Raw genomic sequence first — 112,302 nt, forward strand, 5'->3', positions numbered from 1 at the left:
CATGACACGAAATCCATAACCAATGGTGGGTCACTTCTCGATGGAAAACCCGGGTCAGCTCTCAGTGCAAATCAACACGATGCCGGACATCTGACGCTGTCGGGCACGGTTCTGGATCCGGTCACGGCAGAGCGGTTGGTGGAAAGCATCCAGACCGGGGTCTTCGGCCTTGCCTCCGTGAAAAGCGATATCCGCACCGCGGATGCCATTCTCGATGATCTGCGCGGCATCGCCGCAGATGCAGGGCTGGCCGATCTGGTGATCTTCCGGCTGGACGGGCTGGTGGTCGAGGCGACTGGCATCGTCCCGCGCGACAAGATGGACAATTGGGTGGGGCTGATCGGGGTCTATTCCCGGCGCTTTGCCAAGGAAATCCCGTTGCGCAGTTTCGTGACGCTGGATCAGCCGGCCGAGGTGGACACCGCCCCCGTGATCATCGGCACCGGCCCGGTTGCAGATGCCGAAACCGGCCGGGTGGTGGCGCCCGAAACGCTGGCCGAACCCAATGAGGTGGATGCCCAGTCGCTGTTTGCCGGGCAGCCAGAGGTAACGCCCGACGCGCCCGCGCCGGTGCAACAGCCCGACAGCCGCCTGTCCGGGCTTTCCGCGGCCCTTGACCGGCTGCAGGACAACCGGCCCGAGCTTCACGATCAGCTTGTCAGCAGGATCGAGCTTGGCGAAACGCCCGAGCCCGCCTTTCTGCAAGAGGTGCTTGAAGCCATCGGCGGAACGATCGAAGCGGCACCGCCCGGTGAAGCGGGCGGCCCGCGCGTCGTGGTCGAAGGTCTGGGATTTGTCGGAACCGTCGAGGGTATCGCGCGCGACCTTGGCCTGATCCTGCGGCAGCGGCAGCAGGCCGCGGCGGCAGCCGCGTCGGAAACCCGCGCACCGGCGGCCCTGCCCGCGCCGCAACCGGCCATCATGGCCGCGCCGCTTCGGATCGACGACCTGCAGGTGGAAACCACGGGCGGCACCGCGCCGGGCGCGGCCCCGGCCGCCTTGACGGTTGCCCCGGGTCAGGATGCTGCGCCGGGTCTTGCCCCCGACAGCGCCGCCGGAACGGCAGCCATGGTTGCGCCCGATGCCCCGATGGCGACAGCGGCTGTCGCCCCGTCCCCGGTGGCGGGATCGACAGCGGATCCCGCACCGCTGGCCGCGCAGGCGGCCCTGCCCGATGCGGCATCAGAACTGGGGGCCGAACCACCCGATGCGGCGGCTGCGCGGGTCATTGCCGTTTCAACGGCGCTTGACCGGCTGCAGGCACGCAGCCCTGCCCTGCATGATCGGATCGTGGCCCTGGTGGATGCGGGAGAGGTGCCGGATACCGCCCTGCTGGCCGAGGCGATCACCGTGCTGGGCGGGTCTGCGCCCGCAGACGGATCGCCAGACGCGCCCGTCACCCTGCCCGAGCTTGGGCCTGTCGGAACGATGGCCGAGCTTTCCTCGACGCTTGCTCCCGCCGTGCAGGCGCGCCGGCAGACGGCTGCCACCACAGTCGCGCCCGGCAGCGTGGACCAGGCGGAACCGCCCGCGCCTCTTGCAGCCCCGCCGGGATCAGCAACCCCGCCGGGATCAGAGGCCGTGCTTCTGGCGCTGGATCGGCTGCAGGAAACCCGGCCTGATCTGCACCAGCGCCTTGTCACCGACATCGCCGAAGGCCGCGCGGCCGATCCGGCCGTTCTGCGCGAAGTCGTCACCCTGATGGCGGGCGGCACGGCCGAGGCCAGCCAGGCGGAAGGTGGGGGCGCGACCGGACCTTCGCAGATCGTGGTCGCCGATCTTGGCCTTTCCGGCTCGATCGACCAGCTTAATCAGACGATCTCGGCCCTGGTCGCGGCGCAATCTGCCAATGCGCCCGCAGCAGCCCCCGATCCGGTCGGCACGGCTGTGCCGGGTTCGGTTGTCAGGATCGTCGATCCGGCCCCGCTTGCGGAACCGGCGGGGGCCGGGCCCGAAGGAACGACGACGATCCAGGCATCCTCGCCGGATGAACAGCCCATCACCCTGCCCCTTTTCGCCCTGCCGCAGGGCGAGATGGTCACGATGCAGCCGATGATCGACGCGGCAAATGCGCTGATCGCCGAAGATTCCTCGGGCGATGCCGGATCGGGAACCCTGTCGCCCAACCTGGTGATGCTGGTCGCCATGCAGAACGAACAGCTTCAATTCGGCAAGACGCTGATGCGCCTGCCACAGCCGCTGACGGCGCTGCCCTATTCCGTCGATCAGCCTGTCTCCTGCTGGCAAGGCGCGCGGCTGACGCCCGGCATGCTGCCGACCGCGCTGCTGCTGCTGGATGCGCTGAGTGTTTCAAGCGACAGCGATGTCACCGGCCTGACGCCCGATGTGCGGGAGGTGGTGATGGAAACCGCGCTTTCCCCTGATCGTGTGAAAGCCTGCCTGAGAGAGACGGGAACCGCCTTCGGGGCGATGGTCGGGGGCAGTTCTACCTTCCTTTCGGAAACCGCGCGCAATCCCGATTTCGTGGAGTTCCTGTTCCGCAACGTGCCTGCGGCGCAATTGCCCCTGGCCGGGGCGAACCTTGCGGGCGAGCGCTATGTCGAACTTGCCGACGGGCGGAAGCTGGGCGAAGGGGCGGCCCCCGATATCACAAGCCGCATCATGTCCATCGGGGATCTGGGGATCCTGCTGCGCACGGCCGAAGGAACGCGCATTCAGCTTTACGGCAGCACTCTTGGCTGGCGGGTCGCCGATACATGCGGCCCGGAAGATTGCGGGATGAATTGATGAGGCGGTCAGGGCAACTGAGCGGCGCAACCGTCGCGCTGGAGCTTCTCCCCCGAGAGATCGGGGAGGCGGGGCAAGGCCCCCTTGTGGCCCTGCTTTGCGAAGGGCCGGACATGGGCGCCATCTGCCCGGATGCCGGGTTTGCGGGTCCGCCTTCCGCCCTGTTCCTTGTGGCAGGCGAGAACAGCCTTGCGCTGTCGACCCTCCTTCCCTTTGCCGAGATGCCCCCGGAGGGGGCCTGTCTGCCCGCCACCGGCGAGGATGACCTTGCCTCTGGCAACCCGCGGGCGGCGCTGGGCAACATGATCGCCGCGCTGATCGCCAGCAAGGGCGCCGACCTGCGGGCGCTCTACCGGCTGAGCCTTGTGCTGGCGATGCTGATCCGGAACCGCGAGGCGCATGCGACCCTGTCGCTGCTGGATGTGCGATCCATGGGCCATCCGGCCTTCCTTGCCCTGCGCGGCTATCTCGCCCTGCAGACGGGCGAGGTGGATACGGGCCGCCGGTTCCTGGCCTCGGCCGCGCTTGCATCGCGCGGATCGCCTGCGAACCGGGGCATCCTGCATTTCACGCAGCATGTCCTGCTGGTGCATCAGTTCAATGGCTGAGTGATGCGAAGCGGGCGGGTCGGGCCACTCAATACCGGGCTGTCGGATATCCGGCATTGGCGGGAAAGCGACGAGGTTCATCTTCCCGTCGGCCAGACGGTGCGGATTCCCTTTCTTCCCGAACAGCGCCCGCTGGATGCGATCCTGCGCCGCGAAACGCTTGAGGAACGGCTGGTCAGTTTCATCGTTCCCGAACGGATATCCCCCGAACTGGGTGAGCCGGGCGCAATCGCGCGGGCGCGCGAGGACGTGCATGCGCAGTTTCAGCGCTTTGCAGAGATCTCCCCCGGCGCGGCAGGGCAGGCGTTGAAGGCTGCGGCGGATGTTCTGGCGCGGGAATCGGTGCTGGATGACGAAATCCGCACGGCCCTGGCCGCGCTGCTCAGGGCGTGACGCGTCAGAGCGGGCCGAGAAGCCCATCCAGCGCCGCGCGGGTGGCCTCCAGGCGATCTGGCAGACCGGAAACAAGCGCGGGCAGATCGGCCGCCGCGCCGGGGCCCCGGGCGGCATTCTCGATATCCTTCAGCGCGGCATGCAGATCCTTCGCCCCGACCGAGGCCGCCGAACCCGCGGCGCGATGCGCCGTCGTGGCCAGCGTGGCGTAATCCTGCGACTGGAACAGCGCGGCCAGGGACTGATGCGTATCGGCCACCTCGGCCAGCATCCGCCCCAGAAAGCTGCGCAGCATGTCATCGCCCAGGGTTTCGCGAACCTCCTCGATCACCGAAGTATTCAAGAGCATCGCGATTCTCCTTGCGCGTGTGCGCCTTTGCTGCCTGTTTTTTTTCATGGTGTAACCCTGTTCCTTCGTCTGTGTCCTGCCCGGGCGGATGGCATCGGCGAAACCGCGCCACCCCGCCGCCCGCGCAGCCGGACCCTTGGCCTTGGCGTCGGCAGGGGCTACATCGGACAGGCAGCGCTAGGCGCAGGCAGAACGAAGGATCGGCCCATGACCAACCTCACCCCGCGCGAGATCGTCTCGGAGCTTGACCGGTTCATCATCGGGCAACGCGATGCCAAGCGCGCGGTTGCCGTGGCGCTGCGCAACCGCTGGCGGCGCAAGCAGCTGGGCGATGACCTGCGGGACGAGGTCTATCCGAAGAACATCCTGATGATCGGCCCCACCGGCGTGGGCAAGACCGAGATCAGCCGCCGGCTGGCCAAACTGGCCCGCGCGCCCTTTCTGAAGGTCGAGGCGACGAAGTTCACCGAGGTGGGCTATGTCGGCCGCGATGTGGACAGCATCATCCGCGATCTGGTGGATGCGGCGATGGTGGAAACCCGCGCCCGGATGCGCGACGACGTGAAGGCCCGCGCCCGCAAGGCGGCCGAGGAACGCGTGATCGACGCGCTGGCCGGCAAGGAGGCGCGCGATCAGACGCGCGAGATGTTCCGCGGCAAGCTGAAGCGCGGAGAGCTTGACCAGACCATGATCGAGCTTGAGGTGCAGGATACCGCCATGCCGATGGGCATGTTCCCCGGCGGCAACGGGATGGAAATGCAGATGCAGGGCCTGCAGGACCTGTTCAAGGCCTTTGGCGGGCGCAGCACGCGCAAGAAGATGACGGTGGCCGACAGCTATGAGGTTCTGATCGGACAAGAGGCCGACAAGCTTCTGGATGACGAGGCGGTGAAGGCCGCCGCGCTGGAGGCCGTGCAGGAGAACGGCATCGTCTTTCTGGACGAGATCGACAAGATCTGCGCCCGCGCCGATGCCCGCGGCGCCGATGTCAGCCGCGAAGGCGTGCAGCGCGATCTGCTGCCTCTGATCGAAGGCACCACCGTTTCCACCAAATACGGCCCGGTGAAGACCGACCATATCCTGTTCATCGCCAGCGGGGCCTTCCACATCGCCAAACCGTCGGACCTGCTGCCCGAATTGCAGGGCCGTCTGCCCATCCGGGTAGAGTTGCAGCCGCTGACCGAAGGCGATTTCGTGCGCATCCTGACGGAAACCGACAACGCCCTGACGCGGCAGTATTCCGCGCTGATGGCCACCGAAGAGGTGGCGGTCAGCTTTACCGGGGATGGCATCGCCGCCCTTGCCCGCATCGCGGCCGAGGTGAATGGCAGCGTGGAAAACATCGGGGCGCGGCGGCTTTATACTATCATGGAACGGGTCTTCGAGGAGCTGTCCTTCACCGCGCCTGACCGGTCGGGCGAGGCGGTTGTCGTGGATGCGGCTTTCGTGGAAACCAATGTGGGCAAGCTGGCCCGATCGGCGGATATCTCCCGCTACGTTCTGTGACGGGAGGCGCGGGCTTGACCAGCCCGCACTTCGCCGCGATCAGGGATGCCAGATGTGAAGGACCGGACCCTTGCGCCCCATCGCCCTGCTGATCCTGTCGATCGCCCTTGCCGCCTGCACGCCGCGCGGGGCGATGGTCGTGGTGCCCCCCGAAACGGCCGAGGGGCCGATTTCCACCGTCTTTGTTGGCACGACACGCGGCCTGCAGGGAACGGGCGTCTTTGGAACCGAACGGTCGGAAGAGATGCGTTTCGCGCGCTATGACGTGGCCATCCCGCCCCAGCGCGAAGTGGGCGAGATCCGCTATGCCAAGCCGCGCCGCCCCAATGTCAGCACGGATTTCGTCACCACCGACCAGCGCATCTATGCCGCCGATGCCGATTTCCGCGGCGATCTGGGCAAGGCGCTTGCCGCCAATGGGCGCGAGGCGGTGATCTTCGTGCATGGCTTCAACAACACCTTCACCGAGGGCCTTTATCGCATCGCCCAGCTTCACCACGATCTGGAGATCCCGGGCGTGGCGCTGCATTATTCCTGGCCCTCGGCGGCGGAACCGCTGGGCTATGTCTATGATCGCGATTCCATCATGTTCGCCCGTGAAGGGCTTGAGGAACTGATCCGCGAGGCCAGGGCCGCCGGGGCGACGCGCATCACGCTGGTGGCGCATTCGATGGGAAGCTTCCTGTCGATGGAGGCGCTGCGCGACATCGCCCTGCGCGACGGGCGGATCATGCCCGAGTTGCGCGGCGTCATCCTGATTTCGCCCGATATCGACGTCGAGGTGTTCCGCATGCAGGCGCGCGACATCGGCACCCTGCCGCAACCCTTTGTCATCTTTGGATCCGACCGCGACCGCGTGTTGCGGCTTTCGGCGCTGATCACCGGGCAGCGCGGGCGGCTTGGATCGCTGGACAGTGTGGACCGGCTTTCGGATCTTGAGGTGACCTATCTGGATGTCGGGGCCTTTTCCAGCGGATCGGGGCATTTCGTGCCCGGCACCTCGCCTGCGCTGATCAGGTTGCTGGGCCGGATCAGCGATGTCGATCAGGCCTTCGGCAATGATGCCGCCGGGCGCGCGGGGCTTTTGCCCGGAGTGATCCTGACGGCGCGCAGCGCGACGCGCGTGATCCTGACCCCGGTCGCCGAGATCACGGGTGACAGCCTGAACTGATCCTGTCGCAAACAGGATGGGCCGCGCGGGCAAAGCGTGACATGACAGGGCATCATGCCCTTTCTTTCCTTCCTTCGCGCCAATGCCCCCTTTCTTTTCGCGGGCTTCCTTCTGTCCTTCCTGTCGGGCTTCGGGCAGACCTATTTCATTTCCGTCTTTGCCGCCGAAATCCGCGCGCTGAACGGGCTGGGCCATGGCGAATGGGGCGCGCTTTATGCCGCCTGCACCATGGCATCGGCCTTTGTCATGCTGTGGTCGGGCGCGCTGACCGACCGCTTCCGTGTGCGCCACCTTGGCAGCGCGGTGCTGGCACTGCTGGCGCTGGCCTGCCTTCTGATGGCGACCGGCCCCACCGGATGGCTTTTGCCGCTGGGCATCTTTGCGCTGCGCCTGTTCGGGCAAGGCATGGTGGTGCAGACGGCGGGCGTCGCCATGGCGCGGTGGTTCGTCGCATCACGCGGGCGGGCGCTGGCGGTGGCGGCGCTGGGCTTTTCGGTGGGCGAGGTGGTGATGCCACTGGGTTTTGTCTGGCTGAAATCCCTGCTGCACTGGCAAGGCCTGTGGCTGGTGGCCGCGCTGATCATCGCCGCCAGCCTGCCGGTGATCTGGCGGTTGCTGCGGCTGGAGCGCACGCCGCAATCCATCGCGGCCGAGAATGACGCCCCCGGCATGGGCAACCGCCACTGGACACGTGGCCAGATGCTGCGCCATCCGCTGTTCTGGTGCGTGCTGCCCGCGCTGATCGGGCCGCCCTGCTTCATCACCGCCTTCTTCTTCCAGCAGGTCCATCTGGCCGAGGTGAAGGGCTGGTCGCATCTGGGCCTTGTCGCCACCTTTCCGGCCTATACCGCCGCCTCTGTCACCGCGATGTTCGCGGGGGGATGGGCGCTGGATCGCTGGGGAACGGCGCGGCTGATGCCGGTCTATGTGCTGCCGCTGGGGCTGTTCTTCATGCTGTTTCCGATGATCGACAGCCTGTCGCTGGCGGCACCTGCCATGCTGATCATGGGGCTGACTTCGGGCGCGCAGACGACGATCCCCATGGCCTTCTGGGCAGAGTTCTACGGCACCCGCCATCTGGGCGCCATCCGGGCCACCGTGGCATCGGCCATGGTGCTGGCCACGGCCATCGGGCCTGCGCTTTCCGGCCTGCTGATCGACCGGGGCCACAGCCTGCCCGACCAGATGCCCGCCTATGCCGGCTGGTTCGTGCTGGCGGCGGCGCTGCTGTTCTGGCGCATCCGCAGCGACCGGGCCGCCCTGCCCGCCCGCAGGCAGGCCCGCGCCTAGCGGCGGCGCAGATAGACGTAATAGGCCCCCGCGCCGCCATGCTTCAGATGCGCCTCGGTCACCTGCAGCACGGCAGGGCCAAGCGGCGGCAGGCGCAGCCATTGCGGCACCTGATGGCGCAGCGCCCCCATGCGCTGCGGGATCGGGCCGATATCTTCGCCCCGCTTGCCCTTGCCTGTGATCACAAGCACCAGCCGCAGCCCCGCCGCCTGCGCGTTCAGGACAAAGCGGATCAATTCGGGGTGCGCCTCAGCCAGGGTCATGCCGTGCAGGTCGATCCGCGCCTCGGGGGCCAGCTTGCCGCGGATCATCCGCCCATGCTGGCGGGCATCCATCTGCAACGGCGCCTCGCGCAGCGATTCCGCCAGCGAGGGCTGCAGGTCATGCCCCTTGGCCGGGCGGGCCTTCTGGCCCAGGCGAAAGGGTTCCAGCCAGGATTTCGGGATATCTGCCTGCTGCGGCTTCGGATCAGGAACCGGGGGGTGGGGATGGGCCGCGCCGTCGATCCGGGAAAGATAGCCTTTCGTCTTTGGATGCAGGGGCCGCGCGCTGCGGGCGACGATCTGCCAAAGCTCCTCTTCCTCGGGGCGCAGGGTGCGGCGGCGGCTCATCACATGCCATCCGGCAGCATCGCATAGGCGCGGTCGATGGGCAGAAGCACCACCATCCGCCCGCCATCCTTGACCGTGCCCGCCGCATCGCCCGCCGCGGGGCCGGTGCCGTAGAAGATATCCGCCCGCTGCGGGCCCTTGATCGCGCCCCCGGTATCCTGCGCGACCATCAGGCTGCGGATCGGCTTTGCCCCGTCCTTTTCCACCCAGACCGGCGCGCCAAGCGGCGTGTAATCGGGATCAATCGCCACCGACCGGAAGGCGGTGATCGACCGGGCCATCGCCCCGATCGGCCCCTTTTCGGCGGGCACGTCGCTGACCGTGCGAAAGAACACGTAGGACGGGTTGATGTTCAAAAGCTCGGCCCCCGCCTGATTGCGGACATGGGCCGCGATTTCCTGTGCGGAAACCTGATCCATGCTGTGGGTGCCGCGGCGCACCATTTCCTGCCCGACGGAACGATAGGCATGCCCGTTCCGCCCGGCATAGCCCACCCGCATCACCCGCCCGTCGGGCATGCGGATGCGCCCCGATCCCTGCACCTGCAGGAAATAGACATCCACCGGATCATCCAGCCAGGCCAGTTCCAGCCCGCGCCCGCGCAGGGCGCCCGCCTCGATCTGGGCGCGGGTCAGATAGACCTGTCCATCCTGCAATTCCGGCGGGCGGCGATAGATCGGCCAGGCAAAGCGCGGCGTGCGGACGGGCGAACCGGCCAGTTCGGGTTCGTAATATCCGGTGAACAGCGCGGGCGGTTCCCCGATGACGACAGGGCGGAAGAACAGCTCGAAGAACTGCCGCGCCCCTTCGGCGCTGTCGCCCGCATCGGCGGCCAGACGGCAGAGCGGCACCCAATCGGCATCTTCCAGAAGATCGCAGGTTTCGCGGAAACTGGTCAGGGCCGCCCGATGGTCATCGGTGGCCCAGCCGTCCAGATCGGCAAAACGCAGGATTTCGGCACGCAGCGGCACGGTCGTCATGGCGACCGACAGCATAGCCGCTGCGACAGCGAAACGCATCAGTCTCCGGTGGCGACAAGGTGCCAGTTGGGATCGGAGGATCCCATCTTGCGGGCAAAGGTCCAGACATCGCGCTGACGCTTGATCTCGGTCGGGCTGCCTTCGACAACGGTGCCGGTGGCATCGCGGACGACCGAGGTCAGCTCTCCCACGAAACGCACGGCAACCTCGGCCTCGCGCGTGTCGCGGTTGAAGCTGGCGTCATGCAACGCCATTTCCCGCAGGCCGACGAAATTCGCCTCCACCGTAAGCCCCTGCGCCTCGCGCGCCTTGATCGCCTCGTCGAAGGTTTCGGCGACTTCGGGCGACAGGAAGGCGCGGACACGGTCCATCTCGCCCTTTTCATAGGCCATCAGGATCATCTCATAGGCCCCGCGCGCACCCGACAGGAAATCGGATACGCTGAATCCCGGTTCGGCCATCTTCATCCCGGCCAGCGCCTTGGCGGCATCGGACCCGTCGGCGACGTGATCGGTGATGTCGCGATCCGGACCGCCTTCGATCACCTCGAAATCGCGGCGCGGCTTGCCTGCGGGGCGGACGTCATCCAGCGGGATGGGCGGCTTTTCAAAGCCTTCCCGCGTTCCAAGGACGGAACGCAGCTTCAGGATCAGGAAAACGGCGATCCCGGCCAGAACAAGAAGCTGGATCAGGGAAGAACTCATCGGAACCTCGGCTATGCGATGCCGTGCGTCGGCAGGGCCATTGGGGTTGGTAACTTGGCAGTTGCGACCTTATGTAGGGATCATGGCCACGCCTGTCCATGGCACGGCTTTGTGATTTGGCACGAAGGATTGCCCAAATGCCTGTTTTCGCCCTGCTTCTGGCTTGGCCGCTGATCGAGATCGCGCTTTTCGTCACCATCGGCGGCGCGATCGGGCTGTGGCTGACGCTGCTGGTGGTCATCGGAACCGGCATCCTGGGCGTGGCGCTGTTGCAGCGTCAGGGCCTGCGCAGCACCGAACGCTTGCGCGCGCAGATGGGCCAGATGCGCGATCCGCTGGGCGTGGCAGGCGATGGCGCGCTGCGGGCGCTGGCGGGGATCCTGCTGATCCTGCCGGGTTTTCTGACGGATATCCTTGGCGCGCTGTTGCTGCTGCCCCCGCTGCGGGCGCTGCTTGTGGCACAACTGACCCGGCGCTTTGGCGTGGTGTCGATGCGATCGGACAACCCCGCCCGCCGCAGCGACGGCATCGTGATCGACGGCGAATTCGTCGAGGTCGAGGCAGAGCCGCTTCCCCGCACGGATGGCGGGCGTCCATCGGGCTGGACCCGGGATTGACCCGCGCCTTTGGCGGGACCGCCGCCGCGGACGGGCAGGCATTGAGGCATCCGGGCCTTCCTGCTAGGAACGACGGCAACCCGTGGTTCGATAGGGAGTGACAGGGATGACAGACGAAAACACCGCGGCGGCAGCAGATGGCGCGCAGCCCGCGCAACCGCAACTGCGCATGCAGGTTCTGGCCCAGTTCATCCGCGACATGTCGTTCGAGAACATGGTGGCCAAGAAGGGCATCTCTGCATCGGATGTGCAGCCCGACATTCAGGTTGCCGTCAGCCTTGATGCGCGCAAGCGGCCGGTGGATCACCAGTATGACGTGATATCGAAATATCGCTGCACGTCGAAGAACAAGACGAATGGCGAAACGCTGTTCCTGCTGGAAGTGGAATATGGCGCGATCTTCCATGTCGAAGGTGTGCCGGAAGAGCAGTTGCATCCCTTCCTGCTGATCGAGTGTCCGCGTCTGGTCTTCCCCTTCGTGCGGCGCATCATTTCCGATGTCACCCGCGATGGCGGCTTCCCGCCGCTGAACATCGACACGGTGGATTTCGTGGCGCTGTATCGCCAGGAACTGGCACGGCGCGCGCAAGCGGCCCAGGCGCAGACGACGCCCGTCAACTGATCGCGTCGAAAGACCGCCGGGAAAAGGGAAAGGCGCGCCTGATCAGGCGCGCTTTTTCCATATCGCCGCATCGCCAAGCTTTGCCACAAAGGCGGCATGGGCCTCGGCCTCGTCAGGGGTGATGCGGGGGGGCAGGGGCGTGGGACGGGGACGGGGGCGCCAGATATCAGCCGCTCCACCGGATGCCTGGCCGGGGCGTGCCTGGCCGCCCGGGCCGCCCGCCAGCCCGAAATCGGGTTGCCGCCCGCCCACCAGTTCCAGATAGACCTCGGCCAGGATTTCGCTGTCGAGCAGCGCGCCATGCTTTTCCCGCGCCGAGTTGTCCACGCCAAAACGGCGGCACAGCGCATCGAGAGAGGCAGGCGATCCCGGAAAGCGCTGGCGCGCGATGGCCAGCGTATCCAGCGCGCGTTCCCATGGCAGGCCGGGCAGCCCCGCCCATTCCAGTTCGGCGTTCAGGAACTTCATGTCGAAGGCAGCATTGTGGATGACCAGCTTCGCATCGCCGATGAAATCGAGGAAAGCCTGCCCGATCACCTTGAAGACCGGCTTGTCGCGCAGGAAATCATCGCCCAGGCCATGCACCTCGAACGCTTCTTTCGGCATGCTGCGTTCCGGGTTGATGTATTGGTGATAGGTGCGCCCGGTGGGCAGGTGGTTGAACAGCTCCACCGCGCCGATTTCCACGATGCGATGGCCTTCCGAAGGTTCGAAACCGGTGGTTTCGGTATCCAGAACGATCTCACGCATGGGCGGCCTTCCGTATATGGGCGATCAGCGCGCGCACGGCGGCGCGGGCGCTTTCGGGATCGAGGGTTTCGATGATATGCGTCGCCCGCGCACGCTTTTCGGCATCGGGCATCTGCCGGGCAAGGATCGCGTTGAACTGCGCTTCGGTCATGCCGGGGCGGGCCATGACACGGGCGCGCTGCACTTCGGGCGGGGCGGTGACAAGAAGCGTGGCGTCCATCTCGGACTCGGACCCTTTTTCGAACAGAAGCGGGATATCCAGAACCACGATATCGGCCCTGGCCGCCTGCAGGAAGGCCGCGCGGTCGGCTGCGACAAGCGGATGCACGACCGCCTCGATCCGGGCCAAAGCGCCGGGATCGGCGGCGATCCAGTCCTTCAGCGCGGCCCGGTCGATCCCGCCATCCCGCAGGGCAGCGGGGCAAAGCGCGGCCAGCGGGGCCACCGCCGCACCACCCGGCGCATAAAGCCGATGCACGGCTGCATCGGCATCCCAGACGGGAATGCCTTCGTCGCGGAACAGGGCGGCGGTTGTCGATTTGCCCATGCCGATGGATCCGGTCAGGCCAAGGCGGAACGCGCTCATGCGCTGAGGACCGCCGCGCGCGTGGCGTCATCCACATCCGGGCGCTGGCCGAACCAACGCTCAAATCCCGGCGCGGCCTGATGCAGCAGCATGCCAAGGCCATCGACCACGGTCGCCCCGCGCTCTTCCGCCTCGATCAGGAACTGGGTCTTGAGGGGGGTATAGACCAGATCCGTCACCAGCGCCTGCGGCGAGAGAGAGCCGAGCGGCAAGACCAGATCGGGCTTGCCCGTCATCCCGAGCGAGGTGGTGTTCACCACCGTTGCCGCGCCGTCGATCATGGCATCGGCCTGCACCCATTCCTGGACATGGATCTTCGCCCCGAAATCCGAGCGCAGCGCATCGGCCCGGGCGCGGGTGCGGTTGGCAAGGCGGATCTCGGGGACGCCCACCTCGATCAGGGCGGCGATCACGGCCCGCGCCGCGCCTCCCGCCCCGAACACCGCCGCAGGCCCGGCGGAGGGCAGCCAATGCGGCGCATGCTGGCGCAGGTTCGCGATGAAGCCCGCACCATCGGTATTGTCGGCCTGGATCTTGCCATCCTTGCGAAAGATCAGCGTATTCGCCGCCCCGATCAGCGCGGCGCGGTCGCTGATCACATCGGCGATGTTCAGCACGGCCTCCTTGTGGGGGATGGTGACATTGGCCCCGACAAAACCCATCCGCGGCATCATCCGCAGCGCCGATTCCAGATCGGCCTGGGCCAGATCCATGGGGATGTAGAAGCCCTTGATCCCATAGCGCCGCAGCCAGTAGCCATGCAGCGCAGGCGACCGGCTATGGGCGACGGGCGATCCGATGACGGCGACAAGCGGAATGCGGGGATGATCGGTCATGCCGCGATAAGACCCCTTTGCCCGAGATAGTTCAACAGTGGCAGAAGCGGCAGACCAAGGACCGAGAAGTAATCCCCCTCGACCTGCGCGAACAGCCGCGCGCCTTCGCCTTCAAGCTGATAGGCGCCCACGCAATGGCGGACCTCGTCCCAGTTTCGGGTGATGTAATCGTCAAGATAGGCGTCGGAAAACGCGCGCATCGTCAGCCTGACCTCCCCCATATGCCGCCAGACGGGCCTTGCGGATTCATATAGCACGACCGCGGAAAACAGCCTGTGTGTCCGGCCACGAAGCGCCGTCAACTGTGCCCGCGCTGCATCAGGGGTTTCCGGCTTGGCAAAGACCCGGCCTTCGAAATCCAGCACCTGATCGCAGCCGATCACCACCGCGGCGGGGTTGCGTTCCGCAAGCTTGCGGGCCTTCATCTCGGCCAGGGTATCGGCGACATCGCGGGGTTTCGCGCCCTCTGCCTCCAGCGCGGTGCGGATCGTCTCTTCATCCACGCGGGCGGGGATGGCCTGAACCGGGATACCGGCATTGGCCAGAAGCTGTTGGCGGATGGCAGAGGCGGAAGCTAGGATCAGTGGCGGCATGGCGCGTTCCCTGAGGGTGAAGCTGTGGACAATCCGGTTTTGTTCCTGCGGTGGCTTTGTGGCCTGTTGCGATGCCCGAGGCAAAGGGCGCGCGCTGCGGGGATAGATCGGCCAGATGGGGCGATTTGTCCACCTGTGGGCGGGCAGATACCCTTTGTGGGGACAGCGCGACTGTCCCGCAGCCCGCGATCGGCGACATGTGGATTAAAAACCCGGTGGTTCCATCATAAATAATTGAATAATAACAATTTCTACGAATGCCGTGGCGGTGTTTCACGGTTCTCCACAGGCTTTCCACGGGCTGCGCGCTGTGGATGGAATGCGGGATGATTGCGGCAATCCGGTTTTCCACAGGGCCTTCATCATCATTCTCTCTTTTCTTTCTTATTGATAAGAAGAAGAGGCAAAGAGGCAGGCAAAGGCGTTGTCATGGGTGATTTCCTGGCGGATTGGTATCTCTGGACAAAGGCTTTGCATGTCGTTTCGGTGATTTCCTGGATGGCGGGCCTGTTCTATCTGCCCCGGCTTTTCGTCTATCACGTCGAGGTGGTCGGATCCGGCACGCCGACAAGCGAGCTGTTCCAGACGATGGAGCGCCGCCTGCTAAGGGCGATCATGACGCCTGCGATGGTGGCGACATGGATCTTCGGCCTTGCGCTGGTCTTCACGCCCGGGATCGTCGACTGGTCGGTGATCTGGCCCTGGACAAAGGCGGCGGCCGTGCTGGGGATGACGTGGTTTCACCACTGGCTTGGCCTGCGGCGCAAGGATTTCATGGCGGATCGCAACAGCCTGAGCGGGCGGCACTACCGCATGATGAACGAGGTGCCGACGATCCTGATGCTGGTGATCGTGTTTTCGGTGATCCTGAAGTTCTGATCCGCCACGGCTGGCGCGGAAGGCGCGGAAGGCGCAAGATTGACTTTCCGCCCCACGGCGCGTATCTGCCGCGATGCAGGGCCGTCCGGCCCAAGGCATTTCCCGTTTCCAAACTGGCGAACCCGCGCATCGACGCGGCGCCTCAGGACATATCCGCATGACAACCGAACGGCTGAACCTTTCCGATCTCAAGGCCAAGACCCCGGCCGACCTGCTGGCCATGGCCGAGGAATGGGAGATCGAGAACGCCCCCTCCATGCGGAAGGGCGAGATGATGTTCCAGATCCTTAAGGAACATGCCGAGGAAGGATTCGAGATCGGCGGCGATGGCGTGCTGGAGGTGCTGCAGGATGGCTTTGGCTTTCTGCGCAGCCCCGAGGCGAACTATCTGCCCGGCCCGGACGATATCTATGTCAGCCCCGAGATGATCCGCCAGTTTTCGCTGCGTACCGGGGATTCCATCGAAGGCGTGATCCAGGCCCCACGCGAGAATGAGCGCTATTTCAGCCTTGTGAAGGCGACGAAGATCAACTTCGACGATCCCGAACGCGCGCGCCACAAGGTGCATTTCGACAACCTGACGCCGCTTTACCCCGATGAGCGCCTGAAGATGGAGATCGAGGATCCCACGATCCGCGACCGTTCGGCCCGGATCATTGATCTGGTCTGTCCCATCGGCAAGGGCCAGCGCGCGCTGATCGTGGCGCCGCCGCGCACCGGCAAGACGGTGCTTTTGCAGAATATCGCCCATTCCATCGCGACCAACCACCCGGAATGCTATCTGATCGTCCTGCTGATCGACGAACGCCCCGAGGAAGTGACCGACATGCAGCGTTCGGTGAAGGGCGAGGTTGTCTCTTCGACCTTTGACGAACCGGCGACGCGGCATGTGGCCGTGGCGGAAATGGTGATCGAAAAGGCCAAGCGCCTTGTGGAACACAAGCGGGATGTGGTGATCCTGCTGGATTCGATCACCCGCCTGGGCCGGGCCTTCAACACGGTTGTGCCGTCTTCGGGCAAGGTTCTGACCGGCGGCGTGGATGCCAATGCCTTGCAGCGGCCGAAGCGGTTCTTTGGTGCGGCGCGCAATATCGAAGAGGGCGGATCGCTGACCATCATCGCGACTGCGCTGATTGATACGGGCAGCCGGATGGACGAAGTGATCTTCGAAGAGTTCAAGGGCACCGGCAACAGCGAGATCGTTCTGGATCGCAAGGTGGCCGACAAGCGCGTCTTCCCGGCGATCGACATCCTGAAATCCGGCACCAGGAAAGAGGATCTGCTGGTCGACAAGATTGATCTGCAGAAGACCTATGTCCTGCGCCGCATCCTGAACCCGATGGGAACGACCGACGCCATCGAGTTCTTGCTGTCGAAGCTGAAGCAGACCAAGACGAATTCGGAGTTCTTCGATTCCATGAACACTTAAGTGTTCTGAATCAAAGGGTTAACGACAATGAACACGATCTATGCCTTGGCCAGCGCACGCGGCAAGGCCGGGGTGGCGGTATTGCGCCTGTCCGGACCGGGATCGCATGCGGCAGTGGCCGGGCTGTGTGGCCCCTTGCCGGAGCCCCGTCGCGCCAGCCTGCGGCGGCTGGTGAAGGATGGGGTGGAACTGGATCAGGCGCTGGTGATCCTGTTCCCCGAAGGTGAGAGCTTTACGGGTGAGGCCGCCGCCGAATTGCACTTGCATGGGTCGCTTGCCGTTGTGCAGGCCGTGATGCAGGCACTGGCGGGCGAACATGGGCTGCGGCTGGCTGAACCGGGCGAATTCACCCGGCGCGCGTTGGAAAACGGCAAACTGGACCTGGCCCAGGTGGAGGGTCTTGCCGACCTGATCGAGGCCGAGACCGAGGCACAGCGGCGGCAGGCGTTACGGGTTCTGTCTGGTGCCATCGGGCGCAGGGCGGAGGAATGGCGCGAGAAGCTGATCCGCGCGGCGGCGTTGATCGAGGCAACCATCGATTTTGCCGATGAAGATGTGCCTGTCGATGTCGCGCCGGAGGTTCTGGCGCTGGGCCATGCCGTGCTGGCTGATCTGCGGCGCGAGGCGCTGGGGGGACGGGCGGCAGAGCGTATCCGTGACGGCTTTGAAGTGGCGATCATCGGTGCGCCGAATGCGGGGAAGTCGACGCTTCTGAATGCGCTGGCGGGGCGCGAGGCGGCCATCACATCCGAGATTGCCGGAACGACGCGGGACGTGATCGAGGTGCGGATGGATATCCGCGGCCTTGCGGTGACCTTGCTGGATACGGCGGGCCTTCGGGAAACCGAGGATCAGGTGGAGCGGATCGGGATCGACCGGGCGCTTTCCCGCGCGCGGATGGCCGATCTGCGGGTTTTCCTGATCAGTGACGAGGCACTGCCGGGGATCGAGCCGGAGGACGGGGATATCCTGATCCGTGGCAAGGCGGATCTGGGCGGCGGCGGTGTATCCGGCAAGACCGGGCAGGGGATTGCGGAATTGATCGAGGAGATCGGCACCCGCCTGCTGGAGCGGAGCGCTAGCGCCGGCGTGATTACGCGGGAACGCCACAGGCTGGCGATAGAACGTGCGATCGAGGCTATGGAATCAGCGATGTCTGAGGTAGAGAAGGGCACCGCGCGGGCTGAACTGGCCGCGGCGGAGTTGCGCATCGCGCTGAGGGCGCTGGAGGCGCTGGTCGGACGGGTGGATGTGGAAAACTTGCTGGATGAGATATTCTCCAGCTTCTGTATCGGGAAGTGAGGGTTTCACGTGAAACATCTTGATGTCATCGTGATCGGCGGCGGCCATGCCGGCGCAGAGGCCGCCGCCGCCGCCGCCCGCCTTGGCGCACGGACGGCGCTTGTCACCCTTCGGGCGGATGCCATAGGGGTAATGTCCTGCAATCCGGCGATTGGCGGGCTTGGCAAGGGCCATCTGGTGCGGGAGATCGACGCGCTGGATGGGGTGATGGGGCGTGCGGCGGATGCAGCGGGGATCCAGTTCCGCCTTTTGAATCGCCGCAAGGGACCGGCGGTGCAGGGCCCCCGCGCCCAGGCCGACCGCAAGCTGTACCGCCTTGAAATGCAGCGCCTTCTGGCCGCCGAAGAGAACCTGACCGTGGTTGAGGGCGAGGTTGTCGACCTGCGCATGGAGGGGCAGGCGGTGACGGGTGTCGTCTTGCAGGATGGCAGCGAGATCAGCGCGCGATCCGTGATCCTGACGGCAGGCACCTTTCTGAACGGAATCATCCATATCGGCGATCAGCGCCAGCAGGGCGGGCGGATGGGGGATCACCCCTCGGTTCCGCTTGCGCAGAAACTGGCCGCGCTGGATTTGCCGCGTGGGCGGCTGAAAACCGGCACCCCGCCGCGCCTTTCGGGGCGCAGCATCGACTGGGCATCGCTGGAAATGCAACCCGGGGATGACGTGCCGGTGCTGTTCTCCTTCCTGAACCGGGCCCCCATCGCCCGCCAGATCAGCTGCGGGATCACCCATACCAACGAGGCGACCCACGACATCGTGCGTGCGAACCTTGGCCGTTCCGCAATGTATGGTGGCCACATCGAAGGCGTTGGCCCGCGCTATTGCCCCTCTATCGAAGACAAGGTCGTGCGATTCGCCGACAAGACATCGCATCAGGTGTTTCTCGAACCCGAGGGGCTGGACGACGATACCGTTTATCCGAACGGCATCTCGACATCGCTTCCCGCCGAAGTGCAGGAATCCTATGTCCGCTCCATCGCCGGTTTGCAGAACGTCGTCATCCTGCAACCAGGCTATGCGATCGAGTATGACTATTTCGATCCCCGCAGCCTTCGACCGACGTTGGAATTGAAATCCATCGAAGGCCTGTTCTTCGCGGGCCAGATCAACGGGACCACGGGCTACGAAGAGGCGGCGGCGCAGGGCCTTGTGGCCGGGCTGAACGCCGCAGCGCGGGCGCTCGGGCGGGATCCGATCCATTTCAGCCGCAGCGACAGCTATATTGGCGTGATGCTGGATGATCTGCTGACCCGCGGCGTTTCGGAACCCTATCGCATGTTCACCTCACGCGCCGAGTTCCGCCTTGCATTGCGGGCCGACAATGCCGATCAGCGCCTGACGCCAAAAGGCATCGCGCTCGGCTGTGTGCGGGAAGACCGACGCATCGCCTTTGCCGCGAAGCTTGACCTGATGGAGCAGGCCCATGCGGCACTTCAGGCGCGGCAGCTTTCTTCGCGCGATCTGGCCGGAACGGGCATCACGGTTCGGCAGGATGGGGCGCGGCGAAGCGGGTTTGATCTTCTATCCTTCGGCGAAGAGGCCAGAGAAACCGTGGAATCGCTTTTCCCGGACTTTGCGGCATTGCCGGCTGAAATCAGGGAACAAGTCGCCATTGATGCCCTTTATGCGCAGTATCTGCACCGGCAGGAACAAGATGCCCGCCTTCTGCAGCGGGAAGAGGAAACCCGCCTGCCGACGGATTTCGACTATCCCGCGATGCCCGGCCTCTCCAAGGAACTTGCATTGAAACTGGCCCGCCTCCGCCCCGACACCTTGGCGCAGGCAGCCAGGATCGAAGGGATGACCCCGGCCGCGCTGACCCTGCTTCTCGCGCATGTCCGCAAGGCACGGCGCAACGCGGCCAGCGCATGAAGGAAGCAAAGGCCCCTCTGGCGGGTGTTTCACGTGAAACGGTCGAAAGGCTGCATCGGCTCGAAGCGTTGCTGCACAAGTGGAACCCGGCCATAAACCTTGTCTCTCGGTCTACACTGGCCAATGCGTGGGATCGTCATATCCTTGATTCCGCGCAACTTTTCACACTTTCCCCGGCAGAGGCCATGTCCTGGGTCGATCTGGGCAGCGGCGGGGGCTTTCCCGGCCTTGTGGTGGCCTGCCTTGCCGCTGATCTGCGCCCAGGCATGACCGTCACCCTGATCGAATCGGATCGCCGCAAGGCGACATTCCTGCAGCAGGCAGCGCGTGATCTTGGCCTGAAGCCGAGCATCATCGTCCAGCGCATAGAAGAAGCCACCCCTCAGGGCGCGTCCGTTGTATCGGCCCGCGCACTGGCGGGGTTGCCGCTTCTGCTGTCACTGGCCCATCGCCATCTCGGGGCAGGGGGCCTTTGCCTCTTTCCGAAGGGCGCAAACTGGCGGGAAGAGGTTGAAGCCGCCCGCAAAGACTGGCACTTCGATCTTGCGACGCATCCCAGCGAAACCGATCCGATGGCCGTCATCCTTGCCGTGAAAGCACTGTCCCATGTCTGATCCTTCCCGCCCGAAACAGCCGCGAATCATCGCGATCGCCAATCAGAAAGGCGGCGTCGGCAAGACTACCACGGCAATCAACCTTGCCGCCGCCTTGGCAGAGCAGGGTGGGCGCGTCCTGCTTGTCGATCTCGATCCCCAGGGCAACGCGTCCACTGGCCTGGGGGTAGAGCCGGCGCAGCGCAAGATCACCACCTATGATCTGCTGATTGACGAGGCGCCCCTCGAATCCGCGATCCAGGAAACCGCCATTCCCGGCCTCCTGATCTGCCCCGCCAATGCCGATCTGGCCTCGGCCGATATCGAACTCGTCGCCAATGAAAAGCGCAGCTTCCTCCTGCACGATGCGCTTCGCCAACCGGCCATCGACGGCTATCACCTCGATTTCGTCCTGATCGACTGCCCGCCCTCGCTCAGCCTGCTCACCGTCAACGCGATGATCGCCTGCCATTCCGTCCTGGTGCCGCTGCAGTCCGAATTCTTCGCCCTCGAAGGGCTCTCGCAGCTCATGCTGACGGTCCGAGAGGTGCGTCAAACCGCCAATCCCGGCCTACGAATCGAAGGTGTTGTGTTGACCATGTACGATGGCCGCAACAGGTTGAGTCAGCAGGTCGAAATGGACGCGCGTGAGAATCTTGGCGATCTGGTCTTTCAGACCATCATTCCGCGCAATGTCCGGGTATCCGAAGCGCCCAGCTTCGCCTTGCCGGTGCTGTCCTATGACACCGCGTCCAAGGGAAGCGAGGCTTACCGTGCCCTGGCCGCCGAACTGATCGCCCGCCACCCGCTCGACCGAACCGAGGAGCCCGCCTGATGGAAAAGAAACCCGAACGCCGCAGCCTTGGCCGTGGCCTTTCTGCCCTGATGGCCGATGTCTCGGTCGAGGCTGATCCGAAAACCCCGGATCGCCCGCGTCGGCCCGATCTGCTGATCCCGGTCGAAAAGCTGGTCCCGAACCCCAACCAGCCGCGCCGCGATTTTCAGCCCGAGTCGCTTCAGGAACTGGCCTCGTCGATCCGCACCAAGGGCGTGATCCAGCCGCTCATCGTGCGTGACATGGGCGATGGGCGATATGAGATCGTGGCCGGCGAACGCCGCTGGCGCGCGGCGCAGCTGGCACAGCTGCACGAACTGCCCGCGATCATCCGCGATTTCACCGATTCCGAGGTGATCGAAGTCGCCATCATCGAAAACATCCAGCGCGCCGATCTGAACGCGATAGAAGAGGCGCTGGCCTTCCGCCAGTTGATGGATCGCTTCGGACATACCCAGGAAAAGCTGGCCGAAGCGCTGTCGAAAAGCCGCAGCCACATTGCCAATCTCCTGCGCCTTCTGAATCTGCCCGACGATGTGCAAACCTTTGTTCGCGAAGGGAAAATTTCGGCGGGCCATGCTCGCGCCCTGATCACGGCACCCAATGCCTCGGAACTGGCGCGTCAGGTGATCACCCGCAACCTTTCCGTCCGGGAAACCGAAAACCTCGCCCGCGATCCGGCACGCAAGGGCACGGGCAAAGCCAGTGGCCCGCGCGGCCGCAGCACCGACAAGGATGCCGATACGCGCGCGCTGGAGAACGATCTTTCCGCAAATCTGAAGATGCGCGTCACCATTGATCACGGGCAGGCAGGCGATGGCGGTACGCTGGCGATCCGCTATCGGTCGCTCGATGACCTGGATCTGCTCTGCCGCGTGCTGTCGGCTATTCCGCGGGACGTGACCATATGAAGATCGCCACCCCGATCAGAACAACGGCCTGAGCGATCAGGATCCAGGCCTTCAACCCCAGCCAAAGCGAAAGGGAAAAGGCTGCCGCCATAGAAAGGCTGGCAAGAATCTTTGCCCTGCTCCCGATCGCGCCACGCTCTTCCCAATCGCGGATGGGCGGCCCAAGGCGCGGATGGTGGATCAGCCAGCGATGCAGCCGGTCCGATGATCGCGCAAAGCAGAAGGCCGCCAGCAAAAGAAAGGGCACGGTCGGCAAAAGGGGCAGGAACACACCCAGAAACCCCATCGCAAGGGCGCCGGTCCCGCCCAAAAGCCACAGGCCCCGCCTCACATCAGCAACTCCCGCAGGACGGCATTCAGAACCACCCGCCCGGTCGGGCTGGCCTTCAGGCGGCCATCCGCCACGGTAACCAGCCCTTCCTCTGCCAGGTGGCGCAGTCGCGCCGCGTTCAGGGGCCGCCCTGCCAGCCGTTCATGCCGGGCGATGTCCATCCCCTCGGTCAGGCGCAGGCTCATCAGCAGGTATTCCGTCGCCTGTTCCTCACGGCTGATGGCCTCGCGCGGGTCTTCCCCATCCGACCCAGCCTCTACCCTTGCCAGCCAGGCCCCCGGTGCGCGCGGGGCAACCGTGGCCCAGCGCTGCCCGTCCAGCGTCAGCCGCCCATGCGCGCCGGGGCCGATGCCGATGTAATCGCCCATCCGCCAATAGATCAGGTTGTGCCGGCTTTCCGCCCCAGGCCGGGCGTGGTTTGAGATCTCATAGCCTGGCATCCCATGCGCGGCGCAGATCTCCTGCGTGGCGTCATACATGTCGGCCTGCACATCCTCATCCGGCAGCCCGCGCAGCCCACCCCTTGCAAAGCGGTCGCCAAAGGCTGTGCCGTCCTCGATCGTCAACTGATACATCGACAGATGGTCCACCGCCATCGACAGCGCCTCGCGCAGTTCGACCCTCCAGTCCGCCAGCGTCTGATCCTGCCGCGCATAGATCAGGTCAAAGCTGACACGATCAAAGCAGTTTCTTGCAATATCAAAGGCTTGCCGTGCCTCTGCCACGGAATGCAACCGCCCCAGCCGCCGTAGACCATCATCGTTCAGCGCCTGCACGCCCATGGAAACCCGGTTCACCCCAGCCTCGCGAAAGGCGCGGAAACGGCCCGCCTCCACCGATCCGGGATTGGCCTCCAGCGTGATCTCGGGGTCGTTCACCATGGGCCAGGTCGCGCGCACCGCCTCCAGCACCGCGCCCACCACCTCCGGCTCCATCAGCGACGGCGTGCCGCCGCCAAAGAACACCGTCTCCAGCACACGGCCCCGCGTTTCCGCGCCCAACCGGGCAATCTCGCGCAGATAGGCATCGCGCCAACGCCCTTGGTCGATGCTGGCGGCCACATGGCTGTTGAAATCGCAATAGGGGCACTTGGACTGGCAGAAAGGCCAGTGGATATAAAGACCAAACCCCCCGGCCCGCCAATCTTCCATGCCGCCTTACCCCTTGAAGGCCGTAACCTCGATCTCGACCTTCATCTCCGGCCGGATCAATCCCGCAATCACCATCGTTGCCGCGGGCCGGATCTCGCCCAGCGCCTCACCCAGCGCCGGGATCAGCGCATCCACCAGCGCCACATCCGTCACCGTGTATTGCACCCGAACGATATCCTCCATCGTGAAGCCGCCCTGTTCCAGCACGCCCTTGATCGTGCGGAAACAGTTCCGCGCCTGATCGGCCACGTCATCCGGCATCGTCATCGTGGCATAATCATAGCCCGTGACGCCGGAAACAAAGCACCAGCCCCCTTTCACGATGGCCCGGCTATAGCCCATCGTCGCCTCGAAGGGCGATCCTGTCGATATGCGCTTCATGTGAAACATCCTTTCACCAGCTTGCGGAAGGCATCGGCGCGATGGCTGATCTCGTTCTTCTTCCAGCGGTCCATCTCGCCAAATGTTATGTCAAACCCGTCCGGCTGAAAGATCGGGTCATAGCCATGCCCCTGATCCCCCCGCATGGGCCAGACAACCTGACCGGGCATCACGCCCTCGAACACCTCATCATGGCCATCCGGCCAGGCCAGCACCAGCGTGCAACGGAATTGCGCGGTGCGGGGGTAGGGGGCCTGCGCCGCCTCCAGCGCGTTCCAGGCCCGCGTCATCGCCATCACGAAATCGCGGCCCTTGGGCGTTTCCGCCCAATCGGCCGTGTAAACCCCCGGCGCGCCGCCCAGCCCGTCGATGCTGATCCCGCTGTCATCGGCCAGCGCAGGCAACCCGCTGGCCTTGGCCGCGAAATGCGCCTTGATGCGGGCATTCCCGATGAAGGTGGTCTCGGTCTCCTCCGGCTCTGCCAGCCCCAGCTCCCCGGCACTGGTCACCGCCACGGAAAACGGCTCTAACAAGGCTGAAATCTCTTCCAGCTTGCCCTTGTTATGCGTGGCCACAACCAGCCGATCCCCGGAAAACTTCCGCATCACAACCCCAAAGCCGCCTTCTGCGCCGCCACCAGCTGCGCACAGCCCGCCTCGGACAGGTCCAGCAACTCGCCCATCTCGGCCCGGCTGAAGGTGGCGCCCTCGGCGCTCATCTGCACTTCGATCAGCCGCCCGCGCCCCGTCAGGATGAAGTTGCCATCCGTCCCCGCCGTCGAATCCTCGGCATAGTCCAGATCCAGAACGGGTTGCCCGGCATAAACTCCGCAGGACACGGCGGCGACATGGTCGATCATCGGATCGCTGACGATGACGCCCGCCTTCAGCAGTTTGTCCACCGCCATCTTCAGCGCGACCCAGCCCCCCGTGATCGACGCGCAGCGCGTGCCGCCATCCGCCTGGATCACGTCGCAGTCAATCACGATCTGCCGCTCGCCCAACGCCGAACGATCGACGCCAGCGCGCAAAGCCCGCCCGATCAGGCGCTGAATCTCCTGCGTCCGCCCCGATTGTTTGCCCGCCGCCGCCTCGCGTCGCGTCCGGCTGCTGGTGGCGCGCGGCAGCATGCCGTATTCCGCCGTCACCCAACCCAGCCCGGTATTCTTCAAGAACGGCGGCGCCTTGTCCTCGATCGTGGCCGAACACAGCACATGCGTCTCGCCCATCTTGATCAGGCAAGACCCTTCCGCATGTTTCATCACACCGGTTTCGATTGAAACGGGCCGCATTTCGCCTAGTTTTCTGCCAGAGGGGCGCATCGGATCATCCTTTTTGGGTTGCGGCCAGATATCCACCCCACCCAGCCGGATGCAACCCCGATTGACGCCCCGTCGCCTGCGCCGATAATGGCAAACCGGCAAGGATCGACAGATGACAGACGGTTCAAAGATACTGTCCGAAATGAACGACCGCTCGCGCGAAGTCTTTCGCCGCGTCGTCGAAGGCTATCTCGCCTCCGGCGATCCTGTCGGATCGCGCACGCTGACGCGGTCGATGTCGGAAAAACTCTCTGCCGCCACGATCCGAAACGTGATGCAGGATCTGGAATTCCTCGGCCTGCTGGACAGCCCGCATATCTCTGCCGGGCGAATTCCCACGCAGATGGGCCTGCGCATGTTCGTCGACAGCCTGCTCGAGGTGGGCACCGTGGCCGAGGAAGACCGCGAACGCATCGACGCCACCATGGGCCAGAACGATCAGGACGTAACCTCGCTTCTCGATCACATCGGCGCGGCCCTGTCGGGCATCACGCGCGGCGCCAGTCTCGTTCTTGCGCCCAAGGTCGAGGCGCCGATCCGCCATATCGAATTCGTCTCCCTCTCGCAGGATCGCGCCCTTGTGGTGCTGGTCTTTGCCAATGGTCAGGTGGAAAACCGCATCTTCACGCCGCCACCGGGACAGACGCCTTCCTCCATGCGCGAGGCGGCGAATTTCCTGAACGCGCTGGCCGAAGGCAAGACGCTGACCGAACTTCGCCGCACCATGACGGCCGAGGTCGCCCGCCGCCGGCAGGAGATTGATTCGCTCGCCCGCGATCTGGTGGAATCGGGTCTCGCCGTCTGGGAAAATCCGGGCGAAACCTCGGAACGGCTGATCGTGCGGGGGCGGGCCAACCTTCTGGAACAGGAATCCGTCGATCTTGACCGGATCCGAACCCTGTTCGACGACCTGGAACGCAAGCGCGACATCGCCGATTTTCTGGAACTCGCGGAAACCGGGGAAGGCGTGCGCATTTTTATCGGGTCCGAGAACAAACTCTTCTCACTTTCCGGTTCAAGTCTCGTCGTTTCTCCCTATATGAACGCGGATCGAAAGATCATCGGCGCCGTGGGCGTCATCGGTCCGACGCGGCTGAATTACGGGCGCATCGTGCCGATCGTGGATTACACGGCGCAACTCGTCGGGCGGCTTGTGTCCGAACGGGGCAAGTGAAGAAGGCTGAAGGATCATGGCAGACGACAAGACGGTTTCCGAAGATTTCGCCATCGAGGAAGGTCTCGAAGATCTCGCCGCGCTGGACGAGGTCGAGGCGCTGAAGCAGGAACGCGACGAACTGCGCGACCGTTTCATGCGCGCTCTGGCCGATGCGGAAAACACCCGCAAGCGGGGCGAACGTGACCGGCGCGAAGCCGAACAATATGGCAGCACCCGCCTCGCCCGCGATCTGCTGCCGGTCTATGACAACCTCAACCGCGCGCTGAACGCTGCGACCGACGAACAGAAGGCCGCCGCCGCCGCCCTGTTCGAAGGCGTGCAACTGACGCTGCGGGAACTGACCAATGTGATGACGCGCCATGGCGTGAAACCAATCACCCCCAAGGTCGGGGACATGTTCGATCCGCAGAACCACGAAGCCATGTTCGAAGCCCCACTTCCCGGCACCAAAGCCGGCCAGATCATCCAGGTGATGACCGAAGGCTTCATGCTCCACGACCGGCTTCTGCGCCCCGCGCAGGTGGGCGTTTCCTCCAACACGGGCGCTTGATTGCTGCCGTCGGACCGGGGGTTTCACACCCCCGGACCCCCGTGGGATATTTTCAAACAGATGAAGAGGCTTACGGTTTCAAGAGATCCTTGAGCTCGTAAACAAGGCGCAGAGCCTCCATCGGCGTCATCTCATCCGGATGCGCCTCCTTCAACCGCGCCTCCACCGCCGATTCCTTCGCAACGACACGCGGGGCAGGGGGCGCGGCGGGGGCCACGCTGAACAGGGGCAGATCGTCGATCAACGCCTTGGGCCGCGCGCCGCCTTGGCGTTCGCCGGATTCCAGCGCCTCCAGCACCACTTTGGCGCGGTCCACCACCGCCGCAGGCAGCCCCGCCAGCCGCGCGACCTGCACCCCATAGGACCGATCCGCCGCCCCCTTGCGCACCTCGTGCAGGAAGATGACCTCGCCTTCCCACTCCTTGACGGAAACGGTCGCATTCTCCACCCCCGGCAGCTTCCCCGCCAAAGCCGTCATCTCGTGATAATGCGTGGCGAAAAGCGCCCGGCAGCGGTTCACCCCGTGCAGATGTTCCATCGTCGCCCAGGCGATGGACAGCCCGTCATAGGTCGCCGTCCCGCGTCCGATCTCATCCAGAATGACCAAAGCCCGATCATCCGCCTGATTCAGGATCGCCGCCGTCTCCACCATCTCCACCATGAAGGTGGACCGCCCCCGCGCCAGATCGTCCGCCGCGCCCACGCGGCTGAACAACTGGCTAACCACCCCGATATGCGCGCGGCTGGCCGGAACGAAGCTCCCCGCCTGCGCCAGCAGCGCGATCAGCGCATTCTGCCGCAGGAATGTGGACTTACCCGCCATGTTCGGCCCCGTCAGCAGCCAGATCGTAGGCGTCTCGCCCTCGGTCAGCGCACAGTCATTCGCCACGAACGGCCCCGCCCCCTGCCGCCGCAGCGCGCGTTCCACGACCGGGTGCCGCCCCCCCTCCACCACGAAGGCGCGGCTTTCATCCACCGCAGGCTCCGCCCAACCCTCCTCCGCCGCCAGATCGGCAAAACCCGCCGCCAGATCAACCTCGGCCAAGGCCCGCGCCGCCGCGCCCACTGGGCCGCTTGCCGCCAGAACCGCCGCCCGCAGCGCCTCGAAATGCCGCTTCTCGATCTCCAGCGCGTGGTTCCCTGCGTTCAGGATGCGCGTCTCCATCTCGGACAGTTCCACGGTGGTAAACCGCACCTGCCCTGCCGTCGTCTGCCGATGGATGAACGTCTCGGACAGAGGCGGCGACAGCATCCGCTCCGCATGGGTGGACGTCGTCTCGATGAAATAGCCCAGCACGTTGTTATGCTTGATCTTCAGGCTCTGGATGCCCGTCTGCGCGATGAAATCCGCCTGCATCGCGGCAATCACCCCGCGCCCCTCATCCCGCAGCCGCCGCGCCTGATCCAGCTCGTCGTCAAACCCCGGCGCGATGAACCCCCCATCCCGCGCCAATAGCGGCGGTTCCGCCACCAGCGCCTGATCCAGCAGATCCACCAGCGCCTCATGCCCCACCAGCGCCGCCCCCGCCTCCTCCAGCAGCACGGGCGCCCCCTCCAACCGCGCGGCGACCGATACCGCCTGCGTCAGCCCCGCCCGGATCGCGGCAAGGTCGCGCGGCCCGCCCCGGTCCAGCGCCAGCCGCGACAGCGCGCGGTCAATGTCCGGCACCCGCCGCAGCGCATCGCGCAATTCGGCGCGCAACAGGCTCTGTTCCAGCAGAAAACGCACCGATTCCAGCCGCGCATGGATCACCGAAAGGTCACGCGACGGCGAAGACACCCGCCGTTCCAGCAGCCGCGCCCCCGCCGCCGTGACCGTCCTGTCCACCGCCGCCAGCAGCGACCCCTCACGCCCGCCGCTCAACGCCTGCGTCAGTTCCAGATTGCGCCGCGTCGCGGCGTCGATCTGCATCGCGCCCCCCGCCGCCTCCTTCACCGGCGGCCGCAGAAGCGGCAGCTTCCCCCGCTGCGTCAGGTCCAGATAGTCGACCAGCGCCCCCATCGCCGACAGTTCCGCGCGGTCAAACCGCCCGAACCCCTCCAGCGTTCCCACATCGAACAGCGCGCACAGCCGCTTTTCGGCGGACACAGAGTCAAAAGACCCCCGCGCCAACCGCGTCAGCGACGCGCCGGATTCTGTCACTATTCCGGCCCAATCCGCCTCTCGCGCCTCGCTCACCAGCACCTCGCGGGGGGACAGCCGCGCCAGTTCCGGCCCCAACCGCGCAGGCGCGCAAGGCATCACCCGCAACTCGCCTGTGGAAATATCGGCCCAGGCCAAAGCCGCCTCTTCCCGCACCTCGGCAAAGGCGCACAGGAAATTATGCCGCCGCGCCTCCAGCAGGGCATCCTCGGTCAATGTGCCGGGCGTGACCAGCCGCACCACATCCCGCCGCACCACCGATTTCGACCCGCGCTTCTTCGCCTCGGCCGGGTCTTCCAGCTGTTCCGCAATCGCCACGCGAAACCCCTTGCGGATCAGCGTCAGCAGATAGCCTTCCGCCGAATGCACAGGCACCCCGCACATCGCGATAGGCTCGCCCAGATGAAACCCCCGCTTCGTCAGCGCGATATCCAGCGCCTCTGCCGCTGCGACGGCATCGTCAAAGAACATCTCGTAGAAATCGCCCATCCGATAGAACAGCAGCGCGCCGGGGTTCTGCGCCTTGATCTCCAGATACTGCGCCATCATCGGCGTCACGCTGTCGTCGGTCATCGGTCCCCCACTTCCCTGGGGAACCCTACAAAAGCGCACCGCTACACGAAAGGCCCCGCCCGCTATTTCACAAAGGCCGCCTGATCGCCCCAGACCGCCTTCACCCGCGCATCCCGCCCGCAGGCCTCACGATAGAAGGCATAGGCATTGCGCTTCTGCTTCGGCCCGGCCCGGGTGATCACGATATCCCGGCTCTTGTAATAGTCCTGATGATAATCCTCGGCCTTGTAGAACGGCCCCGCCTGCAGGATCGGCGTCACGACGCGCTGGCCCAGCGCTGCGGATGCCTCTGCCACCGCCGCCTCTGCAGCAGCCTTTTCCGCAGAGTTAGAGACGAAAATCGCCGTCCGATAGCTATCCCCCCGGTCACAGAACTGCCCGCCCGCATCCAGCGGATCGACAGATCGCAGGAACAGGCGCAACACCTCATCATAGCTGATCCGGTTGGTATCGAAGGTAATCTCCACCGCCTCGTAATGCCCGGTTCCGCCGGCCACCACCTGCTTGTAGGTCGGATCCTTCACCGTGCCGCCGGTATAGCCCGAGATCACCGAACGCACCCCCGGCACCTTTTCGAAATCGGCCTCCACGCACCAGAAGCATCCGCCTGCCACCACGGCCTTCCCCGTGGCGGCATGGCTGGCCGTGCCCAGGACGGCCGACAGGAAAAGCGTCACGACAACGGCGGCGATGGTGAACAGGCGGTGCATGGGCGGTCTCCCTTTTCGCGCCAGCCTGTGACAGGCGCGCAGGGCGGGCAATTCACCCTGACGTGACATCACGCCAAGGTGACGCCGCCCCTTTCCCTTCCGGCCCGCCGCCTCTAGCCTGCGGCCAAAGAACAGGGGCCACCGATGACAGACCACGTCTCTACCCACGCCGCGGAAGAAGACATCCGCAACGAAAGCATCCTCATCTATGTGAACGGCCGCATCGTTCCGAAAAAGGATGCGCTCGTCTCGGTTTACGATTCGGGCTTCATGCTGGGCGATGGCGTGTGGGAAGGCATCCGTCTTTACGATGGCAAATGGGCCTTCATCACCGAACATATGGACCGGCTCTATGAGGCGGCAAAGGCCATCGACCTGGATATCGGCATGACGCCCGAACAGATGATTTCCGCCGTGTCAGAGACGCAAATGGCCAACGGGATGACAACCGATGCCCATTGCCGCCTGATGGTGACGCGGGGGGTGAAGACCCGCCCCTTCCAGAACCCGCGCCTGTCGCAGCAGGGGCCGACGGTCGCGATCATCATGGAACATTCAAAGCCGAAGATCCCGCGCCCCATCACGCTGGCCACCGTCCCCCATCTGCGTGGCCTGCCCATGACGCAGGACCCGAAGCTGAACAGCCATTCCAAACTGAACTGCATCCTGGCCTGCATCGCCGCGCAAAAGGCCGGCGCGGACGAGGCGCTGATGCTCGATGTCCACGGCTTCGTGAACACCACCAACGCCTGCAACTTCTTCATCGTGCGGAAGGGCGAGGTGTGGACCAGCACGGGCGACTACTGCATGAACGGCATCACCCGGCAAAAGGTGATCGACCTTTGCCGCGAGAACGGCATACCCGTTTACGAACGCAACTTCTCCCTTGTCGATACCTACGGCGCGGATGAGGCCTTCCTGACCGGCACCTTCGGCGCGCAGACCCCCGTCGGCATCATCGACGGGCGGCAGATCGGGACGGGGCAGATGGGGCCGATGACCGAAAGGCTGCGCGGCCTTTACAAGGCGTTGATCGCCCGTTCGTAGCCTATGCACAGCCGTCTGCACCACGCGCTGCACCACCCGTAGCACAGGGAAATCGCATGAAAATCGCCATGTGGTCCGGCCCCCGGAACCTTTCCACCGCCATGATGTATGCCTTCGCCGCAAGGGGCGATTGTGCGGTGATCGACGAACCCTTCTACGGGGCCTATCTGGCCGCGACAGGGATCGACCACCCCATGCGGACAGAGGTGATCGCCGCCCAGCCATCCGATCCTGCGGATGTCGCGGCGGGGCTTCTCGGGCCGATCCCGGATGGAAAACCAATTCATTATCAAAAGCATATGACGCTTCACATGATCCCGAAGTTTGACCGGGGCTTCATGCGCCACCTGACAAATGTCTTCCTGATCCGGCATCCCGCCCGCGTGGTGGCCAGTTACAGCCAGAAGCGCGAAGCCCCCACCCTTGCCGATATCGGCTTTGTCCAGCAGGCCGAACTGTTTGACGAGGTGGCGGGCTGGATGGGCCGCCCGCCCCTTGTGATCGACAGCGCCGATATCCGCGCCAACCCATGGGAATCGCTGGAAAAACTCTGCACGGCCCTGGGCATCCCCTTCACCGAAGACATGCTGCACTGGCCCGCCGGACCCAAATCCTATGACGGTGTCTGGGCGCCGCATTGGTATAATGCCGTCCACGCCTCCACCGGCTTTGGCGAGGCTGAAGGCCCCCTTCCCACGCTTCCCGCCGATTACGCCCCCTTGGTGGAACAGGCCCTCCCGCATTATCAAAGGCTTGCGCGGTTCAAACTCTGACGGAAAACCGTCAGTCCCGGCCTTGCCCGAACCCGCGCGGCAAAGCAAACTCCCCCTAACCAGCATCGGGGAGGATGCCATGCTCAACCATTCCACCACCGCCGCCCGCACGGCGCGCGTCTATTTGAAGGCCGAGGATTGCCGTCTTGAAGACCTCACAACCCTCTGTTCCCAAACGGTTTCCCTTTCCGACTATCCCCTCGCGGCGGATGTGCAGAAGAACATCCTGATCTACGACTGCCCCACCCTCCTGCCTACCCTGTCCAACCCCGACGACCGCCGCGCCCTGATGGCCGAATGGGCCGAAGCCATGCTGACAGGTCCCGGAGTCGTCGTCCTCAAAGGCGCCGAACCCGATCTTGCGATGATCGACGACGCCACCGCGCTGTTCTTTCGACTGATCGAGGAACAGAACCGCGCAGGCACCGCAGGCGGCGACCATTTCGCCAAACCGGGCGCGAATGACCGGCTTTGGAATTCCTTGGAAAAACATTGCCTTGCAGACCCGGCGAACTTCGCCCGCTACTACGCCAACCCCTTCCTCGCCGCGATATCCGAGGCATGGCTCGGCCCCCATTACCAGATCACCGCGCAACTCAACGTGGTGAACCCCGGCGGCGCGGCGCAGTCACCGCACCGCGACTACCACCTCGGCTTCCAATCCGCGGCGCAGATCGAACGCTACCCCCGCCATGTCCAACTCCTCTCCCCCGTCCTGACGCTGCAAGGCGCCATCGCCCATGTGGACGCGACCATCGAGACAGGGCCCACCCAACTCCTCCCCTTCTCGCAAGCCTATGACGCGGGCTACCTCGCCATGAACCGCCCCGATTTCCGCGCCTATTTCGCGGAACATTTCGTCCAACTCCCGCTGGAAAAGGGCGATATGCTCTTCTTCTCCCCCGCCCTCCTCCACGCCGCAGGCACCAACCGCAGCACCGATATCCGCCGCATGGTGAACCTGTTCCAGGTCTCCTCCGCCTATGGCCGCGCGATGGAAACGGTGGATCGCACCCGCATGACCAAGGCGCTCTATCCCGTTCTGCGCGCTGCGAAAAAGGACGGCAGCCTTTCGGACAACCAGATCGCCCACGCCATCGCCGCCTCGGCCGAAGGCTACAGCTTCCCCACCAACCTAGACCGCGATCCGCCCTTGGGCGGCATGGCCCCCAAGACGCAGGCCGCACTGGTGGCCGAGGCGCTGGCGGGCGATTGGGACGCCGAAAAACTCAACACCGCGCTGGACGAACAGGCCGCGAAGAAGTGCGCCTAAATCCACCGTAGTTGACAAAGAACCGGCATGGGACAGACATTACGGCATGGTGCCAAGTGATCCTTTGTTCCGCTTGTATTTGCTCCTGAACGGTGAGGCATCCTTCTCTCCGCTGCGTGTCGGCGATATCCCCCTACCGGTATCCAGAAAGCTGAAGTGGTCGGCACGCTCGGTGTACATCACGGTGCGCGACGCACAAAAAATCGCACATCATCCCATGCACGGAATGGACGCGACCAAGGGGCTTTACCTGCCCACGGTCATTCAGGACGGCGATTATTTCCAGTCGACGAAACGCGGTTCAGACCTTCAGATTGAAGTTGTTCTTCACGACACTGAAAATCCGAAGCGCGCCTACTTTCTTGTCCTTAGCCGCAATCGCGAAGATACCGGGATATTCATTCGCACATTCTATTTCACGTCAGAATTATCGCGAAACAAGATGCGAGGCGCGACACGCCTTCACATCCAAAGCCACCACAACTTCTTTGGAATGTGAGGGGGGGACCCACAGCTCCCCCCAATACAAAGGCCCATCTTGCGATGACCTGCGGACGTGGGATTTACCGCATCACTCACATGAGGAATATAGTATCCCCACACCCTTTAGTCAAGCTAAACCCTTGATTCAACAAGGATTAATCCGATAGCAAAAAGACTCTCGGATCAATGACTTAGCCCTTCACCCGCGCATTCCGCGTCGCGATCAGCTTCAACCGCAGCGCGTTCAGGCGGATGAACCCTTCGGCGTCCTTCTGATCGTACGCCCCCGCGTCCTCTTCGAACGTGACGTGCTTCTCGGAATACAGCGAATGCTCCGACCACCGCGCCACGCAGCGGGCCGACCCCTTGTACAGCTTCACCCGCACCGTCCCGGTCACATGCTCCTGCGTCTTGTCGATCAGGGCCTGCAGCGCCTCACGCTCGGGGCTGAACCAGAAGCCGTTATAGATAAGCTCCGCATAGCGCGGCATGATCGAATCCTTCAGATGCCCCGCACCCGAATCCAGCGTGATCTGTTCGATCCCGCGATGCGCCTCCAGCAGGATGGTCCCGCCGGGGGTTTCATACAGGCCCCGCGACTTCATCCCGACGAAGCGGTTTTCGACAAGGTCCAGCAGGCCAACCCCATGCCGCCCGCCCATCTCGTTCAACCGCGTCAGGATCGTCGCGGGCGACAGCGCCTCGCCATTGATCGCCACGGCATCGCCACGCTCGAAGGAAATCTCGACGAACTCCGCCTGATCCGGCGCCTTCTCCACCGGGACCACGCGCTGATACACGAATTCCGGCGCTTCTTCGGCGGGGTTCTCCAACACCTTCCCCTCGGAGGAGGTGTGCAGCAGGTTCGCGTCGACAGAGAAGGGCGCCTCGCCCCGCTTGTCCTTGGCGATCGGGATCTGGTTCGCCTCGGCGAATTCCAGCAGTTTCGTCCGGCTGGTCAGATCCCACAGCCGCCAAGGCGCGATCACCCTGATCGACGGGTCCAGCGCCGCGACGCCCAACTCGAACCGCACCTGATCATTGCCCTTGCCCGTCGCGCCATGCGCCACGGCGTCCGCCCCGGTTTCCTGCGCGATCCGCACCAGTTCCTTGGAAATCAGCGGCCGCGCGATGGACGTGCCCAGCAGATACAGCCCTTCATAGACCGCATTCGCCCGGAACATCGGGAAGACGAAGTCGCGCACGAATTCCTCGCGCACATCCACGATGTGGATGTTCTCCGCCTTGATCCCCATCAGCAGCGCCTTCTGACGCGCGGGTTCCAGCTCCTCGCCCTGGCCCAGATCGGCGGTGAAGGTCACCACCTCGCAGCCATATTCCGTCTGCAACCATTTCAGGATGATCGACGTATCCAGACCGCCTGAATAGGCAAGGACGACTTTCTTCGGCTTGAACATGGCGGCCCCGTTTCCCAAGGATTATTGGCGCGCGGTGTATCGGGTCTTGCCCTGCGCGGCAAGGGCAGGCCGGAACGGAAAAGGGGCGGCACCGGGCCGCCCCCCTCCCGCGGTCGATGGCAGAGGGATCAGCCCTCCATTGCCGCCGCGATCCGCTCCAGATCCGCATCCGAGAAGCGCGCCCGAAGCGATTCCAGCAGCGCCGCTTCCTCTTCCGTCAGGTCGTCGGAACTGTCGGGGTTCTTGTTCCACATCGCCAGAAGGGCCGCTTCGGCATCGCTCACCGCCTCGACGGCGGCAAGGTCTTCCTCCGAAGGCCGTTCCCCTTCGGGCGGGGCGGCAACCAGATCTTCCAGCGCGGCGATCTCGGTGAAATCCGGATCCACGGGCGGATCCCCCGGGTTCAGCGACTCGGCCTCCGGATCGCCTGCCGTGACGGCCGCCTGATAGGCATCGAAATCGGCCTGCCACTGCTCGGCAAGGCCAGGATAATCCGCCTCGGCCTGTCTGGCGGCAAGATAGGCATCCAGATCCGGATAGCTGTCGCCCAGCGCCTCTGTTATCGCCTGATCATAGCTTTCCCAGGCCTCCTCGCGCGCCAGCACCTCCTCGGCATCCAGATCGCCCAAACCGGCATCCGCCTTCGCCAGCGCCGCCATGGCACCAATGGGGCCGTTGGTGTTGCCGTTGCGGATATGGGCAAGGACGGCGTTGATATTGGCGTTCATCGCGCCGTTCATGTTGCCCAGTTCGTTTGCCGCAAGATCCGTGTCGGCACCGGCGGCCGCGCCGGGCTTCACCTTGGCTTGCCCGCCCTCGACGCTGGCCGTCTGCTGCCGGTTCGCGGGCTTTCCGCTCCCGGCCTTCGCCTCGGACGATTTTCCCGCACCGCCGGCATTGCCACCGCCACCACCGCCGCCATTGCCGCCGCCGCCCCCGTTGCCACCACCACCGCCCTTGCCGTTTCCGGCCTCGGCAACGGCATCTCCGAAGATACCGGTGATCGGGGCAATGGGGGAAAGCAGCAAAGTGGTGATACCAAGAACCGTCACGATCTTCTTGGGATGGAACATGGCCCTGTCCTCGCTTAAGTGTTGCGGCAGGAACCGTGGATTAATTCCCGGGTCTTTTCTGTGGCAGCTTTGTGGCGCGGATGCGTCCTGGCGATCAATCTGATAGGGCAACGGGGGTTTCCGCCGCATGACGGATTTCACATCACGGGCACGCGCCGCGACCGATGCCCTGCGCGACCTGTTTCCCGAAACGCCCCTGCAGCGCAACGAACACCTGTCTCAGCGCTATGATGCCGACATCTGGCTGAAGCGCGAAGACCTGACTCCCGTCCGCAGCTACAAGCTGCGCGGGGCCTTCACCGCCATGCGCCATGTTCTCGATCTGACACCCGATCGCCGCCACTTCGTCTGTGCCAGTGCGGGCAATCATGCGCAGGGGCTGGCCTTCGCCTGCCGTCACTTCGGCGTCGAGGGCACGATCTTCATGCCCGTCACCACCCCGCAGCAGAAGATCGACAAGACCCGCGCCTTTGGCGGCGACAATGTCCGCATCGTGCTGACGGGCGACTATTTCGATCAGACGCTCGCCGCCGCCCAGGCCTTCTGCGCGGAGCGGCAGGCGCATTTCCTGTCGCCCTTCGATGATCCGGACGTGATCCTCGGCCAGTCTTCGGTGGGGGTCGAGATCCTCGATCAACTGGGCAAGTCGCCCGATCTGGTGATCCTGCCGGTGGGTGGCGGAGGCCTCTCCTCGGGTGTCACCGCCTATCTGCGCGCGGCATCGCCGGGCACCGAATTCCGCTTTGTCGAACCGCTGGGCGGGGCCAGCCTGATGGCCGCCCTGCGTGCCGGAGAGCCGGCAAAACTGCCCCGCGTCAACAGTTTCGTCGATGGCGCGGCGGTGGCACGGCTGGGCGACATCACCTATCGGCATCTGGACTGGATCGACGTTTCCGATGTCTATCTCGCCCCCGAAGACCGCATCTGCGTCACCATGCTGGAAATGCTGAATGTCGAAGGCATCGTGCTGGAGCCTGCAGGCGCGCTGTCGGTGGACGTCCTGCCCGAACTGGCGGAAGAGATCCGGGGAAAGACGGTGGTCTGCGTCACCTCGGGCGGGAATTTCGATTTCGAACGCCTGCCCGAGGTGAAGGAACGCGCCCAGCGCTATTCGGGCGTGAAGAAATATTTCATCCTGCGCATGCCGCAGCGCCCGGGCGCCCTGCGCGAATTCCTTGGCATGCTGGGCCCGGATGACGATATCGCCCGCTTCGAGTACCTGAAGAAATCGGCGCGCAACTTCGGCTCTGTCCTGATCGGGATCGAAACCCGCCGGCCCGAGAATTTTCGCGACCTGTTCCGCAAGCTGGACGATGCCGCCTTCGCCTATCGCGACATCACCAATGACGAGGTGCTGTCGGAATTCCTGATCTGATCCTGCCGGATCGCCGCGCGCGACCGAATATACAGGTCTTGCAGAACTGACGGATGAACCTGCGGCCCGGCTTCGCATTGGCGGCACAGATCCGCCAGCGGATCAAGGCCAAGGGTCAGCGCGCTGCCCTTCAGGAAGTGCAGATCCGCCTCTGACATCGCGCCCTCCGCCTGCCCGGCAAGCCGGGCGACCACCTCATCGCTTTCGGCCAGAAACATCTCCAGCACGTCATCGAACCCGTCTTCCCCGATTTCGCCCCGCAAGGCCCCCAGTCGTTCCTGATTTACCAGCATCGCGCTGTCCCCCTTCACCGGCCCCCGGAAGGCAGACTCGCGCCGCAGGGTGAAGAAGGCGTAAACCCCGGCTGCGGAAATACATTCAATCCAAGGCTTTGACCGGCCGTTAATCCCTGCCGGTCTAGGCTCCTGTCGGGTCTGGATGCGGGGGATGGGGTGCAGGTCGCGGATGGGACAAGGCGCATATTGGTGGCCGATGACAGCGCGGCGCAGCGGCAGATGCTGTCGCTGCAACTGACGCGCTGGGGCTATGACGTGGCGGTCGCCGCCTCGGGGCAAGAGGCTGTCGAACTTGCGCGTGCGCGGGAATTCGACATCGTGCTCAGCGACTGGGTCATGCCCGGCATGTCGGGGCTGGACCTGTGCCGCGCCTTCCGCGCGATCCCGCGCGATTCCTATGGCTATTTCGTCCTGATCAGCGCGAAATCCGGCAAGTCGGCCGTGGCCGACGGGCTGGAAAGCGGGGCCGACGATTTCCTTACAAAACCGATCGACGCCGCCGAACTGCAGGCCCGCCTGCATGCCGGTGAACGCATCCTTCGGATGCAGGCCGAGTTGCGCCAGCGCAACCAGGATCTGGAACGGCTCTATTCCGCGCTGGAGCGGGACCTCGCCGAAGCGCGGCGCCTTCAGCTTTCGCTGGTGCCAGAGGCCGTGGTCCCCCTTCCCGGGGCCGAGGCCACCTTCCTGATGCAGCCGTCCGGCCATCTGGGCGGTGATCTGGTGGGCTGGTTCCCCCTTGCCGAAGGGCGGGTCGCGCTGTTCTCGGTCGATGTGTCGGGGCATGGCGTGGCCTCGGCCCTGATGGCGGCGCGGATCGCCGCGCTTCTGTCGCCCCATGCGCGTGATCAGAACGTGGCCTTCCTTGAAGGCCGCCCCCTCGCGGCCGGCGCGGTGGTGGAGCGTCTCAACCGCCTGCTCTGCGCCGATCAGCAGGGCGATCTCTACCTGACCATGCTTTATGTCGACATCTGCCTTGCCAGCGGGTCGGCCCATATCGTGCAGGCCGGGCATCCGCATCCCGTGCTGCTTTCGCCCGGCCACGCGCCGCGCCCGCTGGGCGAGGGTGGTTTTCCCGTCGGGCTTGTCCCCGACGCCGGATATGAGGCCCTGACGCTGCAACTGCGCCCCGGGGATCGGCTGGTGATTCCCTCGGACGGCATTACCGAATGTCCGGGCCCCGACGGTGATCTGGGGCAGGCCGGGCTTTGCACCCTGCTGCAGGGGCAGGGTGCGCTGCGTGGCGTGGCCCTTCGCGATGCCATCCTGACGGGCCTCGCCGCCTATGCGGGCAGCAGCGACTTTCCCGATGACATGTCGGCCGTGATCCTGGATTACCGCGGCCCGGACTGACGCCCGCGCCCCGGCACCCCCAGCGCCCGCGCCAGCATGGCGCGATCCCCCGGATTGCCCAGCAGTTCCAGCCCCGCCTCCACCGGCATCCACACCGCCTGATGCCCCGCCTCTGATGGCGGGCCAAGCCGCCTGACCGGCCGCGCCAGATAGACGGAACACAGCTTTTCCGCCCAGAGATCGTATTCCGGCATATAGGTGAACCGCCGGAACGCGCCCAGCCGCCGGTCGATCGCGATGCGCCAGCCAGTCTCTTCGAAGACCTCGCGATGCAGCGCCGCCACCGGATGTTCGCCCGGGTCGATCCCGCCCCCCGGCAACTGGTATTCCGGCACCGGCTCTGCCTGATGCGTGGCCAGCAGGTCGCCGCCATCCAGCAGGATGGCATAGACGCCCGGCCTGCGCCGGTAGCGTTGACCTTGCCGCAGCGGCTCCCCATATCGACGGATCATCTTCTGGCCTCACGGTTGCCCAAGCCATATTGGCGCGCTATTCGGGTCAGGCACAATCAGGAAACCCCATGACCATCGGCTCTCAACTCGCCTGGGACGATACCGTCCTGCCCTTTCAGCTTGATCGCTCCGATATCCGCGGCCGCGTGGCGCGGCTGGACGGCGTGCTGGATCAGGTGCTGAAGCAGCACGCCTATCCGCCCCAGATCGAGGCGCTGGTCGCCGAGACCGCGCTTCTGACGGCGCTGATCGGCCAGGCGATCAAGCTGCGCTGGAAACTCTCGCTGCAAGTTCGCGGCAAGGGCCCGGCCCGGCTGATCGCCACCGATTACTACGGCCCGTCCGAGGATGGCCAACCCGCCCGCATCCGCGCCTATGCCAGCTTCGACAAGGACCGGCTCGATCCCCATGCCGACCCGTTCAGCCAGATCGGCGAAGGCTATCTCGCCGTTCTGATTGATCAGGGCGAAGGCAACGTTCCCTATTCCGGCATCACCCCCATCGCTGGCGGGTCGCTCTCGGCCTGTGCGGAAACCTATTTCGCGCAATCCGAACAGCTGCCCACCCGCTTTGCCGTCACCTTTGGCAGAAGCCAGACACCCGGCCAGCCGCTGCATTGGCGCGCGGGCGGCGTGATGCTGCAGCACATGCCCAAGGCCTCGCCCTTCGTGGCCCAGGGCGCCGCCACCGGCGAAGGCGGGTTGCTGACCCATGCCGATATCCTTTCGGGGGATGAGGGCGAAAACTGGAACCGCGCGAACCTTCTGCTCGACACGGTCGAAGAGATGGAACTGATCGGCCCCTCGGTGCAGCCCACCGATCTGCTGGTCCGGCTGTTTCACGAAGAACAGCCCCGCGTCTTCGATGCGCAGCCTGTCCGCTTTGGCTGCTCCTGTTCGGAAGAGAAGGTCCGCAATTCGCTGTCGATCTATTCGGCCAAGGACATCGCCCATATGACCACCCCCGAAGGGATCGTCACCGCCGATTGCCAGTTCTGCGGCGCGCATTACGAACTCGATCCCGCCACCGTCGGGTTCGAGGCGGAAAAATCCCCGGATGCGTGATCCCGAAGAGACGCTGCGCAAGGCCCTTCTCCGCCCGGCGCGGCCCTCATCGGATTTCGATCTCAATCCCGCGATCACCCTGCCGCCGGGCCGCATCCTGCGCCCGGCGGCGGTTCTCCTGGCAGTCTGGCCCCGCCCCGATGGCGCGCGGCTGATCCTGACAAAGCGCGCCTCGCATCTGAAGCACCATCCCGGCCAGATTGCCCTGCCGGGCGGCAAGGTGGATGAAGGTGATGACGGCGTCATTGCCACCGCCCTGCGCGAAAGCCGCGAAGAGGTGGGCCTTCCCCCCGAACTGGTCGATGTGGCGGGCACCCTGCCGCCGCATGAAACCGTGACCGGCTTCACCGTGACGCCCGTCCTGGGCTTCGTGCGCGGCGATTTCACCCCCCGCCCCGAAGCGGGCGAGGTGGAAGAGGTCTTTACCGTTCCCCTGTCGCATCTGCTGATGCCTGACCGTTTCGCCATCGAACGCCGCCGCTGGCGCAATGAATGGCGGCGCTACTATGCCATCCCCTATGGTCCCTATTACATATGGGGGGCCACCGCCCGCATCCTGCGGGGGCTGGCCGACAGGGTGCAGGGATGATCCTTTCAGGCGACTGGTTGCAGGACAGCGCCGCGCAGGCCGTCTGTGCCGCGCTGGCGGCAGGCGGGCATCAGGCGCTGTTCGTGGGCGGCTGCGTGCGCAACGCGCTGCTGGCCATGCCCATCGGCGATATCGACATCGCCACCGATGCCACCCCCGACCGGGTGATCGCCCTTGCCCGCGCCGCCGGCCTGAAACCCGTTCCCACCGGGATCGACCACGGCACCGTCACCATCGTCGCCGAAGGCCGCCCGCATGAGGTGACAACCTTCCGCCGCGATGTGGAAACCTTTGGCCGCCATGCCACCGTCGCCTTCTCCACCCGGATCGAGGATGACGCCGCCCGCCGCGACTTCACCATGAACGCGCTTTACGCCCGCCCCGATGGCACGCTGGTCGATCCGCTGGGCGGCCTGCCCGACCTGCGCGCGCGTCGTCTCCGCTTTGTCGGCGATCCGGCCCAACGCATCCGCGAGGATTACCTTCGCATCCTGCGCTTCTTCCGCTTCACCGCCTGGTATGGCGATCCCGCGCTGGGCATGGATGCCGAAGGACTCGCCGCCTGCGCCGCCGGGATCGACGGTCTGGCAGGCCTGTCGCGCGAAAGGGTGGGGGCGGAATTCCGCAAGCTGCTTGGCGCGCCCGACCCCGCCCCCGCCGTGGCCAGCATGGCGCAGGCGGGGCTTCTGGCCGCGCTTCTGCCGGGCAGCGATCCGCGCGCCCTTGCGCCGCTTGTGCATCTGGAAGGCCCGCTTCCCCCGCGCTGGCTGCGCCGCCTTGCCGTGCTGGGCGGTCAGGACATGACCGATGCGCTGCGCCTGTCGCGGGCCGAAACGCGCGACCTTGCCCGCCTGCGCGATGCGATCGGCCAGACCACCGCCCCAGCCGTTCTGGGCTGGAAACTGGGGGCGGAACTGGCCGCCGATGCCCTGCTGGCCCGCGCTGCGGTGATGGAAACCCCCCTTCCCCCCGACTGGGCGGCAGAGGTTGCGCGCGGCGCCACCGCCTGTTTTCCCGTCACCGCCGCCGACCTTCCCACGCTGATGGGCCCCGCCCTCGGGCAGGAACTGAAGCGGCTGGAAAAGCTCTGGCTTGCCTCGGGCCTGCGGCTGACTCGGGCCGACCTGCTGCGCTGACGGTTTCCCTTCCGGCCGTTCCGGGCTATATCAGGGGCCAACGCGCAAGAGGCTTCCCCGTGTTCCGCTTATTCGAAGGCCTCGTCGACCCCTACGGTCCCTACGAGCAAACCGATACGCCGCCCCGGCGGCTCTGGCCCTTTCTGAAGGACTATATCCGCCCGTTCCGGATGGTCTTTTCGGTGACGGCTGTCCTGTCGGTGATCACCGCCTTCGCCGATGTGGCGCTGATCTGGTATGTCGGGCGGCTGGTCGATCTGCTGGCCGAGAACGGCCCGCAACAGGCCTGGGCGCTCTACGGCACCGAAATGATCGCCGTCGCCCTGGCCGTTCTGATCCTGCGGCCCGTGCTTCTGGTGGCCAATGTGGCGCTGCTGCACAATGCCATCCTGCCGAACTTCGGCACGATGATCCGCTGGCGGGCGCATGCCCATGTGATCCGTCAACCCGTCGGCTGGTTCGAATCGGATTTCGCGGGCCGCATCGCCAACCGCATCATGCAGACACCCCCCGCCGCGGGCGATGCCGTGTTTCAAACCTTCGATGCCGTGGCCTTCGCCTCTGTCACCGTGGTCGGCGCGGGCATCATGCTGGCCGATGCCGACCCGCGCCTTCTGCTGCCGCTGATCGTCTGGTTCGCGCTCTATGCCCTGCTGGTGCGCTGGACGGTCCGCCACGCGGGCCCCGCGTCCAAGGCCAGTTCGGATGCCCGCTCTGCCGTCACGGGCCGGGTGGTGGATGCCTATACCAATATCCATTCGGTGAAACTCTTCGCCCATGACGCCCGCGAACTGGATTACGCCAAGGAGTCGATCGAACACGCCCGCAAGACCTTTCAGGCCGAAATGCGGATCATCACCAAGATGGATCTGGCGCTGACGGTGCTGAACGGCTTTCTCATCGTCGCCATCACCGGCTGGGCGATCCTTCTGTGGTATCAGGGCGCGGCCAGCATCGGCACCGTCGCCGCCGCCACCGCGCTGGTCCTCAGGCTCAACAACATGACCTACTGGATCATGTGGGCCTTCTCCTCGCTCGTGCAGGCGCTGGGCGTTGTGCAGGAAGGGATGGAAACCATCACCCATCCCATCGGCCTTGTCGATGCGCCGCAGGCGCGGCCCCTCGCCTTCCGCGAAGGCCGGATCGAACTGGATGGCATCGCGCATCACTACGGGCGCGGAACGGGCGGCTTGCAGGGCATCACCCTCACCATCAATCCCGGCGAAAAGATCGGCGTCGTGGGCCGCTCCGGCGCGGGGAAATCCACCCTCGTGAAGCTGATGCTGCGCTTCTACGATTGCGAACAGGGCCGCATCCTGATCGACGGTCAGGATATCGCCCATGTCACCCAATCCAGCCTGCGCAGCCGGATCGGCATGGTCCAGCAGGACAGCTCGCTCCTCCACCGCTCGGTGCGCGACAACATCCTCTACGGCCGCCCCGACGCGACCGAGGACCAGATGATCGCCGCCGCCAGACGCGCCGAGGCGCATGATTTCATCCTGACGCTGGAAGATCCGCAGGGGCGGCGGGGTTATGACGCCCATGTCGGCGAACGCGGCGTGAAACTGTCGGGCGGCCAGCGGCAGCGCGTGGCGCTGGCTCGCGTCATCCTCAAGGACGCGCCCATCCTGATCCTGGACGAGGCGACCTCGGCGCTCGACAGCGAAGCCGAAGCCGCCATCCAGGACGCGCTTTATGGCGTCATGCAGGGCAAGACCGTCATCGCCATCGCGCACCGCCTGTCCACCATCGCCGCGATGGACCGGATCATCGTGCTGGAAGATGGCCGGATCGCCGAACAGGGCACCCATGCCCAACTCCTCGCGCTGGGCGGGCTTTATGCCCGCTTCTGGGCGCGGCAATCGGGCGGTTTCATCGGCCTGGAAGAGGACGCCGCCGAATGAACCTTGCCCGCAGCCTTGGCAATGCGATTGATGCCTTCCGCCCCGCCGATGCCCCCCCGCCCGAGAGGCTGGGGAAATTCTTCCTCTGGTCCCTCTCCGGCTCCTGGCCCGCGCTCATCGTCGCAGGCATCCTGTCCTCGCTGGCGGGGGTCACCGAAGTCGTCTCTGCCCTCATCCTCGGCTGGGTGATCGACGCGGCGCTGGCCTCCGGCCCGGCGAATTTCCTGTCGGATCACTGGCCGCTGATCGCCACCTTCATCCTGTTCTACATGGTCCTGCGCCCGCTGGCCTTTGGCGTTTCGGCGGCGTCGAACTCCATCATCATCGGTCCCAATGTCCTGCCCCTCGTCCTGTCGCGCCTGCACCGCTGGACGCTGGGCCAGGCCGTCACCTTCTTCGACAACGATTTCGCAGGCCGCATCGCCACCAAACAGATGCAGGCCGCCCGCGCCGTCACCGATGTGGCAACCGAAGTCATCAACACCGTCTGCTTCGCGCTGGCCTCCGTCATCGGATCGGTCGTCTTCCTGCTGGCCATCGACAACCGCATCGCGCTGGCGCTTGCCGTCTGGCTGTTGGCCTATGTCCTGCTGATCCGCTTCTTCATGCCCCGCGTGCGCGTCAATTCCGCCGCCCGCGCCTCCAGCCGCGCGATGGTTTCGGGCCAGGTCGTCGACACCATCACCAACATCAAGACCGTCAAGCTCTTCGCCCATGCCGCATTCGAGGACAAGGTCGCCCTGAAATCCATGGAGGTCTTCCGCGAAAGATCCCTCGAATTCGGCGTCATCTCCACCTGGTTCCGCTTTTCCCTGATGACGCTGGCGGGGGTGCTGCCCATCCTTCTGATCGGCGGCGCGGTCCTGCTGTGGATGCAGGGTGCCTCTACCGCAGGCGACATCGCCGCCTCCGGCGCCATCGCCATGCGCATCGCGCAGATGTCGGGCTGGGTCAGCTTCACCCTCATGTCGATCTATACCTCGGTCGGCGAAGTCGAAGACGGCATGAAAACCCTCGCCATCCCGCACGCCCTGGCCGATGCGCCCGATGCCCACGAACTGCCCCCGATCAAGGGCGAGATCACCTTCGACCACGCCAGCTTCGCCTATGGCCGCCAGCGCGGCGGGGTCCGCGATATCGCCCTGACGATCCGCGCAGGCGAAAAGCTGGGCATCGTCGGGGCCTCCGGCGCGGGGAAATCCTCGCTCGTCTCGCTGCTGCTCAGGCTCTATGACACCGAATCCGGCAATGTTCGGGTCGATGGCCACGATGTCCGCACCGTCACGCAAGAAAGCCTCCGCCGCCAGATCGGGATGGTCACGCAGGAAACCGCGATGTTCAACCGATCTGCCCGTGACAACATCGCCTATGGCAAGCCGGGCGCGACGATGGACGAAATCATCGCCGCCGCGAAGGCCGCCGAGGCGCATGATTTCATCACGAACATGGCCGATCACCAGGGGCGCAAGGGCTATGACGCCTTCCTTGGCGAACGCGGCGTCAAACTGTCGGGCGGCCAGCGCCAGCGCATCGCCCTTGCCCGCGCCTTCCTCAAGGACGCCCCCATCCTCGTGCTGGACGAAGCCACCTCTGCGCTGGATTCGGAGGTCGAGGCCAGCATCCAGGAAGCGCTTTCCCGCGTCATGCAGGGCAAGACGGTGCTGGCCATCGCGCACCGCCTCTCCACCATTTCCGCCATGGATCGCATCGTGGTTCTTGACGATGGCCAGATCGTCGAGGAAGGCACCCATGATGCCCTTCTCGCCAAGGGCGGGCTCTATGCGCGCTACTGGAACCGCCAATCCGGCGGCTTCATCGGCACGGATGACGAAAAGGAAGCGGCCGAGTGAAACTGCTGATCGACCGTCTCGGCCACCTTGGCGATGGCATCGCCAAGGGCCCCGAAGGCCCCATCTACATCCCCGGCCTGCTGCCGGGCGAAGAAGTCGAAGGCACGATCCAAGGCGACCGCCTGCTGGATCCCCGCATCGTCACGCCCTCGCCTGATCGCAAGAAACCCCCATGCCCCCATGCCCGCAGCTGCGGCGGCTGCCTGATGCAGCATGCCTCCGATGCCTTCGTGACCGAATGGAAGGAAGGCATCGTCAAGGGCGCGCTGGCGGGGCAGGGGCTGGATGCCCCCTTCCGCCCCACCCATACCTCGCCCCCCAATTCCCGCCGCCGCGCCACGCTGGCGGCGCGGAAAACCAAGGGCGGCGCGCTGATCGGCTTTCACGCGCGTGGGTCTGACCTGATCATCCCCGTCCCGGGCTGCCACCTCCTGCACCCAGACCTTCTCGCCACCCTCCCCGCGCTGGAATCGCTTACCCGCGCGGGCGGTTCGCGCAGCACCGAACTCGCCCTCACCGTCACGCGCAGCCTTGCAGGCCCCGATGTCGCCGTGACAGGCGGCAAGGAACTTGACGCCACCCTTCGCATGGATCTGGCACGCATCGCCGAATCCCACGGCCTTTCCCGGCTGACATGGGATGGCGAAACCGTCGCGCTGCGCGCCGCCCCCATGCAGCGCTTCGGCAAGGCGCTGGTCGCCCCGCCGCCCGGTGCCTTCCTTCAGGCCACCGCCGAAGGCGAAGCGGCCCTTCTCTCCGCCGTGGCCGACGCCATCGCGGGCGCAAGGCGCATCGTGGATCTCTTCGCAGGTTGCGGCACCTTCGCCCTTCCCCTTGCCGAACAGGCCGAGGTTCACGCCCTCGAAGGCGAACCCGCCATGACCGCGGCGCTGGAAAAGGCCTGGCGCGCCACGCCGGGGCTGAAGAAGGTCATCGCCGAAACCCGCGATCTGTTCCGCCGCCCGCTGGAGCCTGACGAATTCAAGGGGATCGACGCCGTGGTGATCGACCCGCCAAGGGCCGGGGCCGAGGCGCAGTTCGCCACCCTTGCCCGCAGCGATGTTCCCGTGATCGCCGCCGTCTCCTGCAACCCGGCCACCTTTGCCCGGGATGCGCGGATGCTGGTTCAGGCGGGCTGGCATCTGGATTGGGTGCAGGTCGTGGATCAGTTCCGCTGGTCGGCGCATGTCGAACTTGTCGCCCGCCTGTCGCGATGACGAATCCGTGAGATGCCCCTGCAAAAGGCTGGCTAGGCAGATCGCCCGAATTCCTCTATTGCCCGCTCAACAACCGCGAAAAGCGATGGGCAGGCAAGGCGATGCGATTTCTGAAGGTTATCCTGTTTCTCTTTCTGGCACTGGCCGTCACGGCCTGCGGCCCGAAATCCAAGTTCCTGCGCTATAACGGCCCCGAGGTGACCTCGGTTCAGGTCCACAAGGCCGCGCGCAAGATGTATCTGCTGCACAATGGCAAGGTGCTGGAATCCTTCGATGTGGCCCTGGGCTTTGCGCCCGAAGGGCACAAGCAGTTCGAAGGCGATGGCAAGACGCCCGAGGGCACCTATTACATCACCCACCGCAACCCGAATTCCGCCTTCCACCTGTCGCTGGGCATTTCCTATCCCAATGTCCGGGATGTGGAATTCGCCAAGGCGGCGGGCAAGCCGCCGGGGGGCGATATCTTCATCCATGGCGGCCCGCGCCGCCCCGTCGCCCGCCGCGACTGGACGGAAGGCTGTATCGCCGTGACGAATGAAGAGATGGAAGTGATCTATTCCATGGTCAAGCCGGGCACCGTGATCCACGTCCTGCCCTGATCGGCGCATGAAAAAAGGGCCGAAAGGCCCTTTTCCTTCCGCGCCGGTCGGGCCCCGCCTCAGGCGGCGGGAATGACCCCCATCTGCTGCGTGCCGGTGACCAGCGTCCACCAGATCTTTCCGTTCGGCTCCTGGAACCAGGCAAAGCCCAGATCCGTCGCCGCCGGATCCAGAACCACACCGCGCATGTCGGGCGATTCCATCCAGGTGGCCAGCGTTTCCAGTTCCGTCTCGAAGGTCTCCGAGATCAGCTCGCCCAGCAACTTGCCCTGGTATCCCACACGGCGCACCCGCTCCAGCGGCGAAGATCCGTCCGAACCGAAATGCCAGGGCCGGTTCTGCACCGACATGTCGCGCGAATGCGTGGCCGCCGCAGCGTTCAACTGCGCGTTCAGCGTAAGCGGCCGCATCCCCCGCGCTGATCGCAGCGCATTGACCGAATCCAGCAACCGATACTCGATCGTGCCCGCGCCCTGCGCCTGGATGTTATAGACCTGCGGCAGCGGCTTGCCGTCGGGGCCAAGTTTCGGCCCGGCGCCCATGCTGGGCATGCAGGCCGACAGCAGGGCCGAGGCTCCGGCCATCATCAGCATCACTCGTCTGTTCATTCCCGTCTGCCCCCATGGCGCGCTTGCGCCGGTCCGTCGCCCTGCTGTCTAGCGAAACCGCCCCGACAGTTCAAATCCATCTCGTGCGGACCGGCCAAAACCGCAACCCTTCGCCGATTGACATGTCTTTGATTTGCCGAAACCCGCGAAAAACGCTATCAGGCCACGAAAAGGCGCCGCGTGGCGCCCAGACCGCAAGAGGCAAGCAGAGAATGAATTCCGACAGCAAGATCAGGCTGAATCGCCGTCATTTCGTCGCCGGGGCCGCGGTGGCGCTGGGCGCGGGCGCCGTGCCCGCCTTCGGCATGGAAGGCTCCACCGAAATGCTGCCCGGCGCGTCCAGTTCCGTGCGCAACAACGCCTCCAGCTTCCGGATGCTGGACTGGCAATCCTATTTCGACAATACCCGCAACGGCGCGATCCTTGTCGATCTCACCTCGCGCGCGCTGCATTTCTGGTCGGAAGACCAGACGATCTATCGCCTCTATCCCACCTCCGTCCCGCTGTCCGAGGATCTTACCCGCCGCGGCCGCACGGAAGTGGTGCAAAAGGTCGTGGCCCCGTCCTGGCGGCCCACGCCCGCGATGCGCGAAAGAAATCCCGAATGGCCCGAGGTGGTGGAAGGCGGCGCACCCGACAACCCCTTGGGAACCCACGCGCTTTACCTGTCCTGGACCTATTACCGCATCCACGGCACCCATGACACGCGCAAGATCGGCCGCCGCTCTTCGAATGGCTGCGTCGGGCTCTACAACGAACATATCCAGGAATTGTTCGGGATGACGAAAGTCGGTACGCAGGTGTTGCTAATTTGACGAAATGCGCACGAACCGAGGGTTTCGCAAAAGCAGCAAGTTGCATTCCGTGAAGGTTGCTGCTTAACAGAAATCACGAGGAATATCTTGGGTGCATGCCGTCGCCTCTGCAACATTCGGCGTCATGCGATAACTGGAGGTTACTATGAAGAAACTTGCGCTCGCTGCCGCTCTGACGGTTGCCGCCTCGACCGCCTTCGCCGGCGGCATGGCCGAACCGGTGATGGAGCCGGAAGTTGTGGAAGCGAACACCTCGTCGTCCGCTGGCGGCATCGTTGTTCCGCTGCTGCTCCTGCTGGTCATCGCGGCTGCTGCCTCGAACTGATCTGTCGGATCACGACACAGGAAAGGGTCGGTGGGTTTCCCACCGACCCTTTTCCTTTGTCCCGGCCGCCTGATGCGAAACCGGCCGCGCCTTAGCGCAGCCAGCCCGTCAGGTTCTCTTCGATCACCGCGACCAGCGCCTCGATATGCGCGGCATCGTCGTTCAGGCAGGGGATATAGGTGAACACCTCGCCCCCCTCATGCTCGAACGCCTCGCGGATCTCGCCGTTGATCTCTTCCAGCGTCTCGATGCAATCCGCCGAAAAGGCCGGCGCGATCACCGCGATCTTCTTCTTCCCTTGTTTGGCGAGTTCCGCCACATGCTCCACCGTATAGGGGCGCAGCCATTCCTCGGGGCCAAAGACGGATTGGAAGGTCGTGTCGATCGACCCCTTCTCCCAACCCAGCCGTTCCCGCAACAGGCGCGAGGTCTTGGCACATTGGCAATGATAGGGATCGCCCGACATGAGGTAACGCTTCGGCATCCCGTGATAGGACGCGACAAGGACATCCGGCTTGTGATCCAGCGCCGCATAGGCCCGTTCCACCGATTGCGCCAGCGCCTCGATATAGGCGGGATGTTCGAAATATTCCGGCACCGTCCGCACGGCGGGCTGGCGCTTTTCCTTCATCATCGCGCGAAAGAACTGATCATTCGCCGTGGCCGAAGTGGCCCCCGCGTAATGCGGATAAAGCGGGAAGAACAGCACCTTCTCGCATCCCGCCTCGACCATGGCGCGCACCTTCGACTCGGTCGATGGATTGCCATAGCGCATGCAGAAATCCACCATCACCTCATCGCCATGCCGCCCGGCCAGGGCCTCGGCGATCTTGCGGGTCTGGTCCTTGGTGATCGTCATCAGCGGGCTTTCGCCCTTTTCGTGATTCCAGATCAGCTTGTAATTCGCCCCCGAAGAGAAGGGCCGCTTCGACAGGATCACAAGCTGCAGCAGCGGCTGCCAGATCCAGGCCGAATAGTCGATCACCCGCTTGTCCGACAGGAATTCGTTCAGATAGCGCCGCATCGACCAGTAGTCGTAATTGTCCGGCGTGCCCAGATTGGCCAGCAGAACCCCGATCTTCGCCCGGCGCACCGGCGGATGGTCGGCGGGGGCATGGGCCAGACGGCCCTCGCCGGGCGCGATCATCCCCGCGCCCGCCCCGTCCGGCGTGGCATCCGTGGTCATGGCCTTGGCATCCAGCATGACGGTTTCCCTGAATCCTGTGTATCAGCGCCGGGACATATAGGCTTATACGGTCGGGTCAACCATTCGGGTCAGTGTCACGAAGCCGCAATTCATCGGTTTTCAGCGCATCGGCAAGGCGACGCGCCGCCGAACCCGGGCGCAGCGGCTTTTGCTGGCTGTCATCGGGGGCCCATCCCGTCAGGCAGATGATCTCGAACTGGGCCGAAACGCGGCCATCGGGCAGGCCGTGATGCCGCGCATAAAGCGCGGCCGCGCGGGCTATCACCGCCCGCCGCGTGGGCCGCCGCAGCCGCGCGGCCAGCGCGTTTCCCTCGCCCATCAGGCGCAGATCGCGGCAAAGCTGCCAGAAATCGGCATAAGTCACCGTTTTCGTGAAGCTGTCCGCCACCGGCAGGGCAAATCCGGCCCGCTGCAGCAATGCGCCCAGATCGCGGATCTCGGCCATGGGCAGCACGCGCGGCGACAGCCCGCCCGTCACCTCGGCCTCGGCCTCGGCAAGGCAGGCGCGCAAACCGGCCAGCGTCTGCCCGCCGAACAGAAACCCAAGAAACAGCCCGTCCGCCCGCAGTGCGCGGCGGGCCTGCACCAGTTGCCCCACCGGATCATTCGCCCAATGCAGCCCCAGCGCATGGATCACCAGATCGTGACCGCCCGGTTGCAGATCCAGCACATCGTCATCCGGCACAAGCCTTGCCCCGGGCAGATCCCAAAGGCCGGGAAAAGGCGTGACCACGGCAATATCCGTAAAGGCCCTGTTAACCTCGATCAGTCTTTCCTGCACTTCCAGCACGACTTCCCGATGCAGGAACAGCGCATCGCCCCGCGCGCGGGCGCGGTTGCGGATCAGGGCAGGGCGGTCGGTCAGGATCGGGGGCGTCTGCATGGCGCGGACCATGGGCAAGCGAGGTTTGGAATGCAAGCACTGCTCCGGCTGATCTATCCGCCGCAATGCCTGTCCTGCGGGGCCGAGGTCGATACCGATTTCGCCCTCTGCCCCGCCTGCTGGCGGGATACGCCCTTCATCACCGGGCTGGTCTGCGATGGCTGCGGCACCCCCCTGCCGGGCGAGGAAAGCACCGCCGTCCATTGCGATGATTGCCTCACCCTGGCCCGGCCCTGGGATCAGGGCCGCGCGGCCCTGCTCTATCGTGACAAGGGGCGCGGCTTCGTGCTGTCGCTCAAGCACGGGGATCGCGGCGATCTCGCCCAACCCGCCGCGCGCTGGATGCATCGCGCCAGCGCGCCGATCCTGCGCCCCGGAATGATCGTGGCCCCCGTCCCGCTGCACTGGCTGCGCCTGCTCCGGCGGCGCTACAACCAGTCGGCCCTGATCTCGGCGGCCTTCGCCCGGCTGGCCGGGCTGGACCACATCCCCGACCTGCTGATCCGCGCCCGCCGCACCCCCACGCAGGACGGCCGCGATCGCGATGGCCGCTTCCGCAATGTCACCGGGGCGATTCGTCTGCATCCCCGCCACGCGGCGCGGATCGCCGGGCGCGAGGTGCTGCTGATCGACGATGTGATGACCAGCGGCGCCACCCTGGCCGCCGGGGCCGAGGCCTGCCTTGCGGCAGGCGCAAGCCGGGTATCCGTCTCGGTGCTGGCCCGCGTTGCGAAGGATGCCTAAATCCCTATAGTTCGGCGCAACGCCGCCAAGGATGCATCCCGTGAAACCTGTCGAGATCTATACAACCCCGATCTGCCCCTATTGCCTGGCCGCCAAGCGGCTGCTTTCGAAAAAGGGCGTCCCCTTCACCGAAATCGACGTCAGCCGCGATCCTTCCCTGCGCGAGAAGATGACCACCCGCGCCGGGGGCCGCCGCACCGTGCCGCAGATCTTCATCGGCGGCACCCATGTCGGCGGCTGCGACGATATCCACGCCCTCGATCACGCCGGCAAACTCGATCCGATGCTCGCCTGATGCGCGCGGGTCTGGTCCAGCTTACGGTTTCGGATGATCCGGCGGCCAACCTGCCGGAAACGCTCGCCCTTGTCCGCGCCGCCGTCGCGGGCGGGGCGGGCTTCGTGCTGACGCCGGAATGCACCAATGCGCTTTCCTCGAACCGCGCCCGCCAGCGGGCGCTGCTCCGGCACGAGGATGACGATCCCACCCTCGCCGCCCTGCGGGATGCGGCGGCCGGGGCCGGGATCTGGCTGCTGGCGGGCTCTCTCGGCCTGCTGACCGAGGATGCCGATGGCCGCTTTGCCAACCGCTCCTTCCTGATCGGCCCGGATGGTGCCATCGCAGCCCGATACGACAAGATCCACATGTTCGATGTGAACGTCTCGGAAACCGAGGTCTACCGCGAATCCTCGGCCTATCGCCCCGGTACAAGGGCGGTTCTCGCCGATACCCCCTTCGGCCGCATCGGCATGACCGTCTGCTACGACCTGCGCTTTCCCCATCTCTACCGCCGCCTCGCCAAGGCCGGGGCTGAAATCCTGACCGTGCCCGCCGCCTTCAACCACATCACCGGCGCGGCGCATTGGGAAACCCTGCTCCGCGCCCGCGCCATCGAAACCGGCTGCTATGTCCTCGCCCCCGCCCAGACCGGCTTCCACCCGGAACAGGATGGCAAGGGCCGCCGCACTCATGGCCACAGCCTCGCCATCGCGCCCTGGGGCGAAATCCTGTCGGACGCAGGCACCGAACCGGGCGTCACCTTCGCCGATCTCGATCTGGCCGAGGTCGCCCGTGCCCGCGACCGCATCCCCTCGCTCTCGCATGACCGCGATTTCACGGGCCCCGATCCATGAGCCCGCGCGCGCCCGACGAAAAGACCGAAGACATCGCCGTCGCCCTGTTCGGCGAGTTGTTCATGACGGATCAGCTCGCCCGCAACCGCATCTCCAAGGTGCTGCCCAAGGGGATGGAGCTGTCGCATTTCGGCGTGCTGAACCATCTCGCGCGCGTGAATGACGAACGCACCCCCGCCCAGCTTGCCCGCGCCTTTCACGTGACGCGCGGGGCCATGACGAACACGCTCACCCGCCTCGAATGGGCGGGCCACATCCACATCCGCCCCGATTGGGATGATGCCCGCCGCAAGTTCGTGGCGATCAGCCCGGCAGGCCGCTCCGCCCGCGATGCCGCCGTGCAGGCCGTGGCCCCCCTGATCGCCGAAGTGGTGCAGGCGCTGGGCGCGGATCGCGTCCGCGCCGTGCTGCCTGTCCTGCGCGAGATGCGGACAAGGCTGGAAGGCGAAGGGTAGGGTGGGCCAAACCGCTACCCGGCAACGCCGCCCCCGGGCCTGACCCGGGACCTCACCCGACACCATCCCAAAAGGCCCCGGCTCAGGCCCGGGGCGCAGGGTCGCCCCTGAGCACCTTCGGGTAGGGCGGGGTTCACCCCGCCACCCCAAACGAACCCCGCGCTACACATTCTCGCCATCCCCCCCTACATTCCCCCCATGCGCCTGCCCAACATCCCCACCATCCTCAAGGATCTCTGGCACCTCTCGGATGAGCGGGAGCTTGATCTCATCGCCGCGGGCATCGCCTTCTATGGCTTCCTCGCCCTCTTTCCCGGCGCGGCGGCGGTGATCGCCATCTGGGGCAGCTTCGCCGATGCCACCCTCATCCGGGAAGAGCTGGAGCTTGCCCGCGACTACCTCCCCCCCGATTCCTGGACGCTGATCTCGAACCAGGTCGAGGCGCTGCTTGCCGTGCAATCCGGGCTTGGCCTTGCGACGGCGATCTCGCTCTTCCTTGCCCTCTGGACGGCGCGCGCCTCGGTCGCGGCGCTGATGCGCGGGCTGAACGCCATCCATGGCCTGCCCAACCGCGCCGGGCACTGGCATCACCTGCGCGCGCTGCTTCTTACCTTCGTGATGGTGGGTCTTGCCATCGCCGCGCTGATGGCCGCCGTCGTGGGCCCGCTTGTCCTGTCCTTCTTCCCGCTGGGGGCCTTCGCCACGATCGCGCTGGAAGGCGTGCAGCTTGCCGTCAGCCTGCTGATCGTCGTCCTCGGCGTGGCGCTGATCTATCGCCTCGGGCTGAACCGCCAGATCAACCACCCGCTCTTCACGCGGGGCATCCTCGTGGCGGTCCTCATCTGGATCGCCGCCTCGCGCGGGCTGGTCATCTATCTGGCCAATTTCGATACCTACAACCGCATCTACGGCTCCATCGGGGCGGTGGCCGCGCTGCTTGTCTGGCTTTACCTGTCGGGCTACGCGATTCTGCTTGGCGCGGCGGTCGATGCCTCGCGCGCCAAGCGGGGGCTGTCCTAGTAGTCCTTCTCGAAGAAGATCCCCAAGCCTGCCCCGCCCGCCGATCCGGTGCTGCCCCGCACGGTGACCGAATCGCTCAGATCCAGGTTCAGGTTGATCTGGCTTTGCCCCTGATCATCCACCTCCACCTCGGAATAAAGGTTCTCGGTCAGGTATTTCCCCGCCCGCAGCGTGGCCCCGCCATTCGCGCCCGTCTGCACATCCAGATCATCCAGACCAAAGCCCTGCCGCAGCCGCCCCACGATCCCCACGCCGCCACGCCCTGCCAGCGTCGCCACCGCATTGGCCAGTTGCGCCGCCTGCAGGGCGGACAGCGTCTCGATCCCGCGCCCGAACAGCAGCCGCGACAGCACCTCTTCCTCGGGAAGTTCCGGGCTGGAACGGAAACTCACCACTGGCTCTGTCGCCGGCCCGTCAATGCGGATGAAACTTGTCACCCCATCGCTTTCATTCGACGCCGCCACCGCCACCATCGGCACGAAATCCCCCTCCAGCGTCAGCGTCGCCTCGCTCAGGTCCAGCCGCTTGCCCAGAATGTCCAGCCGCCCCCGGATCAGGTTGAACGCCCCCGAAGGCACCACCGCCGCCGTCGTGCCGCCCAGCCGCAACGCGCCGCCCAGTTCCGCATCCAGCCCCCGGCCCCGGACATAGATCTGCGACGGGGCAGAGATCAGCAGGTCAATCCCGATAGGCCGCGCAGCGCCGCCACCCCCGCCGCCCCCGGACCCATCGTTCAGCATCCCGGCCCGCGCCCGCGTGGCGCGCACATCGGCAGGTTCGTTCACATGGCGCAGCCCCGCGATATCCGCAGCACCCCCTAACCCGGTCGAAGGGATCTGAATTTCCGTCCCGCTCAGGGTGATCTGCCCCGCCACCTGCCCGCCGCCCGCCATCGGCCCGCGCAGGGTGATCTCGCCATTCGCCGTGGTCTGAAACAGTTGCGGATCGCGCAGCACCGCCCCGCGCAGCCCCACCCGCAGATCGGCCGGGAAAGGCGCGGCAAGGCCAAGGCTGCCGCCCAGATCCAGCCGCCCGCCGCTGGTCAGCGCGGCACCGCCCGAAATCTGCGCCCGGCTGTTGGCCAGATCTGCCGTCACCGTCACATCCTCCAGCGCGAAGAACAGGTTCGGGTCCGCGATCCGCCCCCCGCTCAGCCCCACCCGCCCCGAAAGCGACGACAGCGCGAAAGGCCCCCGCAGCCCCAGATCGAAGCGCACAGGCCCGGAAATCAACTGCCCCGGCAAGAATGCATTGGCCAGCCCCGCCTGCGCCGCCCCCGCGATGCGCAGATCGCCGCCCGATCCATCGCCCCGCAGCAGCCCCGTCACCCGCGCGTCGATGCCGCCCGGGCCTTGCCCGCGCAGGTTCAGGTCATAGCCCTGCGCCCCGCCGGTCGCCGTGCCGCCAATCGTCAGTGCGCCGGGAAACTCCGGCAGCAGCAAGGCCAGATCCGCCAGCCGCGCCGAAAGCTCCAGCCGCCGCGCGGCATCCCCCGTCACGCTCGCCTGCACCTGCGGATTGCGAAGCTCGGCCCGGTTCAGCACGCCCGCGCCATCCGCCAGCGACAGGTCTACCGCCAGCACGGTCTGCCCGCGCAGCAGCCGGTCCGCCTCGGCCTGCCCGATGGCCAGATCGCGCCCCGTGCCCTCCAGCGTCACCCGCGCGCCCTCCGCCGCGCCCTGATAGCGCAGCGTCCCGTCCAGCGCGCCGCGATAGGCCCCGCCCATGGCCGACAGATCGCTGAAATCCAGCCGCGCGGTCACGTCGCTTGCCCCGCTGCTGATCGTGCCGCGCGCCTCGGCCCGCAGGCTCTGCGCCGTCACGCTCAACTCGCGCAACTCGGTTCCCGTCTCCGTCCGTGCGGCAGAAAGGTCGATCCGCGATTGCCCGCGCAACAGCCCGTCCACCTCGGCCTGCGCAATCGCCACATCCGTCCCGGTCAGCGCGGCCTCTATGTCAAAGGCCCCCGATAGCGGGCTTCCGCTCCCCGAAACCGTCAGTGCCGCCGCCCCCGCCAAAGGCCGCCCCGCCAGCGCCGACAGCCGCGAAAGGTCCTCCATCCGCGCCTCGCCCGCCCCCGAAACCGTCAGCGCTGATTGAAGCCCCTCGATCACCGCGCGGCCCGTCAGGCCATAATCGGCCCCCTCCAGCACGATCCGCGGCAGCCGCAGCCCATCGCCCCCCTGCCGCCAGGACAGCACCACCTGCCCCGTCACATCCCGCCCCAGCGCCGCCGCCACGCCGGCATCCTCCGGCACCACGCCCTCGCCCGCGAAATCCAGCGTCGCGCCCAGATGCGCCGCGCCGTCGCGCTGCCAGATCCGCCCCGATCCGCGCAGCGCCAGCCGATCCGCGGCCAGCCCCGCCCGGTCCAGCCCGGCGATCACCACATCGCCCGTCCAGCCCTCGCCCGCCGCCCGGTCATAGGCCAGCGACAGATCGACGGATCGCACCCGCGTCCGATCCGCCCCCGACAGCGGCAGCAGCACCGGCGTTCCATCCGCCAGCCCGATCCGCCCTTGCAGATCAAAGGCCAGCGGCAGCCCATCCGCCCCCAGCGTCGCCTCCCCCGCAAGATCCAGCGCCTGCGCATCCATGGCAAGTGTCCGCAGCCGCAGCACCCCCTCGGCCGACCGTTCCCCCACCGCCTTCAGCGCGATCCGGTCGCCGAAGAAATCCGCATATTCCGGCATCCACAGCGGCGCGAGGTCGCCCGCCAGATCCACGTCGAACCCCTGCGCCCCGCCCTCGGCCCCCAGCAGTTCCACCGTGCCTGCCAGCCGCTCCTGCCCATCCGTCTGCAAGCCCACCGTCGCCACGAAATCGGCAATCGGCCCGTCGCCCTGCACGGCCAGCCGCGCCTCTGGCGCCCCCGGAATGCCCAGCTTCGTCACCGCGATGCCCCCGGCCTCTTCCTCGGCCAGCAGATCCAGCAGGAACTGCCCGGTCTCATTGGCATAGGCCGCCGTCAGCGCCAGCCGCCCCGCAGGCCCCTGATCCGTCCGCTCCAGCACCAGCGCCGTGCGCCCCTCGCCGCCTGCCAGTTCGGCGCTTGCCTCCAGCCGCCCTTCCAGCGCCTCGCCCAGAACGGCCTCGCCCAGAACGATCCGGTCCGCCGCCAGCCGCCCGATGGAAATCGACACCGGCAGATCGGGCAGCGCAAAGCCCCCCGCTTCCGGCGAAGGCGCGCTTTCCCCGGCCTCCGGCACCCGCACCAGCACGATCTCCCGCGCCGAAAGCTCGGCCACCTCCACCACCCCGCGCAGCAGGGCAGACCGGCTCCAGTCCAGCACCACCCCGTCCAGCGTGATCCAGATCCCGTCCTCATCGGCAATCGTCAGCCGCTCGATCGTGGCCCGCGACGACAGCGCCCCTTCAAAGCCGGTGATCACCACCGCCCGCCCGGCCCCGGAAAGATTGTCCTCCAGAAGCGCGGTCAGATAGCCCCGGTCATCCTCCTGCGCCACGGCGGCCAGCGGCAGGGAACACAGCGCAAGTGCAGGCCATATCCGCATCAGAAAGCCTGCCCCAGTCCCACATAGATCTGCAGCCCGTCCCCGGTCGTCCCGCCCACCGGCATGGCCAGGTCCAGCCGGATCGGCCCGAACCCGGTATCATAGCGCAGGCCCAACCCCGCCCCCGAATGCCAGTCCCCGGCGGTGCCGAAGAAATCCCCCACGTCGATCCGCCCGGCATCGAAAAAGCCCACCACGCCGATGGCATCCGTCACCTTGGCCCGCGCCTCAAGCTGGGCGCCGATGAAATGCGTGCCGCCGATCTTGGGCGACAGCAGCCCCCGCGTCACATTCACGCCCAGCGATTGATAGGGCTGCCCCCGCACCGTACCGCCGCCACCACTGTAGAACAGATCGTCGCGCGGCGTGGCCAGCAGGCTCGATCCCGTGACCATGCCCAGTTGCAGCCGCCCCGCCAGAACAAAGCGATCCTCTGCCCCAAGGCCCAGATAGGCCCGCGCGTCCAGCGTGCTGCGGATGCCGCTGCCGGTGGTGCCAAAGCCGAAGAAGGGCTTCACCTCGCCATCCAGGTAATAGCCCGACGTGGCATCCGTCTTGTCGTTCCGCCTGTCCAGCGTCACCCCGATGGGCACCGATACATTGCGGAACAGGAAATCATCCACAAGGTCGCGGCCATTGGCATATTCATAGTCGAACCCGATCCGCCCGGTCAGGTTGTCGCTGAAATAATGCGTCAGGCCCAGCCCCAGCGTCGCCACATCGGCCTGGAAATCCTCTTCGTCCAGATGGCCGATCTCGGCGGCAAAGCCCAGCGTCGTATCGGGGGTCAGCGTGGCCGGGCGATCCAGCGTCAGGCCCAGCTTGTAGTCGATCCCGCTGTTCTGCGCGCCGATATTGGCAATCTCTCCATCCACGCGCAGCCGCTCTGCCCCGCCCAGCAGGTTGCGGTGCAGCCAGTAGCCCGAAAGCGACAGCCCATCCTGACTGGCGATCTCGGCACCAAGGCTGAACCGGCGCGGCTTCTCTTCCACCACCGTGGCGGTGATCGGCAGAAGATCGGGGGAAAGCACCTCGCCCTCGGCCAGGGTCACCGATTTGAACACGCCGGTCCGGCGCAGGCGGTTCGCCGCACGGTCCAGTTCCTCGGGCGAGAAGACCTCGCCCTCGGGCAGGCCCGCGATCTTGACGATCCGCCGTTCCCGCATCCGCGCCTCGCCCTCTACGGCCAGGGGCCCGAACCGCAGGCGCGGCCCCGGCTCCAGCGCGATCCGCGCGGCAAGCGTCGCGTCGCGGTGATCGGCGGTCACCTCCTGCCCGGCGATCCCAGCCTTGGCATGGCCCGCATCGCGCCAGCCCGCCACCCCCGCCGCCGCCGCATCCCGCACCGTGCCCGAAAGGGCAGGCTGGCCGATGACAAAGCCGCGCGGCAACTCGGTTCCCGCCGCAAGCGGTGCCACCCGCGCTTCGGAAAAGCGGAAGGCAGGGCCGGGCTCTACCCGCACCTCGATCACATTGATCCGCGCGGGGGCATCCAGTGGCGCGATGCCCGCCGCCTCGCGCCCGTCGATCCGGATGCTGATCACCCCCGAATAATGGCCCGCCGCATAAAGCGTGCCCAGCAGCCGCCCGTATTCCGCCCGTGCTGCCGCGAACAGGTCTTGCGCGTCTTCCTGCCCGTCCAGTTCCGAAGACATCAGCAGCGACGCCCCCTTCAGCGCGGCCAGCAGGTCCTTGTCGGCCCCTGGTGCCTGAAACTCCAGCCGATCCAGCGCCTGCCCGGGCCCGGCCAGAACGGCCAGCGCCGCCGCCGCCGCGAAAACCCTGCGGCGGGGCAAAAGTCGGGTGAAACGGGTGATCATCTATCCTCCGGGCGCAATGTTAAGACTATTGCAACTCCCCCCCGGCGACGCAATCGCCCTGCCGATCACACTGCCGAAATCCGCCGGATCGCAGGGATGGTGTCGCAGCCGAATCGCGGCATGCCGGGTTGGCCCCGCCAAGGGCGGCCCGAACCGCCCCCGCGGATCGCTGAAGTTTCCGATTTGCGTTAACCTTGTCGCGCAACTGCCGTTCCGGCGGCCTGCGCATCCTGCCCCTGTGTACCGTTGTGCATACGCCCTGCTGCACTGGCTGTCTGCACCGGCTGTGGCATCGCCTTTCGGCCTATTGCGCCGCGATCTCGCGCGCCGGAACCAGCAGCCCCTCGCTTACAAAGGACAGGGCCAGCGCCGCCGCCCCATGCGCCCAAAGCAGATCGCCCCAGGCGTGAATCTCGATCGGCGCGCGGGGGCGGCCGGTCTGGATCGCCAGCATCTCCATCTCGGCCAGCGTTTCCTGCGCGTAGAGGTAATCATAGCGCATCCGTTCCCCCGACAGGATGATCAGCGCCGGGTCGAACAGGTTGATCACATTGGACAATCCCACCGCCAGATAGCGCCCCGCCCGGCGGAATATCGACCGCGCCGCCGTGTTCCCGGCCTTGGCATGGTCATAAAGGCTCTCCAGCAGGACGCTGATCGACTGCCCCTCGCGATGCGTCCAGTTCAGCGCCGTCGTCGCCTCGCGCGCAAGGGCATAGTCGGCGATATAGGCCTCAAGGCAGCCCCGCTGCCCGCAGCGGCACAGCGCGCCGTCCAGTTGCACCTTGGTATGGCCCAATTCCATGCCAAGCCCTTGTGCGCCCCTGTAAATCCGGTGGTTGATGACATAGCCCATCCCCACCCCATGCTCGATGGTGACCACCGCGAAATCCGCCAATCCGCGCCCGGCGCCGAACCACAGTTCCGCCAGCGTCACAAGGTTTGCGTCATTGTCGATCACCACCGGCAGGCCCAACCGCGCCTGCGAAACGGCGGCCAGCGGAACGGCCCGCTCGCTCAGGACAGAGGACCACATCACCATCCCGGAAACCGAATCCACAAAACCCGGAACCCCGATCCCCACCGCCGAAAGCGCCGCGCGCGGCAGCCCCGCCTTGGCGCAGACGCGATCCAGCAGCGTTTCGATGGCCGACAGGATCTCGGTCATCGACATCGGCCCGGGGCGGCGCGGGATCACGTCATCGGCGATCAGATTTCCTGCGAAATCAACGATAACGGCGGTATGTTCGCGATCCGACAGCTTCATCCCCGCGACGCGATGCGCATTGGCCCGCACGCCCAGCGAAACCGCCGGGCGGCCGCGCCCCTGATCCCCGTCGCGCGGCGCGGCAACCTCTTCGATCAACCCCGCCTCGATCAGTTCCTGCGTGATCGTCGTCACCGAAGCCGGGCTGACACCCAGATCCTTGGCCACCTGCACCCGGGGAATCAGCCCCGCCGCACGAACCCTCTCGAACACCTGCTGCCGCAGCGGGCGCAGCGTATCGGACAGGGGCGGAATCAACGGCCCACACCCCCGCCGCGCCTCCCCCATCTCCTCCGTCGGCCCCTTGGACAGCATTTCTTTGGTCCCCGAATAAAAAATCGGCAGAAACTCTGCCATACCTAGGTTAAGCGTCCGTTAGCAGAGCGGAAATTGCTGCGCTGCCGCATGAGATTGCCATTTTCCCGGGCAGTTCATGTTTCTCTCACCAAATTTATTTTGACAACTGAAATTATTCAGGCCAGTTTTCGCCCGTGCCGACGAATCTGTCGGACCGGCCATACGCTGGCCGCATCCATAGGGAGGATAACAATGCGTACCGCAATTCTCGCCGCCGTTCTGGCGGTGACCGGTTTCTCGTCGGCAGCGCTGGCGGAAGGCAAGAAGATCGGCGTGTCCTGGGCGCAGTTCCAGGAAGAGCGCTGGAAGATCGACGAAGCCGCGATGAAGGCCGCCATCGAAGCGGCCGGCAACGAATATGTCTCGGCTGACGCGCAGTCGTCCGCCGAAAAGCAGCTTTCGGACATCGACGCGCTGATCGCCCAGGGCGTGGACGCCCTGATCATCAACGCCTGGGACAAGGATGCCATCGGGCCGGCGATCGAGAAAGCCGCCGCCGAAGGGATCCCGGTCGTGGGCTATGACCGCCTGATCGAAGATGACCGCACCTTCTACCTGACCTTCGACAACGTCGGCGTCGGCCGCATCATCGCGACCGAAGTCTTCAAGGTCGCGCCGAAGGGCAACTACGCGATCATCAAGGGCGATCCGGGCGACCCGAACGTCGGCTTCCTGCGTCAGGGCATGGAAGAAGTCATCGGCGCCGCTGTTGCCTCGGGCGACATCGTGATCGTCGGCGAAGCGAACTCGGACGGCTGGAAGCCCGAGAACGCCCAGAAGAACATGGAACAGATCCTGACCGCCAACAACAACGCCGTTGACGCCGTTATGTCGCAGAACGACGGCATGGCCGGTGGTGCCGCTGCCGCTCTGGCCGCGCAGGGCCTGAACGTTCCGCTGGGTGGCCAGGACGGCGACCTCGCCGCGATCAACCGCGTGGCGCGTGGCACCCAGACCGTTTCGGTGTGGAAGAACGCGCGGGACCTGGGCAAGGCTGCGGGCGAAATCGCCGGCATGCTGGCCGACGGCACCGCGCTGGACGCGATCCCCGGCGCGACCAAGTTCTCGGGCGGCGAGAAGGGCGTCGAAATGAACGCCATCCTTCTGAACCCGACCCCGATCACCAAGGAAACGCTGAACATCGCCATCGATGCCGGCCACATCAGCAAGGAACAGGCCTGCGAAGGCGCCGCGGCTGATGTCGCTGCCTGCCAGTGATCTGATCTGAACCCGGATGCCGGCCCGTGCAGGGCCGGCATCCCCTCCTGCATTCCGGCGGGCTCCTGCCCCAGCGCCGCGCCATGGCGCGCGCGCCGTCGCATCCGATCCGATGCGCGACCCCTCCCCCTCAACGCCAAGGACGGGACATGACCGATACCACCCACCAGCCCCAGGCCCCCGGCAAGGAAGGCGGCGCCTTTGCCCGCTTCCTCCGCGCGACAGAGCTTGACCCCCGCCTTGTCGGCATGATCGGCGCGCTTGTGCTGATCTGGCTGGCCTTCGAGGCCTATTCGACCATCGTCCTCGGGCGGCCGTCGATGCTTCTGGGGGCGGCGCAGGCCGAAGCCAACGGCTTCCTGACCCCGCGCAACCTGTGGAACCTGTCTGTCCAGACAGCCTATATCGGGATCATGGCCACGGGCATGGTGCTGGTCATCATCACCCGCAACATCGACCTGTCGGTCGGGTCGATCATGGGCATGGTCGGCATGTATATGGGCCTTCTGCAGGTGGAATACCTGACACCCGCGCTGGGCCTTGGCCATCCGTCGATCTGGATCATCACCGTCGCCTTCGGCATCGCCATGGGGGCGCTGATCGGGGCCTTCCAGGGCTTTCTGATCGCCTTCCTCAGCATTCCCTCCTTCATCGTCACGCTGGGCGGCCTTCTGGTCTGGCGCGGCGCGGCCTTCCTCGTGGCGGGCGGCAAGACCATCGCGCCGCTGGACGACACCTTCGCCCTGATCGGCGGCGGCTCCTTCGGCGCGCTCGGCCGCACGGGCAGCTGGATCTTCGGCATCCTTGCCTGCATCGTCGTCGTGATCGCCTTCATCCGCGCCCGCAAGTCGCGCCAGCATCACGGCTTTGCCCTGCGCCCGGTCTGGGCCGAAACCTTCGTCATCGGCCTTGTCTGCGCGATCATCATCGGGGCCACGGCGCTGGTGAATTCCTATGTCTGGCCGCGCGGCAACATCCAGAAATACTATGCCAACCTCGGACAAGAGGCCCCGGCCTGCGCCCAGTCGAACGACACGATCTATTCCGATGTCTGCGGCACCTTCGGCCACGGCTTCGCCTATCCGGTGCTGATCCTGATCGCGGTGGCCATCTTCATGACCATCCTGATGACCCGCACCCGTTTTGGCCGCTATGTCTTTGCCATCGGCGGCAACCCCGAAGCGGCGGCCCTGTCGGGCATCAACACCCGCGCCATGACGGTGAAGATCTTCACCCTGATGGGCGCGCTGGCCGGGATAGCCGCCGTCATCGGCGCGGCCCGCCAGAATTCGGCCACCAACGCCATGGGCAACCTTGACGAGCTTTACGTCATCGCGGCGGCCGTCGTCGGCGGCACCTCGCTGGCCGGTGGCGTGGGCACGATCCACGGCGCCATCATCGGCGCGCTGATCCTGACCTCGCTGCAGACGGGCATGGTCCTCATCGGTTTCGGCGACGGCTCCTATCAGCGGATCGTCATCGGCATCGCCCTCGTCCTCGCCGTCTGGCTGGACATCGTCTATCGCAAGCGCATCAAGTAAGGGGGGACTTCACCATGACCAATCCCAATCGCGGCACCCCCCTGGTCGAGATGCGCGACATCTCGATCTCCTTCGGCGGGATCAAGGCGGTCGACCATGTGACGGTCGACCTCTACCCCGGCGAGGTGGTCGGCCTCCTCGGCCATAACGGCGCGGGCAAATCGACGCTGATCAAATGCCTCTCGGGCGCCTACAAGGCCGATTCCGGTGACATCCTCATCAACGGCCAGAAGGTGGAAATCAACAACCCCCGCGACGCCCGCGAACAGAATATCGAGACGATCTATCAGACCCTCGCCCTTGCCGATAACCTCGACGCCGCCTCGAACCTCTTTCTGGGGCGCGAGCTGGTGAACAGCTTCGGCTTCGTGGACGAAACGAAGATGGAGGCCGAGACGCGCAAGATCATGGCGCGCCTCAACCCCAACTTCCGCAAGTTCAACGTGCCGGTATCCGCCCTGTCGGGTGGTCAGCGCCAGTCGGTCGCCATCGCGCGGGCGGTCTATTTCAACGCCAAGATCCTGATCATGGACGAACCCACCGCCGCCCTCGGCCCGCATGAGACGCAGATGGTGTCGGAGCTGATCCAGGAACTGAAGGCCCAAGGGTTGGGCATCTTCCTGATCGAACATGACATCCACAACGTCATGAAACTTTGCGACCGCGCCTCGGTGATGAAGAACGGCCAACTCGTCGGCACCGTCAATGTGGACGAAGTCACCGACGAAGACATCCTCGGCATGATCATCCTTGGCAAGCAACCGGCAAAGGCTGCGTGATGTATATCGGACTCGACCTCGGCACGTCCGGCCTCAAGGGCGTGCTGATCGACGACGCCCAGGCCGTGCTGGCCGAGGCCAGCGCCCCCCTTACCGTTTCCCGCCCGCAGGAAGGCTGGTCCGAACAATCCCCGGCCGATTGGATCGCCGCGGCCGAGGCCGTGATGGATGCCCTGTCGGCGCATGGCCTGTCGCAGGTCCGCGCCATCGGCCTGTCAGGGCAGATGCACGGCGCGACCCTGCTGGATGCCTCGGATGAGGTGCTGCGCCCCTGCATCCTGTGGAACGACACCCGCAGCCATGAAGAGGCGGCGGAACTGGACGGCGATCCGATGTTCCGGCGCGTCACCGGCAACATCGTCTTCCCCGGCTTCACGGCGCCCAAACTCCTCTGGGTGCAGCGCCACGAACCCCGCATCCGCGAAAAGGTGGCCCGTGTCCTGCTGCCCAAGGATTACCTGCGGCTCTGGCTGACGGGCGAACACGTGGCCGAAATGTCGGATGCGGCGGGGACAAGCTGGCTGGATACCGGCAAGCGGGATTGGTCCGACGATTGCCTTTCCGCCACCGGCCTGACGCGGGCGCATATGCCCCGCCTTGTCGAAGGGTCCGAGGTTTCGGGCAACCTCCGCGACGCCCTCTCCTCGCGCTGGGGCCTGCCCAAGGGCGTGGTGATCGCAGGCGGCGGCGGTGACAACGCGGCCTCTGGCGTCGGCGTCGGCGTGGTGAAGGCGGGCGATGCCTTCGTGTCGCTCGGCACCTCCGGCGTCCTCTTCGCCGCGAATGACGGCTACCAACCCGCGCCGGAAACGGCGGTGCATACCTTCTGCCACGCCTTGCCGAACACGTGGCACCAGATGGGCGTCATCCTCGCCGCGACCGACGCGCTGAACTGGTATGCGGGTCTTGTCGGCGACACGGCCGCCAACCTGACCGGGGCGCTGGGCGACCTGAAATCCCCATCCAAGACGCTGTTCCTGCCCTATCTCGGCGGCGAACGGACGCCCCTGAACGATGCCGCGATCCGGGGGGCCTTCCTCGGCCTCGAACACGCGACCGACCGCGCCGCCGCCACGCGCGCCGTGCTGGAAGGCGTCACCTTCGCCATCCGCGACAGCCGCGACGCGCTGGCCGCCACGGGAACCCGGATCGAACGCCTGCTGGCCGTCGGCGGCGGCTCCCGCTCCGACTACTGGCTCAAGGCCATCGCCACCGCGCTGGACATTCCCGTCCACCTGCCTGTTGCAGGCGATTTCGGCGGTGCCTTCGGGGCAGCCCGCCTCGCCCTCATGGCCGCAACCGGCGCGGGCGCGGAAATCGCCACGCTGCCCCCCATCGCCCGCACGGTCGACCCCGACCGCGCCCTGACCGCTGCCTTCGACGCGGGCCACGCCCGCTATCGCGCCGCACAATCCGCCATCCGAGGACTGAAATGACCGACTTCTTCAAGGGCATCCCCCAAATCCGCTACGAGGGGCCGTCCTCGACCAACGAATTCGCCTTCCGGCACTACAACCCGGATGAGGTGATCATGGGCAAGCGCATGGAAGATCACATGCGCTTTGCCGTCGCCTACTGGCACAGCTTCGCTTGGCCCGGCGGCGACCCCTTCGGCGGCCAGACCTTCGACCGACCCTGGTTCGGCGACAGCATGGCGCTGGCAAAGCTCAAGGCCGATGTGGCCTTCGAGATGTTCGATATCCTGAACGTCCCCTTCTACTGCTTCCACGATGCCGACATCCGCCCGGAAGGCGCGACCTTCGCGGAATCGAAGCGCGCGCTGGACGAGGTGGTGGATTACCTCGGTGAAAAGCAATCCTCGCACAAGACGCAGCTCCTCTGGGGCACCGCCAACATGTTCAGCCACCGCCGCTGGATGTCGGGCGCCGCGACGAACCCCGATCCAGACGTCTATGCCTATGCCGCCGCGACGGTGAAGGCGAACATGGACGCCACGCTGAAACTGGGCGGTGCCAACTACGTCCTCTGGGGCGGGCGCGAAGGCTATGAGACGCTGCTGAATACCGACCTGAAAGCCGAACGCGAACATGCGGGCCGCTTCCTGCAGCAGGTGGTGGAATACAAGCACAAGATCGGCTTCAAGGGCGCGATCCTGATCGAACCGAAGCCGCAGGAACCCTCCAAGCACCAGTATGACTACGACGTGGCCACCGTTTACGGCTTCCTCGTCCAGTTCGGGCTGGAAAAGGAAGTGAAGGTCAACATCGAACAGGGCCACGCCATCCTCGCGGGCCATTCGTTCGAGCATGAGATTGCCCTCGCCGCCTCCCTCGGCATCTTCGGTTCCATCGACATGAACCGGAACGATTACCAGTCCGGCTGGGATACCGATCAGTTCCCGAACAACCATGCGGAAAAGGCCTTGGCCTTCTACGAAATCCTCCGCGCGGGCGGCTACACCACCGGCGGCACCAACTTCGACGCCAAGATCCGCCGCCAGTCGCTGGATCCCGAAGACCTCATCCTCGCCCATGTCGGCGGCATGGACACCTGCGCCCGCGCGCTCAAGGCCGCCGCCGCGCTGCTGGAGGATGGCGCGCTGGAAAACGCCCGTGCCGACCGCTACGCCGGTTGGGAAAAGGCCGAGGCGAAGGCGCTTCTGTCGGGCTCGCTGGAGGATGCGGCGGCGGTCGTCACGGCCAGGGGTCTGAACCCCGAACCGAAGTCTGGCCGTCAGGAACGTCTGGAAAACCTCTGGAACCGCTTCATCTGATCGGATCGGATGGCGAATGAACCGAAGGCAGCGCGATCCTCGCGCTGCCCATTGCCGGGTTTCGGCCTTGCCGCCCTTCCGGAATCCGCGATCCGAACAGGCCCGCCGGGCTTTGCCCCTTCGGCAACGGTTTCCTGTGGCGTAGCCAACGGTCACGACGGAAGCCGCAGATCCCTCAACCGCTCGGGCAGTTCCCGAAAGCGCGGGATGTCGCGGGCCGCCGGGCCATAGATTGCAGCGCAAATTCCCGGAAACAGCGCTTCCAACTCCTCAAGCGCGGGCCGGTTCAGCGCGGCAAGCGCCTGCGGGCCGGGATAGAAACTTTCCGACCACAGCCCCGCACTGCGCAAGACCTGATGCCTCTCGAACATGAGATGCACATAGGTGACACCCCGGCAGCCCATCCGCTGCCGCACCCCGCCCCCCTTCAGCCGCGCCAGATGGATGGCGCGGAACAGCCGTTCCTCCCCGTCGGGGTCCCGCAGCAACACCGCATGTTGCGGCGACACGTCCAGCCGCAGGTCATTGCCAAGGGCGCCCGCCGCGATCTCGACCGGCAGCAGCTTGGGGTTCGCCACAAGATCGGCCTGCGACAGCCTTCGCATCGCGCTCCACAACAGGGGTTGCGGCCCGTTGTCCCGCGTCAGCACCAGATCCCCCGGCCGCAGCGCCTCTACCGGAACGGGGCCGCCGGGCGTGTCGATGGGCGTGCCCGCCGTGAAACAGGGAATCCCCATGGAATGAAGCCTCTGCGGCGTCAGGGTTGCCGGTGAAACACCCTGCAGCAGAAGGCTTTCGCCCTGCGGGAAGACCAGCCGCGCATTGCCGTCGCCCGTATCCTGAACCACCGTGTTCCAGACGGTAACACCGCGCCCGGTGCCATCATCCAGCGCCGAGACATCCAGCTGGTCATTGGTGAACCCCGTTCCGAAGGGATCGCCAAAATCGAAATCCGAAACCGTGTCATTGCCGCCCGACACATCCATGACAAGAACGTCATTGCCCGCGCCCGAGGCCAGGCTGTCATTCCCCTGCCCGCCGACCAGGACATCGGACCCTTCCCCCCCGATCAGCGTGTCGTGCCCATCATTCCCCTGCAGCAGGTCATCCCCATCGCCGCCCAGCAGGACGTCATTGCCGCTGCCGCCCGACAGGCTGTCATTGCCTGCCCCGCCGCTTGCGCTGTCATCCCCGTCGCCCGCATTGACGCTGTCATTGCCATCACCGGCAGAGATGCTGTCGTTCAGGCCATCCGCGCCGTCGATCTCGTCGCCCTGCGTGTCCTGATAGCCGCTGGTCATCGTGTCATCGCCAGCGGTGCCATCGACGACGGAATCGCTGACATAGCTGCTCACGTCGATCGGCCCGCTGGTAAAGGCACCGGTCCCGGTGCCGTCGTCATTGCCGACCCATCCGACAGTGAAACTGCGCGCGACGGGGTTGTAGACGACCGAGAAATTGTCCCAGTCGAACCCGTCATTGGTATTCATGCCCTCGGCCATGTTCGGAAGGACAAGGGGAATATCGCCGGTAAAGGCATTGCCATCGGAATCGAAGATCCGATAGTTCAGCCCTGTCTTCGTATCGAAGGCGGCATCGCCATCGGGATAGACCGCGACGAAATAGCCGCTGTCGCCCAGGGCCGCCAGTTTCGCCGGCCCGGTATAGATATCCGAAGGCGATTGCGGGATCTGAACGTCCGAAACAACCGTCGTTCCATTCGCATCCGTGTCGATGATGGAAAAGCGCGGGTATGTGTTGCTTGGGTCATAGGCAGGATAGGAAATGGCAACGGTTCCGTTGCCCAGTGACACGATCGAAAGATGCTGGACATCATAGCCATCATATCCGTCGACAGCGCCGGTCCCGATGCGGAAATCCCCGGTTGCTGGGGTGCCATCCGCATTGAAGATGCGCCCTTCCAGGCTCATGGTCGTAGAGTTGTTGCTGTAGCCGTCATTGATCCACAGCGCCATCCAGCGCCCATCCTCCAGCGCCATAAGCGTCGGAGGGGATTCCCAGACGGTCGATTGGGATTCGTTGTCGGTGCCTTCAACCTCGGCTGTTGAAAAGACAGTCGCACCGTTCTGGTCCAGAACGGTGTAGACAGGTTCGTTGTTGCCCGTTTCGGCATGGCTGCGCGCCCAGCCGACGACGACGTTCCCCCCGGTCAGCGTGATGACGGAAAGGTCAGCCAGATCCGAACCGTCCGAACCGTCGATCGCCACATTGCCGATCCGGAAATCGTTGGTGACCCAGGTCCCGGTATTCGGGTTGAAGATGCGCCCCTCGACATGCATCGTCGTGAGACCGTCGGACAGCGCGTTGTTCGACCAGACGAAAAGGATGTTGCCGTTGTCCAGAACCGTCGTCACCGGCGGGCTTTCCGATCCGGTGGTGTCGGAAGACTGAATCTCCGTCGCGGGCGTGGTGATCGTGATCGTGGATGTGTCGGGCGTCAGGATGGTGAAGATCGGCTCATCCCCGCCCGTCTCGGTGGCGGAACGCACATAGCTGACAACCACCCGCCCATCCGGCAGCAGATCAAGATCGAGGTTGTCCCAGTCATACCCGTTGCTGCCATCGACGGCGGGCAGGCTGGCCAGGCTGATCTGGTCCGTGGCGGGCGTCCCATCGGCATTGTAGATGCGCGCGTTCAGTTCGACGGTCGCGGTGTCGGCAAGGGCGTTATCCGTCCAGACATAAAGGATGCGGCCATCATCCAGCACCAGCATCAAGGGCGGCGACTGGTTGCCTGTGGTTTCGGAATTGACCTGCGTCGTGGACATGCGCGCACCCTTGCCATGGAAGACCCCGACGTCGGATGCCGCCCCATTCAGGGCGTCGCCCGGGCGCGATGCGCGGGCGGCACGTCGCGGCGAAGATGCAGGAAAAGCCCTTGCCGTTTTCCTAACGCCCCTGCTTCTGGCGGGACTGTTTTCCGAAAATGCCAAAGGATCTTCCGGGCCTGTTCCCGATCAGATCGGGCAGAAACCCCATCCCCCGGCGGGCCTTGCACCGCCCTTCCTGCCGCTTTCCGCTTTCAAGTGGTTCCGAACTTTGCGACAGAAACAGTCAACCGGTCCGCGCGACCCAGGCGCCGCCGCTTTCCATGACGGAGGATCCCATGCCCTACACCCCCGCCGCCGACCGCTATTCGAAGATGGTCTACCGCAACTGCGGCAAATCCGGCCTGAAGCTGCCCGCCGTCTCACTTGGCCTTTGGCACAATTTCGGCCATGACACGCCCCACGAAACCAAGCGCGCGATCTGCCGCACGGCCTTTGACCTCGGGATCACGCATTTCGATCTGGCCAACAATTACGGCCCGCCCCCCGGCAGCGCCGAAGAGGCATTCGGCGAGATTCTGAAAAACGATTTCGCCGGATATCGCGACGAACTCATCATCTCATCCAAGGCGGGCTACCTGATGTGGGACGGCCCCTATGGCGAATGGGGCAGCCGGAAATACCTCGTCGCCTCCTGCGACCAGTCACTGAAACGGATGGGCCTCGACTACGTCGATATCTTCTATTCCCACCGATTCGATCCCGACACGCCGCTGGAAGAAACCATGCTGGCGCTCGATCACATCGTTCGGTCGGGCCGCGCGCTTTACGTCGGCATCTCCAGCTACAACAGCCAGCGCACGCGCGAGGCATATGCCATCCTGAAGGAACTCAAGACCCCCTTCATCATCCACCAGCCCAGCTACAACATCCTGAACCGCTGGGTGGAACATGACGGGCTGAAGGATACGCTGGCCGAACTCGGCCTCGGCTCCATCGCCTTCACGCCGCTGGCGCAGGGGATCCTCACGAAGAAATATCTCGGCGGCATTCCCCAGGGCAGCCGCGCCGCGCAGGGCAAATCGCTTGATCCCGCCACGATCACGGAAAGCGCGCTTGCCTCTGTCCGGGCGCTGGATGCCCTGGCCGCGCGCCGGGGCCAGACGCTGGCGCAGATGGCCATCGCCTGGGTGCTGCGCGATGGCGGCATCACCACCGCGCTGATCGGGGCATCGAAACCCGAACAGGTGGTGGATTGCGCCGGGGCCATCGGCAATCTGGACTTCGCCCCTGACGAACTGGCCGAGATTGACCGCATCAGCCGCGAAGAGGATATCAACCTTTGGGCGCGATCCTCGGCGGAATGAACCCGGGCCGGCAGGGCGATCCCGTCTTCCTGCCGGATAATCCCGAAAATCCCCTCCATTAGCGCTTGCCTAACCAAGCCCTGCTAGCCTGCTCCATGGGTGAACTGATGGGTGGTGGAATGGCCAGGCAGGGGAATGCCGCGCCAGTCGTCATCAAACGGAAGAAGATCATCGCCGGCGGCGGCCATCACGGCGGGGCATGGAAAGTTGCCTATGCCGATTTCGTGACCGCGATGATGGCTTTCTTCCTGTTGATGTGGCTGTTGAACGCGACAACGGAAAAGCAGCGCAAGGGGATTGCCGACTATTTCAATCCCACGATCCCGATCAACCGCGTCTCGGGCGGGGGGGATGGTGTCTTCGGCGGCGACAATGTCCTCAGCGAGAACACGCTCGCGCGCAATGGCGCGGGCGCCTCCGCCACGGATCCGATCCAGACCACCAGGTCGCAGGCCGAGGGCGGCCCGACAGCCGCCGATCTCGCCGCGGAAGAGGCGATGCTGCGCGAGATCGAGTCCCAGCTTGCCGCCTATACCGGCGAAAGCATGGTGTCCGATCGCCTGATGCGCCATGTCGTGACACGCCTGTCCGATGAGGGCCTGGTGATCGAGGTGTTCGATACCGAAGATGAACCGCTCTTCCTGTCCGATACCGCCGAGCCGCGCCCGATCCTGCGTGATCTGGCCGACATTCTGGTAAAGGTGACGGCCCTCGCTTCCAATCGGATCGCGGTTTCCGGCCATGTGCGCGCCTATCCGATCACCCTGCGGCAGGATCCCACCTGGGATCTGTCCACCGGCCGCGCGCAGGCGATGCGCTCCCTTCTCGTCGCGGCGGGGCTGGAGCCTGCGCGCCTGCAGCGCGTGGCAGGCTATGCTGCGCGTCGCCCGGCGACGGCAGATCCGGCATCCATCCGGAACAACAGGATCGAAGTGACGCTGCTCAGGCGACAACCGGGAATGCAGAGCTTTTGATGGATTAGCCCGAAATTAACCCGCCACGCGCCATGATCGGGGCCGACTCAGGGTCTGGCTTCAGAAAGGCGCACGACATGTCGATCACTTCTTCGCTCAACGCCGGGGTGGCGGGGTTGAATGCCAACGCAACACGTCTGGCAACGATTTCGGACAATATCGCAAACTCCAATACCTTCGGCTACCGCCGGGCCTATGCCGATTTCGAAAGCCTCGTCGTCGGCGGCACGCGTGGCAGCGGTGGCTATACCGCGGGGGGCGTCAATGCCACGGCCCTCCGCCTCATCGCGGAATCCGGCCCGCTTGTGGCCACCTCGAACGCACTTGATCTTGCGGTGGCGGGCCGGGGGATGCTGCCCGTGCGCCCCGCCGTCGGCAACGGCACCTCGGGCAGCGAACAGGCGATGCAGCTGATGCGGACAGGGGCCTTCCGCCCCGATGCCCAGGGCTTCCTGACGACGGAAAGCGGCATGCTGCTGCTGGGCTGGCCCGCCGATCTGGATGGATCCATCCCGACATTCCCGCGCGATTCCGAACTTGGCCTGCAGCCGATCCGGATCGACATGAACCAGCGTGTCGGCGATCCGACGACGCTTGTCCGCCTTGGGGTGAACTTGCCCGCCACAGCCACCACGGTCGGCGCGGATGGCGACAGCCTGCCATTGTCGGTGGAATATTTCGGCAATCTCGGCACGTCCGAGACGCTGGCGATCAGCTTCACGCCCACGGTTCCCGCCTCTGGCTCTGCCTCGAACAGATGGACGATGGTGATCCGGGATTCCGCCTCGGACAACGCTGTGATCGGCGAATACACGATCCAGTTCGACGATTCGCGCGGGCTTGGCGGCATGATCGATTCTGTCACCGCCGTTTCCGGTGGCGCCTATGATGCGGCGACAGGGAACATCACCCTCAATGTGGCGGGCGGGCCGATCTCCATCGCCCTGGGCACGCCGGGCACGAATACCGGCCTGACGCAGCTTGACGATGCATTTGCGCCCGCAGGTATCGTCAAGGATGGCTCTCCCATCGGCACGCTCACCGCGCTCGAGGTGGATGCCGAAGGCTATCTCAATGCCAGCTACGATACCGGCTTCTCGCGGCGTCTGTTCCAGATCCCGCTGGTGGATGTGCCCAATGTCGCGGGTCTCATGCCGCTGGCCGGGCAGACCTATCAGGTCACCCAGCAATCGGGGGCCTTCATGCTCTGGGATGCGGGCACCGGGCCGACGGGCACCGTCGCAGGCTTCGCCCGCGAAGGATCGACAACGGATGTCGCCGCCGAACTGACCGCGCTGATCCAGACGCAGCGCGCCTATGCCTCGAATGCCAAGGTCATCCAGACCGTGGCATTGTCCTTGGCCGAGGCAATGGATTTCCCGGTCGAGATCTCCGATTGCGTCCGGCTCAGGTTCGAATTGATGGATTTCATCGTTTGCAGCGCAACCATCGCGCTGTTGTTGGTCAGAATGGACGACATCTTCGTTCCCCATGAAAAAGGCGCCTTTGGCGCAGGTTGGCCGACGGGTTCTGCCCGTTGCGCCGACCCCGGGCCGACGCGCCACCCCGCTGCGGGATGCCCCCTCATCTGACGGCAGAGGGATTAAGCCTTTCCTGATGCCGCCCGGCCCTTTTCATCGGATTTGATGTAAATCACAGCCGCCGGCCCTCGGTCCCGCCGGTCATCGGCTGGCGGCGTCCGGTCCTGTCATAGATGTCGGCCCGTTCGGCGGCGGCAAGTTCGGCCAGGCGGCGCATGCCCGCACGCAGGCCCGCCTGCGCGGCCTTCAGGCATTCCATGTTCCGCTGCGCAAGACGCCGACTGTCGCCCCGCCCCCCGGCCAACGCCTGGCGTGGTTCCGCCAGAAACGTCTCTAATTCTGCGCAATATGCCTCGATTCGCAGAAACTCGCCGCGCCGCAGATCCGCGTTCATCGCTTCGAGAATCGCCCTCAGCCGGGTATCGCGGGTCATTTCCCTTCCTCCGCCCAGGACCGGATCAACCGCTCCGCCAGCCCGATTCCTCCGGCCCGCACCATGGCGGCGGCCTGCCCCTCGCGCAGGAAAGAGGCGAATTGTTCCTCGCCAATGCCGCCCGAGAACGCCCCCTTCTGCGGGCTCATCCCGGCATGGCGCAGCATTTCGGCAAGAAAGGCCGTCTCCAGCTCGGCCGCCCGGGCGCGAATCGAAGGGGCTTGCGCGGGCGGGAGCGGTGCGTGGGGCAGGGTGGCAGGGTCCATGAAACCTCCAGTTCTCCGGAAAGGGACAATTCCATCGGTTTTGCCGCAGGCCGGTAAAGAATCAGTAACCGCTCTGCGGCAAATCTGGATCAAACGGCAGAAGTCGGGCGTCAGATGATTCCACCGATCCTTTCCTCCCTATCGTCCCGTTCCGGCCCGGACAGGCATGATCCGCTGTCCGGAACCCGCGATGAATTCGGCTCTATCTTTGCCGAATTCCTTCTTCTTCCCGTTCCGGGCCAGCAAGATGCCAGCCCTGCGCCGGACGCCATCGTCGATGCGGGGCGTGATGATTCCAAGGCTGATGCAGCGCTGGAATCCCCGCCAGATGGCTGGAACGGGGATCCGTCACCGCCTGCCCAGATGGGGCAGATCCCGGTGCAACCAGATGGCTCGGCAGGCCCGCAGGCCGCCTTGCTGCCCTGGCTTGCTCCGACGATCGCCCCGACAACCGCCCCGTTGATCGCCCCGGCCGATGCCACGACGAACGCCCTGGCGGTTGCCCCGGCGAATGCGCCAATGCATGTCGTCGCTGTCCCCGCTTTTGCCCCGACCAATGCCCCCGCCTCCCGTGGAGGTGACATCGAGCCTGAACCTGACCCCCTGGTTGCAACCACTGCCCCCGCCTCCCGTGGAGGTGACATCGCGCCTGAACCTGACCCCCTGATTGCGACCAATGCCCCCGCATTCCGTGCAGATGCCACCGAGCCGGAACCCGTCCCCCTGTTTGCCGGGCCTTCCGTCCCCCCCTTGCCCAAGGCCGGGGCTATTCCTGCGTCGGTATCCGGGCCAGTTGCGCGCCAACTTGCCAGCCCCGACATGCCCATCGCGGGCACCGGCATCCCGCCGATGGCCGATCCTCCGGTCACCCCTTCCGGCCCTGCAGAAACCAGCCGGAATTCCGCAATTTCAGCCATGTTAGAGCCTGTTCATGCTCCGATTGGCAGCGCCCCGCTGCCCCCCCTTCCCCTTGATTCCAATCCACAGCCTGAACCCCAAGGCAGCAAGACTGCCGCAATAATCGCTCAGGCCACGCACCTTCCCCCCCGCCCCGGATCCGAGCCTGGGGCGCGCATGGCGACGTCCGTTCCCCCCCCTGGCCCGGCCCCTGCTCAAATACCCTTGACGGTGCCCATCGCGGTTCCCGTCACCTTTCCCGTGTCTCTGCCCGATCTCGCGACCATCGCCATGGGCGCGGGGTGGCCCCCAATCGCACCTTACGGAGACGACCCGCAGCCATCGCTGCCTGTGCCAGCCATGCCGTCATCCATGCAAAATAGTCTCGAACATGGCTGGAATGATGCGAAACTTGCCGCTTCTTCTATGTCGGATCGGGCGTTGCTCCTCTCCGCACCTGCCGCGCCCGTCGCTGCCTCTGCCCCGTCCTTGGGCTCAGAGATCGCGCCGCTGGAACCCCCGGCCCCCGGCGCTCCGGCGGCTGTCGCCCTGGTTTCGGCTGCCGGGCAGGGACTCGGCACCGCCCTGCCCGTTGCTGCCGCGCCGGAAATCCCGGCGCAGCCAGCCACCGCCCCGGTCGCGCCCGGGGATCGTGACCTGTCACCCCCTGCCATGGGCAGCCCTGCACCGGCAGGCTGGCCGCCTGCAGCCGAACCGGCAGCAGAACCGGCAACCGTATCAAGGCAGGGCCCGGCCTCCCTCGACCCGATCCCACCCGAACCGGCCCCGCGCGGCCGATCTGCCGACCTTCCGCAGGCCGGGCAGGCCGTTCCGGCCCCGGCGGCAGTGTCGGGCGCCCCGACCGAAATGCCGCCAACCGCAATCAGCGCCGCCCCCATCGCAGATGCGCCGGATCCCGGCGCCCCCCCGGATCACAAGGCCCCGGCAACATCGGATCACGCCCCCCGTCCGCTTGCGGCCACGATGCTGCAGCTCTTGCAGACAGGCCCGGATCAGCCGGTCACGCTCAAGCTCTCGCCTGCCGAACTTGGCACCCTGCGGTTCGAGATCCTTCAGCGTGACCAAGGCCTGCACCTTCACCTCTCTGTCGATCAGCCTGCCGCGCTCGATCTTCTGCGCCGTCAGGGCGATCAGCTTCTGGCCGAACTGCGCCAATCCGGCTTTCCTGGCGCGACGCTCAGCTTTGCGGGCAGTTTCGCGGGCGGTGGCGGCCAGGATGCACCGGCCTCCCAGGGCAACCCCTCCCCCGCCCCGCGCCAGTCCCCGGATCCGGCCCCGCAGGCGGCAGCCCTGCCCCCTTCGGCGGCAAGGCCATCCGCCCAGTCGACCTCGCTCGATCTGCGCCTGTGACGCAGCATCGGTGCCACAACCTGCGAAAGGAACATGATGGACCCCCTTCTTCCCGCAACGGCCGCCGGCACGGCCCGGACAGGCGGCAGCTTTGCCGCCGGGTCCGGGGCGGATTTCACCACCTTCCTGCGGATGCTGACCACGCAGATGGAAAATCAGGATCCGCTGAACCCGATGGAATCCACCGATTTCGCGGTGCAACTAGCCACCTTCTCGGGCGTCGAACAGCAGGTGCAGACGAATCGCCTGCTTTCCTCGCTCTCCGGGCAGTTCGGCCTGATGGGCATGGCCCAGCTTTCGGGCTGGATCGGGCAAGAGGCGCGCAGTTCTGCCCCCGTCCATTTCGATGGCCAGCCCGTGACGCTGTCCTTCCAGCCTGCGCCGATGGCCGATGAACTGGCCCTTGTCGTCCGGGATGCCCGGGGCACCCTCGTGGCGCGCGAACAGGTGCCGCCGGGACAGACCAGCTATCGCTGGCTGGGCGGCGATGCGGCGGGCAATCCTGCTGCGCCGGGGGTCTACAGCTTTCAGCTTGAAAACCTGCGCGCGGGCGAGGTGATCCGCACCGATCCGGCCCAATCCTATGCCCGCATCGAAGAGGCGCGGCGCGATGGCGACCAGATCACCCTGATCCTGCGGGGCGGCGTCGCCATCAACGCGGATGCCGTCACCGCCCTGCGCGCGCCCTGATCACGCCTCCGGCTTGCGGTGGCGACAGATGGCGCTAGGGTCCGCCGCATGCCCTGCCCGCCGCCGCCCGATCTGCCCCCCGCCGCCGCCCATGCCCTGGCCGGGCTCCTTCCCGCCTGCGCCTCTGCGGACTGGCATTCCTTGCCCGGCGGGCGCAGCAACCGGGTCTGGCGGGTTGGCGATCTGGTGGTGAAATGCCACGATCCCGCGACGGCGACCCCGCTCTTTCCCAATGATGCCGGGATCGAATCGCAGGCCCTGCGCCTATTCGCCCCGCGCGGCCTCTCCCCCCGCCTGCGCGCGGCGGGCGAAGGCTGGATCATCTACGATCACATCCCCGGCCAGATCGGCCCGGGCGATCCGGCGGCCGTGGCGGCAATGCTGCACCGCCTGCATGGGCTGTCCCTGCCTGACGCCCCCTTCCGCCTTCTGCCCAATGGCAGCGCGGCCCTTCTGTCCCATGCGCGCGGCTTCGCGCCCCCGGGCCTGCCGCCGCCCCCGGCAGATCCGCAGATCCCCCCGGTCACGCCTTGCCCCGTCCATGCCGATGCGGTGCCGGGCAACATCCTGACAACGCCCGCAGGGCCGCTCCTGATTGATTGGCAATGCCCCGGCATGGGCGACCCGGTCGAAGACCTCGCCACCCTGCTCTCGCCCGCCATGATGTGGCTCTATACCGGCGGAAAGGCCCCCGATGGCTGGGCCGAGGCGCTTTTGCAATCCTACCCCAACCGCGCCACCGCAGACCGTAGCCGCGCCCTGCTGCCCCTCTATCGCTGGCGCATCGCGGCCCATTGCGCCCTTCGGGCCGCGCGCGGCAATGCCGCCTATGCCACCGCCCTGCGCATGGAACTGGAAACGCTCTAGATCAGCGCGCCCAGCCCCACACCCGCGGCAAAGACCACCACCCCCAGCGGGATCAGATACCAGCGCGACCGCCGCCGTGGCGGGGCCAGCGGCTTTGGCGGGTCCGCCTGCGCGATCAGCGCCGCCTCCACCATGCGCGGCAGCTTCGGCCCGAACCGGCCCAGCACCCGCGCCGTCTGCAACAGATCCCGGATCAGCGCGGCAGGCCCCACATTCTTGGCGATATAGCTTTCCACCACCGGCCTTGCGACCTGCCAGATGTTGATATGCGCATCCAGCGACCGCGCCACCCCTTCCACCACCACCATCGTCCGCTGCAACAGGATCAGTTCCGTCCGCGTCTGCATCCCGAAGCGTTCCGTCACCTCGAACAGATAGGCGAGCAAGCGCGCCATCGAAATCCGGCTCGCATCCATGCCAAAGATCGGCTCGCCCACCGCCCGCAGCGCGCGGGCGAATTCGTCGATGTCGCGATCCGCAGGCACATAGCCCGCCTCGAAATGCACCTCCGCCACGCGGCGGTAATCCTTGCGGATGAAGCCCATCAGGATTTCCGCATAGACCCGGCGCGTATATTCGTCGATCCGCCCCATGATCCCGAAATCATAGGCGATGATCGCCCCATCCGCCCCCACCTTCAGGTTCCCCTGATGCATGTCGGCGTGAAAGAACCCGTCCCGCAACGCATGGTTCAGGAACAAGGACAGCACCCGCGCCGCCAGAACCTTCCGGTCATGCCCCGCCGCATCGATCGCGGCATTGTCGTTCATGCCGATGCCTTCCGCCCAGCCCAGCGTCATCACCGTCTTGCCCGACAGGAACCAGACGGGCTTCGGCACGCGAAAACCTTCGTCCTTCTCCGTATTCGCCGCGAATTCAGCCGCAGCCGACGATTCCAGCCGCAGGTCCAATTCGCCCATGACCACGCCCTCGAAATGGGCGATCACATCCATGGGCCGCAGCCGCCGCGTCTGGGGGGCCACGATCTCGATCGTGCGCGCGATCAGATAGAAGGCGTCGATATCCTTGCGGAACGCCCGCTCGATCCCGGGCCGCAGAACCTTGACGGCGACCTCCTCCCCCGTATCCGCCAGCCGCGCCCGATGCACCTGCGCGATGGATGCCGCGGCGACAGGCTCGGAAAATTCGGAAAACACCTGATCGACCGGCACTTCAAGCTCGGCCTCGATCATCTTCATCGCCACGTTGCGGGGGAAAGGCGGCAACTGGTCCTGCAGGTATTTCAACTGCTGCGACAGTTCCTCGCCCACGATATCGGGCCGCGTGGAAAGGATCTGCCCGAACTTGATATAGGCGGGCCCCAGCGCCGTCAGCGCCCGCGTCGCAGGCGGCAGCGCCGGATCCCCCTTCAACCCCAGCCATTTGAACGGCCAACCCAGCAGCCGCGCCGCAACGCGGATGGAGGCAGGCGCCCGAAACGCCTCCAGCACCACGGCCATCGCCCCCGTGCGCTCCAGCGTCGCGCCCGTCCGGATCAGGCGCCAGATATTGTGCGGTCCGCGCATTCTACAGCTTCCAGCCCGAATGCAGCGCGGCGATCCCAAGGCTCAGGTTGCGATACTTCACCTGCCCGAACCCCGCCTTGCGGATCATGCCCGCAAAGGTTTCCTGATCGGGGAACTTGCGGATGGATTCGACCAGATACTGATAGCTGTCGCGATCCTTCGCCACGATCTGCCCCATCACGGGGATCACGTTGAAGGAATAGGCGTCATAGACCTTCTGCATCAGGTCATTCGGGATCTGGCTGAATTCCAGCACCATCAGCCGCCCGCCGGGGCGCAGCACGCGATAGGCCTCGTTCAGCGCGTCCTGCACCCGCGTCACGTTCCGGATGCCGAAGCTGATCGTATAGACGTCGAAGGAATTCGCCGGAAAGGGCAGGGCCATCGCATCGCCCACCACCCAGTCCAGCCGCTCCGCCTGCCGCTCTGCCTCGGCCCGCTGGCGGCCCGCCACCAGCATGGATTCGGTCATGTCCAGCACCACGGCCGATGCCCCCGGCGCGCGCTTCAGGAAGCGGAAGGCGATATCCCCCGTCCCCCCCGCCACATCCAGCAGCCGCTGGCCCGGCCGCGGCGCCAGCCAGTCCATCATCGCGTCCTTCCACAGACGGTGAACCCCGCCCGACATCAGGTCGTTCATGATGTCATAGCGGCTCGCCACGCGGGTAAAGACGCCATGCACCATGCCCGCCTTCTCGGCCTCCGGCACGGTCTGAAAGCCGAAATGGGTGGTGCCTTGCTCTTCGTCGGTCATCGGGTCTTGCCGTTCCTTTGCTTGCCCTTCCTTATAGGCCGGTAATGCGGCGCTGCAATGCGCCCACATGTCCGACAGGCCCGAACACCATGCCCGAACTGCCCGAGGTTGAAACCGTCCGCCGTGGCCTCCTTCCCGCGATGGAGGGCCGCCGCATCATTCGCGCACAGGTCAACCGCCCCGATCTGCGCTGGCCTTTCCCGCCCCGCATGGCAGACCGCCTGACAGGCGCGCGCGTCCTGACGCTGCGCCGCCGCTCCAAATACATCCTCGCCGATCTTTCCACGGATGAAACGCTCCTCATCCATCTCGGCATGTCAGGAAGGATGCTCATCTCCCCTCCCCCGCCCGCGGGGGAGGGGCAGGGGGAGGGGGTGGCCCGCTTGGAGGGGGTGGCCCCCGAACGCGAAACGTTGGGCGAATGGCACCACCACCACCCCGCCCCGGAAAAGCACGATCACGTCATCCTCGACATGGAGGATGGCACCCGCATCACCTTCAACGATGCCCGCCGCTTCGGCGCGATGGACCTGATGCCCACCGCCACCGCCGATGCCCACCCCCTTCTCGCCGTCCTCGGCCCCGAACCGCTGGGCAACGCCTTCGACGACGCCTATCTCACGGCCCGCCTCAAGGGCCGCAACACCCCCATCAAATCCGCCCTGCTCGACCAGCATCTCGTCGCGGGCCTGGGCAATATCTATGTCTGCGAAACGCTCTACCGCGCCCGCATCCACCCCGCGCGCAAGGCCGCCCGCATCTCCGCCGCCCGCGCCGCCGCCCTCGTCCCCCTCATCCGCGATGTCCTGGCCGAGGCGATCACCGCAGGCGGCTCTTCCCTGCGCGATTACCGCCAGGCCGATGGCGAACTTGGCTACTTCCAGCACAGCTTCCAGGTCTACGGTCGCGAAGGCCAGCCCTGCCTTACCCCCGGCTGCACCGCCACCATCCGCCGCATCGTGCAATCCGGCCGGTCCTCCTTCTTCTGCCCCGCCTGCCAGAAGTGACGCGTCGTTAATCCCCGTCACCGCCCTTGATAACGCCCGCGTTACTGCTAGGAGTCACCCGGACAGAAGAACGGAGCCGCGCCATGGCCTATGAGACGCTCATCGTCGAGATCGAGGATTACACCGCCCTCATCCGCCTCAACCGGCCCGAGGCGCTCAATGCGCTCAACGCCAAACTCATGCAGGAACTCGCCGCCGCCATCGGTGCGGCCGATCGCAACGACAAGGTGCGCTGCATCGTGTTGACCGGCTCCGAAAAGGCCTTCGCCGCCGGGGCCGATGTCAAGGAAATGGCCGAGAAATCCTTCACCGACGTCTTCTTCGACGATCTCTTCGCGCCCGAGGCTGACGCCATCGCCCGCACGCGCAAGCCGCTCATCGCCGCCGTTTCCGGCTATTGCCTTGGCGGCGGATGCGAACTTGCCATGATGTGCGATTTCATCATCGCCGCCGATTCCGCGAAATTCGGCCAGCCCGAAATCAACCTCGGCATCGTCGCAGGCATGGGCGGCACCCAGCGCCTGACCCGCGCCGTCGGCAAGGCCAAGGCGATGGACATGAACCTCACCGGCCGCTTCATGGACGCGGCCGAGGCGGAACGCTGCGGCCTTGTCAGCCGCGTTGTCCCCGCCAAGGATCTGATGGCCGAGGCGATGAAATCCGCAGGCAAGATCGCCCAGAAATCCGCCCTCACCGCGATGGTGGTCAAGGAATGCGTCAACCGCGCCTTTGAAACCACCCTGCGCGAAGGCATCCTCTTCGAACGCCGCATGTTCAACGCGGCCTTCGCCACCGAAGACCAGAAGGAAGGCATGTCCGCCTTCCTGGAAAAGCGCGAAGCGCAGTTCCGCGACCGCTGAGCCTGCCATTTCAGGCTTTCCTTTCCGCCCCGCTTGCACTATAGCCCCGGCCCACATGCGCGTGGGCCCGCTTAGGCAAGATATGATTCCGTCCTTTGGGGCGGGGCTTTGGGTCTTTGTGCAACCGATCTGAAACAAAGACCTACAGGATAGAAATCTCCCATGGCAAATACGGCCCAGTCCAAAAAGCGCGCCCGTCAGTCCGAAGCCCGCTACGCGGTGAACAAGGCACGCCGCTCGCGCATCCGCACCTTCATCCGCAAGGTCGAAGAGGCGATCGCTTCCGGCAATGCCGAAGCCGCCCTCGCCGCCCTGCGCGCCGCCCAGCCCGAACTGGATCGTGGCGTCACCAAGGGCATCCTCCACGCCAATACCGTCTCGCGCAAGATGTCGCGCCTGGCCGCCCGGGCAAAGGCGCTGGCCGCTCCGGCCGCCTGATCCAGGCCTCTCGCATTCTGCCAACAGGGCGCGTCCGCAGGGACGCGCCCTGTTGCATTCCGGCCGATCTGAACCGTCCCGTTCCGCGTTTTCGCGGGCCTGCGTTGCCCATTTGCAAGGGGCTCCGGATTCGGTTTCGCCATCTTCCTGTCAAGCGTGAAGTTCGGTTGCACGCCCTCCGGCCGCCTTGCTAGCGTCACCCTGCGATTCACTCTCGTCCTGGGGGACATGACGGAATCGCAGATGGAATTCGACAGGCCTGCACTGCTGCCAAGCGTATCCTTACGCCGTCTTATTCTGTTTGCGGTTCAATTGGTTATGGTGTCTGCACCCTGCGTGCGGAAATCATGTCGGGCGGTTGCGGTCAGATGCGAATCTGGCCGTGTCATTGCGTGACAAACCGGCCTCTCGGGTCGGAAACGGGCTTGGTGGTGCCCCGGCGTAGGGGGCGTGTGGTATGCCTGTTTCGATCCGATGATGGCCGCGTGGCCAAGTCTGTCCTGCGGGGCCTGGGCGATAGCCCCGGTGCAAGCCGGTGCAACAACAACAGGCGTGCCGGATCTGCCACAGGTTCAGAAGCACGTCGCCGTACGGGTCAGGAAGAATGACGAACGAGACTTGGGGTTTGGTCCGCGAGGAACTGATCAAGAGGGTTGGACGGAACAACTATGTCACCTGGATCGAACCGCTGAAATTCTCTGACCTCCGGCAGGGGGTCGCGCGTTTCGAGGTTCCCACCTCCTTCTTCGGTGACTGGGTCTCGCGCAATTTCGGCGATCACATCCGCGCCCAGCTCAACCATGCGGGGGCGCAGGTGGATCGTGTGGAATTCGCCGTCTCCGCCACCCGCCCCGCCGCCGCGCCGCAACCGGCGGCTCCGGCCCCCGCCGCCACCCGCGCCCGTCCGGCGGCCCGCCCTGCCGCCGATGCCGATGACATGCCCGGCGCCCCGCTCGATTCGCGCTTCACCTTCGACAGCTTCGTCGTGGGCAAGCCCAACGAACTCGCCCATGCCGCCGCCCGCCGCGTCGCCGAAGGTGGCCCCGTCACCTTCAACCCGCTCTTCCTCTATGGCGGTGTCGGCCTCGGCAAGACGCACCTCATGCATGCCATCGCGCATGAACTGCAGACCCGCCAGCCGCATCTGCGCGTCCTCTACCTGTCGGCCGAACAATTCATGTATCGCTTCGTGCAGGCCCTGCGCGAACGCCAGATCATGGATTTCAAGGAACTCTTCCGTTCCGTCGATGTCCTCATGGTCGATGACGTGCAGTTCATCGCGGGCAAGGATTCCACGCAAGAGGAATTCTTCCACACCTTCAACGCGCTGGTCGATCAGAACAAGCAGATCGTCATTTCCGCCGACCGCGCCCCGGGCGAGATCAAGGATCTGGAAGATCGCATCAAGTCCCGCCTGCAATGCGGCCTTGTCGTCGACCTTCACCCCACCGATTACGAACTGCGCCTCGGCATCCTGCAGCAAAAGGTGGAACTCTACCGCAGCCAGTATCGCGGCCTTGTCATCGCCGATGGCGTGCTGGAATTCCTCGCCCACCGCATCACCACCAATGTCCGCGTGCTGGAAGGCGCGCTGACGCGCCTCTTCGCCTTCGCCTCCCTCGTGGGCCGCGAAATCACGCTGGAACTGGCGCAGGATTGCCTGGCCGACATCCTCCGCGCCTCGGACCGCAAGCTCACGATCGAAGAGATTCAGCGCAAGGTGGCAGACCATTACAACATCCGCCTGTCGGACATGATCGGTCCCAAGCGCGTCCGCACCATCGCGCGCCCGCGTCAGATCGCCATGTATCTGGCCAAGCAGCTGACCCCGCGCAGCCTGCCGGAAATCGGCCGCCGCTTCGGCGGGCGCGATCACACCACCATCATGCATGGCGTCCGCAAGATCGAAGAGCTTATGGCCACCGACAGCCAGCTTGCCGACGATCTGCAACTCCTGCGCCGTCAGCTTCAGGGCTGATCGCCGCCCTGCCAAAGGAAAAGGCGCCCTTCATCCGCGATGAAGTGCGCCTTTGCTTTTCCGCCTCCCGCGCGCCCGTCAGGCCGCCAGGGGCTCCCGCGCCCGCCGGCGCGCCACCCAACCTGCCAGGCCAAAGGCCGTCAGCAGCAGGGGCAGCGTCCCGCCGATGGGAACGACCGGGGTCGAATTCACCGTCAGCGAGGCGGGTTCGATGTTGCTCACGATGAAGGGCGTGCCCTCGGGCTTGATGACAAAGGTGAAACCGCCTTCATCCGTGCCCAGCGTCGCACCGAAATAGGTTTCCAGAACCCCCGTCACCGTCAGGACACCCGTCCCCGTTGCCGGGAACACCCAGTTGAAGAGGAAATTCCGCGGGCTCGGCAGGACAGAGCCGAAAAAGCTGAAGACCTGCACATTGCCGGGATCGAAGGAATCGCTCACCGTCAGGTTCATCGCATAAAGATCGTATCCCGCCAGAATGGCGGTGGGATCCGGGTTGTAGGTATAGGCATAGGACACACCGGCAGTCACATCCGTCGGCCCCGTCACCGTCGCTGCCTGTGCCTGGCCCAGAAAGGCCATGGCGACGGCAGCCGCAGCCAGAATCTTGCGCATTCAATGCCCCCATCAATGCAAAGCAGATTTCAGCATGGGGGGAATCGGGAAAAATGGCAATCTTCGTTTACGAACCATCGCCACATTTTCGCCGCATTCGCCCCGATCCCCGCCGCGCAGGCTGTCAGACCCGCCCGCCCGGCAACCATGGGTTGCAGGCCCGTCACGCCCTGATCGTGAATCCCCGGGCGATATGGTTGCGCACGAACCAGATCAGCCCCACCCCGGGAATCAGCGACACCACCGTCATCGCCATGACCAGCCCGATATCCGTCTGGAAACTGAACAGCGCGTTGATCGCCATGGTGATCGGCTTGCCCCCCGTCACCGTCAGGATGCGGGCAAAGACCACCTCCACCCAGGAAAAGATGAAGCAGAAGAAGGCCGTCACCCCGATCCCCGGCGCAATCGCCGGGATCAGGTGGCGCAGCAGGAAGGATGGCAGCGAATGCCCGTCCAGAAAGGCCGTCTCGTCAAACTCCCTCGGCACGGCAGAGATGAAGCTTTCCAGGATCCAGATCGCGATGGGCAGGTTGAACAGGCAATGCACCAGCGCAATCCCCACCGGCGTGTTCACCAGCCCTGCATTGGCGAACAGGATGAAAATGGGCAGCGACAGCACCACAGGCGGCGTCACCCGAAAGGCCAGCAGCAGGAACAGGAAATGCCGGTCCCCCACAAAGCGATAGCGCGACAGGGCATAGGCCGCCGGCAACCCCGCCCCGATGCACAGCGCCACGTTCAGGGACACATAGATCATCGAATTCCCGATCGACGCCACCAGCGCCGGATCCGCCGCGATGTTGCGATAGTTGATCAGGCTCCACTGCCCCTCCACCATCCCCTCGCGCGGCAGGGTGGACATGAAGCTCAGCACGAAGGTCTGCGCCAGCGGCAGCAGGATGAACCCCGCCAGCAGCACGAACACCCCCCCACGCAGCAAAATTCCCCTCATCCCCGCTCCTCCTGCCGCGACAGGCCGCTGATCCGCACAAAGGCCCAGACCACCGTGATCACGATCAGGAAATAGACCATCGACCGCGCCGCCGCCGATCCATAGCTGAAGCCCTTGATCTCTTCCCCCAGATCAATCGCCAGGAAATGCGTGGCCATGTCCGGCCCGCCCGCATTGATGGCAAAGGCCTCGGTATAGATCATGAAACTGTCGACGAACCGCAGCAGCAGCACGATGCCCAGCGGCCCCGCGATCCGGGGCAGCTCGATATGGCGGAACACCGCCACCCGCGATGCCCCGTCAATCGCCGCCGCGCGATAGAAATCGCCCGAAATTCCCGAAAGCCCCGCATAGGCCAGGATCACCACCAGCCCCAGCCAGTGCCAGGTATCCATCACCACCAGCAGGATCCAGGTATGCAGCGCGGTGAACTTCCAGTCGAACCCGATCCCCGCCGCCGCCAGCGCCTGCCCCACCATCCCCGTCTCCGGGTTGATCAGCCCCAGCCACATCATCCCGATCATGTTCCACGGCACCACCAGGGGCAGCGCCACCAGCATCAGGATCAGCACCGCCCCCCGCCCCATGCCCCGCAGCAGCAGCGCGATCCCCACCCCCAGCGGCACCTGCACCGCCAGGATCACCGCCGAAAACAGCAGGCTCCGCCCAAGGCTAGCATGAAACCGGGTTGAGGTGACGATCTCCTCATACCACTCCACGCCCACCCAATGCACATCCTGCAGCGAAAAGATGTCATGCAGCGCATAGTTGAACACCGCCACCAGCGGCACCACGCCCACAAAGGCCATGACCGCCGCCGCAGGCATCATCATCCACCATGCCGCATTCCGATAGGGTCGCATCCTGCCTGCCTGTCCTGCCCTCTGCCCGATACCTGCACGGATCCCGCCCCCATGCAACGCCTTGCCCGGGCGTCTTGCGACTTTGGTCTCGGCTCATGGCCCTTGCCTTGTCGGCGCGCAGACCGCTTTACTTTCACTCTGATCCATCCGCCGAAGGAAGATCGAAAGGGAGGACAAACCGATGTGCCAGGTTTTCGCGGGGCAGGATCCCGCCCGTTATGAAAGCATCACCCGCCGCCTGCGGCTGAACGGTCAAAGCACCAGCATCCGCCTCGAACATGCCTTCTGGGAAATCCTCGATGAAATCGCGGCCGCCGAAGGCACGGCCACGCCCGCCTTCGTTTCCAAGCTCCACAGCGAAGTGCTGGAACAGCGCGGCGAGCCGGAGAACTTCACCTCGCTCCTGCGCTGCGCCTGCCTGATCCATATGGATCAGCGCGCCCAGTCCCGCGCGGAACAGTCCACCGCGGCCCATGCCCTCGCCGCCGAATGAAAATGCGCGCGTAGTATAGACCTACTACCTGCCCGCGCCGGAACGGGTTCACACTTCCCCTCAGGACAGTCCGAAAGACCTGACGGAGGAAGACCTTGGCCAAGGCCATACACAGCATGATCCGCGTGCTTGATGAAGCACGCTCCGTGGCGTTCTACGATCTGGCCTTCGGGCTCAAGGTCGCGGATCGGCTCGATTTCGACAGTTTCACCCTTGTCTACCTGTCGAATGCCGAAACCGGCTTCGAACTGGAACTCACCATCAACAAGGGCCGGACAGAGCCTTACGATCTCGGCAATGGCTATGGCCACCTTGCCTTTTCCGTTTCCGATGTCGATGCCGAACATGCCCGCCTCACCGCGGCGGGCCTTGCCCCGCGCAAGCTGGTGGATTTCGCCCCCGGCGGCACGGTCATCGCCCGCTTCTTCTTCATCGGCGATCCGGACGGCTACCAGATCGAGGTTCTGCAAAGGGCAGGCCGCTACCTCTGAACCGCGATCCCGGGCGGAAGAGGGGCCGCCCATCGCACCCGAAATCGTCATGCTCAGGGAGGAGACAATGACACAACACCCGAAAGGCCCGGCGCTGGAACGCCGCGGCCTCACCCGCCGCCAGCTACTGTCGCGTTCTGTCGCGGCCGGGGCCAGCCTTGTCGTCGGCGCGGGCTTCGTCGCGTCCGGCACTGCTGCCTGGGCGCTGGAAACCACCGCGATCAAGCCCGAATCCATGGCCACGCTGATCCAGATGGCGCGCGACATCTATCCCCATGATCAGGTCGCGGATCAGTTCTACGCCATCGCCGTCAAGGGCTACGACACCGCCGAAGCCGCCCCGAATGTCGAGGCCGGCATCGCCGAACTCAACGCCGCCGCTGTCGCGGCAGGCCATGCCGATTACATCTCGATCGGCTGGGAGGAAGACCGCGTCGCCGTCCTGCGCGCCATCGAGACCGGGGTCTTCTTCCAGACCATCCGCTCCGGTCTCGTGACCGGCCTCTACAACCAGAAGGACGTCTGGCCGATCTTCGGCTACCAGGGGGAAAGCTTCTCCCAGGGTGGCTACATCGAACGCGGCTTCGACGACATCGACTGGCTCTGAAGGGGGGATCGGACAAATGGTTGCGAAATTCGACCTGAACGACGACTCCGTGGTCGTCATCATCGGCACCGGCGCGGGCGGCGGTGTTCTAGCCAACGAACTGGCGCAGAAGGGCGTCAAGGTCGTGGCGCTCGAGGCCGGGGGCCGCTACCTCCCCGAGGATTACATCAACGACGAATGGGAAAGCTTCACCCAGCTTGCCTGGCTCGATGCCCGCACCACCAGCGGCACCTGGCGCGTGGCCAAGGATTTCTCGGGCCTGCCCGCCTGGATCGTCAAGGCCGTCGGCGGCACCACCACCCACTGGGCCGGGGCTTCGCTCCGGTTCCAGGAACATGAATGGAAGGCGCTTTCCACCTATGGCGCGGTCGAAGGCGCAAGCCTGCTCGACTGGCCCATCGACGCGGCCGAAATGGCGCCCTGGTATGAAATGGCCGAAACGAAACTCGGCGTCACCCGCACGGGCGACAGGGCCGGTCTGCCGGGCAACAACAACTTCAAGGTCTTCGAAAAGGGTGCCCTCGCGCTGGGCTACAAAGAGGTCCATACCGGGCGCATGGCCATCAACTCGGCCGATTACGATGGCCGCATGGCCTGCCAGCAGACCGGCTTCTGCTTCCAGGGCTGCAAATGGGGGGCGAAATGGTCCGCCGCCTATACCGACATCCCGGCGGGCGAGGCGACGGGAAACCTCGAAGTGCGCGAACGCTCGCATGCTGCGCGCATCCTGCACGACGATTCGGGCAAGGTGACGGGGGTCGAATATTTCGACAAGGACGGCAACCTGCAGTTCCAGGCCGCGCGCATCGTCTGCGTGGCAGGCAATACCTTCGAGTCGCCGCGCCTCCTGCTCAACTCCGCCTCCAGCATGTTCCCGAACGGTCTGGCGAACTCTTCCGATCAGGTCGGCCGCAACTACATGCGCCACACCACCGGCTCGGTCTATGCGATCTTCGACAAGCCGGTCCGCATGTGGCGGGGCACCACCATGGCCGGCATCATCCAGGACGAGGCGCGTCACGATCCGTCGCGCGGCTTCGTCGGCGGGTATGAACTGGAAACGCTGTCGCTGGGCCTGCCCTTCATGGCGGCCTTCCTCAACCCCGGCGGCTGGGGCCGTGGCTTCACCACCGCGCTCGACCATTACGAGAACATGGCAGGCATGTGGATCGTGGGCGAGGACATGCCGCAGGCCACCAACCGCGTCACCCTGTCGGAGGCGACGGATCAGTTCGGGCTGAAGGTGGCCAACGTGCATTTCGACGATCACCCCAACGACGTCGCGATGCGCAACCATGCCTACAAGCAGGGCGTCGCGATCTACGAGGCCGTGGGGGCCACCCGCGCCTTCCCGACGCCGCCCTATCCCAGCACGCACAACCTTGGCACCAATCGCATGTCGGAACGGCCCGAGGATGGCGTCTGCAACAAATGGGGCCAGACCCATGACATCGCGAATCTGTTCATCTCGGACGGGTCGCAGTTCACCACGGGCGCGGCAGAGAACCCGACGCTGACCATCGTCGCGCTGGCCATCCGGCAGGCCGATCACATCGCCCGCGAAATGGCCGCCGGGAACATCTGATCCCGCCTCGCCGAAAGGAAAAGGGCGGCCCCTCGCCGGGGCCGCCCTTTTCCGATTCTGCCGCGACTCAGGGTTAACGAACCCTCCAACCCCGGTGCGCTGCGTGCATACGCCTGTCTGCACTGGCCATCTGCTCCGCGTGCTGACTCGGCGGATCTAATGGTTAATGGCCGTTCCGCTTCACGCTGGCGGTCACGTAATTGCACGAAAGATCCCGCGCCGACAGCGACCAGGACCAGCTTACAGGGTTGAAAACCATACCCTTTTTGTCCACCGGCTCCAGCCCCGCCCGCCGGATCAGATCATAAAGCTCGTCCGGCGTGATGAATTTCTGCCATTCATGCGTCCCCTTCGGCAGCCAGCGCATCACATACTCCGCCCCGATGATCGCCATGACAAAGCTCTTCGGGTTCCTGTTCAGCGTGGAACAGATCATCAAGCCATTGTTTTTCAGCAGGTTCTGACAGGCCGTCAGATAGGCCAGCGGGTCCGCGACATGCTCCACCACCTCCATGTTCAGCACCACGTCGAACCTTTCCCCCGCGGCGGCCAGGTCTTCGGCGGTGGTGTGGCGATAGTCGATCCGCAGCCCCGATTGCTCGGCATGCACCATCGCCACCGGAATGTTGCGCGCCGCCGCATCCGCCCCCACGACATCGGCGCCCAGCCGCGCCATTGGCTCGGACAAGAGCCCGCCACCGCAGCCGATATCCAGCAATCTCAATCCCTTGAAGGGCAGGGGCTGGGTCAGATCCCGGTCAAACTCGGCCGCGATCTGGCGGGTGATATAGTCCAGCCGGCAGGGGTTCAGCATATGCAGAGGCTTGAACTTCCCGTTCGGATCCCACCATTCTGCGGCCATCGCCTCGAATTTTGCCACCTCGGCTGGGTCTACCGTCGATGTAAGCGTCATGGCGTCCTCTTGTTTAACTTTGGTTCAACCTCTTTGCGCGTTATATAGGGCAGCGATGGACCACAGATCAGGCCAAAAGCGCGCAGTCGAATTTCTCTACCCGCCGATCGACCCGTTCGATCAGCGCGTGATCGACATGGGCGATGGGCATCGCATCTATGTGGAACAGTGCGGCAACCCGCAAGGGATCCCCGTGCTTGTCCTGCATGGTGGTCCGGGCGGCGGATGCAGCCCCGCCATGCGGCGCTATTTCGATCCTACCGTGTTCCGGGTCATCCTCTTCGATCAGCGCGGCTGCGGCCGCTCCCGCCCGCATGCCAGCGTCATCCAGAACACCACCTGGCACCTTGTTAAGGATATAGAAACCATTCGGGCAGAGTTGCAGATCCCCCGCTGGATCTGCTTCGGCGGCAGCTGGGGTGCCACGCTGGCCCTGATCTATGCGATCAGCCACCCCGATCATGTGATCCGCCTTGTCCTGCGCGGTGTCTTCCTGATGACGCAGGCCGAACTCGACTGGTTCTATGGCGGCGGGGCAGGAGCCTTCTTCCCCGAACTCTGGGCGCGCTTCGTGAACGCCATCCCGCATGACGAACGCGGCGATCTGATCGCGGCCTATCACCGCCGCCTCTTCTCGGGCAACGTGATGGAGGAAACCCGCTTCGGCCGGATCTGGGCCAACTGGGAAAACGCGCTTGCCTCCATCCACCATGACGGCCCCCTTGGCGAAAGCCCGGCCGAATATGCCCGCGCCTTTGCCCGGCTGGAGAACCACTATTTCCACAATTCCGGCTTTCTGGAGGAGGATGGCTGGATCCTGCGCGAAAAGGCCCGCATCCATCACATCCCGGCGACCATCGTGCAGGGCCGGTATGACATGATCTGTCCTCCGGTTTCCGCATGGAAGCTGGCACAGGGCTGGGATCATTGCGAAATCCGCCTCATCCCCTTTGCCGGCCACGCCCTTTCCGAACCCGGCATAAGCGAGGCGCTGGTCCGCGCCATGGATGGTCTGCGCTCCCTGCGTGCCTCGCAATAGCACGCCCTGACGACTGACAGGCGGGGGCGATCCGCAATTCTGCTTGCAGACTCGGCTTGCGCTCCGTATATCCCCCTGCAACAGCGGTGTCGGGGTCCAAACCCGGCCCCACCGAACCTGACACGCGGGCCGCTGAGCCCGCTTTTTTGTTTTGCCCGGAACCCCATGACCGACCTCATTGCCAAGACCGCCATCGACCGCCGCCTCGCGGCCATCGTCGGCCCCGTCATCGAGGGGCTGGGGTTCGAACTTGTCCGCATCCGCCTGATGGGTGGCAAGACCCGCATCCTGCAGATCATGGCCGACCGCCCCGAAGGCGGGATCGAGGTGGACGATTGCGCCGCCATCTCCACCGCCGTATCCGCCGTGCTGGATGTGGAAGACCCGATCGAGGAAAACTACGTCCTCGAAGTCTCTTCCCCCGGCATCGACCGCCCGCTGACGCGGCTCAAGGATTTCGACATGTGGGTGGATTATGAGGCCCGCATCGAAACCACCGAACTCATCGACGGCCGCCGCCGCTTCAAGGGCACGCTGCAAGGCACCGAAGGCGATGAAGTGCTGATCGAGATCGAAGAGGGCGGCGAACCCCTCACCATCGGTTTGAAATTCGACTGGCTGTCGGATGCCAAGCTGATCCTGACCGATGACCTGATCGCCGAAATGCTGCGCCAGCGCAAAGCTTCGGGCGTGATCGACGAGACGAAGTTCACCGATATCGAAGAATTCGAAGGCGAGGACGAGGGCGACACCCCCCCCGACGCGCCCGAGACCAAACACTGAAGCCGGGAGGCCATCATGGCAATCACCTCTGCGAACCAGCTCGAACTCCTGCAAACGGCCGAGGCCGTGGCCCGGGAAAAGATGATCGACCCGGATCTGGTGATCCAGGCGATGGAGGAATCGCTCGCCCGCGCCGCCAAGTCGCGCTATGGCAGCGACCTCGACATCCGGGTGCGCATTGATCGCAAGACGGGCCGTGCCACCTTTGCCCGCATCCGCACCGTCGTCGAAGATGACGCCGTGGAAAACCACCACGCGCAACTGACCGTGAAACAGGCCAAGTCCTACAAGGCCGATGCCGCCGTGGGGGATGAGATCATCGACGAGGTTCCCCCCGTCGATCTGGGCCGCATCGCCGCGCAATCGGCCAAGCAGGTGATCCTGCAAAAGGTGCGCGAGGCCGAGCGGGATCGCCAGTTCGAAGAATTCAAGGATCGCAAGGGCAGCATCATCAACGGCGTGGTGAAACGCGAGGAATACGGCAACATCATCGTCGATATCGGCCGTGGCGAAGGCATCCTGCGCCGCAACGAGAAGATCGGCCGCGAAGCCTATCGCCCGAATGACCGTATCCGCTGCTACATCAAGGACGTGCGGCGCGAGGCGCGGGGTCCGCAGGTCTTCCTGTCGCGGACCGACCCGCAATTCATGGCCGAACTCTTCAAGATGGAAGTGCCGGAAATCTATGACGGCATCATCGAGATCAAGGCCGTCGCCCGCGACCCGGGTTCGCGCGCCAAGATCGCCGTGATCAGCTATGACAACTCCATCGACCCGGTCGGTGCCTGCGTCGGCATGCGCGGCAGCCGCGTGCAGGCCGTTGTGAACGAGTTGCAGGGCGAAAAGATCGACATCATCCCGTGGAACCAGGATCAGGCCACGTTCCTCGTGAACGCGCTGCAGCCTGCCGAAGTCTCCAAGGTCGTGATCGACGAAGAGGCCGGCAAGATCGAGGTCGTGGTCCCGGATGAGCAGCTTTCGCTTGCCATCGGTCGCCGTGGCCAGAACGTGCGTCTCGCGTCGCAACTGACGGCCCTCGACATCGACATCATGACCGAGGCCGAGGAATCGCAGCGCCGTCAGGCCGAATTCGCGGAACGCACCAAGCTGTTCATGGACACGCTCGATGTCGATGAGATGATGGCGCAACTGCTTGTTTCGGAAGGCTTCACCAATCTGGAAGAAGTGGCCTATGTCGATGTGGACGAACTGCTGTCCATCGACGGCTTCGATGAGGATACGGCCGGCGAACTTCAGGCCCGCGCCCGCGACTTCCTGGAAGAGCAGAACCGCAAGGCGCTGGAAAATGCCCGCGCCATGGGTGTGGAAGACAGCCTCATTGATTTCGAGGGCCTGACACCCCAGATGGTAGAGGCGCTGGCCCATGACGGCATCAAGACGCTGGAAGATTTCGCCACCTGCGCCGACTGGGAACTTGCCGGTGGCTGGACCACCGAGAATGGCCAGCGCAAGAAGGATGAAGGCGTCCTCGAAAAGTTCGACATGTCGCTGGAAGAGGCGCAGCACCTGATCATGACCGCGCGCGTCATGCTGGGCTGGGTCGATCCGACCGAACTGGAAACGGCTTCCGAGGAAGTCGACGAAGACGAGGAAGCCGAGGCCTGATCGCAGGTCTCGGGTTCAGGGAAGGCCCATGGCAAGGGGTGGCCGGGAAACAGATCAGGACGGACCCGAACGCAAATGCATCGTGTCCGGGGAAAGCCAGCCGAAGGGCGGCCTGATCCGTTTCGTGGTCGGCCCCGACGCGATGGTCGTGCCCGATGTTCTGGGGCGTCTGCCGGGGCGCGGGTTCTATGTCGCGGCGGATCGCAAGGCGATAGACAAGGCGGCGGCGAAGGGGCTTTTCTCCCGCGCCGCGCGCCAGCCGGTCAAGGCGCCCGACGGTCTTTCAGACCTGATCGAGGCACAGCTCCTGCGGCGGGTGATCGACCTCGTGTCGATGGCCCGCAAGGCAGGCGAGGCCGTCACCGGCTATGAGAAGGTGAAGGATTGGCTGGTGAAGGGTCAGGCTTCGGTCCTGATCCAGGCCAGCGACGGGTCGGAGCGCGGCAAGACCAAGCTGCATCCGCCGGGGGACGGGGGCAGCTTCATCGGCTGTCTTTCCTCGGGGGAATTGGGTTTGGCTTTCGGGCGCGAACGTGCCATACACGCCGCGCTTGCGGCTGGTGGACTCGAACGACGTGTTGTAGAGGAAGCGGCAAGGCTTGCGGGAATCCGCGGGCATATCGGCGGAGTTTCCGCCGGAGAGGATACGAAGACGGCATGAGCGATACTGACGGCAAGAAACCCCTCGGCTTGGGTGGCGGCGCGCGTGGACCCGGACAGGTGAAGCAAAGCTTCAGCCATGGCCGCACCAAAAGCGTGGCCGTGGAAGTCAAGCGCAAGCGCGTGGTCGTTCCGACCAAACCCGGCGCCGCCGGGGCGGGGGCAGCTTCGGGCAACAGCCCGCATCTCGGTGATCCGTCCAAGCGGCCCGCCGGCATATCTGATGCCGAAATGGAACGCCGTCTGGCGGCCCTGAAGGCCGCCAAGGCGCGCGAGACGGAAGATGCCGCCCGCCGTGCCGAAGAAGAAAAGGCCCGCGAGGAAGAGCGCCAGCGCCGCCGCGAAGAGATGGAGGCCAAGGAACGCGAGGATCGCGAACGCGAAGCCGCGCTCCGCGCCAAGGCCGAGGAAGAGGAACGCGCCGCCCGCGCCGCGGAAGAGGCGAAGATCGCCGCCGCCGCAGCCCGCAAGGCCGAGGTTCTGGGCACCCGCCCGAAATCCGCCGCGGCACCGGAACAGCCTGCGGCCAAGGCCGCTGCCGCTGCCGCGCCCGCCGCTGCCGACGACTCAGCCCGTGGTGGCGCTGCCGCCGCCCGTGCGCCCCTTGCCCCGCGCAAGGCCGAACGCGAACGCGATGAGCGCGCCACCGACCGCGACCGCGGCAAGGTGAAGGGCGACGAAGGCCGCCGCGCCGGCAAGCTGACGCTGTCGGATGCCATCTCGGATGAAGGGGGCCGCCAGCGCTCGCTCGCCGCGATGAAGCGCAAGCAGGAAAAGGCCCGGCAAAAGGCCATGGGCTTCGGCCAGAAGGCCGAAAAGCAGGTGCGCGATGTGCAGCTGCCTGAAACCATCGTGGTCAGCGAACTTGCCAACCGCATGGCCGAACGCGCCGCGGATGTGGTCAAGGTGCTGATGAAGATGGGCATGATGGTCACCATGAACCAGACCATCGACGCCGATACCGCCGAACTGGTGATCGAGGAATTCGGCCACAAGGCCGTGCGCGTTTCGGATTCGGACGTGGAGCAGGCCATCGAAACCGTGGCCGACAAGCCCGAAGACCTGCAGTCGCGCCCGCCGATCGTCACGATCATGGGCCATGTCGACCACGGCAAGACCTCGCTTCTCGATGCGATCCGCAAGGCCAATGTCGTTTCCGGCGAAGCGGGCGGCATCACCCAGCATATCGGCGCCTATCAGGTGAAGACGCCCAATGGCGCGCTGGTCTCCTTCCTCGATACGCCGGGCCACGCGGCCTTTACCTCCATGCGTGCCCGTGGCGCGCAGGTGACGGATATCGTCGTGCTGGTCGTGGCGGCGGATGACGCCGTCATGCCCCAGACGGTCGAGGCGATTGCCCATGCCAAGGCCGCCAAGGTGCCGATGATCGTCGCCATCAACAAATGCGACAAGCCCGATGCGAACCCCCAGAAGGTGCGCACCGATCTCCTCCAGCATGAGGTGGTGGTCGAACAGATGTCGGGCGAAGTGCAGGACGTCGAGGTTTCGGCCAAGACGGGCAAGGGGCTCGACAGCCTGCTCGAGGCGATTGCGCTTCAGGCCGAAATCCTTGAACTCAAGGCCAATCCCGCCCGTTCGGCGATGGGTGCGGTGATCGAGGCAAAGCTTGACGTCGGCCGTGGCCCCGTCGCGACGGTGCTTGTCCAGAACGGCACGCTGCGCAAGGGCGACATCTTCGTCGTCGGCGAAAAGTGGGGCAAGGTCCGCGCGCTGATCAACGACAAGGGCGAAACGGTTGCCGAAGCCGGGCCCTCTGTCCCGGTCGAGGTGCTGGGCCTGAACGGCACGCCCGAAGCCGGTGACGTGCTGAACGTCGTCGATACCGAAGCGCAGGCGCGCGAGATCGCGGATTACCGCGAAAAGGCCGCCAAGGACAAACGCGCCGCCGCCGGTGCCGCGACCACTCTGGAACAGCTCATGGCCAAGGCCAAGGCCGATGCCGACGTGGCGGAACTGCCGGTGCTGGTCAAGGCCGACGTGCAGGGTTCGGCCGAGGCGATCGTCCAGGCGCTGGAAAAGGTCGGCAACGACGAGGTTCGCGTCCGCGTCCTTCACTATGGCGTGGGTGCCATCACCGATACCGATGTCGGCCTGGCCGAGGCGTCGAAGGCCCCGATCATCGGCTTCAACGTCCGCGCCAATGCGACCGCCCGCAACGCGGCGCAGCAGAAGGGCGTCGAGATCCGGTATTACTCGATCATCTACGACCTGATCGACGATATCAAACAGGCGGCCTCCGGCCTGCTCAAGGCAGAAGTGCGCGAAAACTTCATCGGTTACGCGCGCATTCAGGAAGTCTTCCGCATCACCGGCATCGGCAATGTGGCGGGCTGCCTTGTCACCGAAGGCGTCGCGCGCCGTTCCGCTGGCGTGCGCCTTCTGCGCGACAACGTGGTCATCCACGAAGGCACGCTCAAGACGCTCAAGCGCTTCAAGGACGAGGTCAAGGAAGTGCAGTCCGGTCAGGAATGCGGCATGGCCTTCGAACGCTATGAAGACATCCGTGCGGGCGACGTGATCGAGATATTCGAACGCGAAGAGGTTCAGCGCAGCCTTGCCTGATCCGCTTGCTGGAAAAGGAAAAGGCCGGGCTTTCAAGCCCGGCCTTTTCCTTTTGGCTATCCCGCTTCAGGACGCGCGCGAAACGATGGCCTTGGCCGGGGCGACCGGCTCTCCGACAAAGGTTCGCTCATCCACGCGGATCATGACCTTCCCGTCGGCCGTATGGCCGACCAGAATGCCCTGAACCGAAACACAACTCCCTATTGTGATCGTCCTCAGCACGATTTCCCTCCCCACGGAAACAATGCATAAAGGTTAATCCACTTTGTATCCAAAACCAGCGGGAAAATAACGGAATGACCACAAAGTCGTAACCGCCCGAACCTTGGGTCAAAGCCAGTCGCGCAGGATCGGGATCAGGGGGATATCCGCCGGTGGCATCGGATAATCCTTTAGATTCTGCGCCTTGACCCAGGCCAGACGCTGCCCTTCCCGGCCCTGCACGATGCCCTCCCAGCGCCGGCAGGCAAAGAGCGGCATCAGCAGGTGGAACTGCTCATAGCTGTGGCTGGCAAAGGTCAGGGGGGCAAGGCAACTGGACCAGGTATCTATCCCCAGTTCTTCCTTCAATTCGCGAATCAGCGCAGCCTCCGGGGTCTCTCCCGGTTCAACCTTTCCACCGGGAAACTCCCACAGCCCCGCAAGCGACTTGCCCTCGGGCCGTTGCGCCAGAAGAACCCTGCCTTCGACATCAATCAGCGCAACGGCGGAAACCAGGACGATCTTCACGAACGGTAATCCGCGTTGATCTCCACATAGCGGTTAGTCAGATCGCAGGTCCAGACCGATCGCTTCCCCTTGCCCAGGCCCAGGTCGACGCCGATCACCAGGTCTTCGCCCAGCATATAGGCCGCGCCATCCTCTTCCCGATAGGCCGGGTTGCGCCAGCCCTTCTCGGCCACCAGGATATCGCCGAACCGGATCGTCAGGCGATCCCTGTCCGCCTCGGCCCCCGATTTGCCGATGGCGGCAACGATGCGGCCCCAGTTCGGATCCTGTCCCGCGATGGCCGTCTTCACCAGCGGCGAATTCGCCACGGCAAAGGCCACCTTCGCGGCATCCGCATCATCCCTTGCGCCCGTCACCCGAACCTCGACGAATTTCGTCGCGCCTTCGCCATCCCGGATCACCTGATGCGCCAGGTTCATCATAACGCCCCGCAGCGCCGTCTCGAAGGCCTTCGCCACGGCACCCTTCACCTCGGCTGCCGCCGATTGCCCGGTTGCCGCCACCAACAACGTGTCCGAGGTCGAGGTATCGCTGTCCACGGTGATGGAATTGAAGGTCGCGCCCACATTGCGCGACAGCATCCGTTGCAGCGCCGATGCCGAAATCCGGGCATCGGTAAAGATATAGACCAGCATCGTCGCCATATCCGGCGCGATCATCCCCGATCCCTTGGCGATCCCGGCAATCCGGATTTCGCCCCCTTCGCCCTGCACGGTTGCCGCCGCGCCCTTGGGGAAGGTGTCGGTGGTCATCATCGCATGGGCGGCCATCTCGATGGCATCCTCGCGCAGGGCATCCACCAGATCGGGGATCTTCGAAGTGATCTTCTCATAGGGCAGCGGCTCGCCGATGACCCCGGTGGATGAGGAAAACACCCGGCTGGCCGGGATCCCCAGCGCCTCGGCCACGCCGCCTGTCACGGCGGCCACGGCCTCATCCCCCACCTTGCCGGTAAAGGCGTTGGAATTCCCCGAATTCACGACAATCGCCGCACCCGCGCCCGCAGGCACCTTCATTGCCAGCTTCGCCTGACAATCCCGCACGCATCCCGACCGGGTCGAGGATGTGGTGAACACCCCCGCCACGGCGGTATCGGGCGCCAGCCGCACCAGCATCACATCCTTGCGGTTCTGATAGCGCACCCCCGCCTCGACGGCGGCAAACTCCACGCCTGCGATAAGGGGCAGCGCCGGAAACCCCCCGGCCGGGGCAAGCGGCGAAACCGGCTTGGCCTTCTTCACGGGCGCGGGCGCGGCACCCTCTGCCGCGGCCACCACGTCCTGGCCCATCAGGCGCGCCTTCAACTTGCGCACCTTCTTCTTCAGTGCCTTCGCTTCGGATTTCCAGTCGGTCTTCGCCATCGCCCTGCCCCCCGGGGTTTACTTGTCCAGCAGAGTTGCATCCCGCAGCAGCGCCGGGTCAAGCCCGTCGCCGGGGCGCGTGATCTCGGCCGCGCCCGTCAGTTCGGCCAGCTTTGCCTCTACCACGGTCTGCTCGATCTCGGCGGCCAATTCGTCGCGAACCTCGTCGATGGTGGGTTTGGCCGCATCGCGCACTTCGTTCACCTTGATCAGATGCCAGCCGAAATCCGTCTGCACCGGATCGCTCACGCTGCCGGGCGCGGCGGCCACGACGGCATCCTCGAAGGGCTTCACCATCATGCCCAGCCCGAACCAGCCCAGATCGCCGCCATTGACCGCCGAACCCGTGTCGCTGGAATTGGCCTTTGCCAACTCGCCGAAATCCGCGCCGCCGTCTATCTGGGCCTTCAGTTCCTTTGCCTTCTCTTCGCTGTCCACAAGGATATGCTGCGCCGAATATTCCTTCTGCGCGGGCGCATTGGCATATTTCGCATCATAGGCCGCCTGAAGCGAGGCATCGTTCACCGCCGCCTCGACCAGCGCCTGCAGCGCCTTGCCCGCCATGTAGCTGCGCGCATCCGTCCGCATCCAGATCTCGTCGCGCTTGGTCTTTTCCGCCTCGACCGACTGTTCCAGCGTCGCCTGCTGGATCGCCTGATCCATCAGACCCTTGAACAGCATGTCATCGGGCAGCGCCTGATACTGGGCCGGCAGCTTCTCGCGCAGGATGATCAGCTCGCCCAGCGTGATCTCTGTCCCGTTCACCGTCGCCACGACCGTATCGGCAGTGGGCGCGGCCTCATCCTGCGCAAGCGCGGGCACGGCCATGCCGCAGGCCAGCACCAGCCCTGCCAAGAACCCGGAATGTTTCGCCATCTCACCTACTCCTGATCGGGCCGCTTCCCTAAGCGACGTTGACTATGACCGGCCTCTCCCTTATCTCGCGGGGGTCGCGTGCGACGGGGCCTGCCGGTCCACTTGGCTCTTCTATGGAAGGCGTTGGGGTCGGGCAAGGCCACAGCCTCACACGATGATGTCAGGTAGGCGGAGAAAACATGCTGGGTCTTGGAACGCTTGCGCGGAAGGTCTTCGGAACGCCGAATGACCGCAAGGTAAAGTCCGTTCGTCCGCTGGTGGCGAAGATCAACGCGTTGGAGCCGGAATTCGCCGCGCTCAGCGATGATGCGATCAAGGCCAAGACCGCAGAATTGCAGAAACGCGTTCAGGACGGCGGCGAAAGCCTTGATGCCATCCTGCCCGAAGCCTTTGCCAACTGCCGCGAAGCGGCCAAGCGCGCCCTCGGGCTGCGGGCCTTTGACGTGCAGCTCAAGGGGGGCATCTTCCTGCATCAGGGCAACATCGCCGAAATGAAGACCGGCGAGGGCAAGACGCTGATGGCCACCTTCCCGGCCTATCTGAACGCGCTGGCGGGCAAGGGCGTGCATGTCGTCACCGTGAACGACTACCTTGCAAAGCGCGACTCGGAATGGATGGGCAAGGTCTATGCCCAGCTTGGCCTGACCTGCGGTGTCGTCTATCCCTATCAGCCCGATGCCGAAAAGCGCGCCGCCTATCGCGCCGACATCACCTATGCCACCAACAATGAACTGGGTTTCGACTATCTTCGTGACAACATGAAGATGTCGAAGGAAGACATGGCCCAGCGCGGCCATTTCTTCGCCATCGTGGACGAGGTCGACTCGATCCTGATCGACGAGGCGCGCACCCCCCTCATCATTTCCGGCCCCTCGCAGGATCGCAGCGACCTGTATCAGCGGGTCGATGCCCTGATCCCCTTCCTCCGGGAAGAGGATTACAAGATCGACGAAAAGACCCGCTCCGTCACCTATACCGATGACGGCAACGAACATGTCGAAAAGCTGCTGCAGGAAAACGGCCTGCTGCCCGAAGGCCAATCGCTCTACGATCCCGAAAGCACGACGCTGGTTCACCACGTGACCCAGGCGCTGAAGGCGCACAAGCTGTTCCACAAGGATCAGCAATACATCGTCCGCGACGGCGAAGTGATGCTGATCGACGAATTCACCGGTCGCATGATGCGTGGCCGCCGCCTTTCGGAAGGGCTGCATCAGGCGATCGAGGCGAAGGAACGCGTGACGATCCAGCCGGAAAACGTGACGCTCGCCAGCGTGACCTTCCAGAACTACTTCCGCCTTTACGAAAAGCTGGCCGGCATGACAGGCACCGCCCAGACCGAGGCGGAAGAATTCATGGAAATCTACCGCCTTGGCGTGGTCGAGGTTCCGACGAACCGCCCCATCGCCCGTGTCGACGAACATGATCAGGTCTATCGCACCGCGAAAGAGAAATACGATGGCATCGTCCGCACCATCAAGGAGGCGAATGCCAAGGGCCAGCCGATCCTTGTCGGCACGACATCCATCGAAAAGTCGGAAATCCTGTCCTCCATGCTCAAGCAGGATGGCATCGTCCACAACGTCCTGAACGCCCGCCACCACGAACAGGAAGCCAAGATCGTGGCCGAAGCCGGCCGTTTCGGCGCGGTGACCATCGCCACCAACATGGCCGGTCGCGGCACCGACATCCAGCTTGGCGGCAATGTCGAGATGAAGGTGATGGAGGCGATTGCCGCCGATCCCCACCTGCATCCCGACGAAGTCCGCGTCCGGATCGAGGCCGAACATGCCGAAGAGAAGGCAAAGGTCATCGCCGCCGGGGGGCTTTTCGTTCTTGGCACCGAACGCCACGAATCCCGCCGGATCGACAACCAGTTGCGCGGCCGTTCGGGCCGTCAGGGCGATCCGGGGCGGTCGTCCTTCTTCCTGTCGCTGGAAGATGATCTGATGCGGATCTTCGGGTCGGAACGGCTCGATTCCGTGCTGTCCAAACTCGGGATGAAGGACGGAGAGGCCATCGTTCACCCCTGGGTCAACAAGTCGCTCGAACGCGCGCAGGCCAAGGTCGAAGGCCGCAACTTCGACATCCGCAAGCAGCTTCTGAAATTCGACGACGTGATGAACGACCAGCGCAAGGTCATCTTCGGCCAGCGCCTCGATATCATGGAGGCCGAAGATATCGGCGAAATCGCCGCCGACATGCGCATCCAGATGATCGAGGATCTGGTCGATTTCTACATGCCGCCCAAGACCTATGCCGATCAATGGGATATCCCCGGCCTGTCGCAGGCGGTGACGGAAAAGCTGAACCTTGCCCTGCCGATTGCCGATTGGGCGGCGGAAGAGGGCGTCGATCAGGATGTCATGCGCGAACGGATCACCGAAAGATCCGATCAGGCGATGGAAGAAAAGACCGCGGCCTTCGGCCCGGAAACCATGCGCAACATCGAAAAGCAGGTTCTGCTGCAGGCGATTGATGGCAAATGGCGCGAACATCTGCTGAAGCTGGAACATCTGCGTTCGGTGGTGGGCTTCCGCGGCTATGCGCAGCGCGATCCGCTGTCGGAATACAAGACCGAGGCCTTCACCCTGTTCGAATCCATGCTGAACTCGCTCCGTCAGGAAGTGACGCAAAAGCTCTCGCTGATCCGTCCGATGACGCAGGAAGAACAGGATGCGATGATGCAGCAGCTTCTGGCCCAGCAGCGCGCGGCGCAGGCCGCCTCGGCCGAGGCCGAGAAGGCCGCAACAAGGGCCGCTGCCGCCGTGCCGGTTGCCGCCGGTGCAGGCGAGGCCCTGGCCGAAGCGGCGCGCCCGGGCTTCGATCCCGCCGACCGCTCCACCTGGGGCAACCCGTCGCGCAATGACGCCTGCCCCTGCGGCTCTGGACTTCGGTTCAAGCATTGCCATGGCGCGAACGACTGATCGCCTTCCGAAAATGCCCTAATCCTGCCTCGTGCAGGTCTTGATCCCTTGCCACTCTCTGCCCCGTATCGGTGCGGTGGAGAGTGTGCATGGATCGTCGACGCAGTGTGATGATGGCAGGGGGCGTCGTCGTTGCCGCCCTTGCAATCGGTCAGGTGATGCAATCCGGATCGGCAGAATCCTCTGTCACCATGTATCCGACAGGAACCTCGCAACCCCAACCTCAATCCGAACCCAAGCCGGAACCGTTGCGCCTTGCGGCGGGCACGCCTCTTGCGGCCGATCACGGCGCTCCGGCACCCGTTCCTGTCCGGCTTGACGTCGAAGGCGCGACAACTGTGCCCAAGGATCCCTTGCCCGCCATCGTGAAGGCAGATGTCTGTGCGCCCATGCTGGATGTCTTTGCCGACGATGCGGCGAACCTTTCCATCACGCTGACAGTACCTTGCCATCCGAACCAGACCGTCGTCCTTCAGCATGCCGGGCTTGCCGTCACTTTCCAGACCACCGCAACGGGTGCCCTCTTTGCCTCGATTCCCGGGCTGCAGCCGGACGGGGCCCTCTCCATCCGCTTTCCTGATGGCCGCCAGATCGCGGCGCAAGCGGCCATACCCGAACTGGCAGGGATCCGTCGGATCGCCGTGCAATGGATGGATGCCGACACCTTCGCCCTGCGCTCCGACAGCCCGGCGATCCGCGTCGGCACAGTGTCCGGCCCCCTGCCGATGCTGGCAGAGGTTGTCACCCTGACAGATGCCCCGGCACTCGCCCTTTCGATCGAGGCCGAAGTCACGCCCGAAACCTGCGGACGCGAATTGTTGGGAGAGGTTCTGATCAGCGACCATGGCGTCGTTACCCGCGAAGATCTCAGCCTTGCCATGCCGGAATGCGATGGCCAGGGTGGCTTTGTGGCCTTGAATAATCCTCTGGCGGAAACGAAACTCGCGCAGGCGGATTAGGGCTTGGCGGGTTTGAATGCGGATTGTGTCGTGTCTGGTGGGGCTTGCCGCCGCAAGCATGCTTGCGGGCGTCGTCCATTCGCAAGACGTTACACTGACCGCGCGCGATGGCGGACTGGCGCTGACGGGGACGCTGCTTGGCTGGGATGGTGAATTCTACCGCGTCGAAACCGAATACGGAAATCTGACCGTCGATGGTCAGGGCGTCATCTGTGATGGCCCCGGCTGCCCCGAACTGACGGCACCGCGCATTCCCGTCAGGATCGTGGGCGAAGGCGACCCGGGCCTGAGGCTGATTCCGCCGCTGGTCGCGGCATTTGCCGCCGCGCGCGGGTTGGACCACAGCCTGTCCGATGGAAAGGCCCGTCTGGCGGATCGTGCCAGCGGGCAGATCCTTGCGGAATTCAGCTTTGAAGCGATGGCCCCCGAAGCGGCCCGCGCGGCGCTGGTATCCGGCGCGGCGGAACTCATTCTTTCCGCTGGAACAGAGCCGGATCTCGGCTCTCGCCCGCTTGCCCTCGATGCGCTTGTTCCGGTTGTCTCGCCCGGCAATCCCGTCGCGCGGATCTCTTCCGCAGACCTGGCGCGCGCGCTGTCGGGCGAAGTGTCGAACTGGGCCGAAATCGGCGGCCCCGACATGCCCCTTGTCCTGCACGGATTGCCGGGAAGCAGTGGCCTGCAAAGGGCGCTTTCGGGCCGCCTGGGCCGCAATATCGAGACAACAGAGACCCATCCCGATCTTGCAGCCCTCGCCGCAGCCGTGGCGCGCGATCCCTGGGCGCTGGCCGTGACCGGGCGCGCTGTTGCCGGGCAGACCCGGATCCTGACGCTGACGGATTCCTGCGGCTTTCCGTTGCTTCCGTCCTCGCTGGCCGTGAAGGCCGAGGATTACCCCCTCGCCCTGCCCTTGCACCTGCTGACGCCACGCCGCCGCCTGCCCCTGCTTGCACGTGAATTCCTTGAATTCCTGACCGATCCGCGCGCGCAAGAGGTGATCGCCACCCAAGGCTATGTCGATCGTGCGGCGGAACGCCAACCGATGACGGCTGATGGCCTGCGCCTGATCAACGCCATTCAGGGCGCTGGGGAAGAAACCACGCTGGCCGATCTGAAGCGTCTCGTCGATCTGATGGATGGGGCAGACCGGCTTTCCTTCACCTTTCGGTTTGAAGACGGATCCAGCACGCTTGACGCGCATTCGCGCGGCACGTTGCAGGATCTGGCCCGCCTGCTTGAAACGAATGCCTTCGGCGGGGAAAGGTTGATCCTTGTCGGCTTCTCGGATGGGTCGGGTGCCGCCAGTGCGAACCTGGCCCTTTCGGAAGATCGCGCCCGGGCCGTGCAGGCCGCGCTTCAGGCCGCCGCACCCGATCTGCCCGCCGCACGCCTGCCCGATGTCGCGGCCTTCGGCGAGGCGCTGCCCATGGCTTGCGATGAAACCGGTGCGGGACGTCGCCTGAACCGGCGGGTAGAGCTTTGGTTGCAGCCCGATTTTCTTACAGCAGGCGCTCCGACCGAAGACTGACCTCGCGATCCTTCCCGATGATCAGGTGATCGTGCAGCGTGATCCCCAGAACGGTGCAGGCCTGGGCAATCTGGCGCGTCATGTCGATATCGGCCGTCGAAGGCGTGGGGTCGCCGGACGGGTGGTTATGCACAAGGATCAGGGCCGACGCGCCCAGTTCCAGCGCCCGCTTCACCACTTCGCGCGGATAGACGGGCACATGGTCGATCGTGCCGCGCGATTGTTCCTCATCCGCGATCAGGACGTTCTTGCGATCCAGGAACAGGATGCGAAAATGTTCCTGTTCGGCATGCGACATGACCGTATGGCAATAGTCCAGCAGCGCGTTCCAGGAGGAAAGGACAGGCCGCTGGATCACCCGCGACCTTGCCATGCGCTGCGCGGCAACCTCGATCAACCGAAGCTCCGTGATGACCGCCTCGCCAACACCATGCACCTGCCGCAACCTGGCGACGGGGGCCGATACGACCCGCGCCAGATCGCCGAACTGATCCAGCAGCCTGCGCGCCAGGGGCTTTACATCCTGCCGCCCGATGGCGCGGAACAGGATCAGCTCCAGCAATTCGTATTCCGGGATTCCCTGGCCCCCGCTTTCAAGGAAACGCTCCCTCAACCGCTTGCGATGATCTGAGATATAGCTGGGCAACCGGCCCGTCAGTGGGGCAGTTGCCAGGGCTTCATCCTCATCCCCGGGGGGAAAGAGGGGCAGCGCCGTTTCCTGAAAGTGGCATCTCTGTTTCATGCCGCCAGTTTCGGGCAAAGAGGTGAACGTCGCCTTAACGCCCGCATTGAAAATGAAACGGGGCCCGCGCGCATGCGCCAGCCCCGCCTCGATACCTGTTCCAGAAGGAAATCAGTTCTTCATACCGTCCCAGAAACCCTTGACCTTGGAAAAGAAGCTCTTGCCTTCGGGGTTGTTCTCTTCGCTCAGCTTCTCGAACTCCACCAGCAGTTCCTTTTGCCGTGCCGTCAGGTTGACCGGCGTCTCGACGGCCAGTTCAAGGACCATGTCCCCGACACCGCCGCCGCGCAGCGCGGGCATGCCCTTGGCGCGCAGGCGCATCTGCTTGCCGGTCTGCGCGCCTGCCGGAACCTTTACCCGGCTTCGGCCGCCATCAATCGTCGGCACTTCCACCTCGCCGCCCAGGGCGGCAGCGGTGATGCTGATCGGCACACGGCAGAACAGGTGCAGCCCGTCCCGCTGAAAGATCGGATGCTCGCGCACTTCGATGAAGATATACAGATCCCCCGAAGGTCCGCCGCGAAGACCGGCCTCGCCTTCGCCGGCAAGGCGGATGCGCGTCCCGGTTTCCACCCCGGCAGGGATGTTCACGGACAGCGATCTTTCCTTCTCCACCCGGCCCGCGCCACCGCAGGAACGGCAGGGGTTCTTCACGATCTGGCCCATGCCGTTGCAGGTCGGGCAAGTCCGCTCCACGGTGAAAAAGCCCTGCTGCGCCCGCACCTTGCCCATGCCCGAACAGGTGGGGCAGGTCACCGGCTCGGCGCCGCCTTCGGCGCCGGTGCCCCGGCAGGTGTCGCAAGAGACCGAGGTCGGCACGTTGATCGTCTTCTGAACGCCCTGAAAGGCTTCCTCAAGCGAGACGCGCAGGTTGTAGCGCAGGTCGGATCCGCGCTGCGCGCGCGACCGCCCGCCGCCGCCCCGGCCGCCACCCATGAAGTCGCCGAAGAGATCCTCGAACACATCCGAAAAGGCGCTGGCGAAATCGCCATTGCCACCGCCGCCAAAGCCCTGCGGCCCGCGCCCGCCGCCACCGCCGCCCATTCCGCCCTCAAAGGCGGCATGGCCGAACCTGTCATAGGCGGCCTTGCGATCGGCATCCTTCAACACGTCATAGGCTTCGTTCACTTCCTTGAACTGCGCCTCGGCATTCGGATTGTCCGAATTCCGGTCGGGGTGCAGTTCCTTGGCCTTCTGACGATAGGCCTTCTTCAGCTCGTCCGCCGATGCGCCACGCGTCACGCCGAGGACGTCGTAATAATCTCGTTTTGCCATTCGGGACAAAACCCCCTCTCAGAACCGGGTGGGGGCGGTCCGTTCCCGAACCGCCCCCTCTTCCGATTCACGCGATGTCACTTCCGCTTGTTTTCGCCCAGATCCTCGAAGTCGGCATCGACGATGTCATCGTCCACCGGACGCGGGCCATCCTCTTCGCCACCTTCCGATTCCGACTGGCTGGCCTTGTAGATCGCCTCGCCCAGCTTCATCGCCGCCTCGGTCAGGTTCTGGATGCCGCCCTTGATCTTGCCGACATCCTCGCCCTTCAGCGCCTCTTCAAGCGGCTGCATGGCCAGTTCGATCGCCTCGACGGTGGAGGCATCCACCTTGTCCGAATGCTCCGACAGCGACTTGCGGGTCGAATGCAGCAGGCTTTCGCCCTGGTTCTTCGCCTCCACAAGCTCGCGGCGGGCGCGGTCGGCCTCGGCATTCGCCTCGGCATCGCGGACCATCTTTTCGATGTCCTCGTCGCTCAGCCCGCCCGAAGCCTGGATGGTGATCGCCTGCGTCTTGCCGGTGCCCTTGTCCTTGGCGCTGACGGAAACGATCCCGTTCGCGTCGATGTCAAAGGTCACCTCGATCTGCGGCATGCCGCGCGGGGCCGGGGGGATGTTCTCAAGGTTGAACTGCCCCAGCATCTTGTTGTCCGCGGCCATCTCGCGCTCGCCCTGGAACACCCGGATCGTCACGGCGTTCTGGTTGTCCTCGGCGGTCGAGAAGACCTGGCTCTTCTTCGTCGGGATCGTGGTGTTGCGGTCGATCAGACGGGTGAACACGCCACCCAGCGTTTCGATCCCCAGCGAAAGGGGCGTCACGTCCAGCAGCACGACATCCTTGACGTCACCCTGCAGAACGCCGGCCTGAATCGCGGCACCGGCGGCCACAACCTCATCGGGGTTCACGCCCTTGTGCGGTTCCTTGCCAAAGAACTTGGTGACCTCTTCGATCACCCGCGGCATCCGCGTCATGCCGCCGACAAGCACCACCTCGTCGATATCCGACGTCGTCAGACCGGCATCCTTCAGCGCGGCTGCGCAGGGCTTCATCGACTTCTTGATCAGGTCATCGACCAGCGATTCCAGCTTGGCGCGGGTCAGCTTCACCACCAGGTGCAGCGGCTGGCCGGTGTTCTTGTCCATGCTGATGAAGGGCTGGTTGATCTCGGTCTGGCTCGAGGCCGACAACTCGATCTTCGCCTTTTCGGCCGCTTCCTTCAGACGCTGCAGCGCCATCTTGTCCAGCGTCAGGTCGACGCCGTGTTCCTTTTTGAACTCGTCGGCCAGATAGCTGACGATGCGCATGTCGAAATCTTCGCCGCCAAGGAAGGTGTCGCCGTTGGTCGACTTCACCTCGAACAGGCCATCGTCGATCTCAAGGATCGTGATGTCGAAGGTGCCGCCGCCAAGGTCATAGACCGCGATGGTGCGGGTTTCCTTCTTGTCCAGACCATAGGCCAGCGCGGCGGCGGTCGGTTCGTTGATGATGCGCAGCACTTCCAGACCGGCGATCTTGCCCGCGTCCTTCGTGGCCTGACGCTGGGCGTCGTTGAAATAGGCCGGAACCGTGATGACGGCCTGCGTCACCGTCTCGCCCAGATAGGATTCAGCGGTTTCCTTCATCTTCTGCAGGATGAAGGCGGAAATCTGGCTGGGCGAATACTTCTCGCCGCGCACTTCGACCCAGGCGTCGCCATTGCCGCCGTTGATCACCTTGTAGGGGATGTTCTTCTGGTCCTTCGTCACCGCCGGGTCGTCATGGCGGCGGCCGATCAGGCGCTTCACCGCAAAGACGGTGTTGGCGGCGTTGGTCACGGCCTGGCGCTTGGCGGGCTGGCCCACCAGACGTTCGGTTTCGGTGAAGGCAACGATCGAGGGCGTCGTGCGCGCGCCTTCGGAGTTTTCGATGATGCGGGGTTGCGAACCATCCATGATGGCAACGCAAGAGTTGGTCGTCCCGAGGTCAATCCCGATGACTTTGGCCATGATATGCTACCTCTTCTTCCGGCGATGTTTTGGAGTTGGACCCTATAAAGGCATCCAGCCCCGATCCCAAGTGCATCCGGTGCAGGCGGCCCGCCTGTTCCCG

At 65.1% G+C, this 112,302-nt stretch carries 104 protein-coding genes and 3 pseudogenes; 64 read left to right on the plus strand and 43 right to left on the minus strand.

Annotated features, from left to right (window positions below; all coding sequences use genetic code 11):
* The 3 genes and pseudogenes from G5V65_RS09515 to sctX all read left to right on the plus strand — a co-directional run.
* Window positions 1–2,748 (plus strand): annotated as a pseudogene (locus tag G5V65_RS09515) (hypothetical protein); the annotation flags it as partial.
* Window positions 2,748–3,356, plus strand: coding sequence for a hypothetical protein (locus G5V65_RS09520; RefSeq protein WP_165049362.1), 609 nt, complete (start codon window positions 2,748–2,750; stop codon window positions 3,354–3,356). The pseudogene G5V65_RS09515 and the gene G5V65_RS09520, both read left to right, overlap by 1 nt.
* Before the next feature lie 3 nt (window positions 3,357–3,359).
* Window positions 3,360–3,749 (plus strand): type III secretion apparatus assembly protein SctX, encoded by a 390-nt coding sequence (gene sctX / locus G5V65_RS09525; RefSeq protein WP_165049364.1) that lies wholly within the window; start codon window positions 3,360–3,362, stop codon window positions 3,747–3,749.
* 4 nt (window positions 3,750–3,753) lie between these two features.
* Here sctX and G5V65_RS09530 read toward each other — a convergent pair whose 3' ends face one another.
* Window positions 3,754–4,098 (minus strand): Hpt domain-containing protein, encoded by a 345-nt coding sequence (locus G5V65_RS09530; RefSeq protein ID WP_165049366.1) that lies wholly within the window; start codon window positions 4,096–4,098, stop codon window positions 3,754–3,756.
* Between the two features lie 207 nt (window positions 4,099–4,305).
* Here G5V65_RS09530 and hslU point away from each other — a divergent pair, with 207 nt between their 5' ends.
* From hslU to G5V65_RS09545, 3 genes are all read left to right on the plus strand, one after another.
* Window positions 4,306–5,604 carry an ATP-dependent protease ATPase subunit HslU gene (hslU, locus tag G5V65_RS09535; protein ID WP_165049369.1) on the plus strand — a complete coding sequence of 433 codons (1,299 nt, stop codon included), beginning with the start codon at window positions 4,306–4,308 and terminating at the stop codon, window positions 5,602–5,604.
* Between the two features lie 70 nt (window positions 5,605–5,674).
* The gene (locus G5V65_RS09540; protein ID WP_165049371.1) at window positions 5,675–6,775 is read left to right on the plus strand and encodes an alpha/beta hydrolase; all 1,101 of its coding nucleotides are present in this window, start codon (window positions 5,675–5,677) and stop codon (window positions 6,773–6,775) included.
* Between the two features lie 54 nt (window positions 6,776–6,829).
* The gene (locus G5V65_RS09545; protein ID WP_165049373.1) at window positions 6,830–8,065 is read left to right on the plus strand and encodes an MFS transporter; all 1,236 of its coding nucleotides are present in this window, start codon (window positions 6,830–6,832) and stop codon (window positions 8,063–8,065) included.
* Here the strand turns inward: G5V65_RS09545 and G5V65_RS09550 are convergent.
* The 3 genes from G5V65_RS09550 to G5V65_RS09560 are packed head-to-tail and all read right to left on the minus strand — an operon-like array spanning window position 8,062 to window position 10,360.
* A complete protein-coding gene (locus tag G5V65_RS09550; protein ID WP_165049375.1) occupies window positions 8,062–8,676 on the minus strand; it encodes a Smr/MutS family protein in 615 nt (204 codons plus the stop codon). The genes G5V65_RS09545 and G5V65_RS09550 overlap by 4 nt on opposite strands.
* On the minus strand, window positions 8,676–9,695 hold the full coding sequence (gene mltA / locus G5V65_RS09555; protein ID WP_165049377.1) for a murein transglycosylase A: 1,020 nt from the start codon (window positions 9,693–9,695) through the stop codon (window positions 8,676–8,678). The genes G5V65_RS09550 and mltA overlap by 1 nt, the downstream gene beginning before the upstream one ends.
* On the minus strand, window positions 9,695–10,360 hold the full coding sequence (locus tag G5V65_RS09560; RefSeq protein WP_165049379.1) for a Tim44/TimA family putative adaptor protein: 666 nt from the start codon (window positions 10,358–10,360) through the stop codon (window positions 9,695–9,697). Before G5V65_RS09560 ends, mltA begins: the two co-directional genes overlap by 1 nt.
* Before the next feature lie 137 nt (window positions 10,361–10,497).
* Between G5V65_RS09560 and G5V65_RS09565 the strand changes: the two genes are divergently transcribed.
* On the plus strand, window positions 10,498–10,977 hold the full coding sequence (locus G5V65_RS09565; RefSeq protein WP_165049381.1) for an FxsA family protein: 480 nt from the start codon (window positions 10,498–10,500) through the stop codon (window positions 10,975–10,977).
* 106 nt (window positions 10,978–11,083) lie between these two features.
* Complete coding sequence (gene secB / locus G5V65_RS09570) at window positions 11,084–11,599, plus strand: protein-export chaperone SecB (protein WP_165049383.1); 516 nt, start codon at window positions 11,084–11,086, stop codon at window positions 11,597–11,599.
* 42 nt (window positions 11,600–11,641) lie between these two features.
* Here the strand turns inward: secB and dnaQ are convergent, their stop codons facing one another.
* From dnaQ to G5V65_RS09590, 4 genes are read right to left on the minus strand one after another with little or no spacing between them, the layout of a single operon-like run.
* The gene (dnaQ, locus tag G5V65_RS09575) at window positions 11,642–12,349 is read right to left on the minus strand and encodes a DNA polymerase III subunit epsilon (protein ID WP_165049385.1); all 708 of its coding nucleotides are present in this window, start codon (window positions 12,347–12,349) and stop codon (window positions 11,642–11,644) included.
* Window positions 12,342–12,935 carry a dephospho-CoA kinase gene (gene coaE / locus G5V65_RS09580; RefSeq protein WP_165049386.1) on the minus strand — a complete coding sequence of 198 codons (594 nt, stop codon included), beginning with the start codon at window positions 12,933–12,935 and terminating at the stop codon, window positions 12,342–12,344. Before coaE ends, dnaQ begins: the two co-directional genes overlap by 8 nt.
* Window positions 12,932–13,771, minus strand: a complete 840-nt coding sequence (locus G5V65_RS09585; RefSeq protein ID WP_165049388.1) for a shikimate dehydrogenase — start codon at window positions 13,769–13,771, stop codon at window positions 12,932–12,934. Before G5V65_RS09585 ends, coaE begins: the two co-directional genes overlap by 4 nt.
* Complete coding sequence (locus G5V65_RS09590) at window positions 13,768–14,364, minus strand: Maf family protein (protein ID WP_165049390.1); 597 nt, start codon at window positions 14,362–14,364, stop codon at window positions 13,768–13,770. The genes G5V65_RS09585 and G5V65_RS09590 overlap by 4 nt, the downstream gene beginning before the upstream one ends.
* Before the next feature lie 429 nt (window positions 14,365–14,793).
* Between G5V65_RS09590 and G5V65_RS09595 the strand changes: the two genes are divergently transcribed.
* The 7 genes from G5V65_RS09595 (at window position 14,794) to G5V65_RS09625 (ending at window position 22,188) form a co-directional block, all read left to right on the plus strand.
* The gene (locus G5V65_RS09595) at window positions 14,794–15,243 is read left to right on the plus strand and encodes a CopD family protein (protein ID WP_165049392.1); all 450 of its coding nucleotides are present in this window, start codon (window positions 14,794–14,796) and stop codon (window positions 15,241–15,243) included.
* A gap of 157 nt (window positions 15,244–15,400) precedes the next feature.
* A complete protein-coding gene (gene rho / locus G5V65_RS09600) occupies window positions 15,401–16,672 on the plus strand; it encodes a transcription termination factor Rho (protein WP_165049394.1) in 1,272 nt (423 codons plus the stop codon).
* Window positions 16,673–16,699: 27 nt separating this feature from the next.
* Window positions 16,700–17,974 carry a tRNA uridine-5-carboxymethylaminomethyl(34) synthesis GTPase MnmE gene (gene mnmE, locus G5V65_RS09605; protein ID WP_165049396.1) on the plus strand — a complete coding sequence of 425 codons (1,275 nt, stop codon included), beginning with the start codon at window positions 16,700–16,702 and terminating at the stop codon, window positions 17,972–17,974.
* A 9-nt stretch (window positions 17,975–17,983) separates the two neighbouring features.
* Window positions 17,984–19,849 (plus strand): tRNA uridine-5-carboxymethylaminomethyl(34) synthesis enzyme MnmG, encoded by a 1,866-nt coding sequence (mnmG, locus tag G5V65_RS09610; RefSeq protein ID WP_165049399.1) that lies wholly within the window; start codon window positions 17,984–17,986, stop codon window positions 19,847–19,849.
* On the plus strand, window positions 19,846–20,463 hold the full coding sequence (rsmG, locus tag G5V65_RS09615; protein ID WP_165049401.1) for a 16S rRNA (guanine(527)-N(7))-methyltransferase RsmG: 618 nt from the start codon (window positions 19,846–19,848) through the stop codon (window positions 20,461–20,463). The genes mnmG and rsmG overlap by 4 nt, the downstream gene beginning before the upstream one ends.
* Window positions 20,456–21,277: a ParA family protein gene (locus G5V65_RS09620; RefSeq protein ID WP_165049403.1), complete on the plus strand. Its 822-nt coding sequence runs from the start codon at window positions 20,456–20,458 to the stop codon at window positions 21,275–21,277. The genes rsmG and G5V65_RS09620 overlap by 8 nt, the downstream gene beginning before the upstream one ends.
* Window positions 21,277–22,188 (plus strand): ParB/RepB/Spo0J family partition protein, encoded by a 912-nt coding sequence (locus G5V65_RS09625; protein ID WP_206526743.1) that lies wholly within the window; start codon window positions 21,277–21,279, stop codon window positions 22,186–22,188. Before G5V65_RS09620 ends, G5V65_RS09625 begins: the two co-directional genes overlap by 1 nt.
* On the opposite strand, the gene G5V65_RS09630 is transcribed toward G5V65_RS09625, so the two are convergent.
* Genes G5V65_RS09630 through rph form a run of 5 tightly spaced genes read right to left on the minus strand, consistent with a single transcriptional unit; the run spans window position 22,163 to window position 25,372 of the window.
* Complete coding sequence (locus G5V65_RS09630) at window positions 22,163–22,474, minus strand: YbaN family protein (protein ID WP_206526753.1); 312 nt, start codon at window positions 22,472–22,474, stop codon at window positions 22,163–22,165. The two genes, G5V65_RS09625 and G5V65_RS09630, sit on opposite strands and share 26 nt — an antisense overlap.
* A 41-nt stretch (window positions 22,475–22,515) precedes the next feature.
* Window positions 22,516–23,670, minus strand: coding sequence for a radical SAM family heme chaperone HemW (gene hemW / locus G5V65_RS09635; RefSeq protein ID WP_165049407.1), 1,155 nt, complete (start codon window positions 23,668–23,670; stop codon window positions 22,516–22,518).
* Between the two features lie 6 nt (window positions 23,671–23,676).
* The gene (locus G5V65_RS09640) at window positions 23,677–24,051 is read right to left on the minus strand and encodes a RidA family protein (RefSeq protein WP_165049410.1); all 375 of its coding nucleotides are present in this window, start codon (window positions 24,049–24,051) and stop codon (window positions 23,677–23,679) included.
* A complete protein-coding gene (gene rdgB, locus G5V65_RS09645; protein WP_165049411.1) occupies window positions 24,048–24,659 on the minus strand; it encodes an RdgB/HAM1 family non-canonical purine NTP pyrophosphatase in 612 nt (203 codons plus the stop codon). The genes G5V65_RS09640 and rdgB overlap by 4 nt, the downstream gene beginning before the upstream one ends.
* Window positions 24,656–25,372 carry a ribonuclease PH gene (gene rph / locus G5V65_RS09650; RefSeq protein ID WP_165049413.1) on the minus strand — a complete coding sequence of 239 codons (717 nt, stop codon included), beginning with the start codon at window positions 25,370–25,372 and terminating at the stop codon, window positions 24,656–24,658. Before rph ends, rdgB begins: the two co-directional genes overlap by 4 nt.
* A gap of 112 nt (window positions 25,373–25,484) precedes the next feature.
* Here rph and hrcA point away from each other — a divergent pair, with 112 nt between their 5' ends.
* Complete coding sequence (hrcA, locus tag G5V65_RS09655; protein WP_165049415.1) at window positions 25,485–26,546, plus strand: heat-inducible transcriptional repressor HrcA; 1,062 nt, start codon at window positions 25,485–25,487, stop codon at window positions 26,544–26,546.
* Between the two features lie 16 nt (window positions 26,547–26,562).
* Window positions 26,563–27,099, plus strand: coding sequence for a nucleotide exchange factor GrpE (locus G5V65_RS09660; RefSeq protein ID WP_165049417.1), 537 nt, complete (start codon window positions 26,563–26,565; stop codon window positions 27,097–27,099).
* Between the two features lie 70 nt (window positions 27,100–27,169).
* Here G5V65_RS09660 and mutS read toward each other — a convergent pair whose 3' ends face one another.
* Together mutS and msrA are read right to left on the minus strand one after the other, a co-directional pair.
* Window positions 27,170–29,815 carry a DNA mismatch repair protein MutS gene (mutS, locus tag G5V65_RS09665; protein WP_165049420.1) on the minus strand — a complete coding sequence of 882 codons (2,646 nt, stop codon included), beginning with the start codon at window positions 29,813–29,815 and terminating at the stop codon, window positions 27,170–27,172.
* A 62-nt stretch (window positions 29,816–29,877) separates the two neighbouring features.
* Window positions 29,878–30,525: a peptide-methionine (S)-S-oxide reductase MsrA gene (gene msrA / locus G5V65_RS09670; protein WP_165049422.1), complete on the minus strand. Its 648-nt coding sequence runs from the start codon at window positions 30,523–30,525 to the stop codon at window positions 29,878–29,880.
* A 144-nt stretch (window positions 30,526–30,669) separates the two neighbouring features.
* Here msrA and G5V65_RS09675 point away from each other — a divergent pair, with 144 nt between their 5' ends.
* From G5V65_RS09675 to G5V65_RS09690, 4 genes are all read left to right on the plus strand, one after another.
* Window positions 30,670–31,572 carry a D-amino acid aminotransferase gene (locus G5V65_RS09675; RefSeq protein ID WP_165049424.1) on the plus strand — a complete coding sequence of 301 codons (903 nt, stop codon included), beginning with the start codon at window positions 30,670–30,672 and terminating at the stop codon, window positions 31,570–31,572.
* 56 nt (window positions 31,573–31,628) lie between these two features.
* Window positions 31,629–32,345 carry a sulfotransferase-like domain-containing protein gene (locus G5V65_RS09680; protein ID WP_241250516.1) on the plus strand — a complete coding sequence of 239 codons (717 nt, stop codon included), beginning with the start codon at window positions 31,629–31,631 and terminating at the stop codon, window positions 32,343–32,345.
* A 79-nt stretch (window positions 32,346–32,424) separates the two neighbouring features.
* Window positions 32,425–33,618 (plus strand): phytanoyl-CoA dioxygenase family protein, encoded by a 1,194-nt coding sequence (locus tag G5V65_RS09685; RefSeq protein ID WP_165049426.1) that lies wholly within the window; start codon window positions 32,425–32,427, stop codon window positions 33,616–33,618.
* Between the two features lie 46 nt (window positions 33,619–33,664).
* Window positions 33,665–34,117, plus strand: coding sequence for a hypothetical protein (locus tag G5V65_RS09690; RefSeq protein ID WP_165049429.1), 453 nt, complete (start codon window positions 33,665–33,667; stop codon window positions 34,115–34,117).
* Window positions 34,118–34,292: 175 nt separating this feature from the next.
* On the opposite strand, the gene G5V65_RS09695 is transcribed toward G5V65_RS09690, so the two are convergent.
* Together G5V65_RS09695 and G5V65_RS22090 are read right to left on the minus strand one after the other, a co-directional pair.
* Window positions 34,293–35,519 carry an argininosuccinate synthase gene (locus tag G5V65_RS09695; RefSeq protein ID WP_165049431.1) on the minus strand — a complete coding sequence of 409 codons (1,227 nt, stop codon included), beginning with the start codon at window positions 35,517–35,519 and terminating at the stop codon, window positions 34,293–34,295.
* Between the two features lie 128 nt (window positions 35,520–35,647).
* On the minus strand, window positions 35,648–36,592 hold the full coding sequence (locus G5V65_RS22090; RefSeq protein WP_206526745.1) for a hypothetical protein: 945 nt from the start codon (window positions 36,590–36,592) through the stop codon (window positions 35,648–35,650).
* 127 nt (window positions 36,593–36,719) lie between these two features.
* Between G5V65_RS22090 and ilvA the strand changes: the two genes are divergently transcribed.
* Window positions 36,720–37,967 carry a threonine ammonia-lyase IlvA gene (gene ilvA, locus G5V65_RS09710; protein WP_165049434.1) on the plus strand — a complete coding sequence of 416 codons (1,248 nt, stop codon included), beginning with the start codon at window positions 36,720–36,722 and terminating at the stop codon, window positions 37,965–37,967.
* Here ilvA and G5V65_RS09715 read toward each other — a convergent pair.
* A complete protein-coding gene (locus tag G5V65_RS09715) occupies window positions 37,919–38,260 on the minus strand; it encodes an Hpt domain-containing protein (protein WP_165049436.1) in 342 nt (113 codons plus the stop codon). The genes ilvA and G5V65_RS09715 overlap by 49 nt on opposite strands.
* Before the next feature lie 192 nt (window positions 38,261–38,452).
* Here G5V65_RS09715 and G5V65_RS09720 point away from each other — a divergent pair, with 192 nt between their 5' ends.
* Window positions 38,453–39,616, plus strand: coding sequence for a PP2C family protein-serine/threonine phosphatase (locus tag G5V65_RS09720; protein ID WP_343162834.1), 1,164 nt, complete (start codon window positions 38,453–38,455; stop codon window positions 39,614–39,616).
* Here G5V65_RS09720 and G5V65_RS09725 read toward each other — a convergent pair.
* Complete coding sequence (locus G5V65_RS09725) at window positions 39,598–40,068, minus strand: NUDIX hydrolase (RefSeq protein WP_165049438.1); 471 nt, start codon at window positions 40,066–40,068, stop codon at window positions 39,598–39,600. The genes G5V65_RS09720 and G5V65_RS09725 overlap by 19 nt on opposite strands.
* A 68-nt stretch (window positions 40,069–40,136) precedes the next feature.
* Here G5V65_RS09725 and hslO point away from each other — a divergent pair, with 68 nt between their 5' ends.
* From hslO to G5V65_RS09760, 7 genes are all read left to right on the plus strand, one after another.
* On the plus strand, window positions 40,137–41,132 hold the full coding sequence (hslO, locus tag G5V65_RS09730) for an Hsp33 family molecular chaperone HslO (RefSeq protein ID WP_165049441.1): 996 nt from the start codon (window positions 40,137–40,139) through the stop codon (window positions 41,130–41,132).
* Window positions 41,125–41,721, plus strand: a complete 597-nt coding sequence (locus G5V65_RS09735; protein WP_165049443.1) for a CoA pyrophosphatase — start codon at window positions 41,125–41,127, stop codon at window positions 41,719–41,721. Before hslO ends, G5V65_RS09735 begins: the two co-directional genes overlap by 8 nt.
* Complete coding sequence (locus tag G5V65_RS09740; RefSeq protein WP_165049445.1) at window positions 41,718–42,857, plus strand: CCA tRNA nucleotidyltransferase; 1,140 nt, start codon at window positions 41,718–41,720, stop codon at window positions 42,855–42,857. Before G5V65_RS09735 ends, G5V65_RS09740 begins: the two co-directional genes overlap by 4 nt.
* Window positions 42,858–42,916: 59 nt before the next feature.
* Window positions 42,917–44,764 carry an ATP-binding cassette domain-containing protein gene (locus tag G5V65_RS09745; RefSeq protein ID WP_165049447.1) on the plus strand — a complete coding sequence of 616 codons (1,848 nt, stop codon included), beginning with the start codon at window positions 42,917–42,919 and terminating at the stop codon, window positions 44,762–44,764.
* Window positions 44,761–46,614, plus strand: coding sequence for an ABC transporter ATP-binding protein (locus G5V65_RS09750; protein WP_165049449.1), 1,854 nt, complete (start codon window positions 44,761–44,763; stop codon window positions 46,612–46,614). Before G5V65_RS09745 ends, G5V65_RS09750 begins: the two co-directional genes overlap by 4 nt.
* The gene (locus G5V65_RS09755) at window positions 46,611–47,831 is read left to right on the plus strand and encodes a class I SAM-dependent RNA methyltransferase (RefSeq protein WP_165049452.1); all 1,221 of its coding nucleotides are present in this window, start codon (window positions 46,611–46,613) and stop codon (window positions 47,829–47,831) included. The genes G5V65_RS09750 and G5V65_RS09755 overlap by 4 nt, the downstream gene beginning before the upstream one ends.
* Window positions 47,832–47,932: 101 nt before the next feature.
* Window positions 47,933–48,430, plus strand: a complete 498-nt coding sequence (locus G5V65_RS09760) for a L,D-transpeptidase family protein (RefSeq protein ID WP_165049454.1) — start codon at window positions 47,933–47,935, stop codon at window positions 48,428–48,430.
* 59 nt (window positions 48,431–48,489) lie between these two features.
* Here G5V65_RS09760 and G5V65_RS09765 read toward each other — a convergent pair whose 3' ends face one another.
* Window positions 48,490–49,038 carry a CAP domain-containing protein gene (locus G5V65_RS09765; RefSeq protein ID WP_165049456.1) on the minus strand — a complete coding sequence of 183 codons (549 nt, stop codon included), beginning with the start codon at window positions 49,036–49,038 and terminating at the stop codon, window positions 48,490–48,492.
* 212 nt (window positions 49,039–49,250) lie between these two features.
* On the opposite strand from G5V65_RS09765, the gene G5V65_RS09770 reads away from it, so the two are divergent.
* On the plus strand, window positions 49,251–49,853 hold the full coding sequence (locus G5V65_RS09770) for a L,D-transpeptidase (RefSeq protein WP_165049459.1): 603 nt from the start codon (window positions 49,251–49,253) through the stop codon (window positions 49,851–49,853).
* A gap of 145 nt (window positions 49,854–49,998) precedes the next feature.
* Window positions 49,999–50,178, plus strand: coding sequence for a hypothetical protein (locus G5V65_RS09775; protein WP_023663741.1), 180 nt, complete (start codon window positions 49,999–50,001; stop codon window positions 50,176–50,178).
* A 91-nt stretch (window positions 50,179–50,269) separates the two neighbouring features.
* Here the strand turns inward: G5V65_RS09775 and hemH are convergent, their stop codons facing one another.
* A complete protein-coding gene (gene hemH / locus G5V65_RS09780; protein ID WP_241250521.1) occupies window positions 50,270–51,325 on the minus strand; it encodes a ferrochelatase in 1,056 nt (351 codons plus the stop codon).
* Between the two features lie 115 nt (window positions 51,326–51,440).
* Window positions 51,441–52,268, minus strand: a complete 828-nt coding sequence (locus tag G5V65_RS09785; protein ID WP_165049463.1) for an SAM-dependent methyltransferase — start codon at window positions 52,266–52,268, stop codon at window positions 51,441–51,443.
* Between the two features lie 30 nt (window positions 52,269–52,298).
* Between G5V65_RS09785 and G5V65_RS09790 the strand changes: the two genes are divergently transcribed.
* The 5 genes from G5V65_RS09790 (at window position 52,299) to G5V65_RS09810 (ending at window position 55,618) form a co-directional block, all read left to right on the plus strand.
* A complete protein-coding gene (locus G5V65_RS09790; RefSeq protein WP_165049465.1) occupies window positions 52,299–53,012 on the plus strand; it encodes a ComF family protein in 714 nt (237 codons plus the stop codon).
* Between the two features lie 40 nt (window positions 53,013–53,052).
* Window positions 53,053–53,307 carry a glutaredoxin 3 gene (gene grxC, locus G5V65_RS09795; protein ID WP_165049467.1) on the plus strand — a complete coding sequence of 85 codons (255 nt, stop codon included), beginning with the start codon at window positions 53,053–53,055 and terminating at the stop codon, window positions 53,305–53,307.
* Window positions 53,307–54,143, plus strand: a complete 837-nt coding sequence (locus G5V65_RS09800) for a carbon-nitrogen hydrolase family protein (RefSeq protein WP_165049469.1) — start codon at window positions 53,307–53,309, stop codon at window positions 54,141–54,143. The genes grxC and G5V65_RS09800 overlap by 1 nt, the downstream gene beginning before the upstream one ends.
* Complete coding sequence (locus tag G5V65_RS09805) at window positions 54,140–54,598, plus strand: MarR family winged helix-turn-helix transcriptional regulator (protein ID WP_165049471.1); 459 nt, start codon at window positions 54,140–54,142, stop codon at window positions 54,596–54,598. Before G5V65_RS09800 ends, G5V65_RS09805 begins: the two co-directional genes overlap by 4 nt.
* Before the next feature lie 198 nt (window positions 54,599–54,796).
* A complete protein-coding gene (locus G5V65_RS09810; RefSeq protein WP_165049473.1) occupies window positions 54,797–55,618 on the plus strand; it encodes a YihY/virulence factor BrkB family protein in 822 nt (273 codons plus the stop codon).
* On the opposite strand, the gene G5V65_RS09815 is transcribed toward G5V65_RS09810, so the two are convergent.
* The 3 genes from G5V65_RS09815 to G5V65_RS09825 form a co-directional block, all read right to left on the minus strand.
* Window positions 55,615–59,133 (minus strand): translocation/assembly module TamB domain-containing protein, encoded by a 3,519-nt coding sequence (locus G5V65_RS09815; RefSeq protein ID WP_165049475.1) that lies wholly within the window; start codon window positions 59,131–59,133, stop codon window positions 55,615–55,617. The two genes, G5V65_RS09810 and G5V65_RS09815, sit on opposite strands and share 4 nt — an antisense overlap.
* Window positions 59,133–60,953 carry an autotransporter assembly complex protein TamA gene (locus G5V65_RS09820; RefSeq protein ID WP_165049477.1) on the minus strand — a complete coding sequence of 607 codons (1,821 nt, stop codon included), beginning with the start codon at window positions 60,951–60,953 and terminating at the stop codon, window positions 59,133–59,135. Before G5V65_RS09820 ends, G5V65_RS09815 begins: the two co-directional genes overlap by 1 nt.
* A 304-nt stretch (window positions 60,954–61,257) precedes the next feature.
* Complete coding sequence (locus tag G5V65_RS09825) at window positions 61,258–62,535, minus strand: ROK family transcriptional regulator (RefSeq protein ID WP_165049479.1); 1,278 nt, start codon at window positions 62,533–62,535, stop codon at window positions 61,258–61,260.
* 234 nt (window positions 62,536–62,769) lie between these two features.
* Here G5V65_RS09825 and G5V65_RS09830 point away from each other — a divergent pair, with 234 nt between their 5' ends.
* From G5V65_RS09830 to xylA, 5 genes are all read left to right on the plus strand, one after another.
* Complete coding sequence (locus tag G5V65_RS09830) at window positions 62,770–63,795, plus strand: substrate-binding domain-containing protein (protein ID WP_165049699.1); 1,026 nt, start codon at window positions 62,770–62,772, stop codon at window positions 63,793–63,795.
* A gap of 149 nt (window positions 63,796–63,944) precedes the next feature.
* Window positions 63,945–65,336: a sugar ABC transporter permease gene (locus G5V65_RS09835; protein WP_165049481.1), complete on the plus strand. Its 1,392-nt coding sequence runs from the start codon at window positions 63,945–63,947 to the stop codon at window positions 65,334–65,336.
* 14 nt (window positions 65,337–65,350) lie between these two features.
* Window positions 65,351–66,115 carry an ATP-binding cassette domain-containing protein gene (locus G5V65_RS09840; protein WP_165049484.1) on the plus strand — a complete coding sequence of 255 codons (765 nt, stop codon included), beginning with the start codon at window positions 65,351–65,353 and terminating at the stop codon, window positions 66,113–66,115.
* Window positions 66,115–67,551: a xylulokinase gene (xylB, locus tag G5V65_RS09845; protein ID WP_165049486.1), complete on the plus strand. Its 1,437-nt coding sequence runs from the start codon at window positions 66,115–66,117 to the stop codon at window positions 67,549–67,551. The genes G5V65_RS09840 and xylB overlap by 1 nt, the downstream gene beginning before the upstream one ends.
* On the plus strand, window positions 67,548–68,849 hold the full coding sequence (gene xylA, locus G5V65_RS09850; protein ID WP_165049488.1) for a xylose isomerase: 1,302 nt from the start codon (window positions 67,548–67,550) through the stop codon (window positions 68,847–68,849). The genes xylB and xylA overlap by 4 nt, the downstream gene beginning before the upstream one ends.
* A 152-nt stretch (window positions 68,850–69,001) precedes the next feature.
* On the opposite strand, the gene G5V65_RS09855 is transcribed toward xylA, so the two are convergent.
* Window positions 69,002–71,638, minus strand: a complete 2,637-nt coding sequence (locus G5V65_RS09855; RefSeq protein ID WP_165049490.1) for a Hint domain-containing protein — start codon at window positions 71,636–71,638, stop codon at window positions 69,002–69,004.
* Window positions 71,639–71,976: 338 nt separating this feature from the next.
* On the opposite strand from G5V65_RS09855, the gene mgrA reads away from it, so the two are divergent.
* The 3 genes and pseudogenes from mgrA to G5V65_RS09870 all read left to right on the plus strand — a co-directional run.
* The gene (gene mgrA / locus G5V65_RS09860) at window positions 71,977–73,005 is read left to right on the plus strand and encodes an L-glyceraldehyde 3-phosphate reductase (protein ID WP_165049492.1); all 1,029 of its coding nucleotides are present in this window, start codon (window positions 71,977–71,979) and stop codon (window positions 73,003–73,005) included.
* Between the two features lie 119 nt (window positions 73,006–73,124).
* A complete protein-coding gene (locus G5V65_RS09865) occupies window positions 73,125–73,979 on the plus strand; it encodes a flagellar motor protein MotB (protein WP_165049701.1) in 855 nt (284 codons plus the stop codon).
* A 77-nt stretch (window positions 73,980–74,056) separates the two neighbouring features.
* Window positions 74,057–75,286, plus strand: a pseudogene (locus G5V65_RS09870) (flagellar hook protein FlgE); the annotation flags it as partial.
* A gap of 32 nt (window positions 75,287–75,318) precedes the next feature.
* Here G5V65_RS09870 and G5V65_RS22990 read toward each other — a convergent pair.
* The 3 genes and pseudogenes from G5V65_RS22990 to G5V65_RS09880 all read right to left on the minus strand — a co-directional run.
* Window positions 75,319–75,459: pseudogene (locus G5V65_RS22990) on the minus strand (flagellin N-terminal helical domain-containing protein); the annotation flags it as partial.
* Window positions 75,460–75,632: 173 nt separating this feature from the next.
* The gene (locus G5V65_RS09875; protein WP_165049497.1) at window positions 75,633–75,953 is read right to left on the minus strand and encodes a hypothetical protein; all 321 of its coding nucleotides are present in this window, start codon (window positions 75,951–75,953) and stop codon (window positions 75,633–75,635) included.
* A complete protein-coding gene (locus G5V65_RS09880) occupies window positions 75,950–76,219 on the minus strand; it encodes a rod-binding protein (protein ID WP_165049499.1) in 270 nt (89 codons plus the stop codon). Before G5V65_RS09880 ends, G5V65_RS09875 begins: the two co-directional genes overlap by 4 nt.
* A gap of 1,269 nt (window positions 76,220–77,488) precedes the next feature.
* On the opposite strand from G5V65_RS09880, the gene G5V65_RS09885 reads away from it, so the two are divergent.
* The 3 genes from G5V65_RS09885 to G5V65_RS09895 are packed head-to-tail and all read left to right on the plus strand — an operon-like array spanning window position 77,489 to window position 80,044.
* Entirely contained in the window at window positions 77,489–78,487 is a 999-nt protein-coding gene (locus tag G5V65_RS09885) for a flagellar hook-length control protein FliK (protein ID WP_165049501.1), read from the plus strand.
* A 33-nt stretch (window positions 78,488–78,520) separates the two neighbouring features.
* Window positions 78,521–79,177, plus strand: a complete 657-nt coding sequence (locus tag G5V65_RS09890) for a flagellar hook capping FlgD N-terminal domain-containing protein (RefSeq protein ID WP_241250517.1) — start codon at window positions 78,521–78,523, stop codon at window positions 79,175–79,177.
* 48 nt (window positions 79,178–79,225) lie between these two features.
* On the plus strand, window positions 79,226–80,044 hold the full coding sequence (locus G5V65_RS09895; protein WP_165049503.1) for a phosphotransferase: 819 nt from the start codon (window positions 79,226–79,228) through the stop codon (window positions 80,042–80,044).
* On the opposite strand, the gene ubiB is transcribed toward G5V65_RS09895, so the two are convergent.
* Both ubiB and ubiE read right to left on the minus strand, forming a co-directional pair.
* The gene (ubiB, locus tag G5V65_RS09900) at window positions 80,041–81,570 is read right to left on the minus strand and encodes a 2-polyprenylphenol 6-hydroxylase (protein ID WP_165049505.1); all 1,530 of its coding nucleotides are present in this window, start codon (window positions 81,568–81,570) and stop codon (window positions 80,041–80,043) included. The two genes, G5V65_RS09895 and ubiB, sit on opposite strands and share 4 nt — an antisense overlap.
* 1 nt (window position 81,571) lies before the next feature.
* Window positions 81,572–82,324 carry a bifunctional demethylmenaquinone methyltransferase/2-methoxy-6-polyprenyl-1,4-benzoquinol methylase UbiE gene (gene ubiE, locus G5V65_RS09905; protein ID WP_165049508.1) on the minus strand — a complete coding sequence of 251 codons (753 nt, stop codon included), beginning with the start codon at window positions 82,322–82,324 and terminating at the stop codon, window positions 81,572–81,574.
* An 89-nt stretch (window positions 82,325–82,413) separates the two neighbouring features.
* Between ubiE and mutM the strand changes: the two genes are divergently transcribed.
* The 4 genes from mutM (at window position 82,414) to dnaA (ending at window position 86,607) form a co-directional block, all read left to right on the plus strand.
* Complete coding sequence (mutM, locus tag G5V65_RS09910) at window positions 82,414–83,331, plus strand: bifunctional DNA-formamidopyrimidine glycosylase/DNA-(apurinic or apyrimidinic site) lyase (RefSeq protein ID WP_165049510.1); 918 nt, start codon at window positions 82,414–82,416, stop codon at window positions 83,329–83,331.
* Between the two features lie 83 nt (window positions 83,332–83,414).
* Window positions 83,415–84,191, plus strand: coding sequence for an enoyl-CoA hydratase (locus tag G5V65_RS09915; RefSeq protein WP_165049511.1), 777 nt, complete (start codon window positions 83,415–83,417; stop codon window positions 84,189–84,191).
* Window positions 84,192–84,353: 162 nt separating this feature from the next.
* Entirely contained in the window at window positions 84,354–84,629 is a 276-nt protein-coding gene (gene rpsT / locus G5V65_RS09920) for a 30S ribosomal protein S20 (protein WP_165049513.1), read from the plus strand.
* Between the two features lie 604 nt (window positions 84,630–85,233).
* A complete protein-coding gene (gene dnaA, locus G5V65_RS09925) occupies window positions 85,234–86,607 on the plus strand; it encodes a chromosomal replication initiator protein DnaA (protein WP_165049515.1) in 1,374 nt (457 codons plus the stop codon).
* A gap of 78 nt (window positions 86,608–86,685) precedes the next feature.
* On the opposite strand, the gene G5V65_RS09930 is transcribed toward dnaA, so the two are convergent.
* The 3 genes from G5V65_RS09930 to G5V65_RS09940 form a co-directional block, all read right to left on the minus strand.
* The gene (locus tag G5V65_RS09930; RefSeq protein WP_165049517.1) at window positions 86,686–87,222 is read right to left on the minus strand and encodes a hypothetical protein; all 537 of its coding nucleotides are present in this window, start codon (window positions 87,220–87,222) and stop codon (window positions 86,686–86,688) included.
* 163 nt (window positions 87,223–87,385) lie between these two features.
* Window positions 87,386–88,177 (minus strand): carbohydrate ABC transporter permease, encoded by a 792-nt coding sequence (locus tag G5V65_RS09935; protein ID WP_165049520.1) that lies wholly within the window; start codon window positions 88,175–88,177, stop codon window positions 87,386–87,388.
* Window positions 88,174–89,040 carry a carbohydrate ABC transporter permease gene (locus G5V65_RS09940; RefSeq protein ID WP_165049522.1) on the minus strand — a complete coding sequence of 289 codons (867 nt, stop codon included), beginning with the start codon at window positions 89,038–89,040 and terminating at the stop codon, window positions 88,174–88,176. The genes G5V65_RS09935 and G5V65_RS09940 overlap by 4 nt, the downstream gene beginning before the upstream one ends.
* A 181-nt stretch (window positions 89,041–89,221) precedes the next feature.
* Here G5V65_RS09940 and G5V65_RS09945 point away from each other — a divergent pair, with 181 nt between their 5' ends.
* From G5V65_RS09945 to G5V65_RS09960, 4 genes are all read left to right on the plus strand, one after another.
* Window positions 89,222–89,533, plus strand: a complete 312-nt coding sequence (locus tag G5V65_RS09945; protein ID WP_165049524.1) for a ribbon-helix-helix domain-containing protein — start codon at window positions 89,222–89,224, stop codon at window positions 89,531–89,533.
* A gap of 95 nt (window positions 89,534–89,628) precedes the next feature.
* Window positions 89,629–90,024 carry a VOC family protein gene (locus G5V65_RS09950; RefSeq protein ID WP_165049526.1) on the plus strand — a complete coding sequence of 132 codons (396 nt, stop codon included), beginning with the start codon at window positions 89,629–89,631 and terminating at the stop codon, window positions 90,022–90,024.
* Between the two features lie 67 nt (window positions 90,025–90,091).
* Window positions 90,092–90,631, plus strand: coding sequence for a Twin-arginine translocation pathway signal (locus G5V65_RS09955; protein ID WP_165049529.1), 540 nt, complete (start codon window positions 90,092–90,094; stop codon window positions 90,629–90,631).
* Between the two features lie 16 nt (window positions 90,632–90,647).
* Window positions 90,648–92,216, plus strand: coding sequence for a GMC family oxidoreductase (locus G5V65_RS09960; RefSeq protein ID WP_165049531.1), 1,569 nt, complete (start codon window positions 90,648–90,650; stop codon window positions 92,214–92,216).
* Between the two features lie 163 nt (window positions 92,217–92,379).
* Here G5V65_RS09960 and ubiG read toward each other — a convergent pair whose 3' ends face one another.
* Both ubiG and G5V65_RS22790 read right to left on the minus strand, forming a co-directional pair.
* A complete protein-coding gene (gene ubiG, locus G5V65_RS09965; protein WP_165049533.1) occupies window positions 92,380–93,129 on the minus strand; it encodes a bifunctional 2-polyprenyl-6-hydroxyphenol methylase/3-demethylubiquinol 3-O-methyltransferase UbiG in 750 nt (249 codons plus the stop codon).
* A gap of 67 nt (window positions 93,130–93,196) precedes the next feature.
* On the minus strand, window positions 93,197–93,337 hold the full coding sequence (locus tag G5V65_RS22790; protein ID WP_343162838.1) for a hypothetical protein: 141 nt from the start codon (window positions 93,335–93,337) through the stop codon (window positions 93,197–93,199).
* On the opposite strand from G5V65_RS22790, the gene pip reads away from it, so the two are divergent.
* The 5 genes from pip (at window position 93,290) to infB (ending at window position 99,820) form a co-directional block, all read left to right on the plus strand.
* The gene (pip, locus tag G5V65_RS09970; protein ID WP_343162837.1) at window positions 93,290–94,168 is read left to right on the plus strand and encodes a prolyl aminopeptidase; all 879 of its coding nucleotides are present in this window, start codon (window positions 93,290–93,292) and stop codon (window positions 94,166–94,168) included. The genes G5V65_RS22790 and pip overlap by 48 nt on opposite strands.
* 165 nt (window positions 94,169–94,333) lie before the next feature.
* Window positions 94,334–94,951: a ribosome maturation factor RimP gene (gene rimP, locus G5V65_RS09975; RefSeq protein ID WP_165049538.1), complete on the plus strand. Its 618-nt coding sequence runs from the start codon at window positions 94,334–94,336 to the stop codon at window positions 94,949–94,951.
* 15 nt (window positions 94,952–94,966) lie between these two features.
* On the plus strand, window positions 94,967–96,577 hold the full coding sequence (gene nusA, locus G5V65_RS09980) for a transcription termination factor NusA (RefSeq protein ID WP_165049540.1): 1,611 nt from the start codon (window positions 94,967–94,969) through the stop codon (window positions 96,575–96,577).
* 28 nt (window positions 96,578–96,605) lie between these two features.
* A complete protein-coding gene (locus G5V65_RS09985; protein WP_165049542.1) occupies window positions 96,606–97,238 on the plus strand; it encodes an RNA-binding protein in 633 nt (210 codons plus the stop codon).
* Complete coding sequence (gene infB, locus G5V65_RS09990; RefSeq protein WP_165049545.1) at window positions 97,235–99,820, plus strand: translation initiation factor IF-2; 2,586 nt, start codon at window positions 97,235–97,237, stop codon at window positions 99,818–99,820. Before G5V65_RS09985 ends, infB begins: the two co-directional genes overlap by 4 nt.
* 66 nt (window positions 99,821–99,886) lie before the next feature.
* Here the strand turns inward: infB and G5V65_RS09995 are convergent, their stop codons facing one another.
* The 4 genes from G5V65_RS09995 to G5V65_RS10010 all read right to left on the minus strand — a co-directional run bounded on the left by G5V65_RS09995 (window position 99,887) and on the right by G5V65_RS10010 (window position 102,786).
* Window positions 99,887–100,042 carry a hypothetical protein gene (locus G5V65_RS09995; protein ID WP_165049547.1) on the minus strand — a complete coding sequence of 52 codons (156 nt, stop codon included), beginning with the start codon at window positions 100,040–100,042 and terminating at the stop codon, window positions 99,887–99,889.
* 108 nt (window positions 100,043–100,150) lie between these two features.
* On the minus strand, window positions 100,151–100,549 hold the full coding sequence (gene mutT / locus G5V65_RS10000; RefSeq protein ID WP_165049549.1) for an 8-oxo-dGTP diphosphatase MutT: 399 nt from the start codon (window positions 100,547–100,549) through the stop codon (window positions 100,151–100,153).
* The gene (gene argJ / locus G5V65_RS10005) at window positions 100,546–101,910 is read right to left on the minus strand and encodes a bifunctional glutamate N-acetyltransferase/amino-acid acetyltransferase ArgJ (RefSeq protein WP_165049551.1); all 1,365 of its coding nucleotides are present in this window, start codon (window positions 101,908–101,910) and stop codon (window positions 100,546–100,548) included. Before argJ ends, mutT begins: the two co-directional genes overlap by 4 nt.
* 18 nt (window positions 101,911–101,928) lie before the next feature.
* Entirely contained in the window at window positions 101,929–102,786 is an 858-nt protein-coding gene (locus G5V65_RS10010) for a peptidylprolyl isomerase (protein WP_165049553.1), read from the minus strand.
* 179 nt (window positions 102,787–102,965) lie between these two features.
* Between G5V65_RS10010 and secA the strand changes: the two genes are divergently transcribed.
* The 3 genes from secA (at window position 102,966) to G5V65_RS10025 (ending at window position 108,197) form a co-directional block, all read left to right on the plus strand.
* Window positions 102,966–105,713, plus strand: coding sequence for a preprotein translocase subunit SecA (secA, locus tag G5V65_RS10015; protein WP_165049555.1), 2,748 nt, complete (start codon window positions 102,966–102,968; stop codon window positions 105,711–105,713).
* Between the two features lie 89 nt (window positions 105,714–105,802).
* The gene (locus G5V65_RS10020; protein ID WP_165049557.1) at window positions 105,803–106,672 is read left to right on the plus strand and encodes a hypothetical protein; all 870 of its coding nucleotides are present in this window, start codon (window positions 105,803–105,805) and stop codon (window positions 106,670–106,672) included.
* A gap of 16 nt (window positions 106,673–106,688) precedes the next feature.
* Entirely contained in the window at window positions 106,689–108,197 is a 1,509-nt protein-coding gene (locus G5V65_RS10025) for a phosphate ABC transporter substrate-binding/OmpA family protein (protein WP_165049559.1), read from the plus strand.
* Here the strand turns inward: G5V65_RS10025 and radC are convergent.
* The 3 genes from radC to dnaK form a co-directional block, all read right to left on the minus strand.
* Window positions 108,169–108,939 (minus strand): RadC family protein, encoded by a 771-nt coding sequence (gene radC, locus G5V65_RS10030; RefSeq protein WP_165049561.1) that lies wholly within the window; start codon window positions 108,937–108,939, stop codon window positions 108,169–108,171. The two genes, G5V65_RS10025 and radC, sit on opposite strands and share 29 nt — an antisense overlap.
* Before the next feature lie 111 nt (window positions 108,940–109,050).
* Window positions 109,051–110,214, minus strand: coding sequence for a molecular chaperone DnaJ (gene dnaJ, locus G5V65_RS10035; RefSeq protein ID WP_165049563.1), 1,164 nt, complete (start codon window positions 110,212–110,214; stop codon window positions 109,051–109,053).
* A gap of 77 nt (window positions 110,215–110,291) precedes the next feature.
* Window positions 110,292–112,199, minus strand: a complete 1,908-nt coding sequence (dnaK, locus tag G5V65_RS10040) for a molecular chaperone DnaK (RefSeq protein WP_165049565.1) — start codon at window positions 112,197–112,199, stop codon at window positions 110,292–110,294.
* Between the last annotated feature and the right edge of the window lie 103 nt (window positions 112,200–112,302).

The organism is Paragemmobacter kunshanensis, from assembly GCF_011059185.1.
Taxonomy (GTDB): Bacteria; Pseudomonadota; Alphaproteobacteria; order Rhodobacterales; family Rhodobacteraceae; genus Paragemmobacter; species Paragemmobacter kunshanensis.

Excerpts from the sequence above, each read along its gene's own strand:
- G5V65_RS09520 (WP_165049362.1), top strand. The coding sequence starts at position 2,748 with ATGAGGCGGTCAGGGCAACTGAGCGGCGCAACCGTCGCGCTGGAGCTT.
- sctX (WP_165049364.1), top strand. The coding sequence starts at position 3,360 with ATGCGAAGCGGGCGGGTCGGGCCACTCAATACCGGGCTGTCGGATATC.
- G5V65_RS09530 (WP_165049366.1), bottom strand. The coding sequence starts at position 4,098 with ATGCTCTTGAATACTTCGGTGATCGAGGAGGTTCGCGAAACCCTGGGC.
- hslU (WP_165049369.1), top strand. The coding sequence starts at position 4,306 with ATGACCAACCTCACCCCGCGCGAGATCGTCTCGGAGCTTGACCGGTTC.
- G5V65_RS09545 (WP_165049373.1), top strand. The coding sequence starts at position 6,830 with ATGCCCTTTCTTTCCTTCCTTCGCGCCAATGCCCCCTTTCTTTTCGCG.
- G5V65_RS09550 (WP_165049375.1), bottom strand. The coding sequence starts at position 8,676 with ATGAGCCGCCGCCGCACCCTGCGCCCCGAGGAAGAGGAGCTTTGGCAG.
- mltA (WP_165049377.1), bottom strand. The coding sequence starts at position 9,695 with ATGCGTTTCGCTGTCGCAGCGGCTATGCTGTCGGTCGCCATGACGACC.
- G5V65_RS09560 (WP_165049379.1), bottom strand. The coding sequence starts at position 10,360 with ATGAGTTCTTCCCTGATCCAGCTTCTTGTTCTGGCCGGGATCGCCGTT.
- G5V65_RS09565 (WP_165049381.1), top strand. The coding sequence starts at position 10,498 with ATGCCTGTTTTCGCCCTGCTTCTGGCTTGGCCGCTGATCGAGATCGCG.
- secB (WP_165049383.1), top strand. The coding sequence starts at position 11,084 with ATGACAGACGAAAACACCGCGGCGGCAGCAGATGGCGCGCAGCCCGCG.
- dnaQ (WP_165049385.1), bottom strand. The coding sequence starts at position 12,349 with ATGCGTGAGATCGTTCTGGATACCGAAACCACCGGTTTCGAACCTTCG.
- coaE (WP_165049386.1), bottom strand. The coding sequence starts at position 12,935 with ATGAGCGCGTTCCGCCTTGGCCTGACCGGATCCATCGGCATGGGCAAA.
- G5V65_RS09585 (WP_165049388.1), bottom strand. The coding sequence starts at position 13,771 with ATGACCGATCATCCCCGCATTCCGCTTGTCGCCGTCATCGGATCGCCC.
- G5V65_RS09590 (WP_165049390.1), bottom strand. The coding sequence starts at position 14,364 with ATGCCGCCACTGATCCTAGCTTCCGCCTCTGCCATCCGCCAACAGCTT.
- G5V65_RS09595 (WP_165049392.1), top strand. The coding sequence starts at position 14,794 with ATGGGTGATTTCCTGGCGGATTGGTATCTCTGGACAAAGGCTTTGCAT.
- rho (WP_165049394.1), top strand. The coding sequence starts at position 15,401 with ATGACAACCGAACGGCTGAACCTTTCCGATCTCAAGGCCAAGACCCCG.
- mnmE (WP_165049396.1), top strand. The coding sequence starts at position 16,700 with ATGAACACGATCTATGCCTTGGCCAGCGCACGCGGCAAGGCCGGGGTG.
- rsmG (WP_165049401.1), top strand. The coding sequence starts at position 19,846 with ATGAAGGAAGCAAAGGCCCCTCTGGCGGGTGTTTCACGTGAAACGGTC.
- G5V65_RS09620 (WP_165049403.1), top strand. The coding sequence starts at position 20,456 with ATGTCTGATCCTTCCCGCCCGAAACAGCCGCGAATCATCGCGATCGCC.
- G5V65_RS09625 (WP_206526743.1), top strand. The coding sequence starts at position 21,277 with ATGGAAAAGAAACCCGAACGCCGCAGCCTTGGCCGTGGCCTTTCTGCC.
- G5V65_RS09630 (WP_206526753.1), bottom strand. The coding sequence starts at position 22,474 with ATGGGGTTTCTGGGTGTGTTCCTGCCCCTTTTGCCGACCGTGCCCTTT.
- hemW (WP_165049407.1), bottom strand. The coding sequence starts at position 23,670 with ATGGAAGATTGGCGGGCCGGGGGGTTTGGTCTTTATATCCACTGGCCT.
- G5V65_RS09640 (WP_165049410.1), bottom strand. The coding sequence starts at position 24,051 with ATGAAGCGCATATCGACAGGATCGCCCTTCGAGGCGACGATGGGCTAT.
- rph (WP_165049413.1), bottom strand. The coding sequence starts at position 25,372 with ATGCGCCCCTCTGGCAGAAAACTAGGCGAAATGCGGCCCGTTTCAATC.
- hrcA (WP_165049415.1), top strand. The coding sequence starts at position 25,485 with ATGACAGACGGTTCAAAGATACTGTCCGAAATGAACGACCGCTCGCGC.
- G5V65_RS09660 (WP_165049417.1), top strand. The coding sequence starts at position 26,563 with ATGGCAGACGACAAGACGGTTTCCGAAGATTTCGCCATCGAGGAAGGT.
- mutS (WP_165049420.1), bottom strand. The coding sequence starts at position 29,815 with ATGACCGACGACAGCGTGACGCCGATGATGGCGCAGTATCTGGAGATC.
- msrA (WP_165049422.1), bottom strand. The coding sequence starts at position 30,525 with ATGCACCGCCTGTTCACCATCGCCGCCGTTGTCGTGACGCTTTTCCTG.
- G5V65_RS09675 (WP_165049424.1), top strand. The coding sequence starts at position 30,670 with ATGACAGACCACGTCTCTACCCACGCCGCGGAAGAAGACATCCGCAAC.
- G5V65_RS09680 (WP_241250516.1), top strand. The coding sequence starts at position 31,629 with ATGAAAATCGCCATGTGGTCCGGCCCCCGGAACCTTTCCACCGCCATG.
- G5V65_RS09685 (WP_165049426.1), top strand. The coding sequence starts at position 32,425 with ATGCTCAACCATTCCACCACCGCCGCCCGCACGGCGCGCGTCTATTTG.
- G5V65_RS09690 (WP_165049429.1), top strand. The coding sequence starts at position 33,665 with ATGGTGCCAAGTGATCCTTTGTTCCGCTTGTATTTGCTCCTGAACGGT.
- G5V65_RS09695 (WP_165049431.1), bottom strand. The coding sequence starts at position 35,519 with ATGTTCAAGCCGAAGAAAGTCGTCCTTGCCTATTCAGGCGGTCTGGAT.
- G5V65_RS22090 (WP_206526745.1), bottom strand. The coding sequence starts at position 36,592 with ATGTTCCATCCCAAGAAGATCGTGACGGTTCTTGGTATCACCACTTTG.
- ilvA (WP_165049434.1), top strand. The coding sequence starts at position 36,720 with ATGACGGATTTCACATCACGGGCACGCGCCGCGACCGATGCCCTGCGC.
- G5V65_RS09715 (WP_165049436.1), bottom strand. The coding sequence starts at position 38,260 with ATGCTGGTAAATCAGGAACGACTGGGGGCCTTGCGGGGCGAAATCGGG.
- G5V65_RS09725 (WP_165049438.1), bottom strand. The coding sequence starts at position 40,068 with ATGATCCGTCGATATGGGGAGCCGCTGCGGCAAGGTCAACGCTACCGG.
- hslO (WP_165049441.1), top strand. The coding sequence starts at position 40,137 with ATGACCATCGGCTCTCAACTCGCCTGGGACGATACCGTCCTGCCCTTT.
- G5V65_RS09735 (WP_165049443.1), top strand. The coding sequence starts at position 41,125 with ATGCGTGATCCCGAAGAGACGCTGCGCAAGGCCCTTCTCCGCCCGGCG.
- G5V65_RS09740 (WP_165049445.1), top strand. The coding sequence starts at position 41,718 with ATGATCCTTTCAGGCGACTGGTTGCAGGACAGCGCCGCGCAGGCCGTC.
- G5V65_RS09750 (WP_165049449.1), top strand. The coding sequence starts at position 44,761 with ATGAACCTTGCCCGCAGCCTTGGCAATGCGATTGATGCCTTCCGCCCC.
- G5V65_RS09760 (WP_165049454.1), top strand. The coding sequence starts at position 47,933 with ATGCGATTTCTGAAGGTTATCCTGTTTCTCTTTCTGGCACTGGCCGTC.
- G5V65_RS09765 (WP_165049456.1), bottom strand. The coding sequence starts at position 49,038 with ATGAACAGACGAGTGATGCTGATGATGGCCGGAGCCTCGGCCCTGCTG.
- G5V65_RS09770 (WP_165049459.1), top strand. The coding sequence starts at position 49,251 with ATGAATTCCGACAGCAAGATCAGGCTGAATCGCCGTCATTTCGTCGCC.
- G5V65_RS09775 (WP_023663741.1), top strand. The coding sequence starts at position 49,999 with ATGAAGAAACTTGCGCTCGCTGCCGCTCTGACGGTTGCCGCCTCGACC.
- hemH (WP_241250521.1), bottom strand. The coding sequence starts at position 51,325 with ATGATCGCGCCCGGCGAGGGCCGTCTGGCCCATGCCCCCGCCGACCAT.
- G5V65_RS09785 (WP_165049463.1), bottom strand. The coding sequence starts at position 52,268 with ATGCAGACGCCCCCGATCCTGACCGACCGCCCTGCCCTGATCCGCAAC.
- G5V65_RS09790 (WP_165049465.1), top strand. The coding sequence starts at position 52,299 with ATGCAAGCACTGCTCCGGCTGATCTATCCGCCGCAATGCCTGTCCTGC.
- G5V65_RS09800 (WP_165049469.1), top strand. The coding sequence starts at position 53,307 with ATGCGCGCGGGTCTGGTCCAGCTTACGGTTTCGGATGATCCGGCGGCC.
- G5V65_RS09805 (WP_165049471.1), top strand. The coding sequence starts at position 54,140 with ATGAGCCCGCGCGCGCCCGACGAAAAGACCGAAGACATCGCCGTCGCC.
- G5V65_RS09810 (WP_165049473.1), top strand. The coding sequence starts at position 54,797 with ATGCGCCTGCCCAACATCCCCACCATCCTCAAGGATCTCTGGCACCTC.
- G5V65_RS09815 (WP_165049475.1), bottom strand. The coding sequence starts at position 59,133 with ATGCGGATATGGCCTGCACTTGCGCTGTGTTCCCTGCCGCTGGCCGCC.
- G5V65_RS09820 (WP_165049477.1), bottom strand. The coding sequence starts at position 60,953 with ATGATCACCCGTTTCACCCGACTTTTGCCCCGCCGCAGGGTTTTCGCG.
- G5V65_RS09825 (WP_165049479.1), bottom strand. The coding sequence starts at position 62,535 with ATGCTGTCCAAGGGGCCGACGGAGGAGATGGGGGAGGCGCGGCGGGGG.
- G5V65_RS09830 (WP_165049699.1), top strand. The coding sequence starts at position 62,770 with ATGCGTACCGCAATTCTCGCCGCCGTTCTGGCGGTGACCGGTTTCTCG.
- G5V65_RS09835 (WP_165049481.1), top strand. The coding sequence starts at position 63,945 with ATGACCGATACCACCCACCAGCCCCAGGCCCCCGGCAAGGAAGGCGGC.
- G5V65_RS09840 (WP_165049484.1), top strand. The coding sequence starts at position 65,351 with ATGACCAATCCCAATCGCGGCACCCCCCTGGTCGAGATGCGCGACATC.
- xylB (WP_165049486.1), top strand. The coding sequence starts at position 66,115 with ATGTATATCGGACTCGACCTCGGCACGTCCGGCCTCAAGGGCGTGCTG.
- xylA (WP_165049488.1), top strand. The coding sequence starts at position 67,548 with ATGACCGACTTCTTCAAGGGCATCCCCCAAATCCGCTACGAGGGGCCG.
- G5V65_RS09855 (WP_165049490.1), bottom strand. The coding sequence starts at position 71,638 with ATGTCCACGACGCAGGTCAATTCCGAAACCACAGGCAACCAGTCGCCG.
- mgrA (WP_165049492.1), top strand. The coding sequence starts at position 71,977 with ATGCCCTACACCCCCGCCGCCGACCGCTATTCGAAGATGGTCTACCGC.
- G5V65_RS09865 (WP_165049701.1), top strand. The coding sequence starts at position 73,125 with ATGGCCAGGCAGGGGAATGCCGCGCCAGTCGTCATCAAACGGAAGAAG.
- G5V65_RS09875 (WP_165049497.1), bottom strand. The coding sequence starts at position 75,953 with ATGACCCGCGATACCCGGCTGAGGGCGATTCTCGAAGCGATGAACGCG.
- G5V65_RS09880 (WP_165049499.1), bottom strand. The coding sequence starts at position 76,219 with ATGGACCCTGCCACCCTGCCCCACGCACCGCTCCCGCCCGCGCAAGCC.
- G5V65_RS09885 (WP_165049501.1), top strand. The coding sequence starts at position 77,489 with ATGCAAAATAGTCTCGAACATGGCTGGAATGATGCGAAACTTGCCGCT.
- G5V65_RS09890 (WP_241250517.1), top strand. The coding sequence starts at position 78,521 with ATGATGGACCCCCTTCTTCCCGCAACGGCCGCCGGCACGGCCCGGACA.
- G5V65_RS09895 (WP_165049503.1), top strand. The coding sequence starts at position 79,226 with ATGCCCTGCCCGCCGCCGCCCGATCTGCCCCCCGCCGCCGCCCATGCC.
- ubiB (WP_165049505.1), bottom strand. The coding sequence starts at position 81,570 with ATGCGCGGACCGCACAATATCTGGCGCCTGATCCGGACGGGCGCGACG.
- ubiE (WP_165049508.1), bottom strand. The coding sequence starts at position 82,324 with ATGACCGACGAAGAGCAAGGCACCACCCATTTCGGCTTTCAGACCGTG.
- mutM (WP_165049510.1), top strand. The coding sequence starts at position 82,414 with ATGCCCGAACTGCCCGAGGTTGAAACCGTCCGCCGTGGCCTCCTTCCC.
- G5V65_RS09915 (WP_165049511.1), top strand. The coding sequence starts at position 83,415 with ATGGCCTATGAGACGCTCATCGTCGAGATCGAGGATTACACCGCCCTC.
- rpsT (WP_165049513.1), top strand. The coding sequence starts at position 84,354 with ATGGCAAATACGGCCCAGTCCAAAAAGCGCGCCCGTCAGTCCGAAGCC.
- dnaA (WP_165049515.1), top strand. The coding sequence starts at position 85,234 with ATGACGAACGAGACTTGGGGTTTGGTCCGCGAGGAACTGATCAAGAGG.
- G5V65_RS09930 (WP_165049517.1), bottom strand. The coding sequence starts at position 87,222 with ATGCGCAAGATTCTGGCTGCGGCTGCCGTCGCCATGGCCTTTCTGGGC.
- G5V65_RS09935 (WP_165049520.1), bottom strand. The coding sequence starts at position 88,177 with ATGAGGGGAATTTTGCTGCGTGGGGGGGTGTTCGTGCTGCTGGCGGGG.
- G5V65_RS09940 (WP_165049522.1), bottom strand. The coding sequence starts at position 89,040 with ATGCGACCCTATCGGAATGCGGCATGGTGGATGATGATGCCTGCGGCG.
- G5V65_RS09945 (WP_165049524.1), top strand. The coding sequence starts at position 89,222 with ATGTGCCAGGTTTTCGCGGGGCAGGATCCCGCCCGTTATGAAAGCATC.
- G5V65_RS09955 (WP_165049529.1), top strand. The coding sequence starts at position 90,092 with ATGACACAACACCCGAAAGGCCCGGCGCTGGAACGCCGCGGCCTCACC.
- G5V65_RS09960 (WP_165049531.1), top strand. The coding sequence starts at position 90,648 with ATGGTTGCGAAATTCGACCTGAACGACGACTCCGTGGTCGTCATCATC.
- ubiG (WP_165049533.1), bottom strand. The coding sequence starts at position 93,129 with ATGACGCTTACATCGACGGTAGACCCAGCCGAGGTGGCAAAATTCGAG.
- G5V65_RS22790 (WP_343162838.1), bottom strand. The coding sequence starts at position 93,337 with ATGCAGGACAAGCACGGGGATCCCTTGCGGGTTGCCGCACTGTTCCAC.
- rimP (WP_165049538.1), top strand. The coding sequence starts at position 94,334 with ATGACCGACCTCATTGCCAAGACCGCCATCGACCGCCGCCTCGCGGCC.
- nusA (WP_165049540.1), top strand. The coding sequence starts at position 94,967 with ATGGCAATCACCTCTGCGAACCAGCTCGAACTCCTGCAAACGGCCGAG.
- G5V65_RS09985 (WP_165049542.1), top strand. The coding sequence starts at position 96,606 with ATGGCAAGGGGTGGCCGGGAAACAGATCAGGACGGACCCGAACGCAAA.
- infB (WP_165049545.1), top strand. The coding sequence starts at position 97,235 with ATGAGCGATACTGACGGCAAGAAACCCCTCGGCTTGGGTGGCGGCGCG.
- argJ (WP_165049551.1), bottom strand. The coding sequence starts at position 101,910 with ATGGCGAAGACCGACTGGAAATCCGAAGCGAAGGCACTGAAGAAGAAG.
- G5V65_RS10010 (WP_165049553.1), bottom strand. The coding sequence starts at position 102,786 with ATGGCGAAACATTCCGGGTTCTTGGCAGGGCTGGTGCTGGCCTGCGGC.
- secA (WP_165049555.1), top strand. The coding sequence starts at position 102,966 with ATGCTGGGTCTTGGAACGCTTGCGCGGAAGGTCTTCGGAACGCCGAAT.
- G5V65_RS10020 (WP_165049557.1), top strand. The coding sequence starts at position 105,803 with ATGGATCGTCGACGCAGTGTGATGATGGCAGGGGGCGTCGTCGTTGCC.
- G5V65_RS10025 (WP_165049559.1), top strand. The coding sequence starts at position 106,689 with ATGCGGATTGTGTCGTGTCTGGTGGGGCTTGCCGCCGCAAGCATGCTT.
- radC (WP_165049561.1), bottom strand. The coding sequence starts at position 108,939 with ATGAAACAGAGATGCCACTTTCAGGAAACGGCGCTGCCCCTCTTTCCC.
- dnaJ (WP_165049563.1), bottom strand. The coding sequence starts at position 110,214 with ATGGCAAAACGAGATTATTACGACGTCCTCGGCGTGACGCGTGGCGCA.
- dnaK (WP_165049565.1), bottom strand. The coding sequence starts at position 112,199 with ATGGCCAAAGTCATCGGGATTGACCTCGGGACGACCAACTCTTGCGTT.